Raw genomic sequence first — 114,121 nt, 5'->3', positions numbered from 1 at the left:
TCGACCGCCGCAGCAGCCGCTTCGAGCTGGAACAGGACACGCTTGGGCAAATCCGCCGCGTGCCGCTGGGCGTGGTGCTGTGCATGGGGCCTTACAACTACCCGCTGAACGAGACCTTCACCACGCTGATCCCGGCGCTGATCATGGGCAACACCGTGGTGTTCAAGCCGGCCAAGCTTGGCGTGCTGTTGATTCGCCCACTGCTGGAGGCGTTCCGTGACAGCTTTCCGGCCGGCGTGATCAACGTGATCTACGGCAGTGGCCGTGAAACCGTCAGTGCGCTGATGGCCAGCGGCAAGATCGATATCTTCGCGTTCATCGGCACGAACAAGGCCGCCAGCGACTTGAAAAAGCTGCACCCCAAACCACACCGCCTGCGCGCGGCCTTGGGCCTGGATGCGAAAAACCCTGGCATCGTGCTGCCCGAGGTGGACCTGGACAATGCGGTCAACGAAGCCGTCACCGGCTCGCTGTCGTTTAATGGCCAACGCTGCACTGCGCTGAAAATCCTGTTTGTGCACGAAGATGTCGTCGAGCGCTTTATCGAGAAATTCAACACCAAGCTGGCCACGTTGAAACCCGGCATGCCCTGGGAAGACGGCGTCTCGCTGACGCCGCTGCCGGAAGTCGGCAAGGTCGATTACCTCAACGCGCTGGTGGCCGATGCGGCGCAGCATGGCGCCAAGGTGGTGAATGCCAATGGCGCAACCAGCCGCGGTTCGTTCTTCTACCCGGCGGTGCTGTACCCGGTGAACCCGCAGATGCGCGTGTACCACGAGGAGCAGTTCGGGCCAGTGGTGCCGATTGTGCCTTACCGTGATCTGGGCACAGTGATCGACTACGTGCTGGACTCGGACTTCGGTCAACAACTGAGTATCTTCGGCACCAACGCCGTGGAGGTCGGGCGCCTGGTAGATGTGTTTGCCAACCAGGTTGGCCGTATCAACATCAATGCCCAGTGCCAGCGCGGCCCGGACACGTTCCCCTTCAACGGCCGCAAGAACTCGGCCGAAGGCACGCTGTCGGTACATGACGCATTGCGCGTGTTCTCGATCCGCACGCTGGTGGCGACCAAGTTCCAGGAAAGCAACAAGGCGCTGGTCAGCGATATCCTGCGCAACCGTGACTCAAGCTTCTTGACGACCGACTACATTTTCTAAAGATGGCGCAGTTCAACAGGTGGGAGCGGGCTTGCTCGCGAAAGCGCAGTGTCAGTCAACACATCTTTGACTGACACCGCGCACTTGCGAGCAAGCCCGCTCCCACCACTTAGACCGCGTTCGCACTGACTACTAAGGCCACGTCAATACCGATGAACCTGCATTTGCCCGCGTTCGCACGGCGCCTGTTGCGCCCCTTGCTGGACCCCTACCGCCGCTATCGCCATGCCAAGCTGATCCACGCCGTGCGCGTGTCCATCGGTTTGCTGGCGACCATCCTGCTTACCACCGGCATCAACCTGCCGCACGGCGAGTGGGCCTCGGTGACCATGCTGATCGTGATCGGCGGTTTGCAGCACCACGGCAATATCGGCAAAAAAGCTGTGGAGCGCGCCTACGGCACCTTGATCGGCGCCAGCGTCGGCTTGTTGCTGGTGGTGCAACAGGCCTATTTCGGTCAGCCATTGCTCACGTATCTGCTGATGTCGGTGGTGTGCGGGTTCTTTTCCTATCACGCCATCGGCAAGGGCGGTTACATCGCGCTGTTGTCGGCGATCACGGTGTTTATCGTCGCGGGGCACGGGGATAATCCGATATCCGACGGCTTGTGGCGCACCGTCGACATTCTGATCGGCATTGTCTTGGCGCTGGCGTTCTCCTTCGCCCTGCCGCTGTACGCGGTGTACTCATGGCGCTACAACCTGGCCAGCGCGTTGCGTGACTGCGCGCAAATCTATAGCCGAATCATCAGCGGCCAGTCGGTCACCGATGATGAACACTTGAAGCTGCTCAACCGCTTGAATGCGGCCATGGTGCAGTTGCGCTCGTTGATGCCGTCTGTGTCCAAGGAAGTGCGCATCTCCATGACCGAACTGGATGCGATCCAACGGCACCTGCGCATGTGCATCAGCACCCTGGAGATTCTCGGCAATACCCGGCCCGATCCACGCGATGCACAGGCGATGGCACGGATGCAGGTTATGTTGAAGACGGAGCACCGGCAGATTCGGGTGCAGTGGGTGGGCATGGCACGGGCATTGAAGCTGGGGTTTACCGAGCGGCTGGAACGGCCTGCCGCGCACACAACGGATGACGACGCACTGGAAGCGCCGGTACAGAGTGCGCTGGACGGGTATCGGTTATTGACGTTGCAACTGGCGGCGAATGTGGATGCCATGCGCCAGCGGCTGGCCAAGACGGCGAGTCACTGGAAGATTTGACGGGCATGCAAAAGGGACAGCGCACGGTTAAGCAGCGCTGTCCCGCCCCACGCTCAAACATGACTGCTGATCAGGTCAGACGGGTGATTCGCAGCGAGTTGACGATGAAGTCATTGCCACCCTCCGCACCACTGCCGCCCCCTTTGGCCTGGTAGTTATAAAGTACAACTTCCGCACCGCCCATACTGCCGACAAACTCGGCATCCAGGACATACCATTGCTGCCGGGGTATGGAGACTGGGCCTTTGAGGGTCTGCCCTGCCACATGTATAGCCAGTAGCGGATCGTTATAACCCGACTGATTATAGATAGTTGCATCCACCCGATAACGGTGAGCGCTGTTGAAATTACGCACCGCATTGAACAATACACCCGCGTTCGAGGCTGGCCAGAGTGCGGTGACAACTTGAAAACCGGTGCCCGACATATAACCACCCGCCGCACCTGCACCGGCACTCCAGGGCCCATAGCTTCCACCCGGAAAGTTGGATACAGCGTCCGTCCACGAATCGTTGATGATGTAGCTCGCGGTTGGAAAGACCACGGCTCGCCATTTGTCCGTGCCGCCGTCGTAGGCCACTCGAGTCTCAATCTGAAACCGGGAGTTCCTCGGCAGCGCTGTCAAAACGTTACGCAGTACTGCCTGGTTCACCAGGCCATTTATCGCGTCGTTAGTCTTGACCACATAATCCGTCAGCACCTCCTGCGATCGCCCCTCTCCCATCAACGTAATCCATACACGCTGCCCTGCTTTACTTAGCGGCCATTGGCTCAACGTCAACTGAGCATTGCCCGCAAAGTTGTTCAGGTCGATGACCGTTCCGTTGGCCTGATAATTAATTGTGGGCGTTGGCAACAGGGATGGCGCAATAGGGTGTCGTTCTTGCGGATGTTTTCGTACCTGGTAATCAGGCACCACAGCCCGCTTGTGATGTTGGTCGGATTAAGGATTGCACCCGCCGCAAACCCTTCAACCGACAGGATCAAGCCTCTGTGAAATTGTTCGGACGCCCAGAACGTCAGGCCACCGGGCCGCTTGGTTTTCACCCAGTAGGTTTCAGGCATCGAGCGCACCAACTGCCCGCTGGCAGCGCGCGTGACCTGGCCGTACACCGGGAACTCGCCTTCCGGAATCTTGGTCTTGGGGATGGACAGGTTGTAGCGATCACTCACCTTGGTGACGACGGCCGAGGCCACCGCAATGCTCGAGTCCCGCCAGTAGATCGCGTAAAGATCGTTGACGGTGGCGGCGTACCAGTTCTCAAAGGTTAAGAGCGCATTGGGGTCGGTTTCGCGCTGGCCCAGGCCCCACTTCGCGGTTTCCGGGTACAGGACCTGAGCCAACGGAACAGACGGATAGACCGAATAGGGCGGCGGTGAGAGTTCTTCAGTGGGGGTGGTCATGGCCATCACCTTGCTGGTTGGGACGCACGCAAATGGCGTCACGGGCAAGGTCAATGAAGCGCTTGGGACCGTCATTGAAGCTACTGTCAGAACTGACAGTAGCGATAAATGGTAGAGCGTGTTTCACCGCGTCAGCCAGCGGCCAGGCTGGCGAGTCATTGCAAGCGACAACGAAAAAGGGACAGCCTCCGCTGACGCAGTGCTGCCCCCCTGCACTTCCTGTGCGTTTTGCCTGGGGTATCGAAGGGCCTTAAAGCGGGACGAAACTCACACTGTCCGAGCCGTTATTGACGACCAGGACTACGCCGGCGGCGGGTGAGAAGGCTATGTTTGCAGCGTTGCTGAACCCGGTGAGGCGTTTAGTAATCTGGTTGGTGTTGGTGTTGATGATGTACACCGAATCGCGATTGGACCCAATCCCACCAGGGCCCACGCCGCCCACCCAGAGCTCCGGCGCATTCGGGTTACGCGTGATGCCCCACGCCCAATTGATGCCTGTGATTTTCTGGATGATGAGATTACTCATCAGGTCAACAACCAGGACGCCATCCACGTCACTGACGTAGGCGTAGCGCGCCGGACTGCCTGCACTGAAGGCTATTTGTACGGGCCGATTGGTACCACTGATTCTCGCCACGAGCGCATTGCGGGTACCGGCGCTGATGATATCCAGCACCGAGGCTGAAGCGACGAGCACCTGTGTTTGTTCCGGGTTGACCGCCACGCCGAACGGGTTCACCCCAACGGAGACCCGACCGAGAACGGCGCCCGAGGCGGTATCATGGACGGACACAAAGGAATTTCGGGTGCAGGCAACAAACAATCGCGAGCCATCCGCCGTAATGGCGAGTCCCGAAAGGTCGTTGCCGCCCGCGATCGGAACCGTCGAAAGGATCCTGTACGTGGAGGTGTCGATGACGGTGTAACTTGAGCCGTCAAAATTGCCCACATACAGACGCCGGTTGTCTGGACTGAGCACCGACAGGAACGCCGAGTTCACGTTGAAGAGGGTGTAAATGACTTTACGCGCCCTCACATCAATGACTGAAACCGAATGGCTAAACTGACAGGTTACAAAGGCCCGCAGCCCATCGCTGGTGATACTGATCCCGTGGGGGGCCATCCCGACATCAACCGTCTCGGTCAACCCGCCGCCCTGGGCTTGAAACGTCAGTTCCTGAATAGCCGAGGATTGTGTCTTGGTCCCCGTCGTCACCTCATAAGACAGCTTGATGAGCTGGCCTGGGCTTTGCGCGATGATTTGCGCGCTGATGGAAAACAGCACCAGGCCGCTGCTCACCCCGGCCTGCACGGGAATACTGGCGACAGTGCCATCGGCAAAGGTCCATTTGAGCCTGATGGTCTGCGCCTCTGTCATGCCCTGGTACGCCACGGCCACAACGGCGCCACTCAGATAGTTGCTGGCGAGGACGACCTGAGGCCCTGTTTTGTTATCGAAGGCAGGTGCCAGGAGCCTCAACGCCGATGTGCCGACCACTTGGACCACACTGGTGCCCGAGCGATTGAGCACCACTCCCCCAGCGGTTTGCCACTCAAAGCTCAGGCTGATCTTGGCATCTGTCAGCGAGCTGAACACGCCGTTGCCGATGGGAATGCTCTCGCCCCGCAGGTTTCTGTCGGTCACCGCCGGCAAACGAAGCGTTCGGGTTGACTCGCCGTACTCGGTTACCTGGGTAATCACCAATATCAGCACAACCCGGTTGCTGGGGCTCGGCGTCGGCGTCTTGCGTGGCAAGGTGACCAGCGCCGCAAAATGTGCCGCGCTGGACAGATCAAGATCGACGATAGAGGCCTCGACCTCGTTCACCGTGAAGATCGGCGGATCCAGCAGATTGGGGTCAAGTTCGCTGTTGAGAATGTAAGGCCGGGAATAGGCGTACTTCTCCCCGGAGGTGTTGTTCACCACATCGCGCACCATAAACGCCACGCCCACCGGACCGTGCAGGTTGCCCGCCTGGATAATCGTCGGGCTGATAAAAACCCGGATCGGCCCCGGCCTAGCCGCCTCGTCGGGGCTGACAACATGGTCAATGGTCGTGGCGCCGTAGGCGACGGTGATGGTGTCGTTCTTGCGAATGTTTTCGTACTTGGTAATCAGGCACCACAACCCACCGGTAATGTTGGTCGGATTAAGGATCGCACCCGCCGGGAATCCCTCGATGGACAGGATCAAGCCTCTGTGAAATTGCTCCGCAGCCCAGAACGTGAGGCCACCGGGACGCTTGCTCTTGACCAGGTAGGTTTCAGGAAGCGAGCGCACCAATTGACCGCTGGCCGCGCGCGTGACCTGCCCGAACACCGGGAATTCGCCTTCCGGGATCTTGGTCTTGGGGATCGTCAGGTTGTAGCGATCAGCCACCTTGGTCACGACAGCCGAAGCCACCGCCATACTCGAATCGCGCCAGTAGAGCGCATAAAGATCGTTGACGGTGGCCGCGTACCAGTTCTCGAAGGTAAAGAGCGCGTAGGGGTCGGTTTCACGCTGGCCCAGGCCCCACGTCGCGGTTTCGGGGTAAAGCGCCTCAGCCAATCGGACAGCAGGGTAGACCGAATAAGGGGGTGGAGAGAGTTCTTCAGTGGGAGTGGTCATGGCCATACCTTGCTGGTTTAGCGCGCTGAAACGGCGCGACGGGCAAGGTGAATGAGGCGCTTGGGGCTCTAATCGAATCTACTGTCAGAACTGACAGTGGCGACGAATGGTAGGCTTGCAGGAAAAATCCGACAGACACACGCGGGATCGAACATCTGTTGTTACCCACCCATTTTCTTACATATTTTTCACGATTTATTCACATCCGCAGACGTAGGGTGAAGCCTCATCCGTTACAAACGTTGCACATCAAGCCCGCCGCCCCAGCGGGCTTTTTTTTGCGTTGGATAAAGGCTTATCGCGCTGCCTTGGTGGCGGGCGCTGCCGCTTGTTCACGAATGGCGCGCTGGGTATCCAGCACCTTGGCCAACGCGGTTTCAGCTTCAGCGCTTTGCTGCGGCACACGAATCGCGGCCGACACCAGCGTGATCAACTTGGCCATTACCTCGGCGTCCGTGGCTGGGCGGCCCAGGCTCATGGAGTTCATCAGCAGGCGCAGTTCGGTGCCCGCCATCACCCCGGAAATCGCCTTGAGCGCAAATTGCAGGCGCACGCCCAACTCATTGCGGGGCAGGTCCGGCAAGGCCAGTGCGAACGCTTCGAAAAAACGCTGGAACACCGGCTGATAATGAACCTTGAGGTATTCCTGGATAAACGGCGAGGTGTCGCTGTAAACCCGACCCAGGAAACGAATGAATGAGCGCCCTTCCCCGCTGGCCGGGTCACTGCGCTCCAGGCCCATGGCCGGGGCGAACAGCACGCCAAGCAAGGTATCGCAATCGAGGGGCCCGTCGGATTCGGCTTCGCAGCGCGCAAGCAGTTCCAGGCGCTGCTCGTTGAGCGGCTCCAGGCGCTGCATCAGCAGGGTTTTCATCAGGGAATCCTTGTCCCCGAAGTGGTAGTTCACGGCGGCCAGGTTCACCTGGGCGCGCTCGGTAATCTGCCGGAGCAGAACGGCGTCGTAGCCGTACTTGATGAAGAGAGCCTCTGTCGCATCCAGCAGTCGAGTCTTGGTAACGTTTGGAGCGCTGAGTTTCTTCGCGACCATAGGAGTTCCACAGGGGAAATATTGTTTTAAAAAATAATTTGATTTTTTATACCGGGGCAGCCCTTCGAAAGCAAGTACTGACACTGCGCTATCCATCTAAAAGCCTGTATAACCGGGACTTCCGCGACTCGCCGAGGGGATCGCAAGTCGCTCGAACGCGTGCGCGATAAATTCGTTTCAAAGGGTAAAACCGCTCTACATCCATGGCTGGCGAAGCGCATGGAACGCGGTTACTATTCAAACAATATTTTAAAAACAAGAAATAAAACCAGTCCGTGACGCGTACCAGGCAGCTCCCGAACTTGTTACAAGGATTTACCGGGCGCAAGCGGCACCGTCGAGACTGCAGGCGTAGTCATGATGACAGATACCCCCGCGCACCCAGGCTTGATTTCCCTGCAAGGCATCGGCAAACGCTATCAGCTTGCCGGCCAGGAACTGACCATCCTCAATGATGTGTGCCTGTCCATCGCCAGCGGCGACAGTTGCGGCATTCTCGGCGCCTCCGGCTCTGGCAAAAGTACCCTGCTCAATATCCTCGGCCTGCTGGATTTGCCCAACTGCGGCCAATACCGCTTTGCCGGCCACGATATTTTCAGCGCCAGCCCCGATGAGCTGGCGGCGATCCGCAACCAGCAGATCGGTTTCGTGTTCCAGAGCTTCAACCTGCTGCCGCGCCTCAGTGCCCTGGACAACGTCGCTCTGCCCTTGAGTTACCGTGGCGTGTCGCGCCACGAGTCGGTGGAACAGGCATTGCGCATGCTGGAACAGGTCGGCCTGGCCGAGCGCGCCCACCACCGCCCCGCTGACCTCTCCGGCGGCCAGCGTCAACGCGTGGCGATTGCGCGTGCGCTGGTTGGCAAACCCTCGGTGATTCTTGCCGACGAACCCACCGGCAACCTCGACAGCACCACGGCCCAGGAGATCATGGATCTGCTTCTGGGCCTCAACCGCGAACAGCAAGTGACGCTGATCATCGTCACCCATGACCCGCATATCGCCGAGCGACTGGAGCGCAAGATCCTGGTACGCAATGGCGTGGTGCATGAGGCCGGGCGCCTATGAGCTTGCGGGTCGAGCAGAGCCTGAGCCAACTGCTGCATGAAGCGTTTGTGAGCCTGCGCACCCTGGGCAAGCGCTCGGTCCTGGCGCTGCTGGGCATCGTCATCGGCAGTTCATCGGTGGTGGCCTTGATCAATATCGGCCATAACGCGGCGGTGGATGCCGCGATGATCTTCAAGGACATGGGCACCGACACCCTGGTTGCCCAGTTTCCGCCCAAAGGCAACAGCAGCGCGCCGATGCGTGCCAGCCTCGACCTTGAGGCCGTGCGCGCCAGTGTGCCCGGCATTGCCCATATCGGCGCCCTCAGCGTGTTCGGTGGGCCGATCGTGTTCCACGGCCGCACGGCTAACGCCAACCTGGTCGGCACCACAGCCGATATCAAGGACGCCATGCGCCTGGTGGTGCGCGACGGGCGCTTTCTTTCGCCCTTCGACGCCAGTGAAACCTACGCCGTGATCGGCGACCAGCTCGCTCAGGCTCTGGGTATGCCGGGTGATCCGCTGAAACCGGGCGACCGCATACGCATCAACGACTACCTGTTTCTGGTAGTGGGCATCCTGCACAACCAGGCCCGAGCCATGCTCATGCCGGTGCAGGCCAACGAATCGCTGTTCATCCCCGCCGAAGGCATGCGCCGCATCTACCCGACCCCGCAAATCGGCAACGTGATTATCCGCGCCACGCCGGGCCAGGACATGGAGCGTATCGCCCGCGACGCCTCCAGCGCCTTGAAACGCCAACTCACCGACCACGATGTCGACATCCAGGTGCCGCAGCAAATGATCGATGGCATGACCCGGCAAAGCCGCACGTTCGCCTATTTGTTGCTGGCGCTGGGTGCGATCTCGCTGGTAGGCGGCGGCGTCGGTGTGATGAACGTGATGCTGATGAATGTCTCGGAGCGCCGCCGTGAGATTGGTATCCGCATGGCCCTGGGCGCGCGTCAGCGTGACATCCGCAACCTGTTCCTGCTCGAAGCCGTGACCCTGACGGCCGTCGGCGCACTGTGCGGCGCCGTGCTGGGGATGAGCGCCGCCTGGCTCTATGCCTGGCTGTCGGGCTGGGCATTTGCCCTGGCCGCCGCCGCCCTGCCCCTTGGGGTGGGCAGTACGTTGCTGGTGGGCTTGTTCTTTGGCATCTACCCAGCGGTGTCCGCCTCGCGGCTGCAGCCGGTGGAGGCCTTGCGTGATGAATAAATGGCCGCTGTTACTGGTGATGGCAAGCCTGCCGGCGATGGCTGGCGACGTGGTGATCAACCCGTCCGCGCCCAGCAGCACCCGCACAGGTTACGAGCGCGGCGTGTCGTTGAATGCCCAGGTCACCACCCTGACCCTGGGTGATGCGGTGTACCTGGGCTTGCGCAACAACCCGGCAATCCGCAGCGCGTACCTGCAACGGGTGGCGCAGAAGTTCGACCTGCGCGTGGCCGAAGATGTGTTCAACCCCAAGCTCACGCTCAACAGTTATTACCGCCAAAGTCGCGGCACCGCCGATAACTCACGCAACGCCAACCTGGCCCCGAACGCCACCTTGCTCGGCGAATACGGCACGCGGCTGAGCATGGCCTGGACCCAACAACTGAACAACGCCGATCACGCCGGCCGCTACCGCAGTGACGGCCTCGACCTGGCGCTCATCCAGCCGCTGGCGCGCGGCGCCGGTTGGGACGCCACCACCGCGCCGCTGCGCCTGTCGCGCCTGTCGGAACAGGCCAACCGGCTCAACCTCAAGGCTACCGTGGCGCAGACCATCAGCCAGATCATCGCCACGTACCGCGAACTGCTGCGCGCCCAGGAGCAGTTGAGCATCGTCCAGGATGCGCTCAAACGCTCCAACACGTTGCTGGAGGTGAACAAGGCATTGATCAGCGCAGGCCGCATGGCCGAGTTCGAAATCGTGCAGACCGAAGCTGACATCGCCACCCAACAACTCGGCGTCGAAGAAGCGCAGAACCAGCTCGATACAAGCCGCCTGGCCCTGCTGCGCCTGTTGGCGCTGGACCTGTCGACGCCCATCCGCGCCAGCGAGGCGCTGGAGGCCAGGCCGATGACCATTGACAAGCGCCAGGCCTTCAACCTGGCGCAGACCCAGCAGCCGGAATACCTCGCCGCCCTGCTGGGCAGCCAACAGGCCGACCTCAACCTGGTGATCGCCAAGGATTCCGGGCGCTGGCAGGTCGACCTGGTGGCCGGGGCCAACCAGCTCCGCGATGCCTACAGCAACAACGACAACGGCAATGGCAACGGCAACGGCAATGGCAACAACCGCACGTGGAACAGCTACGCTGGCGTGCAGGTGCAAATCCCTATCGGTGACATCAGCACGCGACAGGCCGAGGTGCGCGCGCGGGTCAACGTCGAGGACCAGCAGATCCGTATCACCGATGCGCGTCAGGAGCTGGAACGCAACGTCAACGACGTGGTGCGCGACCTCGGCACACGCTGGCGCCAATATGAAATCTCCCAGCGCGCTGTCGAGCTGTCGCGGCGCAAGATCGAAATCGAGCGGGAAAAACTCAGTGCCGGGCGCTCCACCAACTTTCAGGTGTTGAGTTTCGAGACCGACCTGCGCAACGCCGAAAACGCCCAGCTCAATGCGCTGATCGCTTATTTGAACGCCCAGACCCAGCTCGACCTGACGCTGGGCATGACGCTGGAAAGTTGGGAAATCGCCCTCAATGACTACTGATAAAAAACGCCTGCTCGGCGCTGTATTGGTCGTGCTGCTGACCGGCACAGGCATTGCCGTGCTCAGCCATCGCAGTGACGCCGGGCAAACCCGGACGGCCGAGCAATGGCTGGCGGTAAAACCCGACGCGCTCGTGCACCAGATCGGCCTGGTGGGCAAGATCGAACCCGAGTCCACCGTCACCCTGACGGCGCCGTTCGACGGCAACGTGCTGGACAACCTGGTTGAGCAAGGCCAGCGTGTCGACGCCGGCCAGGTGCTGTTGCGCATGGACCCGGCCACCCTCGAGGTGCAGCTGCGCGACGCATTGTCGGCCCAGCTCAAGGCCCGGCGCACCGTGCAAGAGATGCAAGACTGGGACAGCAGCCCCGCCGTCAGCCGTGCGCGCCGCAGCCTGCGCACCGCCGAAATGACCGCCGGCAACACCCAGCGCAAACTCACCGAAAGCGAAAACCTGTTCAAGCGCGGCATCATTCCGCGCAACGAACTGGACGACCTCAAACAGCAGACTCAGCAGCAGCAACTGGACCTCGCCTCGGCCCGCAGTGAACTGCAGCAGGCGCAGGACCAGGGCCAGGGCGAATACAAGCAGATCGCCGACATGGAACTGACCAACGCCACGGTCAAGTACGACGCCCTGCACAAACTGCTCGATGGCAAGGAGGTCAAAGCGCCGTTCTCCGGCATCGTGGTGCCCGCCCCCGGCAGCACTACGTCGACGCCAGGCGGTGGCAACAGTAACGCGCCGGTGCAGGCCGGCAGCAAAGTCAGCCAGGGCCAGGTGCTGTTCGGCCTGGCGAACATCGAACGGCTGAAAATCGTGGCCAAGGTGTCGGAGCTGGACATCAACCAGCTGCACCAGGGCCAGGCGGTGGAAGTGATGGGCGATGGCTTCGACGGGGAGCGGCTGATCGGCTCGGTGAGTGTGGTCAGCGGCTTGGCGATTGCCAGCGACAGCCAGGGCAGCGCGCAATTTCCGGTGACCTTGTCGATTCCCAAACTGACGCCGCAGCAATTGCAGCGCGTGCGGCTGGGGATGAGTGCGCGATTGACCATTGTCACCTACAACAACGAGCAGGCGATTGTGGTGCCGAGCCAGGCGATCAACCGCGCCGACATGACCGTGGAGTACCGCGCGACGATGGACCAACCGGTGGAGCGGGTGAAGGTCACCACCGGGCAGTCGACCGCGCAGGGGGTGGAAGTGTTTGGCCTCAAGCCTGGTTTCGTGAAGATTGGAAGTTGAAACGCCGATCAACTGTGAGAACGGGCTTGTCGGATCGCCGCACCGCTGCGATGGCATCAACGGCTTATGCCTGATGCACCGAGTTGCCTGCATCGCAGGCAAGCCCGTTCCCACAAAAAAGCAGAGCACAGCGGTGTGGTAGACGCACTCGGTTGAACTGTGGGAGCGGACGTGCTCGCGAAGGCGGTGGGTCAGCCCGCTCATGTGCAACTGACACACCGCCTTCGCGAGCAAGCCCGCTCCCACATTAGATATTTGTCAGCTTCAACGCCAACGCCTTGGCCTGAATCGCCACGTCGGTCACCGCCGTGCTTTCCCACCACATCCCGCGCAACGGCGGGCCCATGGCGAACAGGCGCCGGCTGACAGTGCCCTCGGCATCCACCACAGCGCCCGACACATCCGCCGCAATCCCCAACGCCAACGGCCCGGGCTGGATCAACCCACGCTTGAGCAACTGCTGGGGCAACGGCCGGGCCACGCGGCGCCAGTCGTACTCAATGCCACTGGAATTGATCAACGCCGCCCCCGACACGTGCGTCACCTCCTGCTCGCCACGACGACGCAAGCGGACAGTCACGCCGCCGTCCGAGGCCACCACGCCTTTGAACGACGCTGCGTGAACCCGCAACCGCCCTTCGTCCTGCAACCGTGCCACCAATTGCGCGCTCAACGGCGGCGAACGGTGATGATGACTTTCCCACCACGGCCGTACATGGCGCACGAACTGGCGTTTTTCGACGTCGCTGGCCTGGCTCCACAAACGGGCAACATGCGCACGCACGGTGTCCAGCGGAGCCTGCCAATCGATGCCTTGCTGCAGCGCGCTGCGGCATTGGCGGCGCACTTCGCGCAGCAGTTGCCCGGGGCTGCGCAGGCGATGGTCCTCGGCGAGAAAATCCACCCAGCCCGGCGGCTGCCGCCGTACATGCGGCAGCAGCCCGTGGCGCGAAAAAATCTCGATCGGGCCTCGGTGGCCGGCCTGTTCCAGCGACACCACGGCGTCCACCATGGTCAGCCCGGAGCCGATGATCAGTACCGTCGATTGCGGGTCGATCAGGGTCATCGCCTGCACATCCCACGGGTCCACGGCTGCCGCGTTCAAGCCGCTGGAGTCGGTCTGCGGCGTACGCGCTGCGGGAAACATGCCGGTGGCCAATACCGCGAAAGCGCCGCACAGTTGCTGGCCGTTATCGAGTGTCAGCACTGTGGACCTTTCATCCACGTGCAGGTCGATGACCTCGCCACGCACATGCTCCACCGTCGAAGCCGACAACGCCTTGGCTTCGGCCAGCCGCTGCTGCGCGTACAGCCCGAAGATCCCGCGCGGCGGGAACAGCTCACTGATCGGCACGGCTTGCTGGTGCGCCTGCGGCCACCCACCGGCGCCGATGTAGTCGGTGAGCCATTGGGTCAGGTCGTCGGCGTTGTCCGGGTCGACGCTCATGCGCGCGGCGTTGCCGTTCAAGGTGTGGCCCAGTTCGACCGCGCTGTACGCCTCGCCACGGCCCAGCTCGGCGCGTGGTTCGATCACCAGGATGCGGCGCTGCCCCGGCAGGCGCAGCAATTGCACGGCCAACATCGTGCCGCTCAGGCCGCCGCCGATGATCAAGACATCAGCGTTGCGGATGGATTCAGTCATGCACATTCGCCCTTACTGTTTACCCAGATAAATATCATGCAAATCGCCGCGCGCCCGCAGTTCAGCGGCGCTGCCGCCCAAGACCACCCGCCCAGTATCCAGCACGTAGCCCTGGGACGCATAGGTGAGCGCGACGTTGATGTTCTGCTCGGCGATCAAAAAGCTCACCTGCTGCTCACGGTTGAGCTGGGCGATGATCGCGAAGATTTCCTGCACGATCATCGGCGCCAGGCCCATCGACGGCTCATCGAGCAGCACCAGGGCGGGCCGCGTCATCAACGCGCGGCCGATGGCGACCATCTGCTGCTCGCCGCCGGAGGTCAGCCCGGCACGGGTGTGACGCTTGGTCTTGAGGCGTGGAAACCAGGCGTAGATGCGCTCCAGGTCATGCTCCATGGCCTTGCGGCTCAAGCGCCGCACAAAGCCGCCGCTGCGCAGATTGTCTTCGACCGTCAGTTGGCCGAACACGTGCCGGCCCTCCAACACGTGGACCATGCCTTCACGCACGCGCTGGCTGGGGTCGATGCCGGCAAGGTCGCGGCCGGCGTATTCGATCACGCCCCGGCTGACCTCAGCCCGTTCGGCACGCACCAGCCCCGAGATCGCCTTGAGCGTGGTGCTTTTGCCCGCGCCATTGGCGCCGAGCAAGGCAACGATGGCGCCCTTGGGCACGCTCAAGGACACCCCGGCCACCGCCAGGATTGCGCCGTCATAGATCACTTCGATGTCATCGACCGTCAACAGCGCTTGGCTGGCGGACTCGGCGGCGGGTTGGCTCATGAGTTATTCATCCCCAGTGCAGGTGCGCGGTGTCAGGCCTTTTTCCTTGGCGAAGGCGGCGGATTTTTCGTCGATCAACGGGCGCAGCAACGCGCGGTCGGCGGCGATCCAGTCGCTGATGAGCGTCCAGCTGGCGCCGTCCCATTGCTGCACACGCGCCGAGCCGCCGCCTTCATGGTCGCGGCACGACAGCTTGAGGTTTTGCATCAGGCCCAGGTAGCCCATGTCCTTCAAGCGCGCGTCGTCGATGTTCAAGTGTTCCAGGCCCCAACGGCCTTCTTCACCGTTGAGGGGGCGCTTGCCGAATTTGGCCTGGCCGGTACGGATCGCTTCCACGGCCACGGCGGCGTTCACCAGGCCGGAGTTGTAGTAGACGCTGCCGAAGTTTTTCAAGTCCTTGAGGTCACTGTGGCCCTTGTCGAGGATGTATTTCTGGAGGCGTTTGTGGATCTCGAAATCGGCACCGGCCGGGTATGGCGTCAGCGCCAGATAGCCTTTGGCGGACGCGCCGGCAGGCAGCACGTCTTCGCTGGAGCTGGCCCAGATATCGCCGATGATATGGTCGACCGGGAAGCCAAAACGCGCGGCGGTTTTCACCGCTACGGGCGTCGAGACGCCCCAGGTGCGCAGGAACACCCAGTCCGGATTCGCCTGGCGTACCTGGCGCCACTGCGCCGACTGTTCATTGCCCGGGTCGGCCACCGGAATCTGGATATTTTCAAAGCCGTATTTCTCTGCCAGCAACTTCAGCGGGCCAAGGGTTTCGCGCCCATAGGCCGAGTCGTGATAGACCGTGGCGATTTTCTTGCCCTTGAGTTTGTCGAAACCGCCTTCGCGCTGGGCGATGTAGTTCACCAGGGTTGAGGCCTCGCTGTAGAAGGTCAGCATCACCGGGAAGTTGTACGGGAACACCGTGCCGTCGGTGGCTTCGGTGCGGCCGTAACCGAGGGTGATCAGCGGGATCTTGTCCACCTCGGCACGCTCACTCAGCGCGTACGCGGCCGGGGCGCCATTGGGTTGATAGACCGCGACCGGCGCGCCATCCAGGCCATTCTTGAAGCGCTCGTAGCACTCAATGCCCTTCTCCGCCGTCCACTCGGTTTCGCATTCCTGCCACACCAGTTTCACGCCGTTGATACCGCCTTCGACCTCGTTGATATAACGCAGGTAGTCGATCATCCCGGCCCACACCTGCACGCCGCTGGAGGCGTACGCGCCCACACGGTAGGTGGCCAGGGGAATGAATTGCTGGTCGGGCGAGGCCGTCGCCTGGGGCACGGCGCCCGCCAACGCGGCCAGCGCCAGGGCGGCGCCGACCAGGGAACGTTTCAAGGTTGCACGCATGTTGGATTCTCTTGAGGGAATGTTAGAAGCGCAGCGGCCACTGCCGCAGACGGTCACGCAGGTTGTGCAACAGACGAATCAACCCCTCGGGTTCCTTGATCAGGAACACGATGATCAACACGCCAAAGATGATCTTCTGCAGGTTCTGCAATTGCCCCGCATCCACCGAGCCGCCGAACAAGGCCTGCCCGGCATGGCTGAGGAAAATCGGCAGCAGGCTGATAAACGCCGCGCCGACGAAGTTGCCGGCAATGCTGCCCATGCCGCCGATAATGATGATGAACAGGATCTGGAACGAGCGGTTGATATCAAAGCTGCTGGCGCTGGCCGTGCCCAGGTAAGCGAACGCCCACAGCGCACCGGCAATGCCCAGGTAGAACGAACTGACGGCGAACGCCAGGCGCTTGTAGCGCACCACCGGGATACCGACCACGGCGGCGGCGGTGTCCATGTCGCGGATCGCCATCCAGTTGCGGCCGACCTGGCTGCGCACCAGGTTGACGGCGGTCCAGGTCAGCAGCAACACCGTGACCAGCGTCAGCAGGTAACGACCCAGCGGCGTGTTCAGGTCATGGCCGAACAGCGCCAGTTTCGGCGCAGAAATGGTGCCGGAGGAGCCGTAGTTGTAGAACCAGGGGAATTTGACGAACAGCCACTCCAGGAAAAACTGCGCGGCCAAGGTGGTGACCATCAGGTAAAAACCCTTGATCCGCGAACTCGGCAGGCCGAACAACAGTCCCACCAACGCGCTGATCACCCCACCGCCGAGCAGCGCCACCGGCAACCCCAGCGCCGGCAGACGCAGCAAAAACCCGTAGGTGGCGAACGCGCCGACAGCCATGAAACCGGCCGCGCCCACCGAGGTTTGCCCGGTGTAGCCGGTCAGCAGGTTCAAGCCCAGTCCGGCCAGCGACAGCACCAGAAACGGGACGAGGATCGCGTTGAGCCAATAGTCATTGCCCCACAGCGGCACGACAACAAAGGCCAACGCCAACAGGCCGATCAGGCCCCAGGGCACGCGTCGCTGGATCAACACCAGCGGTGCGGTTTGTTGAACGACAGGAATCGACATGGGTTCAGACTCGCTCGATGGCGCGCTCGCCGAACAGGCCGGCGGGGCGGATATACAGGAAGGCCAGGGCCAGTACGTAGGCGAACCACGGCGTGATACCGCCGCCGATCAGTGGGCCGATGTACACCTCGGCCAGGTTTTCCGCCGCGCCGACAATCAGCCCGCCGACAATCGCCCCGCCAATCGAGGTGAAGCCGCCGATGATCAATACCGGCAAGGCCTTGAGCACCACCAGCGACAACGAAAACTGCACACCCTGGCGCGCGCCCCACAACAGCCCCGCCACCAGCCCGACCACGCCGGCCACGGCCCAGACGATCTGCCAGATACGGTTGAGGTTGATGCCGATGGACAGCGCCGCCGTGGTGTCATCCGCCACCGCGCGCAACGACACGCCGATGCGGGTCGTGTTGAACAGCAGCGCCAGTACCGTCACCAGCACCACGGCGGCCACGGCGGCGATAAGGTCGAACTGACTGAGCATCAGCGGCCCGACAAACAGCGGCACGTCGTCGATGCCCAAATCCAGCGCGCGCACCTGCGAACCCATCAAGCCCTGGGCCAGGCCTTCGATAATGAACGACAGGCCCAACGTGGCCATGAACAGGGTGATCTGCGAACGGTTCACCAACGGGCGCAACACCAGCCGCTCGATCAGCAAGGCGCCGACGATCATCACGATCACCGTCAGCAACACGGCCAGGGCAAACGGCACGCCCTGGTCATGCAGGCTGACAAAGGTCAGCGCGGCAAACAGCAGCATCGAGCCTTGGGCGAAGTTGAATACGCCGCTGGCCTTGTAGATCAGCACGAAGCCGATGGCGACCAGCGAGTACAGGGTGCCGGCGAGCAAGCCGCCGAGCAGGGTTTCGAAAAAGAACGTCATCAGTGTGCGACTCCCAGGTAGGCGCTGATCACCTCGGGGTTGGCCTGTACCTCGGCGGGCGTGCCGTCGCCGACCTTGCGCCCGTAGTCGAGCACCACCACATGGTCGGACAGGCCCATGACCACGCCCATGTCGTGCTCGATCAACACCACGGTGGTGCCCAGGTCGCGGTTCACGTCGGCGACGAAGCGCGCCATTTCCTGTTTTTCTTCGGCGTTCATCCCGGCCATGGGTTCGTCGAGCAGCAACAGGCTCGGGCCTGCGATTAACGCGCGGCCCAACTCCACGCGCTTTTGCAGGCCGTAGGACAGGTTGCCCACCAGCACGTCGCGTTGGGCTTGCAACTCAAGGAATTCAAGGATGCCCTGGGCACGCAGGCGAAAGGCCTCGGCCTCACGCCGGGCGCGCGGCAAGCCCAAGGCCTGTTCGATAAAGGTGCTGCGCATATGCCGCGACAGGCCGGTGAGGATGTTGTCGAGCACGCTCATCTTTTTGAACAGCGCGTTGTTCTGGAAGGTACGGCCAATGCCTCGACGCGCCGCGCCCAATGGGTCGATGCGATGGAAGTGTTGTTGCTCGAAGACGATCTCGCCGGCGTCAAAGCGGTACACACCGTTAAGCACATTGAGCAACGAACTCTTGCCGGCGCCATTTGGCCCGATCAGCGCGCAAATCTCGCCGCGCTGCACGTCAAACGACAAGGCATTGATCGCCTTGACGCCCTTGAATGACAACGAAATGTCGCGCACCTGGAGAATGGCCTGGCTCATGCGATGTCCCGTTTGAATTCGGCCAGCCATGTCGGCTCGGCCTTGGATTTGAGCGGTTGCCAGATGTAGGACAGACGCTGAAAGCCCAGCAGCCTGCGCACTCGGTTTTTCAGCAACCGGCGCAGGCCACTTTGCGGGTGGGCGATGGCCCAGTCGCACAGGCGTCGGCGCCAGGTACCGTAGGGGGCCAGGCGGCTTTCGATGTCGTCGGCCAGGTGGTGCAAACGCTCAGGTGATAACAGCAGGCCGGTCGGCGCGACTTCACTGCGATCGCGGCAGGCCGAGGCGAGGTTTTCCGGAAACGCCAGGCCATGGCCGCTGTTGAGCCACTGCTCCAGCACCACGGCCAACCCGCCCTGCCAGTGAGTGCCCTCCTCGCTCCACAACGCGCTTTCGCCGGTGGGTTGCCACCAGCGCTGCAAGTGCTGCGCCGGGTCCAGCGGGCCGAGCAACTGGGCAAAATCCAGTCGGTTGGCAGACGCCCAGTGCCGCACTTGCCGGCGGTCCTGCACATACGAATGGGTCGGGCGAATACGCCACAGCTGTTGGTACAGGACTTCGGGCTCGAGGTCATCGGCCAGGGTCACCACCTGCCCGCCGACCGATTGCGCAGCCAACGCCAACAACAGCAGGTTCGGCTCGAACGCGCCGCTGAGCGCCAGCCGCGACTGCTCGCCAAAGCCTTGCTGACGCAACCCGTCGGCCAGGCGCTCGACGTCGCGCAAGGCGTCAATCCACCGCCAGGCATACCACTGGCCCTGGCGCTTGTGGCGCAGGGCCGTCTGCAATGGCGTGATTTGCGCCCAGTGGTGCAGGTGTTCCAAAGGCTCGCACAGGTTGCCGAGCAGTTCGGCGGGCCATTCCAGGGCCAGCGGACGTTTGAGTTCGTGCACGCTCATAGGGGTGATGCTCCTATTAAAGGGGTGTGCGTGCGGTGGTCCGCTGGCTGGGATTGATCAGACAATCGAGGTCACATGTGGGAGCGGGCTTGCTCGCGAAAAGCGCTGGTTCAGTCAACATGTATGTTGAATGTCAGTCCGCATTCGCGAGCAAGCCCGCTCCCACCTTGGTTTTGTATGAGCCCGATAAGTCGCGGTAAGCGGCGCCCGGATGATTCGCCCCCAGCCGCGCGCCATCGCCGAACAGCTTCTCGCGCAAGGTGCCTTGGGCGTATTCGGTCTTGTACACGCCGCGCTTTTGCAGCTCCGGCACCAACAGGTCCACAGCGTCGATAAAGGTTTCGTGGGTCAGCGCATAGGCCAGATTGAAACCGTCCACGTCAGTCTCCTCGACCCATTCCTGCAGCAGGTCGGCCACGGTTTCAGGGCCACCGACAAACAACGGGCCAAAGCCGCCGATGCCCACCCAGTCGGCCAGTTCGTTGGGCGTCCAGACCTTGTTCGGGTCCGCGGTGGAGAAGGCCTCCACCGCCGACTGGATAGCGTTGGTGTGCACGTGCTTGAGCGGTTCATCGGGTTTGAACTGGCTGAAGTCGATACCGGTCCAGCCAGAAATCAATGCCATTGCGCCTTCGTAGCTGACGTAGGATTTGTACTCGTCAAACTTGGCCTTGGCCTTGGCGTCGGTCTCGCCGACGATCACCGTCTGCAAGTTGAAAATCAGGATTTTCTTCGGGTCGCGCCCGGCTTCTGCGGCGCGCCGGCGGATATCGGCCACGGTCTTTTTCAGCAACACCTTGGACGGCGCCGCGACAAACACACACTCGGCCTGCTCGGCGGCGAACTGCTTGCCACGGCTGGACGCACCGGCCTGGTACAGCACCGGCGTGCGCTGCGGCGACGGCTCGCACAGATGAATACCGGGCACCTGGAAGTGTTTGCCGACGTGGCGGATTTCGTGGATTTTGCTCGGGTCGCTGAAAATCCGGCGCTCGCGATCACGCAGGACCGCGCCCTCTTCCCAGCTGCCTTCCCAGAGCTTGTAGCAAACCTCCAGGTATTCCTCGGCGTAGTCATAGCGCGCGTCGTGTTCGGTCTGGGCTTTCTGGCCGAGGTTCTTGGCGCCGCTTTCCAGGTACGAGGTGACGATGTTCCAGCCCACGCGGCCCTTGGTCAGGTGATCGAGGGTGGAAAGCCTTCGGGCAAACGGGTACGGGTGCTCGAACGACAACGAGGCAGTCAGGCCGAAACCCAGATGCTCGGTGACCAGTGCCATCGGCGCGATCAACGACAGCGGGTCATTGACGGGCACCTGCGCCGCCTGGCGAATCGCCGCATCACCGTTGCCGTTGTACACGTCGTAAATACCCAGCACGTCGGCGATAAACAGCCCGTCGAATTTGCCGCGCTCGAGGATTTTGGCCAGGTCGGTCCAGTATTCCAGGTCTTTGTACTGCCACGAACGGTCACGCGGGTGCGCCCACAGACCGGGCGACTGGTGGCCGACGCAGTTCATGTCGAAGGCATTCAAGCGGATTTCACGGGACATCAAAGCGCTCCGTTGAGGTGATAGTTGCCGACAATCTGGTATTTCGTGCGCAACGGATCATCAAGGCTGGGCGGCAGCGCGGTGCGCTGGCCGGTGAGTTCGAACTCGGCATTGCTGGCAAAAATCAGCGCTTCGGCGGCGGCGATCTGCGCTTCGGTGAGGGCCACCGGGCTTGGGTCGGTGGCGGCGCGCTCAAGCAAGGCGGCCGCCACATCGACGCGGATCTGCCAATCGCCGAAGCGGCTGATCACGTAGGGGTCATCGCTTCGCTCAACCGTACGGCGGGTGCTTTCCAGCAATTGGCGCGCGTAATTCAGTGCGGTCATGGGTCAGGTTCCTCAGTTCCAGGCTTGGCGGGCGGGCTTCACGCCGTTGAGCACGAAGTTGCCGATCAGGTGATATTTCCAGCGGGCCGGGTCGTGCAGGGTATGGGTGCGCGCATTGCGCCAGAAGCGGTCGAGGTTGTGCCTGGCGGTCACCGAACGAGTGCCGGCGAGTTCGAAGAGTTTGCTGCTGGCGAGCAAGGCGGTTTCGGCCGACAGCACTTTGGCCTGGGCGACGACCAGCGAGGCGTGGGCCACGGTGTCTACGTTCGGCTCGGCCAGGGCCAGGTCGACCGCTTTGCCGGCTTTGGCAAGAATGGCCTCGGTGCCGTGCACGCGCCATTGCAGGTCACCGATGGCGGCGATGGTGAAGGGGTCTTGCCAACCATGCTCTTGTTGGCTGTCAATCCAGGGGCGTGCCTGGCGGGCGTGGATTTTGGCGTGCTCAAGCGCGCCAAGCGCGATGCCGGTGTCGACGGCGGCCTGGATGATCTGCGAGATCGGGCCATTGGCGGTGGGTTGGTCAAAGGCCAGGTGAGCCGGGATCACTGCGGTGCGCGGCACGGTCACACCGTCGAGTGTCACCGCGCCGCTGGCGGTGGTGCGCTGGCCAAAGCCGTCCCAGGTGTCAATGACCGTGAGGCCCGGCGCATCGCGCTCAACGAACGCGATAAAGGCCTGGCCGTTTTCATTGTTGCCGACGGTGGGCACGATATGCGCGAACAGCGCGCCGGTGCAGTAGAACTTCTCGCCGTTGATGTGTGCGGTGTCGTGCTCAAAACGAATCTGGGTATCAAACGTGCCGGCGTTTTTGCTTTTGGCTTCGGAGAAGGCATTGCCGAACCGATAGCCCGCCAGGACCTTGCCGAAGTAGTGGCGCTTTTGTTCCTCTGTGGCGGTTTGCAGCAGAATGTCCACCACGCCCAAATGGTTCTGCGGGATTTGCCCCAGCGATGGGTCGGCGGCGGAGATCAACTTGATCACCTCGGCCACCGTCACATAGGACACCTCGGCGCCGCCATAGGCTTTAGGAATGGTGATGCCCCACAAACCGCTGGCAGAAAACTCGTCAAGTTCGGCCACAGGCAAGCGCCGCTCGCGGTCGCGTGCGCTGGCGTCGACGGCAAAGCGTGCGGCCAGGCGCGTGGCGACCTCGATGGCTTCGGCGTCCGAGCGGATGATATGGGCAGGTTGTTGAGGGTGGGCTGACATGGCCGACTCCAGGCTCCGGTGAGATGACCTGGGTGATTGCAGGAGTCGTGCCTGAATGTAATCGCCAACAAAATCAGGGTGTTACGGCTAAAATCTTGAAAGGCCTGCGTGTGCAGGCGAGCAAAGTGTCCATCCACTGTTGCCTGGCAGACAGTTAGATCACCACGTTGCGCACAAAGCGCACCGCCACCTCACCATCATTGCGATAGCCGTGGGCTTGGCGGCTGGCGAACATGAAGAACTCACCGGTGGCCACGTGTTTTTCTTCGTCATCGAGGATCAGGGTCAGGCGGCCTTCGAACACAAACAGCTGCACGCTCCAGCCTTCCGGGTCGGGTTCCGGACTGTAACGGTCGCCCGGTTCCAGGCGCATCTCCCACAACTCCACTTCGCGCCGGGCAGTGGCCTTGGCCAGCAATACGGCTTTACTGCCGGGAATGTCGCCGGCCCACGCCAGCTCGTTGATGCGGCTGTGATCGCCGGCATCCGGCGCCTGGATCAAGTCGCTGAAGGCCACATCCAGGGCTTCGGCGACGCGGTCCAGGGTGGACAGGCTGACATTCTTCTCGCCCGCCTCGATGGCCACCAGCATGCGCCGGCTGACGCCGGACTTTTCCGATAGCGCGGTCTGGCTCATGTCGGCAGCATGCCGCAGACGACGGACGTTCTGGCTGACGTGTTGCAGGACCGACGCCCGATGTGGATTTTCTTTGTGCACTATATTGCTCAATAGGTAGGTGTGCGCAGTATACTGCCCAGCGTGCGGCGCATTGTGCGGTCCGTGCCTTTCCCTTGCAAGACCGAGCCGCCATGACCGCCCCGAACCCCTCCTCACGCTTCAACCGTTTCAGCAAAGCCGAATGCATTCTCGTGGTGATCACCATGATCTGGGGCGGCACCTTTTTGCTCGTGCAACATGCGATGACGGTCAGCGGACCGATGTTTTTCGTGGGTCTGCGGTTTGCCGCAGCGGCCATCGTGGTGGGGTTCTTTTCGTTGCGCACCCTGCGCGGCCTGACCTTGTTCGAGTTGAAAGCCGGCGCGTTCATCGGTACTTCGATCATGTTCGGCTACGGCATGCAGACCATTGGGCTGCAGACTATTCCGAGCAGTCAGTCGGCGTTCATCACGGCGCTGTATGTGCCGTTCGTGCCGCTGCTGCAGTGGTTGGTGCTGGGTCGCCGCCCAGGGCTGATGCCGGCCATTGGCATCATGCTGGCGTTTACCGGCTTGATGTTGCTCACCGGCCCGGCAGGCGCGTCGCTGAACTTCAGCCCCGGAGAAATCGCCACGCTGATCTGTGCAGTGGCGGTGGCCGCCGAAATTATTCTGATCAGCGCGTTTGCCGGGCAGGTGGATGTACGCCGGGTGACCGTGGTGCAACTGGCCACGGCGTCGTTATTGTCGTTTCTGATGGTGGTACCGATGGGGGAACCCTTGCCAGGGTTTTCCTGGTTGCTGGTATTCAGTGCCGTAGGCCTTGGCTTGACCAGCGCGGTGATCCAGGTCGCGATGAACTGGGCGCAGCAGAGTGTCTCGCCGACACGCGCCACCTTGATCTACGCCGGTGAACCGGTGTGGGCCGGCGTGATCGGGCGGATGGCCGGTGAGCGCTTCCCGCCGATCGCGATGGTGGGGGCGGCGCTGATTGTGGCGGCAGTGATTGTGAGTGAGCTGAAGACTAAAGGGCAGAAGGCCATCGACCTGCAGGATGAAAGGGAACAGGAACAGCAGGGCTAGGGTCTGATCGCTTGCACTGGCTGTCAGATCGCCATCGCGTGCGAGCCCGGCGCCCACAGGGGGCCGTGGTGACGGCTGCAACGGAGCCAGCCGAAACAATGCTAAACGGGGGTTTTCAGCCTACCTTGTAGGATCCTGCCACATCTTGGCGTTTGGTGATCGAGAAAGCGGCACGTATGATGCATCCCAAACTCCCGCAGATTAGAAGCCTATGTCCCTGATAGTTCTACTGCTTCTGCCTTTTATTGGCAGCTGTCTGGCGGCCTTGCTGCCGCACAATGCACGTAACACCGAATCCCTGCTGGCTGGCCTCGTGGCCCTGGTCGGCACCATTCAAGTCGCCCTGCTCTACCCTCAGATCGCCCACGGTGGCGTGATCCGCGAAGAATTCATGTGGTTGCCCAGCCTTGGGTTGAACTTCGTGCTGCGCATGGATGGGTTCGCCTGGCTGTTCTCGATGCTGGTGCTGGGCATCGGCTCGCTGGTGTCGCTGTATGCGCGCTACTACATGTCGCCGGACGACCCGGTGCCGCGTTTCTTCGCGTTTTTCCTGGCCTTCATGGGCGCCATGCTCGGGCTGGTGATTTCCGGCAACCTGATCCAGATCGTGTTCTTCTGGGAACTGACCAGCCTGTTCTCGTTCCTGCTGATCGGCTATTGGCACCACCGCGCCGATGCCAGGCGCGGTGCCTATATGGCGCTGATGGTCACCGGCGCGGGCGGCCTGTGCCTGTTGGCCGGCGTGATGCTGCTGGGGCATATCGTCGGCAGCTATGACCTGGACCAGGTGCTGGCGGCGGGCGATCAGATTCGCGCGCACTCGCTGTACCCGGTCATGCTCGCCTTGGTGCTGATCGGCGCCCTGAGCAAAAGTGCACAGTTCCCTTTCCACTTCTGGCTGCCCCACGCGATGGCGGCACCGACGCCGGTTTCGGCCTACCTGCACTCGGCGACGATGGTGAAGGCCGGCGTGTTCCTGCTGGCCCGCCTGTGGCCGTCGCTGTCCGGCAGCGAAGAATGGTTCTGGATCGTCGGCGGTGCCGGCGCCATCACCCTCCTCCTCGGCGCTTACTGCGCCATGTTTCAAAACGATCTCAAGGGCCTGCTGGCCTACTCCACCATCAGCCACCTCGGGCTGATCACCCTGCTGCTGGGCCTCAACAGCCCGCTGGCCGCCGTCGCTGCGGTGTTCCATATCCTCAACCACGCCACGTTCAAGGCCTCGCTGTTCATGGCCGCGGGCATCATTGACCACGAAAGCGGCACCCGCGATATTCGCAAGCTCAGCGGTCTGGTGCGCCTGATCCCGTTTACCGCGACCCTGGCGATGGTAGCCAGCGCGTCGATGGCCGGGGTGCCGTTGCTCAATGGCTTCCTGTCCAAAGAGATGTTCTTCGCTGAAACGGTATTTATCTCGGCGACCGCCTGGGTGGAAATTGCCCTGCCGATGATTGCAACCATAGCCGGCACCTTCAGCGTCGCCTATGCGCTGCGCTTTACCGTCGATGTGTTCTTCGGCCCGCCCGCAACCGACCTGCCGCACACGCCCCACGAACCGCCGCGCTGGATGCGCGCGCCGGTAGAACTGCTGGTGTTCACCTGTCTGCTGGTGGGCATCTTCCCGGCCCAGGTGGTCGGCTCGATCCTCGCCGCTGCCGCACTGCCGGTGGTCGGTGGCGTACTGCCCGAGTACAGCCTGGCGATCTGGCACGGCTGGAACGCGCCGATGATCATGAGCCTGGTGGCGATGTCCGGCGGCGTGGTGCTCTACCTGCTGCTGCGCAAACAGCTCAAGCGGGGCCGCTTCAAGTACCCGCCGGTCATCAGCTACTTCAACGGCAAGCGCATGTTCGAACGCAGCCTGGTGGTGATGATGCGCGGTGTCCGCCGGATCGAAAAACGCATCAGCACCAAACGCCTGCAGACCCAGCTGTTCCTGCTGGTGATGGCAGCGGTGATTGCAGGTTTGATCCCGATGCTCAACAGCGGCCTCAGTTGGGGCGACCGGCCGAAAATCCCGGGCTCCATTGTGTTTGTGACCCTGTGGCTGCTGGCGATTGCCTGCGCCCTCGGCGCCGCCTGGCAAGCCAAGTATCACCGGCTGGCGGCCCTGACCATGGTCAGCGTGTGCGGCTTGATGACCTGCATCACCTTCGTGTGGTTCTCGGCGCCGGACCTGGCGTTGACGCAATTGGTCGTCGAAGTGGTGACCACCGTGCTTATCCTGCTGGGCCTGCGCTGGCTGCCACGGCGGATTGAAGAAGTGTCGCCACTGCCCAGCTCGCTGCGCAAGGCGCGCATTCGCCGCCTGCGTGACTTCCTGCTGTCCACCGTGGTGGGCGGCGGCATGGCGCTGCTGTCTTATGCGATGCTGACCCGCCAGACCCCCAACGACATCTCCTCGTTCTACCTCAGCCGCGCTCTGCCCGAAGGCGGCGGCAGCAACGTCGTGAACGTGATGCTGGTCGACTTCCGTGGCTTCGACACCCTCGGCGAAATTACCGTACTCGGCGCCGTGGCGCTGACGGTGTATGCCCTGCTGCGGCGCTTCCGCCCGTCCAAAGAAAGCATGCAACTGCCCGCGCAACAGCGCCAGTTGGCGCCGGACGTGGCCACCGACCTGGTCAACCCGCGCCAGGCCAGCGACACTGCGCTGGGCTTCATGATGGTGCCGGCGGTGCTGGTGCGCCTGCTGCTGCCAATTGCGCTGGTGGTGTCGTTCTACCTGTTCATGCGCGGTCATAACCAGCCGGGCGGCGGCTTTGTCGCAGGCCTGGTGATGTCGGTAGCGTTCATCCTGCAATACATGGTCGCCGGTACGCAGTGGGTTGAGGCGCAGATGAGCCTGCGGCCAATGCGCTGGATGGGTTTTGGCCTGCTTTCGGCCACCCTGACCGGGCTCGGCGCACTGTTTGCCGGTTACCCGTTCCTCACCACCCATACCTGGCATTTCAGCGTGCCCGTGCTCGGCGATATCCATATCGCCAGCGCGCTGTTCTTCGACGTCGGCGTGTACGCCATGGTCGTCGGTTCCACGCTGCTGATGCTCACCGCCCTCGGCCACCAGTCCGTGCGGGCCCACAAACCGAGCAACCAGGCGAAAAAAGTGGTTGCCGCAACGCAAGGAGCCGCCTGATGGAAGAAGTCATCGCAATTGCCATTGGGGTCCTGGCGGCCTCCGGCGTCTGGCTGATCCTGCGGCCACGGACGTTCCAGGTGGTGATGGGCCTGTGCCTGCTGTCGTACGGGGTCAACCTGTTCATTTTCAGCATGGGCAGCCTGTTTATCGGCAAGGAGCCGATCATCAAGGACGGCGTGCCGCAAGACTTGCTCCACTACACCGATCCCCTGCCCCAGGCGCTGGTACTGACGGCCATCGTGATCAGCTTCGCCATGACCGCGCTGTTCCTGGTGGTGCTGTTGGCCTCCCGCGGGCTGACCGGCACTGACCATGTAGACGGTCGGGAGCCCAAGGAATGACGTGGATCAATCAACTGATCGTCGCGCCGATCCTGCTGCCGTTGCTGACCGCCGCGCTGATGCTGATGCTCGGCGAAAAACGCCGTCCGCTGAAGGCAAAAATCAACCTGTTCTCCAGCGTCGTCGGCCTGGGCATCGCCGTCCTGCTGCTCTACTGGACACAACAAGGCGGCCCCGGCTCGATCGGCGTGTACCTGCCGGGCAACTGGCAGGTACCGTTCGGCATCGTGCTGGTGGTGGACCAACTGTCGGCGATGATGCTGGTGCTCACCGGGATTATCGGCGTGAGTGCGCTGCTGTTCGCCATGGCCCGTTGGGACCGCGCCGGCACCAGCTTCCACGCGCTGTTCCAGATCCAGATGATGGGCCTGTACGGCGCGTTCCTGACGGCGGACCTGTTCAACCTGTTCGTGTTCTTCGAAGTGCTGCTGGCGGCGTCCTACGGTTTGATGCTGCACGGCTCGGGCCGTGCGCGGGTGTCGTCGGGGCTGCATTACATCGCGATCAACCTGCTGGCCTCGTCGCTGTTCCTGATTGGCGCGGCGATGATCTATGGCGTCACCGGCACGCTGAACTTTGCTGACCTGGCGCTGAAAATCCCCTTGGTGCCAGAGGCCGATCGCGGCCTGTTGCATGCCGGTGCGGCGATTCTGGCAACAGCATTTCTGGCCAAAGCCGGCATGTGGCCGCTGAACTTCTGGCTGGCGCCCGCCTACTCCTCGGCCAGCGCGCCGGTGGCCGCGATGTTTGCGATCATGACCAAGGTGGGCGTGTACACCGTGCTGCGCCTGTGGACGTTGCTGTTTTCGGGGCAAGCCGGTGCTTCGGCACTGTTCGGCGGCGACTGGCTGGTGTACGGCGGCATGGCAACGATCATTTGCGCCGCATTGGCGATGGTCGCGGCACAGCGGCTCGAACGCATGGCCAGCTTGAGCATTTTGGTGTCGGCCGGGATTCTGTTGTCGGCCGTGGGCTTTGCCCAGCCAAGCCTGACGGCCGGGGCGCTGTTCTATCTGGTCAGCTCGACGCTGGCGTTGAGCGCGCTGTTCCTGCTGGCCGAACTGATCGAGCGTTCGCGCTCGGCCAATGACCTGCCGCTGGATGAGGAAATCGATGCGCTGCCCAAGGCCATGGAATCGCTGCATCCACGGCCCGGCGTGAACCTCGATGATGAACAGAAAGCCGTGGTCGGCCAGGTGATTCCATGGACCATGGCCTTCCTCGGCTTGAGCTTTGTCGCCTGCGCATTGCTGATTATCGGCATGCCACCGCTGTCTGGCTTCATCGGCAAGCTCAGCCTGTTGAGCGCGCTGGTTAACCCGCTGGGGCTGGGAAATGCCGTGGATGAACCCATACGCCCCGCCGCCTGGGGCTTGGTGACCTTGCTGATCCTGTCGGGCCTGGCGTCGCTGATCGCCTTCGCCCGCCTGGGCATCCAGCGCTTCTGGACGCCGGAAGAACGCCCCTCGCCGTTGCTGCGCCGCTACGAGTGCCTGCCGATCTTTTTCCTGCTCGGCCTGAGCATTCTCCTGACGTTCAAGGCCGAGCCGTTGATGCGCTACACCCAGGCCACTGCCGAAAGCCTGAACAACCCGGAACACTACGTGATGGCCGTCTTGGCGACGCGCCCGGTGCCAAGCCCTGAAGCCAAGACCGCCGCCCTGGAGGTGCAGCCATGAGCCGTCTGTTCCCTGCCCCCTGGTTATCGCTGGCGTTGTGGCTGTTATGGCTGGTGCTGAACCTGTCCGTCAGCCCCGGCAACCTGCTGCTCGGCGCGTTGCTGGGCTTTCTTGCCCCGCTGCTGATGGCGCCGCTGCGCCCGTTGCCGATCCGCATCCGCCGCCCTGGGGTGATCCTGCGCCTGTTCCTGGTGGTGGGCCGCGACGTGATCATCTCTAATCTGCAAGTGGCCTGGGGTGTGCTGATCTGCGGCTCGCGTGCGCCGCGTTCGCGCTTTATCAAAATCCCGCTGGACCTGCGCGACGCCAACGGCCTGGCCGTGCTGTCGATGATCACCAGCGTCACACCCGGCACGGTCTGGTCGGAACTGGCGCTGGACCGCAGCATTCTGCTGTTGCACGTGTTCGACCTTGAGGATGAAGCGCCCTTTATCGAGCACTTCAAAACCACCTACGAGCGGCCCCTGATGGAGATCTTCGAATGAGCGCCCTGCTCTCCAACGCGATCCTGATCAGCCTGTTCCTGTTCTCGCTGGCCATGGTGCTGACACTGGCGCGCCTGTTCAAAGGCCCATCGGCACAGGACCGGGTTCTGGCACTGGACTATCTGTACATCCTGGCGATGCTGATGATGCTGGTGCTCGGCATCCGTTACGCCAGTGACACCTACTTTGAAGCGGCGCTGCTGATTGCGCTGTTTGGCTTTGTCGGGTCGTTTGCCCTGGCGAAATTCCTGCTGCGTGGCGAGGTGATTGAATGATGCCGTTATGGGTTGAAGCCTGCGTGGCGGTATTGCTGGTGCTGAGCAGCGTATTCGCACTGATCGGCGCGATCGGTCTGCTGCGCATGAAGGACTTTTTCCAGCGCATGCACCCGCCGGCGCTGGCCTCCACGTTGGGTGCGTGGTGTGTGGCGTTGGCGTCGATCATCTACTTTTCGGTGCTCAAGTCCGCGCCGGTGCTGCACGGCTGGTTGATTCCGATTCTGCTGTCGATCACGGTGCCGGTGACCACGCTGCTGCTGGCTCGCACTGCACTGTTCCGCAAGCGCATGGCCGGGGACGATGTGCCCGCCGAGGTCAGCAGCCGCCGCTGATTTCTCAGGCGAACACAGTAAAACATGTGGGAGCGGGCTTGCCCGCGAATGCGCTACATCAGTCACACATGTATTGACTGACACTGCGCATTCGCGAGCAAGCCCGCTCCCACATTGATTTTGCGCTAGGCGAAGGATCGGATTCTGGCCGCCAGCTCTGCCAACTCAGCATCATCCGCCCGCACATGATCGTGGGACGAGATATAGCCCTCATACGCCTCGAAGAACTTATCCACCTTCGAGCTCAACGGCTTGAAGGTACTGTCCGAGCCCGTCCCATGCATGGGAAACAACTTCGCATGCAAATGATCCACCCCATACCCTTCCAGCATCATCCCCGTTCGGGCCACATCGGGAAACGCACGGTCGATCTGAAGCGCGGTTTTCTTGGCTGCAATGGCAAGCCCGGCCAACACCTCATCCGACTGCGCAAACGCATAGCTGCCGTAGTGCTGCTTGGGGATTACCACGCTGAAACCCGGCGTGTTAGGGAAGATCGACAGGAACGCCATGTGGTGTTCGTCTTCCCACAGAAGGTGGGCCGGGGAAGTTTTGCGGACAATGCTGCAGAAAATACACTCCATTTAAATCACCGCCAGTTTCATCATGGGTTTGGTCGTGGCGAACATCTAAAGCCATGATTGGGCGAGCGTCAAAACAAAAGACAATTTTCCGAAAGCTCTTACGAAATTGAGATCAGAAACGCTACGTTTATAGTGAATTGAATACAGCCGCTGCATTTTTCAAGGAGTCTTACCCCTCATGGTCATCAAATGCTCTGTCTTTATCGCCGCCAGCGTCGACGGCTTCATTGCCCGGCCAGACGGTGGCATCGAGTGGCTGCACCGGCCGGAGTACGAAACAACGCCGTTGAACGGCGTCACCTACGAAAGCTTTATCGCCACGATCGATGCGCTGGTGATGGGCCGCAAAACCCTGGAAAAAGTCTTGTCCTTTTCGGAGTGGCCCTATGAGGGCACGCCCGTCATCGCCCTTTCGCATCAGGCGTTGCAGCTACCCGCGCATGTGCAGGGCAAGGTTGAGGTGATGGCGGCGGACGTCACCACCCTCGTGCAACAGTTAGCCAACCGCGGCATGAAACACCTGTATATCGATGGTGGCCAAACCATCCAGGCGTTTCTTGAAGCAGGCCTGATCGATGAACTGATCATTACCCGTATTCCGGTGCTGTTGGGTCAAGGGCTTCCCTTGTTCAGCCAGTTTGGCAGTGAGCGCGAACTGCGCCATGTCGGCACGGATGTGTCGGAGAATGGGTTTGTTCAGAGTCGGTATCAGGTGGCTTAATTTTCTGGGACAGGCTGGAGGTCCAGATGGATAGAAACATCATTGTTATCGGCGGAGAATCCGACGCTGAGCTGACACGCATGACGCCTATCGACAAACACATCGTCGCGTCATCAGGCAAAGCGCGTCCGAATGTTCTTTATATCTCCACAGCCAATGGCGATGACCGAACTAAAATTTCCAACTTCATCGTCAAGTATCAAAGCGCAGGCTGCACCGTCACCACGCTGACGTTTTTCATTGCGCCCTTCCCCAGCACTGACCGAGTTTCATCGCTGATTGAACAGGCCGACATCATTTATGTGGCGGGCGGAAATACGCGAGCCATGCTGGCTACGTGGCGCGAGTTTGGCGTGACCGGGCTTCTGAAAGCGGCATGGGAAAACGGCACCGTGCTCTGTGGTGTCAGTGCCGGGGCCATTTGTTGGTTTGATCATGGGCACTCCGACTCGGGCGGAGCGTTCGCTCTCATCGACGGTCTGGGTCTACTTCCGGGCGCTCTGTGCCCCCATTTCAGCTCAGAGGCAGGAAGGAAAGCATCGTTTGTTGAGCTAGTGTGTCTTCAGGGTATACAGCCTGCCTACGCGGTAGATGATGGCGTTGCTCTGCATTTCAAAAATGACCAATACCACAGACTGATCCCCAGCGAAGCACAGAATTGCGCTTATAAGGTCAGTGCCTCACCGCTGTATGTGACTTCGCTACCGGAGTAATCCAAATGTGGGAGCTGAACTCCCACATTTGGATTGGGGACACCACCGAACCTGCAATGTGCCTGCACCCGCTATCACAGAAACTTCCGACAGCATTTTAGGGTTGTCGCTCGGAAGATGACTGCCTAATCTTCGGGGGTCGCTGCAAATTCAGCGACTGGGTTTCGCAGCCCGGTTAAACTCTAGACGCACAGCGTCCACCTCAAGATAGCGGGCGCTTTTTTATGCCTGATGTTATGGCGGCTGTGCGCGGGATACCTTCGGGTATGCCGGGTGCCTAGAGTCCCGGTCTGCGAACCTGCGTACAGCTGCCACCCAAATATCGTTTCGCAGCGATGGGTGGTGACTCCAATACTCTAGGAGCCTCGCCATGATTAAAGACAGTCCAAACCCACCACTGGATTCAGCCGCGTTTCACACGGCTGCTCATCGAGCCATTAACCATTATCTGAATACTTCTGAGAAACCAGAGCCAGCATCTGAGGGCCATGGTGTGTTTACCGTGCGCGAAGGATTAGACGTCGAGACGCTGCTGGTCAACGCAACGGAGGATCTTGCATCGGTTCAGACGCTGGCAAGCCATTTGGCTTTTGAGATCGACGGCAATCCTCGCAGTGTGGCACTAGGCATTTGCAGGATGCTGGAGGGGATACAGTTGCTGGTGGAAAAAGCATTGAGCTTCAACGAGAACCCAACTCAGAGAAAATCTGAGAACGAAGAATGTGTAAAGCGGACCCGGTAAAAATGTGGAAGCTGGCTTGTCGGATCGCCGCACGGCTGCGATAGCATCGCCTGGGCATAGCTGCTGTACCGAGGTGTCTGCATCGCGAGCAAGCCCGCTCCCACACTGGATCGAGTGAGCCGTTAAAACGATGTGCAAAAAAAACGCCCCGAACCAGTCGGGGCGTTTTTCATTCAGCGATTACCAATCAAGCCTGATCAGCCAACCGCCACGTCGTCCCGCCCTTCCCGTCTTCCAACACCACACCCATCGCGGTCAGTTGGTCACGGATACGGTCGGATTCCGCCCAGTCTTTATTAGACCGCGCAGCCAGACGCGCCTGAATCAGCGCATCCACTTGCGCCGCATCCACACGCCCTTCAGCGCCGGCTTGCAGGAAGTCATCGGCTTCCATCTGCAACACGCCCAAGACACTGGCCAGTTCTTTCAAGCGCGCTGCCAGTCCCGCTGCTGCATCGAGATCGCTCTCACGCAAACGGTTGATCTCGCGCACCATCTCGAACAGCACCGCGCAGGCTTCCGGCGTGCCGAAGTCGTCGTTCATCACTTCGGTAAACCGTGCCACGAACGCTTCACCGCCGGCAGGCGCCACGGCTGGCAGGCCTTTCAACGCGTGGTAGAAACGCTCCAGGGCGCCCTTGGCGTCCTTGAGGTTGTCTTCCGAGTAGTTGATGGCGCTGCGGTAGTGGCTGGACACCAGCAGGTAACGCACCACTTCCGGGTGGTACTTTTCCAGCACGTCGCGGATGGTGAAGAAGTTGTTCAAGGACTTGGACATCTTCTCGCCATTGATGCGGATCATGCCGCAGTGCATCCAGGCGTTGGCGTACGTCTTGCCGGTGGCGGCTTCGCTTTGGGCGATTTCGTTTTCGTGGTGCGGGAACTCGAGGTCGCTGCCGCCGCCATGAATGTCGAAAGTCTCGCCCAGGCAGCAGGTGGACATCACCGAGCACTCGATGTGCCAGCCCGGACGCCCGGCGCCCCATGGCGACTCCCAGCTCGGCTCGCCGGGCTTGGTGCCTTTCCACAGCACGAAGTCGAGCGGGTCTTGCTTGGCTTCGTCGACTTCGATGCGTGCGCCGATGCGCAGGTCTTCGATTTTCTTGCGCGACAGCTTGCCGTAGCCCATGAACTTGGCCACGCGGTAGTACACGTCGCCATTGCCGGGGGCGTAGGCATAACCCTTGTCGATCAGGGTCTGGATCATCGCATGCATGCCCGGGATGTGGTCCGTGGCGCGCGGTTCCATGTCCGGCTTGAGGATGTTGAGGCGCGCCTCGTCCTCGTGCATGGCAGCAATCATGCGTTCGGTCAGCGCGTCAAACGACTCGCCGTTTTCGTTGGCACGGTTGATGATCTTGTCGTCGATGTCGGTGATATTGCGCACATAGGTCAAGTCATAGCCGCTGAAACGCAACCAGCGGGTCACCAGGTCGAAGGCAACCATGCTGCGGCCGTGGCCGATGTGGCAGTAGTCGTACACGGTCATGCCGCACACGTACATGCGCACCTTGTTGCCATCCAGCGGCTTGAAGACTTCTTTGGTCTTGCTCAGTGTGTTGTAGATCGTTAGCACGATGCGTCCTTTTCTCTGTATGCAAAGCCGCTCACGGCTGCATCACTGGCCCCACGAATCACGCAGGGTCACGGTACGGTTGAATACCGGCTGACCAGGTTTCGAGTCCTTGATATCTGCGCAGAAGTAACCTTCGCGCTCGAACTGGAAACGGTCTTCCGGCTGTGCGTCGCCAAGCGATGGCTCGGCACGACAACCGGTGAGCACTTGCAGGGAATCAGGGTTGATGTTGTCCAGGAAGCTCGCGCTGTCTTCAGCCTTTTCAGGGTTCGGCGAACGGAACAGACGATCGTACAAACGCACTTCGCATTCGATGCTGGCAGCCGCCGGCACCCAGTGGACCACGCCTTTGACCTTACGGCCTTCCGGGTTCTTGCCCAGGGTTTCGGGGTCGTAGGAGCAACGCAGTTCGACGATGTTGCCATCGGCGTCCTTGATCGCTTCATCGGCGCGGATCACGTAGCTGCCGCGCAGACGCACTTCGCCATTCGGCTCCAAGCGCTTGTAGCCTTTTGGCGGCTCTTCCATGAAGTCATCGCGGTCGATGTAGATTTCGCGGGCGAACGGCAGCTTGCGCACGCCGAGTTCTTCTTTTTGCGGATGACGCGGCAGTTCGAGGTTGTCGACCTTGTCTTCCGGGTAGTTGGTAATCACCACTTTCAACGGACGCAGCACGCACATGGCGCGCGGTGCGTTGGCGTCGAGGTCCTGACGGATGCTGAACTCGAGCATGCCGTAGTCGACCACGCCGTCGGAGCGGTTGGTGCCAACCATCTCGCAGAAATTACGGATCGACGCCGGGGTATAACCGCGACGACGGAAGCCCGACAGCGTCGACATGCGCGGGTCGTCCCAGCCATGCACGTGCTTTTCATCAACCAGTTGCTTGAGCTTGCGCTTGCTGGTGATGGTGTAGTTCAGGTTCAGGCGGCTGAATTCGTACTGACGCGGGTGCGCCGGCACCGGCAGGCTGTCGAGGAACCACTCGTACAGCGGGCGATGGCTTTCGAACTCCAGGGTGCAGATCGAGTGGGTGATGCCTTCGATAGCGTCCGACTGACCGTGGGTGAAGTCGTAGTTCGGGTAGATGCACCACTTGTCACCGGTCTGGTGGTGATGGGCGTGGCGGATGCGGTACATGATCGGGTCGCGCAGGTTCATGTTCGGCGAGGCCATGTCGATCTTGGCGCGCAGCACGCGGGCGCCGTCCGGGAACTCACCGGCGCGCATGCGGTTGAACAAGTCCAGGTTCTCTTCGACCGAACGGTCGCGGAACGGGCTGTTCTTGCCCGGCTCGGTCAGGCTGCCGCGGTATTCCTTGGCTTGCTCCGGGGTCAGGTCGTCGACGTAAGCCTTGCCGGCCTTGATCAGCTCGACGGCCCAGTCGAACAACTGGTCGAAATACTTGGAGGCATAGCGCACTTCACCGGACCACTCGAAGCCCAGCCACTTGATGTCGCTTTCGATGGCGTCGATGTATTCCTGGTCTTCCTTGGCCGGGTTGGTGTCGTCGAAACGCAGGTGCGTGACGCCACCGAACTCCTGGGCCAGGCCGAAGTTCACACAGATCGACTTGGCATGGCCGATGTGCAGGTAACCGTTGGGCTCAGGCGGGAAACGGGTGACGATCTGCGTGTGCTTGCCCGAATCCAGGTCCGCCTGGATGATCGGGCGCAGGAAATTGACCGGGACGGCAGGTCCGGCCTTGGAATTCGAGGTAGGGTCGACAGTGGGCTTGCTCATAGGATCCTTGAACAGACGAAGTGCTTGGCCAGAAGTGGGGCCGATAAAACAAAGGGCTTATGATAGCCGAAGCTGTCAAGCCGCTGACAGAGCGTGGTCGAAAACTGCTGCATTTAATGCATCGGCGGTAAAAAACCACCTCGAAATTCCTGCAGGTCACGCTAAACTGCGCGCCTTGGCCTCTGTTTAGCCAATCAGGTGAGGCGCTCAGGCGTCCAAACCCACGAATTCCCTGAAAAGAGTAGTGAACATGACTCAAGTCAAACTGACCACCAACCACGGTGACATCGTCATCGAGCTGAACGCCGAGAAAGCGCCGATCACCGTCGCCAACTTCATCGAATACGTTAAAGCCGGCCACTACGAAAACACCGTTTTCCACCGTGTCATCGGTAACTTCATGGTCCAGGGCGGCGGTTTCGAGCCTGGCATGAAAGAAAAGAAAGACAAGCGCCCAAGCATCCAGAACGAAGCGGACAACGGCCTTTCCAACGACAAGTACACCGTCGCCATGGCCCGTACCATGGAGCCGCATTCGGCCTCCGCGCAGTTCTTCATCAACGTCGCCGACAACGCCTTCCTGAACCACAGCGGCAAGAACGTGCAGGGTTGGGGCTACGCGGTATTCGGTAAAGTGACCGAAGGCCAGGACGTCGTCGACAAGATCAAAGCCGTGCAGACCACCGGTAAAGCCGGTCACCAGGACGTTCCGGTAGAAGACGTTATCGTCGAGAAAGCCGAGATCGTTGGGTGATACTGCTGATTTCAGATTTGCATCTGGAAGAGGAGCGCCCGGACATCACCCGGGCGTTTCTGGCTTTGCTCCACGGCCGCGCCCGTGGCGCCCAGGCGTTGTACATTCTGGGCGACTTCTTTGAAGCCTGGATTGGCGACGATGGGATGACACCTTTCCAGCGTTCGATTTGCGCAGCATTGCGTGAACTGAGCGACAGCGGCACCCCGATTTTCATCATGCACGGCAACCGCGATTTCCTGATCGGCAAGGCGTTCTGCAAAGCCGCAGGTGCCACCTTGCTCAAGGACCCGAGTGTCGTGCAGCTCTACGGTGAGCCTGTGCTGTTGATGCACGGCGACAGCCTGTGCACCCGCGACGTTGGCTACATGAAGCTGCGGCGCATCCTGCGTAACCCGATTGTGCTGTTTATCCTGCGGCACCTGCCATTGCGCACCCGCCACAAGCTGGCGCGCAAGCTGCGCAGTGAAAGCCGCGCGCAGACACGCATGAAAGCCAACGACATTGTCGATGTGACGCCCGAGGAAGTGCCGCGGGTGATGCAGCAGTTTGGCGTGCGCACCCTGGTCCACGGCCATACGCACCGCCCGGCAATCCATAAGTTGCAGATTGGTGATCAGGCGGCCAAGCGCATTGTGCTGGGGGATTGGGACAAGCAGGGTTGGGCGTTGCAGGTGGACGAGCAAGGGTTTGCGCTGGCGGCGTTTGACTTCGTTAATCCGCAGCTGGCGCTGCCTGGCGCCTGATTCTCAGACACCACCGACCCAATGTGAACAGAGATCCAAATGTGGGAGCGGGCTTGCTCGCGAAGGCGGCGTGTCAGTCAACTCAAGTATCGACTGAACCACCGCCTTCGCGAGCAAGCCCGCTCCCACCTTTTTGACCGCGTACAACCTCGAATCAGTGCCCCGAAGCCTCCGGCCCGGCCTTCGCCGCAAACGGTGGTTTCGCCAGCCACACAATCACGATCAATCCCATGAACATCCACCCCAGCAGCGTGAAGTAATCCACGGTGGACATCATGTACGCCTGGCTGGTGAGGATCTGGTCCAGCTGCGCATAGGCCTTGTGCCCTGCCCCGCCGAGTGCCTGCAAGGCGTCACGGGTGGCCGAGTCGTAGGTGGTCATGTTCTCGCTCATGTAGGCATGGTGCTGGTCCGCCCGGCGAATCCAGATCCAGGTGGTCAGCGAGGCCGCAAAACTGCCGCCCAGGGTCCGCAGGAAGGTCGCCAGGCCCGCGCCGTCGGCGATTTGCGCCGGCGGCAGGTCGGACATCAGGATGCTCAAGGTCGGCATGAAGAACAGCGCCACGCCAATGCCCATGAACAGCTGCACCAGGGCGATGTGCGTGAAGTCGACTTCATTGGTAAAGCCGGCACGCATGAAGCAACTCAGGCCAATCGCCAGGAACGCCAGCCCGGCCAGCAAACGCAGGTCGAACTTGTGCGCATACTTGCCCACGAACGGCGACATCAACACCGGCAGAATGCCGATCGGCGCCACCGCCAGGCCCGCCCAGGTGGCGGTGTAGCCCATCTGGGTTTGCAGCCATTGCGGCAGGATCAGGTTGATGCCGAAGAACCCTGCATAACCCAGCACCAGCACAATGGTGCCGATGCGGAAGTTGCGGTAGGCAAACAACCGCAGGTTGACCACCGGGTGCTTGTCGGTCATTTCCCAGATGACGAACACCGCCAGGGCTATCGCCGAAATCACGGCACCAATGATGATGAAGTTGGATTCGAACCAGTCCAGGTCATTGCCCTTGTCGAGGATGATCTGCAACGCGCCGACACCGACGATCAGGCTCAGCAGCCCGACGTAATCCATCGGCTGGTAACTGGTGACCACCGGACGTTTCTTCAACTGCGAACGCACCACCAGCACCGCAAAGATGCCGATGGGCACGTTGATAAAGAAGATCCACGGCCAGCTGTAGCTGTCGGTAATCCAGCCGCCAAGGATCGGGCCGGCAATCGGCGCCACCACCGTGACCATCGCCAGCAGCGCCAGGGCCATGCCGCGCCTCGCCGGCGGGTAGACCGCGATCAGCAACGTTTGAGTCATCGGGTACAGCGGCCCGGCCACCAGGCCCTGCAGCACCCGAAAGCCGATCAGCTCAGGCATCGAGGTGGAAATACCGCAGAGGAACGAGGCCAGCACAAACAGGATGGTCGCCCACAAAAACAGCTTCACCTCGCCAAAGCGCCGGCTCAACCAGCCGGTCAGCGGCAAGGCAATCGCGTTGCTCACCGCAAACGAGGTGATCACCCAGGTGCCCTGCTCCGAACTCACGCCGAGGTTGCCGGAAATGGTCGGCAAGGCCACGTTGGCGATCGTGGTGTCGAGCACCTGCATAAAGGTCGCCAGCGACAGGCCAATAGTGGCCATCAACAGGCTGGGTGGCGTGAACGAGGCGTTATTGCTCATCAGCGTTGCACAGCCTTGGGCGCGGCGAGGCTGTTGTCATGGATCAACTGAGTGATCATGGCATCGGCTTCGGCCAATTGGCGGTCATACACGTTGGTGGTGAACGAGGCCTTTTGCGGCGCCTGTTGCGCCAGTACCGGGCCGCTCTTGTCGTGCAGGTTCACGTTGACCACGGTGCTCAAGCCCACACGCAGCGGGTGCTTGGCCAGCTCGTCGGCGTTGATGTGAATACGCACGGGCACCCGTTGCACGATCTTGATCCAGTTACCGGTGGCGTTCTGCGCCGGCAGCAAGGCAAACGCGCTGCCGGTACCGGCGCCCAGACTGTCCACGGTGCCGCTGTACTTCACGTCACTGCCGTAGATATCCGACTCGATGTCCACCGGCTGGCCGATACGCATATCGCGCAGCTGGGTTTCCTTGAAGTTGGCATCGATCCACAACTGGTTCAGCGGGATCACCGCCATCAACGCGGTACCCGGCTGCACGCGCTGACCCAATTGCACCGTGCGCTTGGCCACATAGCCGGTTACCGGTGCAATCAAGGTGCTGCGGGCGTTGGTCAAGTACGCCTGGCGCAGTTGCGCGGCGGCGGCCTGCACGTCCGGGTGGGACGAAATCACCGTGTCGTCCACCAGCGCGCTGGAGGTCTTGAACTGTTGCTGCACGTTGGCCAGGGCGCTTTGCGCCGAGGTCAGGTCGTCACGGGCGTGGGACAGTTCTTCCTGAGAGATCGCGCCGCCGGCGGCTAGGTTCTTACGACGGTTGTAATTGTCCTGGGCCTTTTGCACGTTGGCTTGCTGCGCCAGCACCTGGGCTTTCATGCCATCAACGTTGCTGTACAAGCCCCGTACCTGACGCACGGTGCGCGCGAGGTTGGCCTGGGCACTTTGCAGGCCGACAGCGGCGTCATTGGGGTCGAAGTTGATCAGTACCTGGCCTTCGTGGACCAGGTCGCCGTCGTCGGCGCCGATGCTGACCACGGTGCCGGTGACCAGCGGGGTGATTTCCACCACGTTGCCGTTCACATAAGCATCGTCGGTGCTTTCGTTGAAGCGCCCGTAAAGCTCATACCAGGCCCAAACGCCGATCACGCCGAGAATCACGATCAGCGCCAGGCCGATCAGCATGATTTTGCGTTTGCGTGGGTTGCTGTCTTTCTGCTGCTCTTTGGGTTGCTCTGTTGCGTTGTTGCTTTCGGCAGTGGCCATGACAAATACCTCAAATTATTCCGTGCGTGTAGCTGGGGTGGTTACGGCCACGTTATCGGCGTTGTACCCGCCACCCAGGGCTTGCATCAATTGAATCGACAGATCGATCTGCGCAGCATTCAAGGCCGCCAATTGACGCTGGGCCTGCAGCAATTGCTGCTCGATGCTGAGTACATCCAGGTAATTCCCGATCCCCGAGCTGTAGCGCTGAACCCCGGTGTCGTAGGACTGCTGGGCAATGTCCGCGGCGTGTTGCTGGGCCTGGATCTGCCGACCGGTATCGCGCAATTGCGAAAGGGTGTTGCCAATATCGCCCAGGGCTTGCACCAGGGTTTTGTTGTACTGGGCCACCGCCAGGTCGTAATCGGCGTCGCGGGCATCGAGGTCGGCGCGCAGGCGGCCACCGTCGAAGATCGGCAACGAGATTGTCGGCGCAATGCTGAAGAAACGGCTGGCCGAGCCAAACATCGCGTCGCCCAACAACGACTCGGCCCCGGCGCTCGCGCTCAGGTTGAGGTTGGGGTAGAAGCGGGTCTTGCTCGCGGCGACGTTCTTGCTCGCCGCCTCGACGCGCCAGCGTGCGGCGATCAAGTCCGGGCGACGGCCCAGCAACTCGGCCGGCAGCACAGAAGGCACGGCAACGGCGCTGGGTTTGAGCACGTTCGGGCGGGTCAGCTCGCTGCCACGGTCGGGGCCTTTGCCAAGCAATACGGCCAGGGCGATCTTGGCGCTTTGCAGCTGTTTTTCTGCATCGATCAGTTGCGACTCAGAGCTGGCTTCCAGGCTTTCGGTCTGCTGGTACTGGTACTGGCTGTCGATGCCGGAACTCAGGCGGCGCTTGCTCAGGTCGAGCATCTGACGGGTGCGCTTGAGGTCGTCGGCGGCCAGGTCTCGCACGATGTGCGCCTGACCCAGGTCGCTGTAGGCCTTGGCCACGTTGGCGGCCAGGGTCAGGCGCGCGGCTTGCTGATCGACCTCGGCGGCACGCGCCTGGCCCAACGCAGCTTCCCAGGCGGCGCGCTGGCCACCCCACAGGTCAAAGTTGTAGTTGAAGCTGGCGCCGATGTTACGCACGGTGGCGTAGGCATCGCCCTGCCCCAGCGGGTCCTGATCCTTGGCCAGACGCGAACGGCTCACACCGGCGCTGGCATCCAGGGTCGGCATGCGGGCGGCATCGGCGGCGTAGGCAGCGGCCTGCGCCTGGTGGGCACGGGCGCTGGCGACTTGCATGTCAGGGCTGTTTTGCAGGGCTTCATGGATCAAGCCGTCCAACTGCGGGTCGCCGAGGCTCTTCCACCAATCGGCCGTCGGCCAAGCGGCGCTGGACAAGGTCACGCCACTGAGGGACTTGCCGGTTTGCAACGTGTTGGCGTCGAGGCGTTGGCCCTGGGTGTCGAGGCCGCTGAAGTTGGCACAACCGGCCATGCTCATCGCCACCAGCACCAGGCTAAGTGCGCGTGTGTTCATTGATTACCTACCCGCTGGATGACGATGGCGTCACCGGCAGCTACCAGAATTTTCGTGAGGATTTTTTCCAGGGTTTGCAACTCGCCGGGCTGCAGGGCGCCGGCCAGCTCATTCATCGACTGCGCGCCGATGTGCGGCAGCATGTCTGCCAGGCGCTGGCCGTCTTCGGTCAGTACCAACTGCACCTGGCGCCGGTCCTGCTCGGAACGCTTGCGCGCCAGCAGGCCCTTTTGCTCCAGGCGGTCGAGCATGCGGGTCATGGAACCGCTGTCCAGCGACAGGTTGCGACACAGCTCGGCGGGCGTGTCGACCTCATACTGGGCAATGATGATCAACACCTTGAACTGCGCGGCGGTGACGCCATGCGGTTCCATATGCGTGTCGATAATGCGGTCCTTGAGCAGCGCGGCGCGGCCCAGCAACAGGCCGAGGTGGCAGTTGCGAAAGCTGTCAGGGGTGAAGTGGGTCATCGAAAGTCACCTTATTACTGCCTAGGCAGTGAATGTATGACAAGATGTTACTGCTTAGGCAGCGAATGTCAAATGGAATTATTAGCTTGCTTGCTAATTGACCGACAGGTGGGCTGCACTGCAAACACATGTGGGAGCGGGCTTACCTGCGATGCCGGTCTGTCAGTCAATAAATCATCGACTGATGGACCGCCATCGCCGGCAAGCCAGCTCCCACACTGTTTGTGCGTGAAGGTTTAGAAATCGCGCTTGTAGAAGATATCCAGTGAACTGGCCACGCCACTGGCCACTTCCAGGTACACCTTCTTGCTCAGCAGGTAGCGCAAGGCAATCGTACTGGCCGGTTCGAACACCCCGACCCCATACCGCAAGCTGAGTTTTTCGGTGATCTTGCCGCTGGCCACCACGGCGGTGTTATTGCCGGTGCCCTGGGTGTCGAGGTCGAAGTCCTGAATGCCCAGCTTGTTGGCGATATCCGAGGTGACCCCGGCGCTGCCCATCAACCCCAACCCCAGGGCGGCCTCGGCCAGCATGTTGTTGTCTTCGCCGGTGTTGTTGCGCGAACGCCCCAGCACCAGGTACGAGAGCGCATCCTCCTGAGGCATGGTCGGCTCGGAGAAGATCTGCGTGGTCGGCTGCTCGGCGCTGCCGCTCAAGCGAATACCGGCCGTCACCGTTCTGGACGGTTCGGTAACGACGCGCACGGCCTCGACATCCAGGAACGGTTGGTCCAGTGGCCCTGCAAACAACAGCCGCGCGCGGCGCACGTCAAGCCGCTGCCCGTAGGCACGGTAGCGGCCGTCGTTGAGCCACAGCTCGCCACGGGTGTCCATGTTGTCGCCGATGTGCACATGGCCCTGCACTTTGGCAGTGAGCCCGAAGCCCGCAAAGTTGAGCTGGTCTTCGCCCACCACCACGTCGATGTCCATGGCCATCGCCATCGGCGGCTTGCCCTGGGCGGTCTGGCTGCCGACGATCACCGTGTCATCGGAGACCTTGACAGTGGACGGCGGCAATTCCCGCACGGTGATGTCGCCACGCGGGATGTGCACCTTGCCGGCAATCGCCAGCTTGTCGTTTTTCAGGCTGATTTTCAGGTCCGGCGCCACTTCCAGCTTGGCGTAAGGCTCAACCGTGACCGGCAGTTGCGCGCCTTGCAGGCTGAGGTCCACCACCAGCGCCTGGCCCCAGTCGATCTGCCCCTTGAGGCTGCCCTGCCCGGCCTTGCCGCTGCGCCACGCGCCATTCAACTGCACGCTTTCGCCGGCAATCAGTGCCTGCACGTTCAAGCCTTCGAGGCTGATCGGCAACTCGGGCCCGGAGACTTCACCGCCCACCAGATTCACGTTGCCGTTGACCTGCGGTGCCAGCAAACCACCGGAGATACGCCCGTTGCCGTTGAGCTTGCCGGTGAGTTTGTCCACCATCGGCACAAACGGTCGGGCCACGGCGAGGTCCAGGCCGTTGAGGCTGAAATTACCGGTGATCGGCTTGTTGTTGGGCAGCGGGTTGATTTGCGCCTGCACCAGCAACTCACCGAGCTTGCCGCCGCGGAAGGTCAGCTGAGTGTCGATGCGTTTGGGGTTAAGGGTGGTTTCCAGCTTCAGGGTGTCGTAGGGGAAATCCACCCACTGGGCCTTGTCCTTGACGCGCAGCGTGCCACCGCTGGCATCCACCGCGATCACGCCTTTAGGGCCGCTGGCGGGCAGGTCGAGCTGCACGTCGGCGTTGAGCTTGCCTTGCCAGGCGAAATCCTTGGGCAGGAAGGCAGCCAGGCTGTCGATGGGGAATTGCTTGAGGTGGTAACGCAACTTCGGCTCAGGCATCAGGCGCTGATCTTCACCGCACAGGCTGGCAGGGCCGGACACCCAGCAATGCGCCGCAAAGGTCAGCTTGCCGTCCGCCAGGCGTTCGATCCTGGCCGGGGCTTGCAGCTTCCAGTCCTGGCCACCGGCTTGAACGTCACCGCTGGCCAGGCGCCCGCGCCAGTTACCTTTGTCGAGGTCGCCATCGAGTGCCAGGCCCAGCTTGACCAGCGGCCCGGCCAGGTCAAGCTGGACTTTCTGGCGCTTGATATCACCTTGAGCGCTGGCGGTCAGGGTGCCGACCTGGGTGTCGCCGGCCTGGATGCCACTGCCCTTGAGGTCGATCTTCGCGCGCTGGGCGTTGTCGAGCGTGGCGTCCAGGGTGAGGTTTTGCAGTTTATTGTCGGCAAACGCCAGTTGCTGGCCTTTGAGGTCGAGTTTGCCTTGCGGCGCCTGCAACGTACCGGCCACATCGACACGCCCGTTGATCTGCCCGCGCAGTTGCGGCCACAGCTGGGCCAGGCGCGTCAGCTTGATATCGATCTGCCCGGCCACACGTTGCTGCAGGCTGCCGCTACCGTTGATGCGGTTATCACCCAGGCGAATGTCAAGGTTGGCCAGGGTCCATTGCTCGCCTGCGCCTTGCGCCTTGGCGGCCAGCACGGCAGTTTGTCCGCGCAAACGGCCCTTGAGGTCGAGGTCGGCGTTGAGCTTGAGCTGTTCATGTTTGAACTCGCCCTTGCTGCGCAGCGGCCCGGCCAACGTGCCCGGCAACTCCGCGACCCAGTACGCCGGGTTCAGCGCCGACAGGTCCAGCGCGGTGTCCCAGGCAATGCCGTCGGCAAACTGCAGGCTCAGGTGGCCTTCAGCCTTGCCTTGGCCGGCCGTCAATTTCAGTTCGGGCAGGAAGAGTTGCTTGAGGTCGCCACTGAACGGAGTGACCACATTGAATTTGCCCGCCGGGCCGTCGAGGTCTGCCTTGAGGTTGCCAAGGTAATTGCCGTCTTTATAGGAAATCTCGCCGTTGAGCGTATGCAGCGCGAACTGCGGTTCATCAATCAATGGGTAGAGGCGGTGCCAGGGAAAATCCAGCCAATCGATCCTGGCGTCGGCGCTGAAGCCCTGTTGCCAGTCCAGATTGGCGCTGAGCTTGAGGCTTTGCTGGTCGCCCGCATTCAAATCCAGGCCGGCGATCTGCGCGCCCTTGGCGTCAACCTTGCCCTGCAGCAGCAGGTCCACCGGGCCTTTTTCCGCTGGCAGCACGGCCTTGCCCAGCAGTTGATAACCGCTGCTCAGGTCGCCCTTGGCGGTGAGGTCCAGTTGATTGAGTTGCAGGGTGTCGGGCAAGTCGGCGCTGGGTTTGAAGCCGTCGGCGCTGATGTGCAATTGCGCGGGCAGGTTCTCCACCAAAGGTTGCAGCTCACCGCTGAGTTTGGCGGGCAGGTAGCCACTGCTGTCGGCGTCGAGCTTGAGGGTCTTGAGCAAGTCTCCGTCGACCTTGAGCGCAACCTTCCACGGCGCGCCGCCGGGCGCGTACGGCAGGCTCAGGTTGCCCGTGGCGCTCAGCGGCCAGTTGCCGGTCGGTTGCAGCAGACCCGCAAGGTCCAGCACCAGGTCATCGCGTTGCAGGTGCACCGAGTCGATCTGCAGGCCCGCGGCGGTCCAGTGCGCCGCGAGCTGCAAGCCCTTGAGCTCTTCGCTGCCATTGAACAGCAGGCTACCGACGCGAACGTCGCCCAACTGGATCGCCACCGGCAGTTTCAGCTCCGGCAGCTGGATCGGCCCGCTGCTGCTGTCATCGGTACTGGGTGGAAATTGCAGGCTGACCTGTTCCACGTCCAGCTGGTTGATGCACAGGGTCATGCGCAGCAGGCATGCTGGCGACCAGTCGAACTTCGCCGCATTCAGCTCGACCCGGCTGGTGTCTTGCTGCCACAACAGGTGGTCGACACGCCATTGGCCACCCAAATGGCCCTGGAAATTCTCCACCGTCAATCCCGGCACCTGGCTCAAGGCCCAGCGGCTGCCCGCTTGGCTGCCGAGTACCGCCCACAGTGCCACTAACACCACGGCGAAGACTGCCACGATGGCCAGCCCCGCTATTTTCAAACCACGCATCACAGCTCAGGCCCCATGGAAAAGTGCAAACGAATGCCGCCCGGATCTTCCAGGGCATGGGCCAGGTCGAGGCGAATCGGGCCGACCGGCGACACCCAGCGCACGCCCACCCCCACACCGGTTTTCAGGCTCGGCATGTCCAGGCTGTTGAAGGAGTTGCCCTGGTCGACAAAGGTCGCGATCCGCCATTTTTCGGCGATGGAATATTGATATTCGGCACTCAACGCCACCATGTAGCGGCCGCCGATGCGGTCACCGCGATCGTTTTCGGGTGACAACGTCTGGTACTCGTAGCCACGCACGCTCTGGTCACCACCGGCAAAAAAGCGCAGCGACGGCGGCACCGATTTATAGCCATTGGTGGCACTGCCGCCAAACTGCGCGCGGCCGAGAAAGCGGTGGTTGTCCCACAAGGTGGTCAAGCCCTTGATGGTGGCAGTGCCGTAAAGCAGGTTGGTGTCGGAACCCAGGCCTTCCTTGGCGACCTTGGCGTCGAACATCAGGCGATAGCCATTGTGCGGGTCGATGCGGTTGTCGCTGCGCAGGTAGGAATAATTGATCCCCGGCATCACCAGGTTACTGAGGCCCGAGTCGTTGCCCAGGCGGTATTCTTCGCGCTGGTATTTGAGCGAGATGACCCGCGTCCAGCCGCTGGGCAATTTGCTGTGCCATTCAGGGCCGAGGGTGAGCAATTTACTCAGGGTGTCGGTATTGGCGATTTCTTCATTCTGGTAGCCGCCGGCAAACCGCAGTTTGTCGGTAAGCGGCGGGTCCAGCGGGATGTCGTACCACAGGCCGACGTTCTGGCGCGGCGCCGACAGCTCGGCTTCCCAGCCATAACTGTGACCTTGTGGGTTGACCCAGTGACGCGTCCAGTTGGCTTTGCCGCGCGGGCCGACGTCAGTCGAGTAACCCAGGCCCAGGCCCATGGTGCGCGGCTTGCGGGTGTCCAGTTGCACCGCCACCGGGATCACATCGTTGGCCGAGGCGGCGGGGCTTGCGTCTACGCGCACGGCTTCGAAAAAGCCACTCGCCTGCAGGTTCTGGTTGAGTTCGGCGATCAGCTCGGAGTCGTAAGGGTCGCCGCTTTTGAACGGCACCATGCGTTGCAGCAGGTCTTCATCAAACGGCGTGTCGCCGGCAAAGCTGACCTTGCCCATGCTGTAGCGTGGGCCGCTGTCGTAAATGAGTTCGATATCGGCGACGCCGGCTTTGGGGTCAACCGAGAGTTTCTGGCTGGTAAAGCGCCCGCTGAAAAAGCCGTAGCGCGAGGCCTGGTTCTGGATCAGACGCTTGGCGTCTTCGTAGTGGCCGTGGTTGAGCACGGCGCCGGATTTGAGGTCGCTGCTGTCGGGCACGCGAAAAGCCTTGAGGCTCGCGGCCTGGCCGTCAACCCGAAGGGTCACGTTGCGCAAATGCACCGGCTCGCCGGGGTCGATGGTGAGGATCAGGCGTGGATTCTTGCCGCCTTTTACATCACTGACGATTTGTGGCTGATAGTAGCCCAGCGCCTGGGCAGCCTTGCGGGCCTGCTCTTCGGCGCCGCGGCTGAACCGCAACAGGGCTTCTTCATCACGATCGCCTACCCCGCCGATATAGCCTTCGATGTTGGCTTTCAACGCGTCGTTTGTAGGCTTGATCCGCACGTCCAATTCGCTTTGCGCCAAGGCGCCGCAGCTTGTGAACAGCAGAATCAAGCCGCTGGTAAATCTTCCTGGAAGCTTCATAGGCGCGGATGCTACACGAGCTGGGGAGAGACTTTGAACCCGGAATAGTCTGAATAATTCTGCATCAAGCCGTTGCAGCATGTAACGACTGCGGATTGGGGTGGAAAAACACGTGTTCCAGGATAGGCCCTATCGCCACTTCGCCGATTTCCTCATAGCCCTGGCGCTTATAAAAATCCAGGTAGCGTGAGTTGCCGGTATCGAGCACTACGCCTGAGGAGTGCGGGTCGTCGGCGCACCAGTTGTGCACGGCCTCAAGCAGCTGCTCGCCATAGTGCTTGCCCTGAAATTGCGGGTGGATGCCCAACAACGGCAGTACGTGCACCGACTCGGTCGGCAGGCACGCCAGCACCGCGTGATGGTATTCCAGGTAACGGCGAGTGCCGCGTACACCGGTGCTCAACCACATGCGCAATTGCCACGCCCAGCTTTCGGTAATGCCCAGGCGCCGTTGGGGTGGCGCAATCAGGGCAATGCCGATCAGCCGGTCGTTGACGAACAGGCCGATGGCGGGCAGTTTCTGAAAGAAATGCTGCTTGACCAGCTCACGCACCGTGGCGCGTACCCGCTGTTCATAGCCTGGGCGTTCAGCTTCGAAGATGTAGGCGAATGTCGGCTCATGCCGATAAGCCTGGTAAAGCATGGAGCGCGCTTCGCGCGAATAGCCGCTGTTGAGCAGGCGGATCTCGGCAAGGGCCGTCGAAGTGTCAGGCATACAGTCAATCTCCCTGGGCGCCATTCAGAAGATGGCGTTCTTATGGGTACGAACCTACGCAGCACCAGTCGTTCCCAGACATTAGCAGTGCATCTGCTCGACCGCCACGCTGGCCCCCGTCGGACTTGTCGGCTAGCATCGCCCTTTTGCCAGACTGGACTGCCGACCATGAAAATCGTCTCCTTCAATATCAACGGGCTGCGCGCCCGCCCTCATCAGCTGGCGGCGCTGATTGAAAAGCATCAACCGGACGTGATCGGCCTGCAGGAAACCAAGGTTCATGATGACCAGTTCCCGTTGGCCGAAGTGCAGGCGTTGGGCTACCACGTTTATTACCACGGCCAAAAAGGCCACTACGGCGTGGCCCTGCTCTCGCGCAAAGAAGCGCTGAGCGTGCACAAAGGTTTTGCCAGCGATGAAGAAGACGCCCAGCGCCGCTTCATCTGGGGCACCTTCGCCGATGAGAACGGCAACCCTGTGACCATCATGAACGGCTACTTCCCCCAGGGCGAAAGCCGCGACCACCCGACCAAGTTTCCGGCCAAAAAACGCTTCTACGAAGATTTGCAGCACCTGCTGGAAAGCCAGTTCAGCAATGACCAGGCATTGGTGGTGATGGGCGACATCAACATCTCCCCGCAAGACTGCGACATCGGTATCGGCGCCGACAACGCCAAACGCTGGCTGAAAACCGGCAAATGCAGCTTCTTGCCAGAAGAACGCGAGTGGATGGCCCGTCTGAAAAACTGGGGCCTGGTGGACAGCTTCCGCCACCTCAACCCGGACGTGGCCGACCGCTTCAGTTGGTTTGATTACCGCAGCCGTGGGTTCGAAGATGAGCCCAAGCGTGGCCTGCGCATTGACGTGATTATGGCGTCCAACGGCCTGGTGCCGCGGGTCAAGGATGCCGGCGTGGACTACGAGCTTCGGGCGCTGGAAAAACCGTCCGACCACGCGCCGATCTGGCTGGAACTGAGCTGACGCGACTCAAAGTGGGAGCTGGCTCGTGTGGGAGCTGGCTTGCCGACGATGCAGGCACCCAGGCCTTCCAGCTAAACCGGGTTGATGCTATCGCAGGCAAGCCAGCCCCCAACTTTGGGTTGGTTGTGTGCCAGTCACACCGTTGAAACCTTACTGACTTAATCTCCCGGCACTCCCCTTGGCTTAAGAAGGTGCCGGCATGATGCTGCGCGTTCTGCTTCTGTTGATCCTGCCCCTCTACGCAGTTGCCGCTCCCCTGCCCGTTCCCGACCAAGGCCCCGCGTTGCGCATCCAGGGTTCCAACACCATTGGCGCCGCGCTCGGGCCCGCGCTGGTCATGGGCATGATGCAACACCAGGGCGTGCAGGCGGTGCACAGTGAACCGGGCGACGGCGCCAATGAGCAGCGCGTGATCGGCAAGACCCGCCAAGGCAGGACGGTCACCATCGAGGTGGCGGCCCACGGCTCCAGTACCGGGTTCGCTGCGCTGAAAAACCTCAGCGCCGACCTCGCCGCGTCGTCGCGCCCGATCAAGGACAGCGAACTGGTGGACCTTGAACCCTTGGGCGACCTGAAAAGCCCCGAGGCTGAGCAAGTGATCGCCATTGATGGCCTGGCGATTATCCTCAACCCGAAAAACCCGTTGAATACCCTGAACACCGAGCAACTGGCGCAAATTTTCAATGGCGAAGTCGACACGTGGGAGGCACTGGGTGGCATCGGCGGGCCGATTCATTTGTATGCCCGGGATGATCAGTCCGGCACCTACGACACCTTCAAGGAACTGGTGCTACGCCTGCGCGGTAAACCCCTGGCGCCTGCCAAGCGTTTTGAGTCCAGTGAGCAACTGTCCGATGCCGTAAGCCAGGACGCTCAGGGCATCGGCTTCATCGGCCTGCCGTATGTGCGCCAGGCCAAGGCTGTGGCAATCGTCGATGGCGACTCACAACCGATGTTGCCGTTGAACAGTCTGATTGCCACCGAGGACTACCCGCTGTCACGCCGACTGTTCTTTTACCTGCCGCCATCGAGCCACAACGCGTGGGCCAAGGCGCTCGTGGACTTTACCCAGAGCAGCAAAGGCCAGGCGATTGTTGCAGCCAACGGTTTTATCGCGCAGCAGGTGCAGGCGATCAGCGTGGAGCCGCGCCCGTCGATGCCTGCGGACTATCAAGCCATCGCGCGTGAGGCCCAGCGATTGAGCGTGAATTTTCGCTTCGAAGAGGGCAGCGCCAGCCTCGACAACAAGGCACGCCAGGATCTGCAGCGGGTGGTGGCGTACCTGAAAAGCCACGACAAGCTCGACAAGCAGGTGACGCTCGTAGGGTTTGGCGACGCCAAGAATGACCCACAACGCGCCGCGCTACTGTCGAAATTGCGGGCAATGGCGGTGCGCCGCGAACTGGTGAGGAACGGCGTGGTGCTGCGCGATATTCTCGGGTTCGGCGCGCAGATGCCGGTGGCGGCGAACACGGCGGATGAGGGGCGGATCAAAAATCGGCGAGTGGAGGTTTGGGTGCACTGACGCCTGGCGAGCACGCCTGCGTAGCGAGCGGGCTTGCCCCGCGTAGGGCTGCGAAGCAGCCCCATAATCACGCTTCCAGGCAGAACCGGTCGCAGGGTTTTAGGGCTGCTGCGCAGCCCTACGCGGGGCAAAGCCCGCTCGCCACACTTACTGCCCGCTGCGCATCAGCTCTTTGGGCACGTACTTGCCGATCTCGAACTTGCCGATTGCCGCACGGTGCACTTCATCCGGGCCGTCGGCCAGGCGCAAGGTGCGTTGCATGGCGTACATGTAGGCCAGCGGGAAGTCGTTGGAAACGCCAGCGCCGCCGTGAATCTGGATGGCGCGGTCGATGACCTTCAACGCCACATTCGGCGCCACCACCTTGATCTGCGCGATTTCGCTTTTCGCAACTTTGTTGCCCACGGTGTCCATCATGTACGCCGCTTTTAACGTCAGCAGACGGGCCATGTCGATTTCCATCCGTGAGTCGGCGATCTTGTCGATATTGCCGCCCAGGCGGGCCAACGGTTTACCGAACGCGGTGCGGCTGACGGAGCGTTTGCACATCAGTTCCAGCGCGCGCTCGGCCATGCCGATGGAGCGCATGCAGTGGTGGATACGGCCTGGGCCAAGACGGCCCTGGGCAATTTCGAAGCCGCGACCTTCGCCGAGCAGTACGTTTTCGTACGGCACACGCACGTTGTCGAACAGCACTTCGGCGTGGCCGTGCGGGGCGTCGTCGTAACCGAAGACCGGCAATGGGCGCACGATTTTCACACCAGGGGCATCCACCGGCACCAGGATCATCGAGTGCTGCTGATGACGTGGCGCATCCGGGTTGCTCAGGCCCATGAAGATCAAAATCTTGCAGCGCGGATCGCAGGCGCCGGAGGTCCACCATTTTTTGCCGTTGATCACCCACTCGTCGCCCTGGCGCTCGGCGCGGGCAGCCATGTTGGTGGCGTCCGAAGACGCCACGTCCGGCTCGGTCATGGCAAAGGCCGAGCGAATCTCGCCGCGCAGCAACGGCTCGAGCCAGCGTTGTTTTTGCTCTTCGTTGGCGTAGCGCACCAGCACTTCCATGTTGCCGGTGTCGGGGGCGGAGCAGTTGAACGGCTCCGGGCCCAGCAGCGAGCGGCCCATGATTTCGGCCAGTGGTGCGTATTCGAGATTGGTCAGGCCGGCGCCCAGTTCGGATTCGGGCAGGAACAGGTTCCACAGGCCTTCGGCCTTCGCCTTGGCCTTCAACGTTTCCATGATGGCGGTGGGCTGCCAGCGATCACCTTCGCTGACCTGGCGTTCGAACACCGGCTCGGCCGGGTAAACGTAAGCGTCCATGAATGCGGTGACGCGTTCACGCAGTTCCTGAACCTTGGGCGAATAGGCGAAATCCATGAGCAGCTCCCTTCTCTGAGAGGTTGTTTAGGTCATGCAATCGATGCTAGAACAGCGCTGATAATTTACCTAGCCTATTCTCGGCGTGTATTAACATTCATCACCGATATATGATCGACGCCTGAACACCTGATAAATCGCCACCTAACAATAAGAGCGCAACGAAATGAATCTGAGCAAGGTCGACCTCAACCTCTTTATTGTCTTCGACGCGATCTACACCGAAGCCAACCTGACCCGTGCCGGGCAGATCGTCGGCATTACCCAGCCGGCGGTGTCCAACGCGCTGGCGCGCTTGCGCGAAACCTTCAATGACCCGCTGTTCGTGCGCACGGCCCAAGGCATGGTGCCCACGCCGATGGCGCAGAACATCATCGGCCCGGTGCGCAATGCGTTGTCGTTGCTGCGGGTGTCGGTGCAGGAAAGCCGGATTTTCAACCCGCAGCAAGCCGCCAAGACCTACCGCATCAGCATGACCGACCTCACCGAAGCGGTGATTCTGCCGTTGTTGTTCCAGCGCCTGCGCCGCCTGGCGCCGACGGTGGTGATCGAGAGTTTCCTGTCCAAACGCCGCGAAACCACCAAGGAACTCGCGGCCGGGCGCCTGGATTTTGCCGTGGATGCGCCGCTTAACACCGACCCGCAAGTGCGCCACGTCAAGCTGATGGAAGACCGCTACGTGTGCGCCATGCGCAAAGGCCACCCGATGGCAGGCAAGGACAAATTCACGCTGGATGACTACCTGTCGCTGACGCATATCCATATTTCCAGCCGCCGCAACGGCCTGGGCCATGTGGACCTGGCGCTGGGCAAGATGGGTATCCAGCGCAAGATCGCCCTGCGCTCCCAGCATTACCTGATGGCCTCGCAAGTGTTGCAGCAGACCGACATGGTGATGACCGTGCCCGAGCGCTTCGCCCGCCGTCATGAATTGCACTGGTTCAACCTGCCGGTTAATGACGTGCCGCCGGTGGAAACCCACCTGTACTGGCACGAAAGCACCGACCAGGACCCGGCCAACCGCTGGATGCGCGAGCAAATGATCGAGTTGTGCCAACAGGTGACGGCGCATGAGAAGAAGCTCGACGGCAAGCAAGCCTGACCCGTGGCAAGCAGACCTTTTGTGGCTGGCAGGCTCTCTGTGGCAAACAGGCTCTCTGTCGCGAGCAGGCTTGCCCTGCGTTGGGCTGCGTAGCAGCCCCAACCCCCAGCGCCGCGTTTTTGCTGAAAATTGAATCAATATTTATTGCGGGCGCTTCCCCCCCAACGCAGGGCAAGCCTGCTCGCCACAACACGCCCGCTCATAAGGTTGGAAAGGCAGCTTGACGTTTACGTCAACCTGACATTAGCTTAGCGCCAAGACCTTCTTGAGCGCCCCCATGAGCACGACTTACAGCATCTCCGACCTCGCGCGCGAGCTCGACATCACCACCCGCGCCATTCGCTTCTATGAAGAACAAGGCCTGCTGGCCCCGGAACGTCGGGGCCAGGAGCGCATCTACTCGGCGCGCGACAAGGTCAGCCTCAAACTGATCCTGCGTGGCAAGCGCATCGGTTTCTCCCTGGCCGAGTGCCGCGAGCTGATCGAACTCTACGACCCCAGCAGCGGCAACCACATCCAGCTCAACAGCATGCTCGCCAAAATCGCCGAACGCCGTGAGCAGCTTGAGCAACAACTACTGGATATCGAACAGATGAAGCTGGAACTGGACACCGCCGAAGAGCGCTGCACCCAGGCCCTGGCGCAGACCATGAGCCAGGTTGGCCAATAACGATAAGGTAGCCATCATGCCCCTCCCCTCACACGTACGCCTGGTGGAAGTCGGCCCGCGCGACGGCCTGCAGAACGAAGCCCAGCCCATCAGCGTGGCCGACAAGGTCCAACTGGTGGATGCCCTGACCGACGCAGGCTTGAGCTATATCGAAGTGGGCAGCTTTGTCTCGCCCAAGTGGGTGCCGCAGATGGCCGGGTCGGCGCAAGTGTTTGCGCAAATACAGCGCAAACCCGGTGTGACCTACGGCGCACTCGCACCGAACCTGCGAGGGTTTGAAGACGCCGTGGCCGCTGGCGTAAAGGAAGTCGCCGTGTTTGCGGCCGCGTCCGAGGCGTTTTCCCAGCGCAACATCAACTGCTCCATCAGCGAAAGCCTGGAGCGCTTTGCGCCCATCATGGCGGCGGCCAGGCAGCACGGCGTCAGCGTGCGCGGGTATGTGTCGTGTGTGTTGGGTTGCCCTTACGAAGGTGACATCGCGCCGGAACAGGTCGCGGCGGTCGCACGCGAGTTGTATGCCATGGGCTGTTATGAAGTTTCCCTGGGCGACACCATCGGCACCGGCACGGCGGGCGCTACGCGGCGGTTGTTTGAGGTGGTCGGCGCGCAGGTGCCACGGGACAAGCTGGCCGGGCACTTCCATGACACCTACGGGCAGGCGATTGCGAATATCTACGCCAGTGTGCTGGAAGGGATCACGGTGTTCGACAGCTCCATCGCGGGCCTCGGCGGCTGCCCTTACGCCAAGGGCGCCAGCGGTAACGTGGCGACGGAAGACGTGGTGTACCTGCTCAACGGCCTGGGCATCGACACCGGCATCGACCTGCAGGCGCTGATTCTCGCGGGCCAGCAAATCAGCAGCGTGCTTGGCCGGCCTACCGGGTCGCGGGTTGCCAAGGCGCGTAACGCCAGTTGAGTAGAGCGGCTGTGACAATGTGTTACCGCACGGCTACATATCGAGTAACACGGGAACATATTTTGTCGCATTCGCCGTACGTATTTTCCTACTAAAAACTCAAGCCATTGATTTAAAAGGAATTTAAAAAGTTGGCACGGCTTCTGCTATCTCTATTGCATAACAAGAATAAAAAGCGCCAAACCTAATAAAAATAAGACGAAACGACTCTGACATAACAAAAACAACACGGCAGAGACGCAGCTAACAGATTTTTTTGGAGAAGATGTGCTTCGCAGGGTACGGCATGCCGAAACCCGCAACCGGTTAGAGAAAAATAAAACTACCTCAGGTAGCTGCCACTGGTTGGATCGGTAACGAAGAAGCAGATCAGCGCTCAAAAAAATACGTTTGCTCTTGACCCCGGATGGGGGTCGCCCAAAACAGCGGTAAAGGGTAACGGCTGCTAAAAACAACAACAGGCCGCCCCTCAATAATAAAAAAGAGCACGCAACGACAAATTAAAGGGGACCTTCGGGTCCCCTTTGTGCTTTCCGGGATTCGACAAATGCGTGTCGGGCACCGATCAAAAGGTGGGAGCGGGCTTGCTCGCGAAGGCGGTTTGTCAGTGTCAGATGGGCTGGCTGACCCTGCGCAGTCGCGAGCCAGCCCGCTACCAGATGGGGTGGGGTTGTCAGTTGGACTGGCTTATCAGCTCCGCGATCGAGATTTCGCGCATGCGAAATTTCTGGATCTTGCCCGTCACCGTCATCGGAAACTCTTCCACGAATTTGAAATGCTTGGGCGTCTTGAAGTGCGCGATGCGCCCCTTGCACCAGGTTTGCAGCTCCAGCTCGTTGGCCAGATGGCCCGGATGGAACTTGACCCAGGCGACGATCTCTTCACCGTAACGCTCATCCGGGATGCCAATGACTTGCACATCTGCCACCGCCGGGTGGGTGAAGAAAAACTCTTCGAGCTCGCGCGGGTACACGTTTTCGCCACCGCGAATGATCATGTCCTTGTTGCGCCCGGCGATACACACGTAACCGTGTTCATCCATGGTCGCCAGGTCGCCGGTGTGCATCCAGCCCGCGTCATCGATGGCGTCACGGGTGCCATCGGGGTTGTTCCAGTAGCCGAGCATCACGCTGTAGCCGCGCGTGCACAGCTCGCCGATTTCACCGCGCGCGACGGTATTGCCAGCAGTGTCGATGATCTTGTTTTCCAGCTGCGGCTGGGTGCGGCCCACAGTCGTGACGCGGCGCTCGAGGTCATCATTGGCACCGGTTTGCAGTGACACCGGGCTGGTTTCAGTCATGCCATAGGCAATCTGCACTTCACCCATGTGCAGTTCGCTGATGACGCGGCGCATCACCTCGATAGGGCATGTGGCCCCGGCCATGATCCCGGTGCGCAAGCTTGTCAGCTCGAATTCGCCGCGGCGGGGGTGATCGAGGATGGCGATGAACATGGTCGGCACGCCGTAGAGGCCGGTGGCGCGCTCTTCGGCGACGGCACTGAGGGTCAGCAGCGGATCAAAGCCGTCATTCGGGTAAATCATCGTGGTGCCGTGGGTGATGCAGCCAAGGTTGCCCATGACCATGCCAAAGCAGTGATACAACGGCACCGGGATCACCAGCCGGTCGTGGGCCGTGAGGCCCAGGCTTTCGCCAACCATGTAACCGTTGTTGAGAATGTTGTGATGGCTGAGGGTGGCGCCCTTGGGAAACCCGGTGGTGCCAGAGGTGTACTGAATGTTCACGGCCTGGTCGAAATGCAGGCTGGCCTGGCGGCTGTGCAGTTGTTCGGGCGGGACGCCAGCGCCCAGGGCCGCCAGCTGCGACCAGGGCAAAAAACCCTGGGGTGGGTTGGGATCGAGGCTGATCATGGCGCCCAGGTTGGGGCTCAGTGCCTGCAACATGGCGTGGTAATCGGAGCCTTTGAATGACCCGGCGCACACCAGCCATTGGCAACCGGACTGCTTGAGCACGTATTCCAGCTCACTGCTGCGGTAGGCCGGGTTGATGTTGACCAGGATCACGCCAAGCTTGGCGCTGGCAATCTGGGTGATGCACCACTGTGCACAATTGGGCGCCCAGATGCCCAGGCGGTCGCCGGCCTGCATGCCCAGGGCCAGGAACGCACGGGCGTGCAAATCAACCGCCTCGGCCAGTTGCCGCCAGGTGTAGCGGCGTTGCTGATGGCGCACCACCAACGCTTCACCCTCGGGGTAGCGCGAGACCGTGTTATCGAAGGCCTGGCCTATGGTCATGGCCAGCAACGCCTTGTCCTGAGCGCCACGGCTGTAGCTCTGATTCGGTTGATCCATAACGACCCCTTTTGTCTTTTTTGTAAGGTGGACGGCGGCTGCTTGACGTAAACGTAAACTACGATTGACAGCCTCGCAACGCAAGCTTACGTTAACGTAAAGGTGAGCGCCCTCCCCGGCGCTTAACCACACAACAACAAAGCTCACATTAAGGTGCCTGTCCATGAGTTACCCGTCCCTGAACTTCGCCCTCGGCGAAACCATCGACATGCTGCGCGACCAGGTGCAGTCCTTCGTGGCCAAGGAAATCGCGCCCCGCGCGGCTCAAATCGACAGTGACAACCTGTTCCCCGCCGATATGTGGCGCAAGTTCGGTGACATGGGCCTGCTCGGCATTACGGTGCCGGAAGAGTACGGCGGCGCCGGCCTGGGCTACCTGGCCCACGTGGTAGCCATTGAAGAAATCAGCCGAGGCTCGGCGTCAGTCGGGCTGTCCTACGGCGCTCACTCGAACCTGTGCGTCAACCAGATCAACCGTAACGGCAGCCACGAACAGAAGCTCAAATACCTGCCGAAGCTGATCAGCGGCGAACATATCGGCGCCCTCGCCATGAGCGAGCCGAACGCCGGCTCCGACGTGGTCTCGATGAAACTGCGCGCCGAAAAACGCGGCGACCACTATGTGCTCAACGGCAGCAAGACCTGGATCACCAACGGCCCCGACGCCAACACCTTCGTGATCTACGCCAAGACCGACGTGGAGAAAGGCCCTCACGGCATCACTGCATTTATCGTCGAGCGCGACTGGAAAGGCTTCAGCCGCAGCAACAAGTTCGACAAGCTCGGCATGCGCGGCTCCAACACCTGCGAGCTGTTTTTCGATGACGTGCAAGTGCCCGAAGAAAACATCCTCGGCGCACTCAATGGCGGCGTGAAAGTGCTGATGAGCGGCCTGGACTACGAACGCGTGGTGCTGGCGGGCGGCCCGATCGGCATCATGCAGGCGTGCATGGACCTGATCGTGCCGTACATCCACGACCGTAAGCAGTTCGGCCAGAGCATCGGCGAATTCCAGCTGATCCAAGGCAAGGTCGCCGACATGTACACCCAGCTCAATGCCGGGCGCGCCTACCTCTACGCGGTGGCGCAGGCGTGCGAGCGCGGTGAGACCACGCGCAAGGATGCCGCCGGGGTCATCCTGTTCAGCTCCGAGCGCGCCACACAAATGGCCTTGGACGCCATTCAGATTCTGGGCGGTAACGGTTACATCAACGAATTCCCCGCCGGGCGCCTGCTGCGTGACGCCAAGCTGTACGAAATCGGCGCCGGCACCAGTGAGATTCGCCGGATGCTGATCGGCCGCGAACTCTTCAACGAAACCCGCTGAAGGAGCGCCCATGGCCACCTTGCACACCCAACTCAACCCGCGTTCGGCAGAATTTGCCGACAACAGCGCAGCCATGCGCCTACAGGTCGACGCCCTGCACAGCCTGCTCGCCCACGTGCAGCAAGGCGGTGGCGCCAAGGCTCAGGAGCGGCACACGTCGCGCGGCAAACTGCTGCCCCGTGAGCGGATCAATCGTTTGCTCGACCCGGGCTCGCCATTCCTTGAACTGAGCCAACTGGCGGCCCATCAGGTGTACGGCGAAGACGTGCCAGCGGCCGGGGTGATTGCCGGGATCGGCCGCGTAGAAGGCGTCGAATGCATGATCGTCGCCAACGACGCCACGGTAAAAGGCGGCTCCTACTACCCGCTCACGGTAAAAAAACACCTGCGCGCGCAGACCATCGCCGAGCAGAACCGCCTGCCGTGCATTTACCTGGTGGACTCCGGTGGCGCCAACCTGCCACGTCAGGATGAGGTCTTCCCGGATCGCGAGCACTTCGGGCGGATCTTCTTCAACCAAGCGAACATGAGCGCCCAGGGCATCCCGCAAATTGCGGTGGTGATGGGCTCGTGCACCGCGGGCGGTGCCTACGTGCCGGCCATGGCCGACGAAGCCATCATGGTGCGTCAGCAGGCGACCATCTTCCTCGCCGGCCCGCCGCTGGTGAAAGCGGCGACCGGCGAAGTGGTCAGCGCTGAAGACCTGGGTGGCGCCGACGTGCACTGCAAGATCTCCGGTGTGGCCGACCACTATGCCGACAGCGATGAACACGCGCTGGCCCTGGCCCGGCGCAGCGTGGCCAACCTCAACTGGCGCAAACAGGGCCAGTTGCTGCAACGCCCGCCGGTGGCGCCGCTGTACAGCAGCGAAGAGCTTTACGGCGTGATCCCGGCCGATGCCAAGCAGCCGTTTGATGTGCGCGAAGTGATTGCGCGGCTGGTCGACGGCTCGGTGTTCGATGAATTCAAGGCACTGTTTGGCACCACGCTGGTGTGTGGCTTTGCCCACCTGCACGGCTACCCGATTGCGATTTTGGCCAATAACGGGATTCTGTTCGCCGAAGCCGCGCAAAAAGGCGCGCACTTTATCGAACTGGCCTGCCAGCGCGGGATTCCGCTGCTGTTTTTGCAGAACATTACCGGCTTCATGGTCGGCCAGAAATACGAAGCCGGCGGCATCGCCAAGCACGGCGCCAAGCTGGTCACCGCGGTGGCCTGTGCCAAGGTGCCCAAATTCACGGTGATCATCGGCGGCAGCTTTGGTGCCGGTAACTACGGTATGTGCGGCCGGGCTTACGACCCGCGCTTTTTGTGGATGTGGCCCAATGCACGCATCGGCGTGATGGGTGCCGAACAGGCGGCCGGCGTGCTGGTGCAGGTCAAGCGTGAACAAGCCGAACGCGCCGGCGCAAGCTTCAGCGCCGAAGAGGAAGCTGCGATCAAGCAGCCGATCCTCGACCAGTATGAAACCCAGGGCCATCCCTATTACTCCAGCGCGCGCTTGTGGGATGACGGCGTCATCGACCCGCTGCAGACCCGCGACGTGCTGGCCCTGGCCTTGTCCGCTTCGCTGAACGCCCCCATCGAGCCGAGCCGCTTCGGCGTGTTCCGCATGTAAATGGAGCTGTACCCATGAGCGATTTCAACACCCTCGAACTGATCACCGACCGCCGTGGTTTTGCCACGCTGTGGCTCAGCCGCGAAGCCAAGAACAACGCGTTCAACGCCGAAATGATCCGCGAACTGATCATCGCGCTCGACCAGGTGCAGGGCGATTCGTCGCTGCGCTTCGTGGTGCTGCGCGGGCGCGGCAAGCACTTCAGTGCCGGTGCCGACCTGGCGTGGATGCAGCAATCGGCCGAGTTGGACTACCACACCAACCTGGACGACGCCCGCGAGCTGGCGGAGTTGATGTACAACCTGGCCAAGCTGAAAATCCCGACCCTGGCCGTTGTGCAGGGCGCGGCCTATGGCGGCGCGCTGGGCTTGATCAGTTGCTGCGACATGGCGATCGGCGCCGATGACGCGCAGTTCTGCCTGTCGGAGGCGCGCATCGGCCTGGCTCCGGCGGTGATCAGCCCGTTCGTGGTGCAGGCCATCGGCGAACGTGCGGCGCGGCGTTATGCCCTGACCGCTGAGCGTTTTGGCGGCCAGCGGGCACGCGACATTGGCCTGTTGGCAGAAAGTTACCCCGCCGGTGAGCTGGATCAGCACGTCGAACACTGGATCGCCAACCTGCTGCTCAACAGCCCTGCGGCGATGCGCGCCAGCAAGGACTTGTTGCGCGAAGTGGGCAACGGCGCCCTCACCCCGGCGTTGCGCCGCTATTGCGAAAACGCCATCGCGCGGATTCGCGTCAGCGCCGAGGGCCAGGAAGGCTTGCGCGCCTTCCTGCAAAAACGCCCGCCCAGCTGGCAAGCACAGGAGCCGCGTTCATGAGCCCACTGACAACTGTGCTGGTGGCCAACCGCGGCGAAATTGCCTGCCGAGTGATGCGCACCGCCAAGGCCATGGGCCTGACCACCGTGGCGGTACACAGCGCCATCGACCGTGATGCGCGCCACAGCCGCGAGGCAGACATCCGTGTCGACCTGGGTGGCAGCAAGGCCACCGACAGCTACTTGCAAATCGACAAGCTGATTGCCGCCGCCCAAGCCAGCGGCGCCCAGGCGATCCATCCCGGGTATGGGTTTCTATCGGAAAACGCCGGTTTTGCTCGCGCGATTGAAGCGGCCGGGTTGATCTTCCTCGGCCCGCCCGCCTCGGCCATCGATGCAATGGGCAGCAAATCGGCCGCCAAGGCGCTGATGGAAAAAGCCGGCGTGCCGCTGGTGCCGGGTTACCACGGCGAAGCTCAGGACCTGGACACCTTCCGCGCGGCCTGCGAGCGCATCGGCTATCCGGTGCTGCTCAAAGCCACTGCGGGGGGCGGCGGCAAGGGCATGAAGGTGGTCGAGGACGTCAGCCAACTGGCCGAGGCCCTGGCTTCCGCACAGCGTGAGGCACTGTCGTCGTTTGGCAACGGGCAGATGCTGGTGGAGAAATACCTGATCAAGCCGCGTCATGTGGAAATCCAGGTCTTTGCCGACCAGCACGGCCACTGTTTGTACCTCAATGAGCGCGACTGCTCGATTCAGCGTCGCCATCAAAAGGTCGTGGAAGAAGCGCCGGCGCCGGGCCTGAGCGTTGCACAGCGCAAAGCCATGGGCGAAGCCGCCGTGCGCGCGGCCCAGGCCATCGGTTATGTGGGCGCGGGCACGGTGGAGTTTTTGCTCGACGCGCGTGGCGAGTTTTTCTTCATGGAAATGAACACGCGGCTGCAGGTGGAACATCCGGTGACCGAGGCGATTACCGGCCTCGATTTGGTGGCCTGGCAGATCCGTGTCGCCCAGGGCGAGCCGCTGCCGATCACCCAGAACCAGGTGCCCTTGATCGGGCACGCGATTGAAGTGCGCTTGTATGCCGAAGACCCGGCCAATGATTTTCTGCCGGCCACCGGGCACCTCGCGCTGTACCGCGAAAGCGCACCCGGCCCGGGCCGTCGCGTGGACAGCGGGGTAGAACAAGGCGACAGCGTTTCGCCGTTCTACGACCCGATGCTGGGCAAACTGATTGCCTGGGGCGAAGACCGTGAACAGGCGCGCCTGCGTTTGTTGAGCATGCTCGATGAATTCGCGGTGGGTGGGCTCAAGACCAACCTGGGCTTTTTGCGGCGCATCATCGGCCATCCGGCGTTTGCGGCGGCTGAATTGGATACCGGGTTTATTCCGCGCTACCAGGCTGAGTTGTTGCCAGTGCCGGGCGAATTCAGCGACGAATTCTGGCAGGCCGCAGGCTCAGCGCTTATGCAGAGTCTGCCGCCAGGTGATGGGCCGTGGGCGGACACGCGGGGTTTTCGCGCGGGGCTGCCTGCCGAGGTTTCGCTGCATTTGAGCAGCGGCGCGCAGGATCGACGGGTGACATTGGGTGGAGGCGCTGCGCAGCTACGTGGCGAGCAGTTGTGGCTTGAGCACAACGGCGTACGCCGTGCCCATCTGACGGTGCGCGGCGAAGGTTGCGTGTACCTGCGCTGGGACGGCGAGATGCATGCAGTGAGCCTGTTCGACCCGATTGCAGCGGTCGAGGCCAACCAATCTCATCAGGGTGGGCTCACGGCGCCGATGAACGGCAGCATCGTGCGGGTGTTGGTGGAAGTCGGCCAGGCCGTCGAAGCCGGTACACAATTGGTGGTCCTGGAAGCGATGAAGATGGAGCACAGCATTCGCGCGCCGCACGCCGGCGTGGTCAAGGCGCTGTTTTGCCAGGAAGGTGAAATGGTTGCCGAAGGCAGTGCCCTGGTGGCGCTGGAAACAGCGGATTAAAACTTCGCCGTGGCTTGCACGACAACGCCGAGGATTCGGCAGTCATCGGTAAACAGCTGCTTGGGATAAGTGGGATTGAGCGGCACCAGGTAGCGCTGGCCGCTTTCTTCCATTAACTGGCGAAAGGTCGCCTGGGGGCTGTCGGCCCATTGGGCGACCACCAGTTTGCCGGGTTCGGCATCAATGGCCGGGTCCACCAGAATCAACATGCCTGCGCCAATACTCAAACCACTGGGGGCAGTCATCGCATCTCCCGTCACAGGCAGCCAGTAGGCTTCGCCCCGGGCGTGGTAATCGGTCAGTTCAAAACGTGCGGCGCCGTAGACCGGGCGCTCTTCGCGTATTTCGCAGACGCCCTTCCAGTCGCTGACCGGGTAGCGAAAATACGGGTTGTAGTGTTTTTCCAGGGTCGGCGCCTGATCGGCTTTCGGCCGAATTTCGAGCGCAACCTCCAGATACTCCAACCCTAACTCGGCAAGTACCCGGTTCATGTCCGCCAGGCTTGGCACGCGACGCTTGTTGAGCCAATGGCCCACGCCACCCTGGGACATGCCCAGGCGTTCAGCCAGTTCATCCTGCGTGACCTTGCGGTCTTTCATGTTGGCTTTGACCAACGCTATCCAGTTATCCATGGGCGGTGACAATACGTTGTGCAAAGGCCACGACAATAAACAGTTTGTAGTAATCCATCAAATGACATAAATACGATTCGTATTAGTATCGGGCGCAGGTTTTCGACATTCACTCAGAGTAGCCACCCTCATGACGACCCGCCCGTATCAACTGCCCGGCACCGCTGAAACCGAACAACTGTCGGGGCTGCGCACCAGCGGCGCGGCTCAGCGCGCATTGGATCATTACTTGAAAGACGATGTGTCGGCACCGCTCCCGGACGAGTGTTTCTTCGACATCAAGCCCAACGTCAGCCACGAGGACGCGCTGGTGCATGCTTCGGAGCTGTTACGCAGCGCGGCAGCGGCGGCCTACGAACTGGCGAGCAGCCGGCAGGGCAACCAGCGGGACCTGGCGTTTTCAGTGGTGTATTTGATTGATATGGCGAAGGTGATGGTGGAGCGGACGCTGCAGTCGCCGGTGGCTCAGGCAAGCGTATAACAGACACAACGAAAAAATATTTCTATCCCGCGGATAAAAACATTTGACTTGCAAATGATAATGATTATTATTGGGCTCAGCTGATCGCGAGATCAGTCGATAGACCAAGGGACCTTAGGTCGGACTCTTGGAATATCTCCTCATCAGGCTAATCACGGTTTTTGACCCGGCTCTTTGGCCGGGTCTTTTTTTTGCCAGTTTCCCTGGCATGGCTTCAGGCTAATGAAGACTGTGTGTTGCTTGATGGCGCGCATGGTAGCAAAAGACCATCGTCAAAAGAAAGCCGAACGAGCGCTCTAGCCCCGATCTTTCCGAAATAGCGCTTGAGAATCAATCTCATAGATTCTAAGCTGCTGCTGCGTCAAGGATGACGCCCCCTCCTCCGTGCAAAAATATTGCATCAAGATTTTGCCTGACTCCTGTGTAAGATATCCGCCACAACACTCATATTCAGGCAATCAGACTATGACCGTGGCCTTGACCTCCATCAAGATCAGCACCGACTTCGACAGTGGCAACATCCAGGTTCTGGATGCGAGTGATGCCTATCAGTTATTGCTGGCGATCAAACCCGACACCCGCAGCGCACACTTCCAGTGGTTCCACTTCAAGGCCGAAGGCATGCACGTGGGCCACACCCACACCTTCCGCCTGAGTAACGCGAGTCAGTCCTCCTACAAAAATGCCTGGAGCGGCTACAACGCCGTGGCGTCCTACGACCATATCAACTGGTTTCGCGTCCCCACGCGCTTTGATGGCGAAACATTGCACATCAGCCTGGAAACCCGCGAAAAACAAGCCTGGATCGCCTACTTCGAACCCTACAGCCGCGAACGTCACGACGCCTTGATCGAGCAGGCCATGACCCGCGCCGGCACCCAGTTACTCGCCACCGGTAAAAGTGCTGAAGGCCGAGATATCCAACTGCTGCGCCGCGGCAAGGGTGGCGAGGGCCAGCGCAAGGTCTGGATCATCGCCCAGCAGCACCCCGGCGAGCACATGGCCGAATGGTTCATGGAAGGCGTCATTGAACGCCTGCAACAGGACGGTGACGCCGAGTTGAAAAAACTGCTGTCCGTCGCTGACCTGTACCTGATCCCCAACATGAACCCCGACGGCGCCTTCCACGGCCACTTGCGCACCAATGCCATGGGCCAGGACCTCAACCGTGCCTGGCAGAGCGCCAGTCAGGAAATCAGCCCTGAAGTGCTGTTCGCCCAGCAGCAGATGGAAAAATACGGCGTCGATCTGTTTCTCGATATTCACGGCGACGAAGAAATCCCCTACGTGTTCACCGCCGGCTGCGAAGGCAACCCGGGCTACACGCCTCGCCTCGAAGCGCTGGAAAAACACTTCCGCAGCCACTTGAGCGCGCTGACTCGCGACTTCCAAACCACCCACGGTTACACCCGCGACCTGCCGGGCGAGGCCAACATGACGCTGGCCTGCAATGCCGTCGGAGAGAAATTCGACTGTCTGTCGCTGACCCTGGAGATGCCCTTCAAGGACAACGACGATGCGCCCAACCCGAAAACCGGTTGGTCAGGTGAGCGCTCCAAACAGCTGGGCAAGGACGTCTTGAGCACGGTTGCCGATATCGTCACGGCACTGCGCTAAACCGTCCCGCCCCCGGCATCAGTCCTTGGTGCCGGTCATGCTTTGCAGCACGCCGTCACGGCGAATCAACCCGTGAAACAACGCCGCCGCCAGGTGCAACAGCACCGTCAGAAACAGCAGATACGCCAGATACCCATGGGCCTTGCGCAACACCGCAAACAACGGCGCATTCGCCCCCACCAACGCCGGCAACTGCACTGAACTGCTGAGCATTACCGGGTCACCGGCCGCCGAAATCATCGCCCAGCCCAGCAGCGGCAACACCAGCATCAACGCGTACAACAGCACATGAGAGGCCTTGGCGGCCAACTTTTGCCACAGCGGCAAATCATCAGGCAGCGGCGGTTGCCGAGTGGAAAAACGCACCACCAGCCGCACGATCACCAGCGCCAGAATCGCAATTCCCAATGGTTTATGCAGGTGGATCAGCCACTCATGGCGCTCCGACACCGACGCCGCCATGCCCGCACCGATAAACAACATAGCGATGACCATCAGCGCCATCAGCCAATGCAGCACGCGCGCCAGCGGCGCGAAATAGCGTGGTTGAACATTCATGGCTTCGACTCCTGAGGGGCGCTGTGCAGCGGGCTGACTTCACCGGCACGACGCACGTACGAGCTGGCGTAGGCTGCCGAACGCGCCGCCAGCAGCGGGTCGTCGGAGGCCTGGATACCACTGGGCAAAATCAGCGGATCAAAGTTGATATCGCGGCAATCGCCGTCCGCTTGCGGCTGGCTGCTCTGCAGTACCAGCGTGCCGGCGTTGAGCACCTTGTGTTCGCCGGTCCAGGTTTTGCTCGCATCGTCCAGCGGGTCACCAGGGTTGGCCAGGGTCATGTTCAGCTGCCAACGCAGCGGGCCGGACGCCAGGCGCTGCACCAGGTCTTTTTCAAGAAAGTCACTGCCCGACGGTGCGGTATCGCCCGCTGCATCCTGGCTCTGCGGCACGACGCCCCAACGCACTGCCTGGCGTTTGCCGTCAGCGCTGACCAGATAAAACGCATTGATGCCGTTGTAGGTCTCTGTCGCATAGCTGGCCGACGGCTTGGCCGTCTTGACCCACGCCAGGAACGGCGCAGTCTCCGGGTGCGCGGCAAAAAACGCCGGCATGCCCGCCGGGTTCGGCTTGCCGGTGGCCGGTTCTGGCGCGCCCGCCTTGAGCATCTGGTAAAAGGCTTCAGGCGTGCCCACCGGAAACACCGGCATGCTGTTCATCCCGGTGCGCCATTGCTGGCCGTTGGCTTGGCTCAATTGCAAGGCAAAACTGCGGATCGGCACACTGCTGTCCGGCGCGTAAGGGTTGCCACTGGGCAAGGCAAATCGGCCGATCACCGGCGTTCTCGCTTCGCTGAACACCTGGGCACTGGAATACGCCCGCGCCTCGGGGCTGCTCTCGAAGTAACCCGCCACACACACGCCCTTGGCATGGTTGCGGCGAAAACCAGGGTGCAGGCCGTTATTGGTTTCCAGGGCATTAACCAGGGTTTTGGGGCGCAGGCGCTGTGGGTCGAGGGTGCCGTTGACGTAGGCAAATGCCCCGGCAACAACGGCAACCACGGCACCGATACCGGCGAGCCGTGCGATCAGGCTCGCGGTACTCAACGGAGGACGGGGCGGTGATGAGTGATCTACCATGAAGTGACTCCAGGGCCAGAGGCCTAAGCGGTGAAACATAAGGTCGGAGCATTAAGACGAACGCCGATCCGCTCTATTCCCACGCCCTGTGTTTATTTTTCAGGCTTGGGAATAACCTTCAACGTCAGACGTCTCTCTAGTCCCAGCGTAGCGACCAGCCAGATTCCCATGCATGAACTCGACGAACAGTTACGTGAACTGATCCCCAGGATGCGGCGCTTTGCCGTGTCCCTGACCCGTAACACCAGCAGCGCCGACGACCTGGTGCAGTCGACTCTGGAACGCGCAATCACCCGATGGGCCGACAAACGCATCGAAGGCGACTTGCGCGCGTGGCTGTTCTCGATTCTTTACCGGCAATTCCTCGACGCCCACCGCCGCAGCCGGCGTTACGCGCGCATGCTCGACTTCTTCACCGGCCGTGACGACGCGCAACCTTCGGTGGAGCGCACGGTGATGGCCCAATCGGCCTTGCAGGCTTTTGACCAACTCAACACCGAACAGCGCGCCCTGTTGCTCTGGGTGTCGGTCGAAGGCTTAAGCTACAAGGAGGTTGCCGTCATCCTCGAGGTGCCCGTCGGCACCGTCATGTCGCGCTTGTCCCGGGCGCGCCAGGCCCTGCGCCAACTCAGTGATGGCGAAATTGCCAGCCCTTCCCTGCGGATACTCAAATGATCAGCCTGCCCCCCAGCGAACGCGATTTGCACGCCTACGTCGATCACCAACTGCTGGAGAGCGATCGCCGCGTGCTTGAAACCTACTTGGCGACCCACCCCGACGTCGCTGCCCAGGTGCATGCCTGGCAACAGGATGCGCAAGCACTGCGCGCGTCATTGAGCGGGGCCTTGCAACAACCGACCAACCCCGCGCTGGACCCGGCGCTGATTCGCCAACGCATCAAACACCAATCGCGTCGCCACTTCGCCACGGCTGCCGTGTTGTTGATCGCCGTCAGCCTGGGCGGTTTTGGCGGCTGGCACGCCCGCGAAGCGACCCAGCCTGCCCTGTTGCCGATGGCCGACGCCATGCAAGCGTTCCGCCTGTTTGCCCAGGATGGCATCATGCCCGCCGACTACAACGCCCAGGACGGCGGCTCGATGCAGGCCTGGCTGGATCGCTACTTCAACCAGGCGCACCGCCTGCCGGACTTGAGCCAGGCAGGTTTCAAGCCGGTCAGCGGGCGCTTGCTCACCACTGAACAGGGCGCTGCGGCGATGGTGCTGTACGAAGACCCGCAAGGCCGGCGCATCAGCTTCTACATCCGCCCGCCTGGCCCGGAAAACGGCTTTCTGCCCCGCGGCAGCCGCAGCGCCGATGGTTTGCAGGCCGAGTACTGGTCCGGCAGCGGCTACAACTACGCAATGGTCAGCCCGGTGGATCAGCCGACCACGCAGATGATGAAGTTCTAAAAGCCCACGTCCAGCACCACGTTGTCCAGATAGGTGCCGCCCGGCGGCGTGGTCTGGTCGGTGTAGACCTTGGCGTTGTAGTTGAACACCTGGCTGCCGGTGCCCAGGCCGTTGCCAGGGTTGACCTCGGCCGTTGAACTGGCCCGACGCGCCGTGCCCACGCTGCCCCAGCGGGTCGTGCTGGCACTCTTGAAGATGTCGTAAGCAAGAAAGTTACCGGCGGACACCATCTGCCGGCGGCCACCCACACTCACCGGGTTCTGCCCGTCACTGAGGCCCACGGTGTAGGCGCTGCCCTTGGTGCAGGCAACGCTGGCCTGCCCGTTGACGGTGGAAAATGCACTGACCACCGGCGCGCTGCCAAAGGCGATGGCGGGCGTAGTGATCTGGCAGTCATTGACCACGGTCATGCTCACATTCAGCGTGGTCGTGCCGTTGTTGATCTCGCGGCCCGCGCAAATCCCACCAATGCCAATGCCTGAACAGTAGTTCCAGTTCCAGAAGATACTCAGGGTTTCGGTGTACACACCTGCCGCCACGTTACTGCCGACGGTGGTGGCGAAATACAGCGGCACAATTTTGGTACCCGGCCCGAACACCAGGCCAAGGGAGGCGGCAATGCCACCACTGCCGCCAAAATCGAACGCGGTGCCGCGCGTCATTGGGAACGCGGTGGTGTTGTTGGCGTAGATCGTATAGCTGATGACATCCCCGGTCGGCCCGACCAGGCCGCCTTGCGAGGAGCCGGTGACGGTCGCATAGAAATGGTCATTGGAGGTCAAGACTGACAGCAGCGCTGGCGTGCAGCTCAACCCAGCGTTGGTGGTCGAACTCGGCTGGGAGGTGGTGCGCACGGTCATAGAACTCACCGTGGTGCCGAAACTGGCCGGCACGGTGGCGCCCACCGTGCACACCGCCTGCACCTGCACCGACACGCCCAGGCTCGCCAACAGCAGTAACCGCAACAGCCAATCCTTGACCTGCACACGCACACTCCTTATGTCATTGGCACACCAGTGGCCCGATCAGCGGCACCTGCTCCTGCGTGGTATCCAGTTCGAACGTCGCCTGGCAGGTCTGGCCATCGCCGACGGTGACCTGCAAGGTGTTGTGGGCCGCCAGGTTTTCCAGGTAGACCAGCCCGTCCCACCCCACCACCGCCAGCGCGCCGCTTTGCTCGTGTCGCACCTGGCTGCCCAGGGGCAAATCCTGATGCTGGGCATCGACCAAAGTGATGCTCGCCGCGAGCACCCGGCGCACCGGAAACTCCAGCAGGTAACCACTGCCACGGCGCACGGCCACGCGCTGCTCGACATTGGGCACTTGCATGTTGGCCGGCAGGTTCAGCGGGTCGATCTCGTATTTGGCCCGGTAGTAGGCGCTGGTCCACGGCACCAGCAAGTGCCCGTTGCGGTCGGTTTCACCCACCACTTGGTTCTCGTAGCGCACCGGTACGCCGCCAACGCCATCGGTGCTCACCACCACAAACGCATCGTCGACACGGTTGGCCGCGAACACGTGGTGGTCCATCCATACCAGCGAGCCACTGGCATCCGCCCAGCGGGTTTCGGCGTCGCGGTTGCCATACACGCCGGCCTGCAACTGCACCGACTGCAAGCGCCAGGTCAGGTCGGCCTGCCGATAAGCCGGCCCGTCACCGCTGGCGTAACCGAGGTTAAAGCCCACGCCGCCCTCGGCCGGCACTGCCCGGCTGTAGTTGACGCGCTGCTGGCTTTGTCCGGTCTTGCTGCGTTCGCTGCCCACGCTGAGGCTGCCGTAGATGTCGAAAGGCACCACCACTTGGGCCTGCACTGCCCAACTGCTGTCACCGACCTCGTGGTTGGCCGACAGGTAGAAACTGCTGTTGCGCCACAGCGCTTTACTCCAGGTCATGTTCACCAGGCGGGTGCGAGAATCATCCGCCGCCTGCACATCGAAATACCCCACGCCCAAACTGCCGAAATCGTTGAGGTTCAGGCTCAAGGTCGCTTGCTGGCTGCGCTTGCTGAGGCTGGCATAGGGCGTGTCGACCAGGCTCAGGTCGGCGTACTCATCGCGGCGCTCTACCCGTTGATAAGACACGCTGTAACGCTGATTGCTGTACTGGTAGCCCAGGCTCAGTTGCTGGCCTGTGCGCCCGTCGAACTGGCTTTGGCTGACGGCGGTATTGAGCACGCCGAAGTTGCCCATGCGCAGGTTGCCGCCGACACCGCCCAAGGCCAGGTCACCCGCGGCTTCGGCGTGGCTTTCCAGGGTAAACGCATCCGACAGCCCGTACCGAAAGGTGCCGCTCGCCACGCCGGAGCCATAGCCAAAATCGCGCACGGTGTAGTCGCGGCGCAGGTTACCCGCCGCCACCGAAAAGTCCGACAAGCCCTTTTGCAACAGCGTACTCGTGACGTAGAACGGCACCGTGGTCGAGACCTGCCGGCCCAGGGCGTCGGTGGTCACCACCACCGCCTCACCCGCGCCGTTGATGAACGGCACGTTGGTCAGGGTGTACGGCCCAGGCTGCAGGTCGGCGCTGCTGGTTTTGTAGCCGTTGATAAACAGGTCCACCGACGACGGCACGGCGGCCTCACCGGCAAACTGTGGCAGCGGGTAGGTGACCAAATCCGGACGCACACCAAAATCGCGCGACACCTGCACACCGCCAAGACGCACCGAGGTGCTCCACGGCAAGGCACCGCTGATCACGTCGCCGGCCTCATAGGTCAGCAGGCGCTCGTCGTCGGAAAACCGCCACGTGGTGTCATAACGCCGATAGCCGTTGTCCAGGCTGCCGCCGGCTGTCTCCCGGCCAAGCGTGGTGCGGTACTGGCCGGTGTTGGACAAGGTGCCCCAGGTGTCGAACAACCTGACTTCGTTGAAGATGCCGAGGTAGGTGCCGGCGTCATCGGTGTCGTTGAGGTAGGCGTCATAGTTGAGCAGCGCGCCAAAGCTGGTCAGCGCCTGGGTGCGCGGGTAATTGTTGCGATTGCCGATAAATTGCTCCGGCAACCAGGCCGGCGGCACGCTGAGCATCAGGCGCTGGCCCTGGCTGTCGTAATCGGTGTGCATGCCTGGCAGGTTTTCCAGCGCAACCTCGGCGGGCACTTCACCCGGCAGCTTCATACCGATTTCCTGCAACACCGACGCCGGCAAAAACAATTGCCCGGCACGCTGATTGACGGCGACCACGCGCCCGGTATCCATCTGATTGACCACCAGTTCCAGAAACAACTGCGCATCGGCAACAGCCTCCATACTGCTGGGAGGGGGCGGCAATGGAGCGGCCACACCCGGCGCCGCAAGCACCAGGCCAGACAGGCCACTCACCACCCACACCGATCGCCATAAACCTCTCGCCCGTTCATGGCTCACCAAGGCTTTGTGTCCATCAATGGACATCTCCATCCGTTAACACCAGGGGCTGCTCCATGCCCTACCGCACTGATTTATCGCCCCGGTGCAAGGTTCTCCAATTGCGTCGCACCATTGACTCGCACCTGCAGCGGCTGATCAGCCGGCAGGCCCTCCGGCACTGGCCAGCGCATGGTTGCGCCCGGCAGCACATAGCCCATCAGGCCTTCCACCAGCGGCCGAGGCTGGCCGCCCTGTTTGAACGTGGCGTCGGTCAAGCGCGCATGCACGGCGCCCTGGTTGCGCATTTCGACATAGTTGCGCCCACCCACTGTGACCTTTTTCCAACTCAGGTCCGGCTTGCCGGCACTTTTGGGGTCGCGCTCGCGGGTGCCATCTACCTTGCTCCAAAGGCCCGGGCCATAGGCGAACAGCGGCACCGAATAGCGCATCTGGAAGCGAATCGCAGCGGCCGTCTTGCCATCAGCCGGGGCCGCAGGCGGCGCGGCCGGGGGGATTTCATCGATGATGATCCGGTAGGCCAGTTCCCGGCCCGGCGGCACCTCTTTGGTCCGGGTCAGGCGCACCAGCTGTTTCTGCCCCGGCTCGATTTTCGCCACCGGCGGGCTGCCGATCACGTCGCGCTGGTTCTGGTACTGCTCATCAAAACCGCTCTGGGTCCAGGCAAACACGCGGATTTGCAGGTTGGCGGTCTCCGTGCCGCGATTTTCCAGCCACAGGGCGCTGGCCTGTTGGTCGGCCTCCAGCACCGGGTCAATCGGCCAGATCAGCACCGAGCTGGCCGCGTGCGCCTGCCCTGCCGTCAACGCCCACAACGCGCTCAAACCTGCTGCCCACCAGTGCCGGGAAGCTGCATACATAAGTCTTACTCCTCATTGCCAATCGCCTTACCACGACAGCTGCACCTGCAACGTGTCGCTGTACGTCCCCCCAGGCGTATTACCCGGTAACTGCACTCGCCCATAAATCGGCAAGGTGATGCTGGCTGCGTTGGTGTAGGCCACGCTCACGCTTTGGCTGATGCCCAGGCTCTGGCTGAACGCCGCGTCCCGAAACAGTTGATAAGCCACTTGAGCAGTGCCGCTATTGAGCTGCATCCGCCGACCGCTGTTGTTGTGCAAACCGCCATCGACACTCATGCTCAGCGCAACCCCCGGCGTACATTGCAGGGTCACGCCCCCCGTGAGTGCGACAGACGCCGTGCTGGTCGCCAGGGCCGAATAAGTGCCGAAGGCCAGGCTGCCGTAGTTCGTCCCGCCACCCACCACCAGGCATCCAGGGGTGATGGTCGCGCTGACCTGGAACGACTGACTGGTCACCGCCAGCAGCGACACCGGCATGCCCCAGCCGATGCACACCACACACGCCGCCCACCCTGCCCGGCTCATGGCACTTAGAACGTCAGCGTCACGTTGACCGTGTCGGTGTAAGTCCCGGCCGGCAGCCCGGCCTTGCCGTTGGCCTTACCGTAAATATTCACGGCCTGAGCCACGCCCGTGCTGGGTGCCAGGTTGATCACCCCACCGATGGCGAGCAAATTGGAATGGCCACTGTCGGTGAACAGGTCATACGGCACGTAATTGGCCACACCGTCGTACAGCGCGCGACCACCGCCCACAGACTTGCCGTCGTTGGCGCCGGCAGACACGGTCAGCGTCGGTGAAGTGCCCGCCGAACACAGAATCGACAACGCGCCACCGCCGCCGCCCAGCACCTGGCCGTCGGCTTCAGTGAACAGGCTGTTGGCCGTACCGAAGTTCAGGTTACCGAAGCTCATCCCGCCGGTGGCCGCCGCACCATTGACCTGGCAGCTGCTGGTCAGCACCAGCGTTGCGGTGACGGTGCCGGCGACCGTGGCCGCCTGCGTACCCGACACCCATACCAGCGCCATCAATGGAAAAACTGCTTTCGATACAAGTGCATGCATGATGTTAATCCTCATGATTTACCAATCCAGAGTCACCGTCAGGGTGTCTGTGTAGATGCCGGCCGGTAGGGCCCTGGTATTCGCCACCACCGAGCCGAATACCGGGATCGGTACTTGTGTGCCCTTGGTCACGACGAAATTGCGTTGTTGGCCAATGCTGTAAGTGCTCTGGCCCAGCGGATCGGCCGACAGCCGATACGGGATGGTCTGACGCCCGTTGCTCAAGCGTCGCGTAGTGCCATCGCCGTGCGCGCCGCCGTCGATCGTCACGGTGAAACTGCTGACCACCGAGGGGTTGCAGGACACCGACAGCGGCGCCTTGTCGCCATCGGAAACGGCTGCGCCCAGTGGGTTGCTCCAGGTCGGGCCCTGGCTGCCAAAGTCGAGCATTGCCGTGCCGCCCGCGGGGCTCACGGGCGCGCTTGCGGCGCCTTTGCTCACCTCACAACTGGCGGTTATCACCAGCCGCGCATGAATCTGCCCGGCCACGGCCGCCTGGGCGTCTTCTGCCAGCAGCAACAGGCCGCCCATGGCCACGAGGGCCCAGCCCCGGCTTACCATGTGACCGTGACCTTGAGCAGGTCGGTGTAGCGGCCGACGGCGGGGATGTCCTTGAGCGGTTCGATGCGACCATATAAGGGCAAGTCGACGCTGCCCGAGTCCGGCACGCGGCCACTGAGCGGTTCATTCACGGGCAAGGCAATACGTCGCGCGGCGTCGGCGTAGAGGCGATAGGGAATAGGTTTACTCGAGGGGGTCGCGGCGCTGAGGTAGCGCACTTCGCCGACGCCGCCATGCAGGCCGCCGTCAACGCGCATTTGATAGGGTGTGTCCGGGTTGCATTCCAGGCGCGGCTGGCGCTGGCTGATCAAGGCCGCACTCAAGGGGCCGGCCGGGTCATCCAGACGCGGGCCGCTGCCAAAGTCCAACACGCCCAGCTGCTCGATACCCGCATCGCGGGTGATGCCCACCAGCTGGCAGCCCCGTTGCACGTCGATGCGCACTTCTACCTGAAGTTGCGCAGCGTAAACCGTGTTACAGAGTATGGCGCCCATGACTGCCAATACTGCTCGTCCCTTCACTGCCCCAATTCCTTATACAGGGGTATACAGGGGTGACAACTGTGTATGAGGTTAGCCATTTAAGGAGAAACCGCCAGTTTGCCCAGGACCACCCCCTCGCCATGCTTTTTCGAGATAGCTGGCGGCGCGCTTCTCTATTGGTCAAATCGCCTCGGGCGCCCTAAAGTGGGCGACCACCGCACGACAGAGTGACTTGCATTGGCTGTGCTTCCCCTGATTCAGCGTTTGCTGGGCAAAAAAACCGCCGTCCTTGACCCCTCGCCGATCCCGGCGTTCTTTGAGAACAAGGCCAGGCAACAGGGCTATACCCTGAGCGCAGGCCAAACCCGGGCGATTGCCGCCCTCGCCCGCGAGACCCAGCACCTGCTCGCCAACCGTGCAACGCGCAGCCTGTACCTGCACGGCCCGGTGGGGCGCGGCAAAAGCTGGCTGCTCGATGGGTTTTTCCAGGCGCTGCCGATTGCCGACAAACAGCGCGTGCACTTCCATGCGTTTTTTGCCCGCCTGCATCGGGGCATGTTTGCGCACCGTGAGCACGACGACGCCCTGGGCGTGACCCTCGATGAGCTGCTGGCGGGATGCCGGGTGCTGTGTTTCGACGAATTCCATGTTCACGATATCGGCGATGCCATGCTTATCAGCCGGCTGTTCAACGCCTTGTTTGCGCGCGGCGTGCTGGTGCTGGTGACCTCAAACTATGCGCCCGAGGGGCTGCTGCCCAACCCGCTGTACCACGAACGCTTCAAGCCGGTAATCGACCTGATTGCCGCGCGGATGGACGTGCTGGAGGTCAGCTCACCCGAGGATTTTCGCAGCTTGCCCCATGCGCATGCCGAGCAGCACTTCACCGCTGGCCAGTATGTTTGGCCGGGCACGCCCGCCCAGCGTGAAATGCTCGGGCTCCCCGCCACCGATTGCCCGGCGCAAAGCCTGACCGTCGGCAATCGTCAGCTGATATGTCGCCACCATCAGGCGCCAACCATCGCGTTCACCTTCAACGACTTGTGCGAACAACTCACGGCCGTGATGGATTACCTGCTGCTCTGCGAGGACTTCGACCACTGGATTGTCGACGGGCTGCCCCAGTTGGCAGACTGCCCGATCGCCGTGCAACAACGGTTTATCAACCTGGTGGACGTGCTGTACGACCAGGACAAACGCCTGACGCTGATCGGCCAACACCCCTTGGCGCATGCCCTTGAAGGGCAGGCCATCGACCTGGCTCGCACCGCGAGCCGTCTGAACCAATTGCAAACCGTCTACCCGCAACCGGCGCCTCACCCGGTATCATGAGCGCCTTTTTACGCCCTCTTGCCGAGTGACTGCGCCGTTCATGAATACCCTCGCCCAACTCAAGGCCGGCCAACTGGCCGGCATCACGCGCCTGGACCTGTCCTGCGGGCTGACCGAATTCCCGCGGGAAATCTTCGAACTGGCCGACTCCCTGGAAATCCTCAACCTCACGGGCAACGCCCTGAGCAGCCTGCCCGACGACCTGCATCGCCTGTCGCACCTGCGCGTGCTGTTCTGCTCCGACAACGCCTTCACCGAGCTGCCGGCGTGCCTGGGCCAGTGCGCACAGCTGAGCATGATCGGCTTCAAGGCCAACCGGATCAGCCACGTGCCCGCCGCCGCCCTGCCGCCGCAGTTGCGCTGGCTGATCCTCACGGATAACTGCATCAGCCAATTGCCCAACGAATTGGGCGAGCGGCCGTTGCTGCAAAAACTGATGTTGGCCGGCAACCAATTGGCGCACCTGCCGCAAAGCCTGGCCAACTGCCACAACCTGGAACTGATCCGCATCGCCGCCAACCGCCTGACTCAACTGCCGCAGTGGCTGCTGACGCTGCCGAGCCTGACCTGGCTGGCCTATGCCGGTAACCCGGTGGAAATGGCCGTGGATGTGGCGGGCGATGACGCGACACCGAACATTCCCTGGTCGGAACTGGAACTGGGTGACGTGCTGGGCGAAGGCGCCTCGGGGATCATTCGCAAGGCGGCGTGGCGACCGCGGGGGATGTCTGTCGCAGTCAAACTGTACAAAGGCACGATCACCAGCGACGGCTCTCCGCTGCACGAAATGCAGGCCTGCATCGCCGCCGGGCTGCACCCCAACCTGATCAAGGTGGAAGGCCGCGTGGTGGGCCATCCCGATGACCAGGCCGCGCTGGTGATGGACCTGATCGACCCGAGTTATCGCAACCTTGCCGCACTGCCGAGCCTGGCGTCCTGTACGCGCGATATCTACGCGCCCGACACGCGCTTCAGCCCCCAAGTGGCCTTGCGCATGGCGCGCGGCATAGCGTCGGTGGCGGCCCATCTGCACCGCCACGGCATTACCCATGGCGACCTGTACGGCCACAACATTCTGTGGAATGCCAAGGGTGATTGCTTGCTCGGGGATTTTGGCGCGGCGTCGTTCCATGCCACAGCGGACACCTTGGAAACCCAGGCGTTGCAGCGTATTGAAGTGCGCGCGTTTGGGGTGTTGCTGGGGGAGTTGCTGGCGCGGGTTGACACGCCGTTCAACGACCAGGCGTTGGTGGCGCTGCAAAAACGCTGCTGCCAGCCTGATGTGTTGGCGCGACCAGGCTTTGAAGAGATCGAGACCTTGCTGCAAGCTCTGCCACACCACTGATCAAATGTGGGAGCGGGCTTGCTCGCGAATGCGTAGTGTCAATCACTGATTGGGTGACTGACACATTGCATTCGCGAGCAAGCCCGCTCCCACATTTTTTACCGCGTTCAATTCAGCGATAAATCAGCCAGCCAGGCCGACGAACATATCCTGCACGTCGTCATGGTTGTCCAGCCCTTCCAGGAAGGCTTCGACTTCGGCCATCTGCTCATCGGTCAAACCACTCACCGGGTTCTTCGAGATGTAGCCCAGCTTGGCCGACAACACCGTGAAACCCTGCTCCGGCAGGGCCTTCTGCACGGCATCCAGGTCGGTGGTTTCGGTGATGAACAGGGTGGTGCCCTCCTCTTCGCCGTCTTCGAAATCCTGGGCGCCGGCTTCGATAGCCGCCATTTCCGGATCAGCGTCCGGGGTGTCCGGCGACGCTTCGATCAGGCCGACGTGGTTGAAGTCCCAGGCCACAGAGCCCGAAGCACCCAACTGACCTTTGCGGAACGCCACGCGGATTTCCGCCACGGTACGGTTGATGTTATCGGTCACGCACTCGACGATCAGCGGCACCTGGTGCGGGGCGAACCCTTCGTAGGTCACACGGTGGTACTGCACGGTTTCACCTAGCAGGCCGGCGCCTTTTTTGATCGCGCGCTCCAGGGTTTCCTTGGGCATCGAGGCCTTTTTGGCTTGCTCAACCACCAGACGCAGGTGGGCGTTGGTCGCGGTGTCGGCACCGTTGCGGGCGGCGATGGTGATTTCCTTCACCAGCTTGCCGAAGATCTTGCCCTTGGCATTGGATGCCGCTTCTTTATGTTTGACTTTCCACTGTGCGCCCATGACTCACTCTCTTTTGTCCATCGCGCCGAGACGTCTACTGGCCGGCGCTTTGGGGGCAGAGTTTATAGGGCAAAAAAAAATCGTTCCAGCAAAAAACCGTCAAGACGCCAACTCGAAAAACGCCTGGATCAGGCGCAGTGAACGGCGTCGCTCCATGCAACCGAGCATGTGCCGGTTGACCAGCCCGTCGCCCTGCAGGGGAATGGCATGCACGCGCGGATCGCGGCTGACCTCCATTGACGACACCACCCCCACGCCCAGTTCAGCGGCGACGGCTTCGGTCACCGCCTCACGGCTGTCCAGTTCGAGCAAGACCTTGGGCTGCACCGCGGCGCTAACGCACGCGCTGTCGAAGGTGCGCCGGGTAATCGAGCCGGGCTCGCGAAGCACCATGATCACTTCGTGCAATTGCTCAAGGCGAATACCCGCCGGGTCGGCCAGCCACGGGTGCCCTGCCGGCACCAAGGCGCAGATGCGCGATTCGTTCAGGGCTTGCAGGTGCAGGCCATTGCGCGGTTCCACCTCGGTGAGCACCGCCACATCCGCATGCTCGGACAACAGCGCCGCCAGGGTTTCCTGAGCATTGCCCAAGCGCAGGTTCACGGTGATGCCTGGGTAGCGCGCACGTAACCTGGCGATCATCGGCATCACCAGATGCGGGCCGTCGGCCGCCACCTCCAGGCGCCCGGTGAGCAACTGACGATTGGCTTCCAGCAGGGTCTGGGCCTCGTCCACCAGACCAAAGATCGCGCGGGTGATCGCCGCCAGACGCGTGCCCTCCTCGGTCAACTCCACCCGCCGCGCCGTACGCCGTAACAACGGGATCTGATAATGCTCCTCCAGAGCCTTGATGTGCCCGGTCACCGCCGGCTGGCTGATAAACAGCCGCGCCGCCGCCCGGGTGAAACTGCCCTCGCGGGCTACGGCATCGAATGCACGCAGTTGGAACAAGTTCATAGCTATCGGCCTCACTGATAGCTCGCATAACAACAAACAATTTGATTGATAACAAGCCAAACTGCACTTTAGGCGCCGTAGCTTCCCCAAGACTTGCGAGGACTTGAGATGACCACCGCCGCGCCCATTCTGCTCACACCCGGCCCCCTGACCACGTCCGTGCGTACGCGTCAGGCCATGCTGGTGGATTGGGGTTCATGGGACCAGCGATTCAACCAACTCACCGCCAGCGTCTGCGAGCAGTTGCTGGCGATCCTCAACGCTGCCGACAGCCATCACTGCGTGCCCCTGCAAGGCAGCGGCACCTTTGCCGTCGAAGCCGCCATCGGCACCCTGGTGCCGCGTAGTGGCAAGGTGCTGGTATTGATCAACGGCGCCTACGGCAAGCGCTTGGCCAGGATCTGCGAAGTGCTCGGCCGCCCATTCAGTACCTTTGAAACCGCCGAGGATGAACCGACCACTGCGGCCGATGTGGACCGTCTGCTGCGCGCCGACCCGGCCATTACCCACGTGGCGCTGATCCACTGCGAGACCAGCACCGGCATTCTCAACCCGCTGCCGCCGATTGCCGAGGTGGTGAAAAGCCACGGCAAGCGCCTGATCATCGACGCCATGAGTTCCTTCGGCGCGCTGCCAATTGACGCTCGCGAAGTGCCGTTCGACGCACTGATAGCAGCCTCGGGCAAATGCCTGGAGGGCGTGCCGGGCATGGGTTTCGTGTTTGCCGACAAACAGTCGCTGGCAGCCGTCCAAGGTCACTGCCACTCCCTGGCGATGGACCTGTTCGACCAGCACAGCTACATGGCCAGGACCGGGCAATGGCGCTTCACCCCGCCAACGCACGTGGTCGCCGCCCTGCACGAAGCGTTACTGCAATATCACGAAGAAGGCGGCCTGCCTGCGCGTCACCAGCGCTATACACGCAACTGTCAGGCGCTGCTCGATGGCATGGCCGAACTGGGCCTGCGCAGCTTCCTGCCGGCAGCGATCCAGGCGCCGATCATCGTCACCTTTCATGCGCCAAAGGACCCGCGTTACCAGTTCAAGGCGTTCTATGAGCGGGTCAAGGCCAAGGGTTTCATCCTGTACCCCGGCAAACTGACCCAAGTGGAAACCTTCCGCGTGGGCTGTATCGGCCACGTCGATGCGGCCGGCATGCGCGCCGCGGTCAAGGCGATCGCGCAGGTGTTGCAAGAAATGGAAGTGCTGGACATTTGATTTCCCCCATTACCCCCAGGACCTGCACCATGAATTACCAGAACCCCAACACCCTCCAGGCCGTTATCCTCGATTGGGCCGGCACCGTGGTCGACTTCGGCTCCTTCGCCCCCACGCAGATTTTTGTCGAAGCCTTCGCCGAGTTCGACGTGCACGTTTCCATCGAAGAAGCCCGAGGCCCGATGGGCATGGGCAAGTGGGACCATATCCGCACCCTCTGCGATCAGCCGCAAGTGGCCGAACGTTACCGCAAGGCCTTTGGTCGCACTCCGACCGACGACGACGTAACCGCCCTCTATGAGCGCTTCATGCCGCTGCAGATCGAGAAAATCGCCGAACACTCGGCGCTGATCCCCGGAGCACTCGACACCATCGCCCGGCTGCGTGCGCAAGGCATCAAGATCGGCTCTTGCTCCGGCTACCCCAAGCAAGTAATGGACAAGGTCGTCGCCCTGGCCGCCACCAACGGCTACCTCGCCGATCACGTGGTCGCCACCGATGAAGTGCCCAACGGTCGCCCATGGCCGGCCCAGGCACTGGCCAACGTGATCGCGCTGGGCATTGATGATGTGGCGGCCTGCGTGAAGGTCGACGACACCGTGCCCGGCATTCTCGAAGGCCGTCGCGCCGGAATGTGGACCGTGGCGCTGACTTGCTCGGGCAATGCCCTGGGCCTGACCTACGAGCAATTTCGTGCCCTGGACAGCAGCACCCTGGCCCGCGAACGCGAGCGCATCGAGGCGATGTTCAAAGGCGCGCGCCCGCACTATCTGATCGACACCCTCAACGACCTGCCCGCCGTCATCACCGATATCAACCAGCGCCTGGCGCGCGGTGAAATGCCGCAAAGCCACTGACAGAGGTCAAAACAACGGCATTTACGCCAGGCAAAGCGCTCAAAACCGGCATACAGTTAAAGGACTCCGTCACCAAGAACGGAGGTTTGCCCTGATGAGTGAGGAACACAGCGATGCCGTGGAAAAACTCCGATACACGCTACAGCACCATGTCGATTGCGCTGCACTGGTTGATGGTGGTGCTACTGGCGGTGGTTTACGCCTGCATAGAGTTACGCGGCCAGTTTCCCAAAGGCAGTGGCGCGCGTACGTTGATCGTCGAAATGCACTTCATGTTTGGCCTCACTGTGTTTGTGCTGGTGTGGCTACGCCTGTTCGCGCGCAGCCTGGGCGTTGCGCCGAAAATCGTGCCAGCGCCCCCGCAATGGCAAAGCCTGTTGGCCACGCTGATGCACGTTGCGCTGTACGCGTTGATGATCGGCATGCCGATCGCCGGCTGGCTGATTGTCAGTGCCGAGGGGCATTCGGTGATGTTCTATGGCATTGAGCTGCCGCCGTTGATCGCTGAAAACAAGGCGCTGGCCAAAGAAATCGAGGGCTGGCACGTGCTGTTCGGCAAGATCGGCTACTGGCTGATCGGGCTGCATGCATTGGCGGGGATCCTGCACCATTACGTGATCCGCGATAACACGGCGCTGCGCATGATGCCGGGTGGAAGCGGGCTCGGGCGCAAGGGCGGTGGGTCAGCCACCAAATGGGTCGATTGATGCAGCGCAATCGCGGCCGGGTAGCCGACCTGAGTGAAGCAATGGCTGGAAAAAAGCACAGCAACACCGGATATACCTGGCTGCAATGAAAAGCAAATGTGGGAGCGGGCTTGCTCGCGAATGCGTTGGGTCAGTCAGCTCATTTGTACTGACCCACCTCATTGGCGAGCACGCCCGCTCCCACCCACGGATTTGCGCTAGGCAGTAAACCCACGGCGACCTTGCAGGCCGCCGGTATGCACGAAGATCAGACGAGTGCCGGGGGGAAAACGCCCGGCCTCGATTTGCTGCTTCAGCGCCAGCAAGGCCTTGGCGGTGTAAAGCGGCTCCAGCGGCAAACCACTGGCCTGCTCCGTGGCGTGCATGAACTCGAGCAATAACGGATCGACCTTGGCGAAACCGCCTCGGCTTGCATCCACCAATTCATACCCTTGCTGCACGATGGCCTGCACGTTTTGAGCGACGCCGTGGTCATCCGGCACCGCCATCGCGCCAAAGACTGCGTGCGCGCCCGCCTCGGCCAACGTCAACCCGGCCAGGGTCGTACCGGTGCCCGCCGCCAACCACCAGGCGTCGTAGTCGGCCCAGCCGAGGGTATTCAATTGCGCGCGCACTTGATCGACCAATACCGCGCAACCCAGGGCACCGGCCATTGCACCGCCGCCTTCCGGCACTGGGTAAAGTTGCGGGTATTGTGCGTGCCACGGCAACCAGAAATCCGCCGCATGCCGCGCGCGATAGCCGCCGTAGCCGAGCCAATGCAGCTGCATGCCAAAGGCTTTCAGATCGAGCACAGTGGGTGTGTCTTGAGGATGGCCGCGCAACAGGCCCACGGTCGGAAAACCGAAGCGTTTGCCGGCTGCCGCCAGCGCGTGCAGGTGGTTGGAGTGCGCGCCGCCGAGGCTGATGACTCCGCGGGCTCCGGCCGCCTGGGCATCGGCCAGGTGCTGGGTAAGCTTGAACCACTTGTTGCCGCTGATCAGCGGGTCGATGCAATCCAGGCGTAGCACAGCCACCTCGACGCCGTTCAGCCAATCCAGCTGCAACAGTTCAAGGGGCGCGTGGGGAAGCCAGTCGAAAGGGCCCATCGGGAGGCCTCTGAACGAAAAAAGGGGCGGCAGTCTACCACCGCCCTTTTTTCGTCTTACAACTCGGCAGCGAGGCGCGAGCCCTGGTTGATGGCGCGCTTGGCATCCAGCTCGGCCGCCACGTCGGCGCCGCCGATCAGGTGCACGTTCTGGCCAGCGGCGATTAGGCCGTCCTGCAATTCGCGCAGCGGGTCTTGCCCGGCGCAGATGACGATGTTGTCCACCGCCAGCAGCTGCGGCTCGCCGTCGGCGCCGATGCGGATATGCAGACCCTGGTCATCGATGCTCAGGTATTCGACGCTGTTGAGCATCTGCACACGCTTGTTCTTCAGGCCTGTGCGATGGATCCAGCCGGTGGTCTTGCCCAGGCCGTCGCCGACCTTGGAGGTTTTGCGTTGCAGCAGGAACACTTCACGCGCCGGCGCATGCGGCGCAGGCTTGATGCCGGCCACGCCGCCACGGGCTTGCAGTTGCGTGTCGATGCCCCACTCTTTCCAGAACGCTTCGCGGTCCAGGCTGGTGGACACGCCTGCGTGCACCAGAAATTCAGAGACGTCAAAGCCGATACCGCCAGCGCCGATCACCGCCACTCGCTTGCCCACTGGCTTGCGCTCAAGAATCACGTCCAGGTAGCTCAGCACCTTGGCGTTGTCGATGCCTGGAATCGCTGGCGTACGCGGCGCAATGCCGGTGGCCAGGATAATCTCGTCATACCCGCCCGCCGCCAGTTGCGCGACATCCACACGGGTGTTGAGGCACACCTCGACGTGGGTGGTCTGCAATTTGCGCTTGAAGTAGCGCAGGGTTTCAAAGAACTCCTCTTTGCCCGGCACGCGCTTGGCGATATTGAACTGGCCGCCGATTTCGCTGGCGGAATCGAACAAGGTCACTTGATGGCCGCGCTCCGCCGCCACGGTAGCCGCTGCCAGGCCCGCAGGACCGGCGCCGACCACGGCGATTTTCTTGATCTGCTTGACCGGCAGGTAGTTCAGCTCGGTTTCGTAGCAAGCGCGCGGGTTGACCAGGCAGGTGGTCAGCTTGCCGCCAAAGGTGTGGTCCAGGCAGGCCTGGTTGCAACCGATGCAGGTATTGATTTCATCGGCGCGGCCGGCAGCGGCCTTGTTGACGAAATCCGGGTCAGCCAGGAACGGCCGCGCCATTGAGACCATGTCGGCATCGCCCTCGGCGAGGATCTGCTCGGCAACTTCCGGCGTATTGATACGGTTGGTAGTAATCAGCGGAATCTGCACCGCACCGCGCAGCTTGGCGGTGACTTTACTGAACGCGCCACGCGGCACTTTGGTGGCGATGGTCGGGATACGCGCTTCGTGCCAGCCGATACCGGTGTTGATGAGGGTCGCACCGGCTTGCTCAATGGCCTTGGCCAACTGCACGATTTCTTCCCAACTGCTGCCGCCCTCGACCAGATCGAGCATCGACAGGCGGAAAATAATAATGAAGTTCGGGCCCACGGCTTCGCGCACGCGGCGCACGATGTCGACCGCCAGGCGCATGCGGTTTTCGTAGCTGCCACCCCAACGGTCGGTGCGGTGGTTGGTGTGGGCGGCGAGGAACTGGTTAATGAAGTAGCCCTCGGAGCCCATGATTTCCACGCCGTCGTATTCGGCGACCTGGGCCAGCAGCGAGCAGGTGACGAAATCCTGGATCTGCTTTTCGATGCCTTCTTCGTCCAGTTCCTTGGGCTTGAACGGGTTGATCGGCGCCTGGATCGCGCTCGGTGCGACCTGCTTGGGGCTGTAGGCATACCGCCCGGCGTGAAGGATCTGCATGCAGATCTTGCCGCCCGCTTCGTGCACGGCCTGGGTCACGATCTTGTGCTTCTGCGCTTCCTCGTCAGTGGTCAGCTTGGCTGCACCGGCATACACGCCGCCCTCGTCATTCGGGCCAATGCCGCCGGTGACCATCAGGCCGACACCGCCACGGGCGCGCTCGGCAAAATAGGCGGCCATGCGCTCGAAACCACCTGGCTTTTCTTCAAGGCCTGTGTGCATCGAACCCATCAGGGTGCGATTGCGCAAGGTGGTAAAACCCAGGTCTAACGGGGCCAGCAGGTGCGGGTAGGCAGCAGCGGTCATGGTACAGCTCCACAACGGATCATCACGGGACGTGGCAGGCTCGAATGGCCCGCCATCGGTTTATGTCCCACAGACTAAGAGGCGATGGACTGCCGCTCAATGACTGAAACTGACAACTTATTGATCCAAATGCACAGCGCCCCTTGGCAAGCAGGTGCCTGGGCCCTACCCTAGTCGGCGAACCCTGCACACGGTCTGTTGTCTGTTGCCCCATGCGTAAACTTCTAGCGTTCACCCTCGTCATGGCCCTGGTTGCCGCCGTCACCGCGTATCTGGTCTGGACCCAGGAGCGCCCTGTGGCGCACTACCTGTCGGACCTGCGCATTTCCCTGGCCGTCAATGAAGGCGAGCCTGCCGATCGTGGCAACTTGCTCGGCATTCAGCCGGAGTTGTTTCCCGCCGATTACCAGAGCCTGGAACGCCTGCACCTGAAGCTCGCGGCGTACCTGCAAAAGGCCCGTGATCAGGGGCTGATCAATCAAAAGACCATCGTGGTCCTGCCCGAACATATCGGCACCTGGTTGATGCTCAGCGGCGAAAAAAACGAGTTATACCAGGCGGTCCATTTAAAGGACGCGATGAACTGGCTGTCGGCCAGCAACCCTCTGCAGTTTGCGCGCGCATGGATCAGCGCCACCGGCGACAACCGCATGGATGACGCCTACCTGCGTATGAAAGCCTCCGCGATGGCGCGCGACTACCAGCTGTTGTTCGGCGGCCTGGCCAAAGAGTTTGGCGTCACGCTGGTGGCCGGCTCCATCACCCTGCCCAACCCGAGTGTCGAACAAGGCCAACTGCATGTCGGTCATGGCCCGCTGTATAACGCCAGCCTGGTGTTCGGTGCCGACGGTTTGCCAGTGGGCCAGCCACAGCGCCAGTTCTATCCGATCTACGATGAGCGCGGTTTTATCCAACCGGGCGACGAAAATATCGTCAACGTGGTCGATACCCCGGCCGGGCGCCTGGGCATCCTGATCGGCAGCGACAGTTGGTACCCGGACAACTACCGCAAACTCAACGAGCAAGGCGCGCAGTTGGTCGCCGTGCCGGCGTTTGTGACCGGCCGCGAGACATGGGATCGCCCATGGCGCGGGTTTAAAAGCGTGTCGACGCCACCCGAAATCAGCCTTAAGCCCGAGGAACTCAGCGAAGGCGAAGCCTGGCACCGTCTGACCCTGATCAGCCAACAACCGATCAGCCAGGCAAGCGCCGGCATGAGCGTGTTCCTGCGTGGGCAGTTCTGGGATCTGGGCACTGCCGGGCACAGCTTTCTCAGCAGCAACGGGCGAGTCAACGCCGACAGCGGCGCCCGTGGCGCACGCCTGCTGAATATCTGGTTGTAACGCCTTGAAGCCGGTGCGCCTCGGGGATCTGTCAGTGGGCTTCGTGCACACCCTGGCGGACGCCATTCAAAGCCACGGCCTGGACCCGCAACCGCTGCTGCTGCAATACAGCCTGGACGCAGCGCGCCTCGCCGAAGCCGGTGCGCGCCTGTCGATCCCGCGTTACATGCGCCTGGGCCATGCGGCCATCCAACTGACCGGTGACCCGGGCCTGGGCTTGCGCATGGGCCAGCTCAGCCGCTTGAGCCAGGCGGGCCTTGCAGGGGTCACCGCCGCGCAAGCGCCCAACGTGCGTGAAGCGGCGCGCACATTGACCCGGTTCGAGGCGCTGTACGGCTCCAACTATCGCGGGCAGTCGAGTTTTCACGAAGATGCCGAAGGGGCGTGGCTGCGGTTCTATTCCATCAGCCCCTACAACGCCTACAACCGCTTTGTGGTGGATTCGATCATCGCCGGCTGGCTGCAGCAATTGTCCAGTTTGGCCCAACAACCGGTGCAGGCGCAGCGCATCGACATCGAATTTGACGCGCCCCCGTATTGTGACCAGTACGCAGTGCTGGGTGACGGCCCGGTGCATTTTGGCGCCGACGCCAATCAATTGCGCCTGAGCCAGCAAACCCTGGCGATGCGCAACCCGCAGCATTGCCCGAGTACCTGGCAGCTGTTGTTGAAGTTGTGTGAAGCAGAGTTGGAGCAGTTGACGCGCACCCGCAGCCTGCGCGAGCGCATTACCCGTTTGCTGGGGCCGATGCTCAATGGCGGCCGGGAACCCGACCTGGAGGAAGTGGCGGCACGCTTGAAGCTGCCCACCTGGACCCTGCGCCGCAAACTGGCCGAAGAAGGCACGCAGTTTCGCGCGATTCTCAACGACACCCGTCGCGATCTGGCCATGACCTACATTCGTGATACGGAGTTGGCGTTCGGCGAAATCGCCTACTTGCTCGGTTTTGCCTCAGCCCAAGCCTTTCAAAGGGCGTTCAGGCGGTGGAACAACCAGACCCCAGGGGAATTTCGCCGCAGTCAGCGGCATTCCGCCTGAAGTCGGTATTACAGCTCGGTGGCGTCATCGACCGGATCCAGCGGATCCAATTCAAACGCATGGTACTCCAGCAGTTCTTCTTGGTAATCGTCCATGGTGGACTCCTTGTGAGGTTAAAGCGGCTGCCAATAAATGACCCGCACAGCCAGCCTAAAGTGCCGTGATGACGAAAAAATGTCTGCGCCATGACGTTCCTGCACATCCTGATTAAACGTAGCAGCGCTGGGTTGATTTAGAATTTAACGTTTGACGTGCGATTGCAATCATTGCATGTGCAACTACATTTCCATTAGGGTACGAACCTCTGTTGCCTGGAGCTTCAACCCATGCCCGCCTCTACCGCTAACGCCGCGCAGCTGTGTATTGACGCACTGAACGGCGCCGAACCATCGCGAAGTTCGCCGTTGTACACGGTGATGACCATGGCCAATACCCTGGAATTCAGCCAGCAAGCCTGGGTAATTCGCGGCCAGTCACGCAGCCGACGCGTGGGGAGCTGGCCTACCTGGTTCGCGCGTAATACCGGCGAAAAACCACTGCTGTACCTGCACAGCGCGGCGTCGTCGGCGCAGCTGTGTGCGTTGTCGGATGAGACCGCGCAGCGCGGCATCCTGTGCAACGACATCGAGAACCAACCTTCGCCCTGGCCCAAAGGCGCGCAACCCTCGCTACCGCTGTGGCTGGCAAACCAGCCGCGTTGCACACCGTATGATCCGGCCTCGGGTGAGGAAGCCCGCGCGATAGTACTGGCCGGGTTGCGCACGTTGTACGTCGACGGCCAGCCCGGGTTTTATTACCTGGCGCTGCATGATCAAGAGACCGCCGTGACGTTGGATGCGCAAGACCGTGAAGATGCGCTCCGGGGCATGTACCCGATCCAACGTCGCCAAGGGGAGGTGCGATTGCTTGGTGCAGGTCGGGCACTGGTGGAAGTCGCTCATGCGGCTCAGTTGCTTGAACAGGACTGGAGCATCACGGCGCAGCTGTGGAGTTGCCCCAGCTACACGCGACTGGCCCGCGAGGCTGCGGCCGCTGCGCGCTGGAATCGGCTGCACCCCATCGCGCCCCGGCAGAGCTGCCATTTGCGTGATTGCCTGGCCGGGGATACCACGCCGGTAATCGCCGTCACCGGTTATCCGCAGCCGATTGTCGACCAGCTGGGGCCGTATGTTGACGCGCGTTTTGTGGCGCTGGGCGCAGGCTCAGTGCAGGCGTGTGCGCCGAGTCGTTTTTGGATCGTGGTGTGTGCGTTGAGGGCGTTGGCGGATGAAGGGTGTATTGACGCACACCAGGTGGAAATAGCGATGAAACGGTATCCACTTGAATGAATGAGAAACGCGATAAACATGTGGGAGCGGGCTTGCTCGCCAATGCCGTGGTTCAGTTAACCGGCAGGGTTCTGACACACCGCTTTGGCGAGCACGCCCGCTCCCACATTGGATCTGCACCGTATCTCAGATCTTGCGTCGGTTGCGGGTGTGCACACCCGCCTCCACCGCCAACCCCGCCGTACGCTCCAGGGCATCGGCAAACAATTGGCGCTGCTCGGGCTCGATTTGCGACAGGAACAACTCGTCGACGGTGCTTTCGTAGATCGTCCACATTTTTTTGCGCAGCACCCGACCCGCGTCGGTGATCGAGGCAAACGCCGCTCGGCCGTCGCCGTCTGAACGTGAACGCACCACCAGGCCGTCCTTTTCCAGACGGTCCACCAGGCGCGTCAGGTTATAGCGCTCGATCGCCAGCACATCGGCCAGTTCGTGCATACGGCGAGTGCCCTCGGGGCCGCTTTCCAGGCCCCACAGCGCGTCATACCAGGCGTACGGCGGCAGGTCCGCCTCAGCCAGCCGACGCTCGATTTCACGGATGACCGTCCTGTGGGCCCTGACAAAACGGAACCATACATCAGGCTCATTCGACGACATGCAACACCATCCGGGGAATTTCAAGAAGGTTGCAATAGTAGCTCATCCCGCGCTAGATTCAGGTATGTCGTTGCAATTGCAACTACATTGGCGCTACTCCCACAAGGAGCTCGCTGCTTCAAATCCGCCTACCCTGGAGCTTCACATGACCCCCAATAACGCTGTAAGACTGGACGACGATCCACAGGAAACCCGCGAGTGGCTGGAGTCCATCGAATCGGTGCTGTCCACCGAAGGCCGCCCGCGCGCCCATTACCTGATAGATCAGTTGCTGGATTTCGACGTAGCGCGCCATGGTGACTTCTACGGGCGGGTGACCACACCCTACGTCAACACCATTCCCGCCGACCGCCAGTTGCCCTACCCCGGCAACCTGGCTATCGAGCGTCGCACCAATGCGTTTATCCGCTGGAACGCCATGGCCATGGTCTTGCGTGCAGGCAAACATTCCGGTGTGGGTGGGCATATCGCGACTTATGCGTCAGCTGCTGTGCTGTACGACGTAGGCTTTGACCACTTTTTCCGTGGGCGCACCGACACGTTCGACGGCGACCTGGTGTACATCCAGGGCCACTCCTCTCCTGGCATCTATGGCCGCGCGTATCTGGAGGGGCGCATCAGCGAAGCACAGTTGGACAACTTCCGCCGTGAGGCCGGTGGCAAAGGTTTATCGTCCTACCCGCACCCGCGCTTGATGCCGGACTTCTGGCAATTCCCTACCGTCTCCATGGGGCTGGGGCCGATCACGGCGGCCTACCAGGCGCGATTCATGCGTTACCTGGAATTTCGCAACCTCAAGCAACACCAGGGCCGCAAGGTCTGGGCCTTCCTCGGTGATGGCGAAATGGACCAGCCGGAGTCCCTCGCCGCCATCTCCCTCGCCGGTCGCGAGAAACTCGACAACCTGATCTTCGTGGTCAACTGCAACCTGCAACGCCTGGACGGCCCGGTGCGCGGCAATGCCAAAGTGATTCAGGAATTCGAAAGCCTGTACCGCGCCGCCGGTTGGAATGTGATCAAAGTGATCTGGGGCGGTGGCTGGGACGCGCTGCTGGAAAAGGATCAGAGCGGCCTGCTGCGCCAGCGCATGATGGAATGCGTGGACGGCGATTATCAGAATTACAAATCGCAGAACGGCGCCTATGTACGCGAGCATTTCTTCGGTAAATACCCGGAGTTGCTGGCACTGGTTGCAGACATGTCCGACGACGAAATCTGGAAACTCTCACGGGGTGGCCATGACCCGGACAAGGTCTACAACGCCTACGCGGCTGCCGTGCGCCACCAGGGCCAACCGACGGTGATCCTGGCCAAAACCGTCAAGGGCTTCGGCATGGGTGAAGCCGGCGAAGGCCAGAACATCAACCACCAGTTGAAGAAAATGGGCGCCGAGGCGGTAAAAGCCTTCCGCGACCGCTTCGGGCTGGAAGTGGCGGATGACCAGCTCGACGATATCCCCTACCTCAAGCCCGCTGCCGACAGCGAAGAAGCCCGCTACTTCGCCGCGCGCCGCCAAGCCCTGGGCGGCTATGTGCCCGCGCGCCACAGCGCCATCGAGTCATTGCAAATCCCCGAACTGAGCGCATTTGCGTCCCAACTCAAAGACACGGGCGAGCGCGCCATTTCCACCACCATGGCCTTTGTGCGCATCCTTGGCACGCTGCTCAAAGACCCGCACCTGGGCAAGCTTATCGTGCCAATCGTGCCGGATGAATCGCGCACCTTCGGCATGGAAAGCCTGTTCCGTCAGATCGGCATCCATTCAGCGGTGGGTCAGCTTTACACCCCACAGGATGCCGGGCAACTGAGCTACTACAAGGAAAGCAAGGACGGACAGATCATGCAGGAAGGCCTGAACGAATCCGGCGCTATTTCCTCGTGGATCGCGGCCAGTACGTCCTACAGCAACCACGGCCTGATGACCGTGCCGTTCTACATTTTCTATTCGATGTTCGGCTTCCAGCGCGTCGGCGACCTGGCCTGGGCGGCGGGCGATGCGCGGGCGCGCGGGTTCCTGCTGGGGGCCACGGCGGGGCGTACCACGCTGATGGGCGAAGGCCTGCAGCATGACGACGGCCACAGCCATATTCTGTCGTCAGTGATCCCGTGCTGCGTATCGTATGACCCGACGTTTGCCTACGAGCTGGCGGTGATCATTCGCGAAGGCATGCGGCGCATGTACGTCGAGCAAGAGGACATCTACTACTACATCACCCTGCTCAACGAGAACTACCCACACCCGGCCATGCCCGATGGCGTGGAGCACGGGATTCTCAAGGGCATGTATCGACTCAGCAGCCACCCGCAAGCGCAGGTGCAATTGATGGGCAGTGGCTCGATTTTGCGCGAAGTGATCGCCGCGGCCGACTTGCTCGAAAAGGACTTCGCCGTGCACAGCGACGTGTGGAGCGTCACCAGCCTGACCGAGCTGCGCCGTGACGGGCACGCGGCGCAACGCTGGAACCTGCTGCACCCGCAAAGCGAGCCACGCGCGAGTTACGTTGAGGAATGCCTCGCCGGGCAACCCGGGCCGGTGCTGGTGGCCACGGACTACATGAAGTTATTCGCCGATCAGGTTCGCCCCTTCGTCCACGGCCGTCGCTTTGTAGCGCTGGGCACCGATGGGTTCGGGCAATCGGATACCCGCGAAACCTTGCGTGAGTTTTTCGAAGTGGACCGGCACTTTATCGTGCTGGCGGCCTTGAAGGCACTGGCCGATGACGGCGTGATCGGCCGGGACAACATCACTCAGGCCATCAGTCGCTACGAGATCGACGTCGACAAGGCGGATCCCGTAACGGTCTGAGTTACTGCGCGGGCGTGGGCAGCGGCGGAATCGCCTCTGTCGGCGCCGGCAGGCTCGGATTGGTCGGCGCCGGGGCCGGCTCGCTTGCCGGGGTCGGGGCCGGCTCTTCCTTGGGTGCAATCGGTGCCGTCTCGGCGGGCGGCGTCACCGTTTGCGAAGCAGCCGGCGCTGCCGGTTCTTCCTTCGGTGCCTCGACCTTCTCGGCTACCGGCGCCGCCTTGGGTTCCGGCACACCGAGGTCAGCCTTGGGCTTCTCGGGGATATGCTCGGCCTTCTTCACTTCCTGCGGCAGGAATACATCCACCAGCGCGAAATAACGGTCGTAGAACTTGGGCGCCGAGACCGTCTCGCTCGCCACCTTGACCATCGAGTCATCGGTGGAGCCGATCGGCATCGACACCGAGCCCAGCACACCCACACCGAGGCTTGCGGAGTTGTTGACCTTCTTCAGCGCATAGCGATCCTGCAAGGCGTTGGCAAACATCGTCGAGTGGTTATTGCCTTTGCCGTCATCGGCACACACCACGTTGAAGCTGATCTGCAGGTGTGTCTCGCCGGTCTGCTGAAAGCTCTTGTTACCCACGACCAGCTTCGGATCGCTGCTGGTGATGATGTAACCCTGGCTCAGCAGGGCACGCCGCGCCGCTTCGCAGGCCGCCACGTCGCTGACCGGGTAATCACGGGAGAACGTACCGGAGTCGTCGAAATTCTCATGTTCATAAATAGCGGTCTTGGGTGACGAGCAGCCCGCGGCGCCCGCCAGCACCAGCGCCAACCCGAGGCTACGCAAGTGAAATGATGTCGACATCGAAAATCCTGAGGAAAACAGTCCGGGCGGTATTGTGCAACAGAACGGGGTCCTGGCGCGCGCATTCCTGTCGGTAAAACGTCACAGGCCTACAGGACGGTGCCCGCAGGAAAAAGCCCGGCGCCCATATGGTCAATGAACACGCGCAGTTTGGCTGAGGCATGGCGACTTGCTGGCCATAACATCCAGAAGCTGCCGCGGTGCTCGAGAAAGTCATCCAGCACCCGCTGCAAATGCCCTTGCTGCACCGCGTCCCTGACCATGTAGTCCGGCAGGCAAGCGATGCCCAAGCCTTCATGCACCACATGGTTGAGCGATTCAATGGTGGTGCTGACCAACGGTGTGCGCAAAACGGGTTCTGCGGCGCCTGGCACAGGACGCAATGGCCATGGTTCCAGCTTGCCGGTGGCGCAGAATTTGTGGCGCAGGCACGCGTGGCCGGTCAAGTCCCGGGGCTGCTGCGGGGTGCCATGTTGCTCGAAATAGCCTGGCGTCCCCACCAGCACCAAACGGTAGTGCCCCAGATGACGCGCCATCAAGCGCGAATCTTCCGGCCTGCCTGTACGAATCACCGCGTCGAAGCCTTCTTCAATCACATCCACCATGCGGTCGGAAAAATCCACATCCAGTTCGATGTCCGGGTATGCACGCATGAAATCGCTGAGCACCGGCATCAACAGCCCACGCACCTGCGGCACGCTGATCCGCAACTTGCCGCGCGGCGTGAGAGTGGCCTCGGTCAGTTCCTGCTCCGCAGCCTCGACTTCGGCGAGAATCCGTCGCGAACGCTCGAGAAACAACGCCCCCTCGCTGGTCAAGGTGATGCTGCGCGTATTGCGGTGAAACAGGCGCACACCCAGGCGCTCCTCGGTGCGTGCGATGCTTTTGCCCACCGCCGAGGAAGACACGCCAAGCACACGGCCAGCGGCGGTGAAGCTGCGGGTTTCCGCGACCTGCACGAATACCGAAAGACTGCTCAGGCTGTCCAATGGGCTACCTATCAATTGCGGACGTGGGTGTCCGATAAGTTCGGAACCTTAGCCTGTTTTTCCGCAGCTCACAGCCCCCTACCCTGCTTCCTTGTCTTTCTTCATGGATAGCGTGCGATGAGCAACAGCGCTGCATTAACCGATTCCGCCTCTGCCAACCCACGTCAGGCTCTGCCGCTGGGTGGCTTGCTGGCGTTGGCTTCGGCCGGTTTTATCACCATCCTCACCGAGGCAATGCCCGCCGGGCTCCTGCCGCAGATGAGCGACGGCCTGGGCGTCTCGCCAGCCCTGGTGGGCCAGCTGGTCACCCTGTATGCCCTCGGCTCATTGCTCGCAGCCATTCCTCTCACGCTGCTGACCCGAGGCTGGCGACGACGGCCGTTACTGCTGATTGCGATCGGCGGCTTTGCTTTGGTCAACAGCGTGACAGCGTTTTCCAGCCATTACGGGGTGACTCTGGTGGCACGTTTCTTCGCCGGGGTCTTCGCCGGTCTGCTCTGGGCGCTGCTGGCGGGATATGCCAGCCGCATGGTTGCGCCAAACCTGCAAGGGCGGGCGATTGCCGTGGCGATGCTCGGCGCGCCCTTGGCTTTGTCTCTCGGTGTGCCGGCGGGCACATTCCTGGGCACCACCGTCGGCTGGCGCCTGAGTTTCGCAATCATGACCGGGCTCACGCTGTTGCTGCTGATTTGGGCGCGCTGGCAGCTGCCGGATTTTGCAGGCGAACCTGTGGGAAAACGGCTGGGGCTGCGCCAGGTCCTGAACTTGCCAGGCATTCGTCCGGTGCTGTGGGTGACCTTTACCTACGTGCTGGCCCACAACATTCTCTATACCTACGTGGCGCCACTGCTGGGCCCCGCCGGAATTGCCGCCGAGATTGATCGTGTGCTGCTGGTATTTGGCCTCGCCGCGCTACTGAGCATCTGGCTGGCGGGCGCACTGATTGATCGATGGTTGCGGGTGTTGCTCGTGGCCAGCTGTGCGCTGTTTGGCTTGATCGCCCTGGCGCTGGCGTTCTGGATCGAGTCGCCACGGGTTGTCTACGCCGCCGTGGCGTTATGGGGTCTGGCGTTCGGCGGCCTGCCAGCGTTGCTGCAAACCGCACTGGCCAAGGCGGCCGGTGCATCGGCGGATGCAGCGCAGTCGATGCTGGTCACGGTGTGGAACCTTGGCATTGCCGGCGGCGGGTTGGTCGGTGGTGTATTACTTCAAGGCTGGGGCGTCGGTGCCTTTGCGTGGGCGGTTGTGCTGCTGATGTTATTGGCTTTGATCGCCAGTCTGAAGAGCAGGTAATAAAAAGCCCCCGGTCCTTTCAGAGCGGGGGCTTTGTACTGCAAACCGACATCAGAATTTCTTGATGTCAGCCTTGCTTTCCAACTGCTTGCGGTAGGCAGCAAAGTCTTGCTGACCGATACGGGAAGCGAGGAAGCGGCGGTATTGCGCCTTTTCTTCGTCCGTAGGCGCAGCGGCTTCGTTGACGCCGTTCAAGCGCACGATCACCAGACTACCGTCCGCCAGGGTCACGGTAGTGAAGGTCGGCTTGTCCTTGCTCGCAGGCTTGGGCATGCGGAACAAGGCTTGCAGCACGGCCGGGTCGATCGCTTCCTGGCTACGGGTAGCCGCTTCAGTGACTTTCCAGGCCTGGCCGTCGATCGGCTGGTTCAGCGCAGTTTTGCCATCACGCAGGCTGGCGATCAACTCGTCAGCATGAGCCTTGGCAGCCGCGCTGGCGCGCTCCTTGGTCATCTGCGCACGGATAGCGGCAGAGACGCTTTCCAGTGGCAATTGCGTAGGCTTCAGATGCTCTTTGGCCCGCAGCACAATGATGGTTTCCGGGTCCAGCTCAATGGCGGTGCTGTTGGCACCCTCATCCAGCACTTCCGGGCTGAATGCAGCTGTGACCACCGCGCGGTTGGCGGCAACACCTTCGCCACCTTCACGGCCAAACGGCGCCGAGGTGTGCACGGTCAGCTTCAGGTCAGACGCCGGCTGAGCCAGGTCGGAGGCTTCGAATGCCGCATCTTCCAATTGCTTGGTGGCCTCGACAAAACGTTGCTCAACCTGCTGAGTCTTGAGCTCGCGCGTCAGCTTGTCTTTCAGGCTGGCGAACGATGGCACTTGCGGTGCTTCAACGCCCAACAGCTTGATCAGGTGCCAACCGAAGGTGGTACGTACCGGCGCTGACACCTGGTCCTTGTTCAAGGCATACAGGGCAGTTTCGAAGTCAGGATCGTAGACGCCAGGGCCCGCGAAGCCGAGGTCACCGCCATTGGTGGCCGAACCTGGGTCTTGGGAGAACTCCTTGGCCAGGGCGTCGAACTTCTCACCCTTGGCCAGGCGTGCCTGGATTTCCTCGATCTTGGCCTTGGCTTGCGCGTCGGTGGTCTTGTCGTTGACTTCAATCAAAATGTGCGCGGCACGACGCTGTTCAGCGAGGTTGGCGGTTTCTTTCTGATAGGCAGCCTGCAGCTCATCGTCCTTGACCGTGACCTGATCGAAGAACGAAGACTTCTTCAACTCCAGATAGTCGATAACCACCTGATCGGGGGTCATGAACTCTTTGGCGTGCTGGTCGTAGTAAGCCTTGACCTCATCGTCGGTGAGCTTCACCGCCGCAGGGTCGGCCTTGATGTTGACGGTGGCGAAATCGCGGGTCTGTTTTTCCAGACGGGCGAATGCCAGCACTTCAGCGTCGGTGACAAAGCCGCTGCCGGCGAGACCTGCGCGAACCTGGCCGATCAGCATTTCCTGGGTCAGCATCTGACGGAATTGCATACGGCTGTAGCCCAGTTGACGGATCACCTGGTCAAAGCGTTCAGCGTTGAACTGGCCGTCCACCTGGAATTCCGGCGTCTGCAGGATCACTTGGTCAAGCGCCGCTTCAGAGAAGCCGAACTTGGAGTCGGCAGCACCTTGCAGCAGCAGTTTGCGATCGATCAGACCCTTGAGGGCTGCATCGCGCAGCAGTTTTTCGTCCAGCAGGGAAGCATCGAAATCCTTGCCCAGCTGTTGCATCAGCTGGCGACGTTGCATGTCGACGGCCTGGCTCAATTCGGTTTGGGTGATCTCTTCACCGTTGACCTTGGCCACGTCCTGTTTGTTGTTGGTCGAAGCCTGGAAAATGGCCTCGATACCGGTGAACGCCATCAATGCGACGATGATCCCGATAATGGTCTTGGCAATCCAGCCTTGTGAATTGTCCCTGATATTTTGCAGCATGCGTCCCCCAGAAACGGTTGATCTTCAAAAATTAGGCAACCGTGGAGCGTGGGTAGAGTCCGGATAGAAGAAAGGCGCATCCGAGGATGCGCCTTCTCGTAACTGGCGGAGCGGACGGGGGTTTGAAAGCACACCCCAGGCCCTGGCGACCCGATGGATACGTGGGTCAGCTGCCGCTCCGCTGCCAGGCCAGACCTGCGTCTGACCCGGGTAGGTAAGGCTTGAGCGAAGCTTAGTTAACGGCTTCTTTCAGGGCTTTACCGGCTTTGAAACCTGGTTTCTTGGCAGCAGCGATTTGCAGTGCTTTGCCAGTCTGTGGGTTACGGCCAGTGCGAGCTGGGCGGTCGGTCACAGAGAAAGTACCGAAGCCTACCAGTACTACAGAGTCGCCGGCCTTCAGAGCGCCAGTGACGGATTCGATTACTGCGTCCAGCGCACGGCCAGCAGCAGCTTTCGGGATATCAGCGGATGCGGCGATAGCATCAATCAGTTCCGACTTGTTCACTCTAAGTCCCCTTATATATCTATTGAGTATGATTCTAAGTTTTTTGGTGAAAGCAAAAACCAGTGCTGAATGGCCTACAGACACTTAAGAGCCGCTTTATAACAAGGGCTCTAAAAAGCTGTCAAGGAAGCCACCCGGCTTAATCGCATTAATGCGTGCTAATTCTTTCCTTGGAATCAGACTCGCGTTTTTCATCCTTCGAGACTATCTCCGGAGCCACATCTGGCAAGGGCTCCGGCGCGTATTGCAGCGCAATTTGCAGGACCTCGTCAATCCATTTAACCGGTTTAATCTGAAGATCCTGCTTGATGTTGTCCGGAATTTCCTTCAAGTCGCGAACATTCTCTTCAGGAATGATCACCGTCTTGATACCCCCCCGGTGTGCAGCGAGCAATTTCTCTTTAAGACCGCCAATGGCCAATACCTGGCCACGCAGGGTGATTTCCCCTGTCATTGCCACATCGGCTCGCACAGGGATGCCGGTCAGTGCCGATACCAGTGCCGTGCACATGCCTACGCCAGCGCTGGGACCGTCTTTGGGCGTCGCCCCTTCCGGCATATGGATATGGGTGTCGTGCTTCTCGTGGAAGTCCAGGGGAATCCCCAGGCTCTTGGCGCGGCTGCGCACCACGGTCTGCGCGGCAGTGATGGATTCGACCATCACATCACCCAGCGAACCGGTCTTGATCAACTGGCCTTTGCCCGGGATCACGGCGGCTTCGATGGTCAGCAATTCGCCGCCCACCTGCGTCCACGCCAGGCCCGTCACCTGCCCTACCTGGTCTTGCTGCTCGGCCAAACCATAACGGAATTTCTTCACACCCAGGAAGTGTTCAAGGGAGTCGGCGACAACCTTCACAGAGAAGCGTTTTTCCAGCGCGTGTTCTTTGACCGCCTTGCGGCAAATCTTCGCAATCTGGCGCTCAAGGCCCCGTACACCCGCCTCTCGCGTGTAATAACGCACGATGTCGCGAATCGCTTCGACCTCAAACTCGATCTCGCCTTTTTTCAAGCCGTTGGCTGAAATCTGTTTAGGCGCGAGGTATTTGACGGCGATGTTGATCTTCTCGTCTTCGGTGTAACCCGGCAGACGAATCACCTCCATCCGGTCCAGCAGCGCTGGCGGAATATTCATGGAGTTGGAGGTGCACAGGAACATTACGTCGGACAGGTCGTAGTCGACTTCCAGGTAATGGTCGTTGAAATTATGGTTCTGCTCGGGGTCAAGCACTTCGAGCAATGCAGAGGCTGGATCGCCGCGCATGTCGCTGCCCATTTTGTCGATTTCATCAAGCAGGAACAGCGGGTTGCGCACGCCCACCTTTGTCATCTTTTGAATCAATCTTCCTGGCATCGAACCGATGTAAGTACGGCGATGGCCACGAATTTCCGCTTCATCACGCACACCACCGAGGGCCATGCGCACGAATTTGCGGTTAGTGGCGTTGGCGATGGACTCAGCCAGAGACGTTTTACCGACCCCAGGAGGCCCAACAAGGCACAACACCGGACCACGAATTTTCTTCACGCGCTTTTGCACGGCAAGGTATTCGAGGATGCGTTCTTTGACTTCTTCGAGGCCGTAGTGGTCGGCATCGAGGATGTCTTCAGCGCGCGCCAAGTCCAGGCGCACTTTGGTCTGAGCCTTCCACGGCACCTGCACCAGCCAGTCGATGTAGGAACGCACCACGGTGGCTTCGGCGGACATTGGCGACATTTGCTTGAGCTTGTTCAGCTCAGCGGTGGCCTTGGTCAGCGCGTCCTTTGGCAGGCCGGCAGCATCGATGCGCTTTTTCAGCTCTTCGATTTCATTGTGGCCGTCCTCGCTGTCGCCGAGTTCTTTCTGAATGGCCTTCATCTGCTCATTCAGGTAGTACTCGCGCTGGCTGCGCTCCATCTGTTTTTTCACGCGACCGCGAATGCGTTTCTCAACCTGCAGCAGGTCGATCTCGCCATCCAGCAAAGCCAGTACGTGTTCAACACGGGCCGGCAAGTCGATGATTTCGAGGATGTCTTGCTTCTGCTCGATTTTCAGCGCCATGTGCGCGGCCATGGTGTCGACCAGGCGGCTTGGCTCATCAATGCTGTTGAGAGAGGACAGGACTTCAGCCGGGACTTTTTTGCCCAACTGCACATACTGCTCGAACTGCGAGAGCAGGCTGCGCACAAACACTTCAGATTCGCGCTCAGGGGCTTCGACTTCGTCGATCAGCGCCACTTCGGCGCGCAGGTGGCCATCTACCTCCATGAAACGCTCGACCGCACCACGTTGCTCACCTTCCACCAGCACCTTGACGGTGCCATCGGGCAGCTTGAGCAATTGCAGGACAGTAGCAACGGTACCGACGCGATACAGGGCGTCTTCGCCTGGATCATCATCAGCAGGATTTTTCTGGGCCAACAGCAGGATCTGCTTGTCGCCCGTCATCGCGGCCTCGAGGGCTTCGATAGACTTCTCGCGCCCCACGAACAGCGGGATAACCATGTGCGGATAGACGACGACATCACGCAACGGCAGGAGAGGCAATTCGATGGTTGTCTTCATGATTTCGCCTCTATGACAGTTGAAAAGTAAGCTTGAAAACAAGATGGGGGCTGCATGCAAAAAAAACAAGCTCAATGCCAGCAGTTAAACGCATGAATAAACGCGAATTAAAAAAACTGCTGCAAAAAACAGCCCCAAAAAAGAAGGGGCCCCGAAAGGCCCCTTGCTTGTACTGCAACTGCAAAACGCTTAAGCGTCAGGTGCAGCCTTGGCAGCCGGCTCACTGTTTTCGTAGATATACAGTGGCTTGGATTTGCCTTCGATAACGCTTTCGTCGATCACCACTTTACTCACCTCAGACTGCGAGGGGATTTCGTACATGGTGTCGAGCAAAACGCCTTCGAGAATCGAGCGCAAACCACGTGCACCGGTCTTGCGCTCCAGTGCCCGCTTGGCCACTGATTTGAGTGCGTCGGTACGGAACTCGAGGTCTACACCTTCCATCTCGAACAACTTGGCGTATTGCTTGGTCAGGGCGTTTTTCGGCTCGGTGAGGATCTGAATCAAAGCAGCCTCATCCAGCTCGTCCAACGTGGCCAGGACCGGCAGACGGCCAACGAATTCCGGGATCAGACCGAACTTGACCAGATCGTCAGGCTCGACTTCACGCAGGGACTCGCCCACCTTCTTGCCTTCTTCCTTGCTGCGCACTTCCGCACCGAAACCGATGCCGCCACGCGTGGAACGTTGCTGAATAACCTTTTCCAGACCGGAGAACGCACCGCCACAGATGAACAGGATGTTGCGCGTATCAACCTGAAGGAATTCCTGCTGCGGGTGCTTGCGGCCACCTTGAGGCGGTACGGAAGCAACCGTGCCTTCGATCAGTTTCAACAGAGCCTGCTGCACGCCTTCACCCGATACATCGCGGGTGATCGACGGGTTGTCGGACTTGCGCGAAATCTTGTCGATTTCGTCGATGTAGACAATACCCATCTGGGCCTTCTCTACGTCGTAGTCGCACTTCTGCAGCAGTTTCTGAATGATGTTCTCGACGTCCTCACCCACGTAGCCAGCCTCGGTGAGGGTGGTGGCGTCGGCGATGGTGAACGGAACGTTCAACAGGCGAGCGAGGGTTTCTGCAAGCAAGGTTTTACCCGAGCCTGTAGGGCCGATCAGCAAGATGTTGCTCTTGCCGAGTTCGACTTCGTCGCCTTTCTTGTCACGCTGGTTCAAGCGCTTGTAGTGGTTGTACACCGCTACGGCCAAAACCTTTTTTGCACGCTCTTGACCAATCACATACTGATCAAGGATGCCGCTGATTTCTTTAGGCGAAGGCAATTTATGCGCGCTGCTTTCGGCCTGAGCTTCCTGCACCTCCTCGCGGATGATGTCATTGCACAGGTCGACGCACTCGTCGCAGATAAACACCGAGGGGCCGGCAATCAATTTGCGTACTTCATGCTGGCTTTTGCCGCAGAAGGAGCAATAGAGCAGCTTGCCGTTGTCCTCGCCGTTGCGGGTGTCAGTCATTCGTTCGATCCAAATCCGATAGGCTTGCAACACAAGATGAAGGCTTATGCGGGCTTTTTCAAGCCCGCCGGTGGTCGGACATGCCGACCAGCCCTATTTTGAGGTGCTTATATTAAGCGGGGCGCTTTTCGATCACTGCGTCGATCAACCCATACGCGCGTGCAGCTTCCGCGCTCATGAAGTTGTCGCGATTGGTGTCACGCTCGATTTCTTCCAGGGTGTGCCCGCTGTGCTTGGCCATCAACGTGTTGAGGCGCTCACGAATAAACAGGATTTCCTTGGCGTGAATTTCGATGTCCGACGCCTGGCCCTGGAAGCCGCCCAGCGGCTGGTGAATCATCACGCGCGAGTTAGGCAGGCAGTAACGCTTGCCCTCGGCGCCCGCGGTGAGCAGGAACGCGCCCATGCTGCAGGCCTGACCGATGCAGGTCGTCGACACGTTTGGCTTGATGAACTGCATGGTGTCGTAGATCGACATACCCGCCGTCACCGAGCCGCCCGGGGAGTTGATGTAAAGATGGATGTCCTTGTCCGGGTTTTCCGCTTCAAGGAACAGCAGCTGCGCGCAGATCAGGTTGGCCATGTAGTCCTCTACAGGGCCGACCAGAAAGATCACTCGTTCCTTGAGCAGGCGCGAGTAGATGTCATAGGCGCGTTCGCCACGAGCAGATTGCTCGACAACCATCGGGACCAGGCCGCCAGCGGCCTGGATATCAGAGTTCTGCTGAATATAGGAATTACGGAACATGCTCTGCAGTTACTCCCAAATAGTCATGTCTTGAAAACGCATAAGCCAGCACGAGGCTGGCTTATGGTTGTATTTCGAACGAGTTGGACAATCAGTCGGCTTGTGCTGCTTCCGCCGGTTTGACTGCTTCTTCGTAAGAGACCGCTTTGTCGGTCACCTTAGCCTTCTGCAGAACAGTATCCACAACTTGTTCTTCCAGCACAACCGAACGTACTTCGTTCAGTTGCTGGTCGTTCTTGTAGTACCAAGCCACGACCTGCTCTGGCTCCTGGTAGGCGGAAGCCATTTCCTGGATCATTTCGCGAACGCGATCTTCATCAGGCTTGAGGTCGAATTGCTTGACCACTTCGGCCACGACCAGACCCAGCACGACGCGGCGCTTGGCTTGCTCTTCGAACAGCTCGGCCGGCAGTTGGTCAGGCTTGATGTTGCCACCGAACTGCTGAACCGCTTGAACGCGCAGGCGATCCACTTCGTTGGACAGCAGAGCCTTAGGCACTTCGATCGGATTGGCGGCCAGCAGACCATCCATGACCTGGTTCTTGACCTTGGACTTGATGGCCTGACGCAGCTCACGCTCCATGTTCTTGCGAACTTCGGTGCGGAAGCCGTCGATCCCGGTTTCCTTGATACCGAATTGAGCGAAGAACTCTTCGTTCAGCTCTGGCAACTTAGGCTCGGAAACACTGTTGACGGTCACGGTGAACTCGGCGGCTTTGCCGGCCAGGTCCAGGTTCTGGTAGTCAGCAGGGAACGTCAGGTTCAGAACGCGCTCTTCGCCGGCTTTGGCGCCAACCAGGCCGTCTTCGAAGCCAGGGATCATGCGGTTGGAACCCAGCACCAGCTGAGTGCCCTTGGCGGAGCCGCCAGCGAATACTTCGCCGTCAACCTTGCCAACGAAATCGATGTTCAACTGGTCTTCGTTCTGAGCAGCGCGATCGACCGCTTCGAAACGGGTGTTCTGCTTGCGCAGGATTTCCAGCATGTTGTCCAGGTCGGCATCGGCCACTTCAGCGCTCAGGCGCTCTACAGCGATGTCTTCGAAACCGGCAACGGTGAATTCCGGGAACACTTCGAATACGGCAACGTATTCCAGGTCTTTGCCGGCTTCCAGGGATTTAGGTTCGATCGAAGGCGAGCCAGCCGGGTTCAGCTTGTGCTCGACAACAGCTTCGTAGAACGAAGCCTGGATCACGTCACCTACAGCTTCCTGACGCGCATCGGCGCCAAAACGACGCTTGATTTCGCTCATTGGCACTTTGCCTGGACGGAAACCAGCGATCTTGGCCTTTTGGGCAGTCTGCTGCAGACGCTTGTTGACCGCAGTCTCAATACGCTCTGCCGGCACGGTGATGCTCAGGCGGCGCTCGATAGCAGTAGTATTTTCAACAGAAACTTGCATGGATATTCCTCGTTGCACAGACGTTAGCCGGCCGTTTCCGACCCCAGAATCAAGGGCATGCATTCTAGTGGGTCAAACTCAAGAAGTCACCCTACTGAAAACGGGTAGAAAAACAGCAGGCCATTTATAGGTTCAAGTGCACGCATGCACTTCATCCCGTTAGCAAATACAGCTCATCACGCCGAGGCTCTGCATCAGCCTTCTATATATAGAAGAGCGTGGACGCCCAACCTTGGCGACCGACCTTGCACGCAAGGCCGAAGGGCGCGGCAGCAGCATCGAGAAACACAAATACGACGAAACGCCCCACCCTGGAAACTCAAGACACTTAAACAAAAACGGCACAGCCCTTTTCAGGTACTGCGCCGTTATTCGCTATTAAATAGCTGCACTGACCCCGAAAGAGCCGGGAATCAGTTCTACACGCTCAAAACCGGCAACGATTCTAACGCCAAGGCATTGAGAATGCTTGCTTTTTCTTGGCGTCAAGCCACAGCGTCGACAGACAGGAAATTCTGAGCACAAAAAAAGCGCCAGATCATTGATCTGGCGCTTTTTCTGAATATGGGGTGGACGAAGGGGATCGAACCCTCGACAACGGGAGTCACAATCCCGTGCTCTACCAACTGAGCTACGCCCACCATATAGCGCTACTTGTGCCAAAGCTGCCTAATGGCGCACCCGGCAGGACTCGAACCTGCGACCATCCGCTTAGAAGGCGGATGCTCTATCCAGCTGAGCTACGGGCGCCTGATTAATCTGTACTCTTGGAGGATTACAAACTAAGTGCTTCCAGCCTTGCACGACAACAATTGTGCTTGACCTTCTTAACCAGTGCTAGGCTGCGCCCGACAAGTGCGACGAATAGTATAGACGCCTCGGAAACCCGTCAAATCTTTTTTGAAAAAAATTCATTTTATTTAAGGGGTTAGGGCAATTTGCAGACCAAGCGCCTTTGCCCTCACGTCTTGGCATGCGAGAATGCGCGCACTTTTCTTCCCCCTCTCGATGGTTAATCACGCGTAATGACTGCACAACTTATCGACGGCAAATCAATCGCCGCCAGCCTGCGCCAGCAGATCGCCAAACGAGTCACCGAGCGTAGCCAGCAAGGCCTGCGCACGCCTGGCCTCGCGGTGATCCTGGTCGGCAGCGATCCTGCCTCTCAGGTTTATGTCTCGCACAAGCGTAAAGACTGTGAAGAGGTCGGCTTTATTTCCAAGGCCTACGACCTGCCGGAAGACACCACCCAGCAGGCCCTGACCGACCTGATCGACAGCCTCAATGACGACCCGGGCATCGACGGCATCCTGCTGCAGCTGCCACTGCCCGAGCACCTGGATGCCTCCAAATTGCTGGAGCGCATCCGCCCGGACAAAGACGTCGACGGTTTCCACCCTTATAACGTCGGCCGCCTGGCCCAGCGTATCCCGCTGCTGCGCCCGTGCACCCCGAAAGGCATCATGGCCCTGCTGGAAAGCACCGGTGTCGACCTGTACGGCCTCGATGCCGTCGTGGTCGGCGCGTCCAACATTGTCGGGCGCCCGATGGCCATGGAGTTGCTGCTGGCTGGCTGCACCGTGACCGTCACTCACCGTTTCACCAAAGACCTCGCTGGCCATGTCGGCCGCGCCGACTTGGTAGTCGTGGCTGCCGGCAAACCCGGCCTGGTCAAAGGTGAGTGGATCAAAGAAGGTGCCATCGTCATCGACGTCGGTATCAACCGCCAGGAAGACGGCAAGCTCGTCGGCGACGTGGTGTACGAAACCGCCCTGCCCCGCGCCGGCTGGATTACACCAGTGCCAGGCGGAGTGGGCCCGATGACTCGAGCATGCCTGCTGGAGAACACCTTGTACGCGGCAGAAACACTGCACGACTGATAAGTGCCTGTTATAAAAAGCCCCGCCTGATCGCGGGGCTTTTTATTGGGCGCAATTAACGAACGACGATGCGTCGTACCTGCCTTGGCAGCTTGTTCAGCGGGTCGCAATGCTCTCCCCTGGCCAGCCTCGCTTCCAACGATGGCGTCATTATCGCCGGTGGCACTGGCAGAACCGCGTTTACACGCCTGTTCACTCTGGACCAGGCGCGTAGCCCGGAGTGCACCGATGCACTCATCGAAACACTCAATGACCGAGCGTTCGAGCTCGACCTGAAAGTGGGCTGTTTATGCTTAAGCACCCTACCTGACTATGTGGGCAACTTCACCCGTCACACACTGGTGAAATCGTCGGCCTAAAGCCGCTTTGAAAAAAACCTGGCGCGATGAGCAGGATTTTTAAAAACCGGTACAACCCTGACCAATCATCGGCTTACAGCCTTTATTTAAAGGCCTCTATCGCTTTCTGATCCATACTCCTAATATTAATTTCGTGTATTCGTAAGTTTTCCAAAGTGGCCAAACCCAGCAAATTCAGGGGTTTGGCCACTTTGGGATACCCACCATTCGATAGCGGAACGCAGTCAGTGGTACAAGAATTGGTACGAGATCCATCCCCACCCCGGCGTCCTGCCGACCGAACACGACCCTCCCAAATAACACCGGTTGCTAAGCTGTTCACTCCACCAGAGAAACGCAAATGCCAAACTCAAACCTACTCCCTTCACTGTTGGAAGATGTGGTTCCAGCCACTGTTACGGTGGGCAGCGCCCATAAAAAGCCTGCAGCTCTACCTCGGTGAGCTGCAAAAGATGATCTGCGAGCAGTATCTACCTGCGTTCGAGGAGGTCGGCTCTAAGCCGTGAAAATCTACGTCTCACGCAACCACATCGAATGTGTGTTGGCCAAACGCTTACCAAAGGTTAGCGTGATGGCTGAACCAAACCGCAGAAACGCAAAAGCCCCGCTAATGCAGGGCTTTCGTTTGAATCTTAACGGTAGACCGGGGAGTCGAACCCTGGAGATGCTATCAACGTCCGACGGCTTTCAAGACCGCTATGCAACTGCCCGCAGGCCGTGGCCTTTTAATGTTCATTGATTCGCGTGAGGCGAGTATTGCACCAGAGATGGACGTCTTTTTCAGTATTTCCCTCACTGGCAAAAGACTCACCCTCACGCGGAATCATTACTTGGCTTGGCGAAGCACGAGCTCCGAGAGACGGGTCTTAACCCGGAAGCAGAACTCGCGAATTTGAAATTGATAAGCGGGCATGACCATGTGGTTTAAATCGGGACCTAATGAGTCTTTGATTTCCATGTACTTGGCCGTCTTGGCAGCAATGGCCTGGTATTCCGCCTCGTATTTGTTGTAAGACACTTTGTTGTAGACCTTTAAGACATCCAGCTCTTTACGGCATTGCTCAGCGCGATTTTGGTTCAGGTCTGTTTCTGATTCTGCCTGCGCGGATTCCGGAGCGGCAGGGACATGTGAATCAGCACGGGCGTTCGCAGGCGCAGCCTCGTAGCGGACTGTCCAGTTTTCTGGAGTGGTGTGTGCGACTTCAGGGGGGGCTTCCTGGACGACGGCAGGAGGTGGAGCCACGTCAGGTTTTTCTGGCGTTTTCGTAGCGCATCCCGAGAGGGCCAGTCCTACCACTACAACGATGCCACACATTTTATCCATCGGTTCCACCAATAGTCCATTACGGTTGGCTGAGTCGTTAGGTTCTGGGTAAAAGTAATAACTCACTCAATGATCGAGTGAAATTTTCTACCAGCCTCAAGGCGCTCAGCCCCTCTTCCTTGAGTACGCAGATAAACGATAATAGTAAAAAAACAAAAACATGACGAGTAAAAGCTCGCCAGAAAGGCTACAAATTTAATCGGTTAAATTAGTGTGGGGCCACGCTGCGCATGCGCCTGGTGGTGGCCCGTGTAAATCGCAGCGCCGATGGGGATGGCTGCCATTGTGGGCCAAGGGCAAGCGCCCCGAACCAATTGACGCCATTATAGGGACGGTCACCAAATGGGTTTACCGAAGGATTGGTGAGGACGCCAAGCCCTTCGAATAGTCAAGGTTTCGGCCCCCATGAGAAACCGTCTTACGCCATCAACCCCCAGAAACGCAAAAGCCCCGCTTTCGCGAGGCTTTTGTGTAAATCTTGGCGGGAAACTAGGGATTCGAACCCTGGGAACGCTATTAACGTTCGCCGGTTTTCAAGACCGCTATGCAAACTCCAGCGGGCCGGGTCGTTGAAGGCCTGCGGAGTTCCATTACTCAGGAAAAGTGACCGGGCTACAGACCGCATTCTACAAGGGGTGCGGTTTTAGTTTTGGAACTGTTTTTGCCCCTCCCCGGCGTTCTGCCGACCGTACACCAACCCAACGATTTTAAGTAATAGCGGGCTGGCTTTTCAGGCTTGGCCAACTTCCTCCAGCGCAGCATCCCCTCGAAATCTGACCTCTTCTTTTATCTCCGCAATGAGCCTGGCGATTGCGCGGCTAGATCCCAACGTTTTTGGATCAACCCCGGCGACCGTCAACAATTCCTGCTGAGTCATAGGGTCGATCAACTGAATGTTGAGTGAGTCATACCTGATCGAGCACACGCACCTAGTGGGAAGGAACGCCGTCTCAATTATATGGCGTAACTCTAAGGTAGAGATCATCACGTGACCCTTTAAAACCAATGGATAGAGGCCTTTCGGCGCGGCGATGTGGCTTAGGGAACCTAAATGTAAAAACGTTCAAGTTAGTACATGTTAGTTTGATTTTTGAGACGTGGTTCACGCAACGTAGCCACCCTGGCAGCCGCCCGTCGCATGGCCATGGAGCCTAGAAGGCAAAAGCTTAGTTCACCTGCTGCTACGCTGTTCACTCCGCCTGAGGAATGCCGATGCCAAACATTGATCTACTACCTGCTTTACTATCAAAGCTCTACGAAAACCAACTGGCCCTCGAGGCGTCCATCTTGGAGCTATCGAATTGGGTGGAGCAGCGCGGCTCCGCCGAAGTCGCTGAAAACGTACGCGGCGCCCTTTACACCCTCGACCACAACCAGGAATTTATAAAGATGACCTTGGCCGTCCTCATGACACCGGAATGAACGCCTCTCGTCGCCTGAAATCGCGTCGTGCTTAGATCTCGATTACTGTATGAACATACAGCTATCGGATTGATTCACCATGCACTCTATTGACGAAGACACCTCAGCGTGGCTTGGCTGCCCTACGCCTCTGGAAATGTACAAGCACCAGTGCGCCCTACTCGAGGACGAGATCACACAGACTCAGGCCCTCCTGCGCAAAGCACGGTGGAACATTGCTGGCCTGGTGCAGATGAACGATGTGCTGGCTACGCGTTTAGCCGAAGTAAAGGAAGTCCTAAAAACGGCTCAGGTGGAAGTCGAGCAGCTCAAGGAAAGATGCTCAGAGCCTGCCATCCTCAGCATGAAACTTGTTACGGAACAGCGCGACTATCTTCTCAGGGAGAATCAGCGGCTAATGTCGGAGCTCAAGCGCGCCGAGGCTCCCTCAACCTAAGTCGTCGGCATACGCGTTCAAGGCATCATTTACCAACTTACCCCACTGCGCGCTGTCAATAAGTCCGTGATCCTTGAAGACATTCGCAGCATGTTCGCTGGCTTGATATCGTTCTTGCGAAGATTGGAGTGTGCGCGCTGTGTCATGACTCGGCGTGACTGACAGAGCTAATGCTTCAAGCTCAATTTTGATCGCCATGAGGAATGCTCTGGATAAGTGCCTACGGTGTAGAGGCCACCTGCTGATCAGACGTTCCATCAAGCCGGACGAGCGGAGAAGATTATGTGCGGAAGACTTACCCAGTACCGGGGGATTCACGACTTCATGGCAGCGTTGAACATGCCTAACGCCCTGGCAAACTCTGTCGGTGAATTGCCACTGGAGCGTTACAACGTAGCCCCAACAACCCAAGTCGCCCTGCTCCACCTACAGGGTGACCTGCTGCACGCCGACATGGTGCGCTGGGGATGGCGGCCACACTGGGCCAAGGACAGGGCCGCGCCGATCAATGCCCGCGTCGAGAAAGTAGCCCACGGACCGTTCTTTCGCGCGATCTGGCCGCACCGAGCAATCACGCCCATCGATAACTGGTTTGAGTGGGTTGACGAAGGTGGCCCAAAAAAGCAGCCCTACCTGATCCGGCGCCGCGATGGCGCTCCGATCTTCTGCGCTGCCATCGGCCAACTGCCCGACGCTGATGAAGGCCTATGCGAGCACGACGGTTTTGTCATCATCACCGCCGACAGCGCCGGAGGCATGGTGGACATCCACGACCGGCGGCCGGTGGTGCTGACGCCCGACCTTGCTCGTGAATGGCTTGACCCGGCCACGCCCAAGGAGCGCGCCGAGCAGATGGTGCTGCATCAGGGAGAGCCGTCGGAGGTCTTCGAGTGGTTCAAAGTCGATACGGCCGTGGGGAACGTGAGGAATAAGGGGCCAGAATTGATTCGGCCTTTAGATTAATTGGGGTAGAAGTATCAAATGACAGTCACCACTGTGATGACCCAGCCGAGGGTCAGCAGTATTGAAAGACCCGCAAGCCGCTTGTCCATGGTGCCCGTCAATAAACTCAATGATCGCAGTACGAACGCCGCGGGAAAGACTAGATCATATGCATCAGCGCGCAACAGCAGGCGCAGATCCCCATCTGGGCATATCGCGGGTAAAGAAGTCTCAACAATCAGATGCTTGGGCCGATAGCATGGAGTGAGCACCCAGCGCTGGGAAAATTGAGAAATGGTTAAGCGGATTTAGGTTATGAACGATATTTATTTACTTGTAGAACACGGCAGAGATCAGGGTGAGGTTTATATTTTAGGATGGTTTGACGACAAAAAAAGCGCATCGGACATCGCAGAGGCGAAGGAATGGCAGGCGTACAGAGATGCTTTGAATGCCGAGAGCTCTTGGTCTCTTCAAGCGCCAATTCCACCTGATCAGACTAAGTATCGCCGCTATTGGGTTCAAGCCGTTTCAAAATTTGAGATGGGTCAAACTCACCGAGCATCGGCCGGCCACTGAAACTCATAATTTTTCAACTACCTGCTGATAGCGCCTTCGCATAGGCCTGGCACGCCCGCAGCGCGATTACGGCATTATCCCCATCGTCGGTGATGGCGATAATTCGTTGCGCATGCGCTGGGTCAAGTTGGGCTCGACGGGCTGCATGAACCACGCCGACGGCGCCGGGGGCGGTAGGCACTTCGCAGCCACTGGCTGAATCCGTGGCGTCGAGAAGGACTGACAACCGCACATCAGCAGTAGCAAGGCGGTCACGCAGCAGAGCCTGGTTGCGCTGGGCATCGTATAATTCCTTCGTATGTTGTTGGTCTTGGGTAGCGAGCTGATGCTCGGTGGCCAAGCGCTTATCTTGCTCGGCCTGCTGCTGACGCCAGGCCTCGCCGGTGATTGCGTCGAGGTCTTGCTGGTGCGCGGCGCCCTGCTCGGCAAGCTTCTTCCCCATGCGCCAGTCCTGCACCTCCCAGGTGGCGAAGGCTGTACCGGCCATCAGCGCCAGGACCAGCAACACCAGGCCACCCAGCTTCTGCACCGGCGTCATGCCAGCACCTTCAACGCCCTGTCGTACAGCGCCTGACGATCGGCTTGCCCGGTGAGCCCGCCGTTAATGCGCTTGGTGATCTTCGCGAAGTCCTTCTGGTCTGCCAGCGTGTTCAGTCCTCGCGTGGACCAAAACCACGCTGCCGACATCGCGGCGTGCTGGGGCAACTCCAGAAGCTCAGGCGTACTGATCAGGTCCAGGCCCAGCGCCTCGCCGCACGCGGCATAGTTCGCCCGGCCGGTAATCTGGATCAGGCCACGCCCACGGAACTTGGAGCCATCACCCTTAACGATGTTTCCCAAGTCGGCGCGGCTTTCATAGCCGAGTTGCTGCGCCGTTGGCCCCCAGATCTCGCGCACGTAACGCAACTGGCCAGACTCATGCCCGATCTGGGCGATGAATGCAGACACACGCAGAGTGCCGACAATGCCATAGCGGCCCATGGCCGTATTCAGCGCAGAAACAAAAACGCCGGCTTGGCGGCCAGCGTTCGGGAGGATCTGCAGCAGCTGCTGCTCGGTGATCGGCATACTTTTCTCCAGGCGAAAAAAAACCCGCGACTTGGCGGGCGATACGCTTTCTATATACTGCGGTGAATTATCGGAGCGAACAGGAATGGATCCCATGAAATACGCAATACTTCTCTTAACCGTCTTTACTCTTGGCGGCTGTGAAACGTACAGCGGCGGACAAGACGGCCCCGACATTAAGGCCGCAGGACTCCAGATCCGTTGCGATGAAGCCCCGGTGAATCAGCCCGGCTGCTATTCCCCGCCACCCTCTTGGTGGAGCATGCTACCAAGCCATTTTTTCATTCGTGGTAGCGGCTTTTGATGCTTGCAGCGGTGGGAATCCTTTCTCCAGGCGAAAAAAAACCGCTCAATGGCGGCCGTGGTCTTCGGGCTTCGTTCAGGCTTCAGGAGTGGAGGGTTCTTCCTCCACTTGAGTTATCTGTGGCATCTCCACCACAGGAGCGTCCGGGACCAGGATGTGCAAAGTGATCATGTGCTTCAGGTCATACGGCTTGTCGTCCTTGGTCG

At 60.8% G+C, this 114,121-nt stretch carries 102 protein-coding genes and 2 tRNA genes (1 of these 104 cut by a window edge); 47 read left to right on the top strand and 57 right to left on the bottom strand.

Features of this window, described 5'->3' with window-relative positions:
- Positions 1–1,160, top strand: partial view of an NADP-dependent glyceraldehyde-3-phosphate dehydrogenase gene (locus AACV02_RS12355; RefSeq protein WP_119739883.1) — the 3' portion only. 457 nt of this gene lie to the left of the window's left edge; the window shows 1,160 of its 1,617 coding nt (coding positions 458–1,617); its start codon lies off the left edge, out of view; its stop codon occupies positions 1,158–1,160.
- A gap of 158 nt (positions 1,161–1,318) precedes the next feature.
- Positions 1,319–2,380: an FUSC family protein gene (locus AACV02_RS12350; RefSeq protein ID WP_119740814.1), complete on the top strand. Its 1,062-nt coding sequence runs from the start codon at positions 1,319–1,321 to the stop codon at positions 2,378–2,380.
- A 70-nt stretch (positions 2,381–2,450) separates the two neighbouring features.
- On the opposite strand, the gene AACV02_RS12345 is transcribed toward AACV02_RS12350, so the two are convergent.
- From AACV02_RS12345 to AACV02_RS12330, 4 genes are all read right to left on the bottom strand, one after another.
- A complete protein-coding gene (locus AACV02_RS12345; RefSeq protein ID WP_157986836.1) occupies positions 2,451–3,236 on the bottom strand; it encodes a hypothetical protein in 786 nt (261 codons plus the stop codon).
- Positions 3,185–3,784 carry a hypothetical protein gene (locus AACV02_RS12340; protein WP_119739878.1) on the bottom strand — a complete coding sequence of 200 codons (600 nt, stop codon included), beginning with the start codon at positions 3,782–3,784 and terminating at the stop codon, positions 3,185–3,187. Before AACV02_RS12340 ends, AACV02_RS12345 begins: the two co-directional genes overlap by 52 nt.
- 250 nt (positions 3,785–4,034) lie before the next feature.
- A complete protein-coding gene (locus AACV02_RS12335; protein ID WP_157986835.1) occupies positions 4,035–6,395 on the bottom strand; it encodes a YncE family protein in 2,361 nt (786 codons plus the stop codon).
- Positions 6,396–6,690: 295 nt separating this feature from the next.
- Positions 6,691–7,443, bottom strand: coding sequence for a TetR/AcrR family transcriptional regulator (locus tag AACV02_RS12330; protein WP_106578771.1), 753 nt, complete (start codon positions 7,441–7,443; stop codon positions 6,691–6,693).
- Positions 7,444–7,800: 357 nt separating this feature from the next.
- On the opposite strand from AACV02_RS12330, the gene AACV02_RS12325 reads away from it, so the two are divergent.
- The 4 genes from AACV02_RS12325 to AACV02_RS12310 are packed head-to-tail and all read left to right on the top strand — an operon-like array spanning position 7,801 to position 12,442.
- Positions 7,801–8,508, top strand: a complete 708-nt coding sequence (locus AACV02_RS12325) for an ABC transporter ATP-binding protein (RefSeq protein WP_119739874.1) — start codon at positions 7,801–7,803, stop codon at positions 8,506–8,508.
- Entirely contained in the window at positions 8,505–9,704 is a 1,200-nt protein-coding gene (locus AACV02_RS12320) for an ABC transporter permease (RefSeq protein ID WP_119739871.1), read from the top strand. Before AACV02_RS12325 ends, AACV02_RS12320 begins: the two co-directional genes overlap by 4 nt.
- Positions 9,697–11,196, top strand: coding sequence for a TolC family protein (locus AACV02_RS12315; RefSeq protein ID WP_119739869.1), 1,500 nt, complete (start codon positions 9,697–9,699; stop codon positions 11,194–11,196). The genes AACV02_RS12320 and AACV02_RS12315 overlap by 8 nt, the downstream gene beginning before the upstream one ends.
- Positions 11,186–12,442, top strand: coding sequence for an efflux RND transporter periplasmic adaptor subunit (locus AACV02_RS12310; RefSeq protein ID WP_119739867.1), 1,257 nt, complete (start codon positions 11,186–11,188; stop codon positions 12,440–12,442). Before AACV02_RS12315 ends, AACV02_RS12310 begins: the two co-directional genes overlap by 11 nt.
- A gap of 247 nt (positions 12,443–12,689) precedes the next feature.
- Here AACV02_RS12310 and AACV02_RS12305 read toward each other — a convergent pair whose 3' ends face one another.
- The 11 genes from AACV02_RS12305 to AACV02_RS12255 form a co-directional block, all read right to left on the bottom strand.
- A complete protein-coding gene (locus AACV02_RS12305) occupies positions 12,690–14,084 on the bottom strand; it encodes an FAD/NAD(P)-binding protein (protein ID WP_119739865.1) in 1,395 nt (464 codons plus the stop codon).
- 12 nt (positions 14,085–14,096) lie between these two features.
- Positions 14,097–14,864, bottom strand: a complete 768-nt coding sequence (locus tag AACV02_RS12300; protein WP_119739863.1) for an ABC transporter ATP-binding protein — start codon at positions 14,862–14,864, stop codon at positions 14,097–14,099.
- A gap of 3 nt (positions 14,865–14,867) precedes the next feature.
- On the bottom strand, positions 14,868–16,208 hold the full coding sequence (locus AACV02_RS12295) for an ABC transporter substrate-binding protein (RefSeq protein WP_106578778.1): 1,341 nt from the start codon (positions 16,206–16,208) through the stop codon (positions 14,868–14,870).
- Between the two features lie 22 nt (positions 16,209–16,230).
- On the bottom strand, positions 16,231–17,280 hold the full coding sequence (locus AACV02_RS12290; RefSeq protein ID WP_119739861.1) for a branched-chain amino acid ABC transporter permease: 1,050 nt from the start codon (positions 17,278–17,280) through the stop codon (positions 16,231–16,233).
- Positions 17,281–17,284: 4 nt separating this feature from the next.
- Positions 17,285–18,166 carry a branched-chain amino acid ABC transporter permease gene (locus AACV02_RS12285; protein WP_119739858.1) on the bottom strand — a complete coding sequence of 294 codons (882 nt, stop codon included), beginning with the start codon at positions 18,164–18,166 and terminating at the stop codon, positions 17,285–17,287.
- Positions 18,166–18,936, bottom strand: coding sequence for an ABC transporter ATP-binding protein (locus AACV02_RS12280; RefSeq protein WP_119739856.1), 771 nt, complete (start codon positions 18,934–18,936; stop codon positions 18,166–18,168). The genes AACV02_RS12285 and AACV02_RS12280 overlap by 1 nt, the downstream gene beginning before the upstream one ends.
- The gene (locus AACV02_RS12275) at positions 18,933–19,835 is read right to left on the bottom strand and encodes an AMP-binding protein (RefSeq protein WP_119739854.1); all 903 of its coding nucleotides are present in this window, start codon (positions 19,833–19,835) and stop codon (positions 18,933–18,935) included. Before AACV02_RS12275 ends, AACV02_RS12280 begins: the two co-directional genes overlap by 4 nt.
- Before the next feature lie 133 nt (positions 19,836–19,968).
- The gene (locus AACV02_RS12270; RefSeq protein WP_119739852.1) at positions 19,969–21,384 is read right to left on the bottom strand and encodes an LLM class flavin-dependent oxidoreductase; all 1,416 of its coding nucleotides are present in this window, start codon (positions 21,382–21,384) and stop codon (positions 19,969–19,971) included.
- Positions 21,384–21,710 (bottom strand): acyl-CoA dehydrogenase, encoded by a 327-nt coding sequence (locus tag AACV02_RS12265; protein WP_106578785.1) that lies wholly within the window; start codon positions 21,708–21,710, stop codon positions 21,384–21,386. The genes AACV02_RS12270 and AACV02_RS12265 overlap by 1 nt, the downstream gene beginning before the upstream one ends.
- 12 nt (positions 21,711–21,722) lie before the next feature.
- On the bottom strand, positions 21,723–22,919 hold the full coding sequence (locus AACV02_RS12260) for an SfnB family sulfur acquisition oxidoreductase (protein WP_119739850.1): 1,197 nt from the start codon (positions 22,917–22,919) through the stop codon (positions 21,723–21,725).
- A 154-nt stretch (positions 22,920–23,073) separates the two neighbouring features.
- A complete protein-coding gene (locus AACV02_RS12255) occupies positions 23,074–23,637 on the bottom strand; it encodes a helix-turn-helix domain-containing protein (protein WP_106578787.1) in 564 nt (187 codons plus the stop codon).
- Positions 23,638–23,729: 92 nt separating this feature from the next.
- Between AACV02_RS12255 and AACV02_RS12250 the strand changes: the two genes are divergently transcribed.
- The 7 genes from AACV02_RS12250 to AACV02_RS12220 all read left to right on the top strand — a co-directional run bounded on the left by AACV02_RS12250 (position 23,730) and on the right by AACV02_RS12220 (position 30,913).
- Positions 23,730–24,659, top strand: a complete 930-nt coding sequence (locus AACV02_RS12250) for a DMT family transporter (protein ID WP_119739848.1) — start codon at positions 23,730–23,732, stop codon at positions 24,657–24,659.
- 211 nt (positions 24,660–24,870) lie between these two features.
- Complete coding sequence (locus AACV02_RS12245; RefSeq protein ID WP_106578789.1) at positions 24,871–27,795, top strand: monovalent cation/H+ antiporter subunit A; 2,925 nt, start codon at positions 24,871–24,873, stop codon at positions 27,793–27,795.
- The gene (locus AACV02_RS12240) at positions 27,795–28,139 is read left to right on the top strand and encodes a Na+/H+ antiporter subunit C (RefSeq protein WP_007986256.1); all 345 of its coding nucleotides are present in this window, start codon (positions 27,795–27,797) and stop codon (positions 28,137–28,139) included. The genes AACV02_RS12245 and AACV02_RS12240 overlap by 1 nt, the downstream gene beginning before the upstream one ends.
- The gene (locus AACV02_RS12235) at positions 28,136–29,818 is read left to right on the top strand and encodes a monovalent cation/H+ antiporter subunit D (protein WP_106578790.1); all 1,683 of its coding nucleotides are present in this window, start codon (positions 28,136–28,138) and stop codon (positions 29,816–29,818) included. The genes AACV02_RS12240 and AACV02_RS12235 overlap by 4 nt, the downstream gene beginning before the upstream one ends.
- Complete coding sequence (locus tag AACV02_RS12230) at positions 29,815–30,303, top strand: Na+/H+ antiporter subunit E (protein WP_106578791.1); 489 nt, start codon at positions 29,815–29,817, stop codon at positions 30,301–30,303. Before AACV02_RS12235 ends, AACV02_RS12230 begins: the two co-directional genes overlap by 4 nt.
- On the top strand, positions 30,300–30,578 hold the full coding sequence (locus AACV02_RS12225) for a K+/H+ antiporter subunit F (protein WP_106578792.1): 279 nt from the start codon (positions 30,300–30,302) through the stop codon (positions 30,576–30,578). Before AACV02_RS12230 ends, AACV02_RS12225 begins: the two co-directional genes overlap by 4 nt.
- On the top strand, positions 30,575–30,913 hold the full coding sequence (locus tag AACV02_RS12220; RefSeq protein ID WP_106578793.1) for a Na+/H+ antiporter subunit G: 339 nt from the start codon (positions 30,575–30,577) through the stop codon (positions 30,911–30,913). Before AACV02_RS12225 ends, AACV02_RS12220 begins: the two co-directional genes overlap by 4 nt.
- 125 nt (positions 30,914–31,038) lie before the next feature.
- On the opposite strand, the gene AACV02_RS12215 is transcribed toward AACV02_RS12220, so the two are convergent.
- On the bottom strand, positions 31,039–31,497 hold the full coding sequence (locus AACV02_RS12215; protein WP_119739845.1) for an HIT family protein: 459 nt from the start codon (positions 31,495–31,497) through the stop codon (positions 31,039–31,041).
- A 178-nt stretch (positions 31,498–31,675) separates the two neighbouring features.
- Here AACV02_RS12215 and AACV02_RS12210 point away from each other — a divergent pair, with 178 nt between their 5' ends.
- The 3 genes from AACV02_RS12210 (at position 31,676) to AACV02_RS12200 (ending at position 33,673) form a co-directional block, all read left to right on the top strand.
- Entirely contained in the window at positions 31,676–32,218 is a 543-nt protein-coding gene (locus AACV02_RS12210; protein ID WP_119739843.1) for a dihydrofolate reductase family protein, read from the top strand.
- A 26-nt stretch (positions 32,219–32,244) separates the two neighbouring features.
- Complete coding sequence (locus tag AACV02_RS12205) at positions 32,245–32,931, top strand: Type 1 glutamine amidotransferase-like domain-containing protein (RefSeq protein WP_119739841.1); 687 nt, start codon at positions 32,245–32,247, stop codon at positions 32,929–32,931.
- Between the two features lie 370 nt (positions 32,932–33,301).
- Positions 33,302–33,673: a DUF6124 family protein gene (locus tag AACV02_RS12200; protein WP_119739839.1), complete on the top strand. Its 372-nt coding sequence runs from the start codon at positions 33,302–33,304 to the stop codon at positions 33,671–33,673.
- Between the two features lie 187 nt (positions 33,674–33,860).
- On the opposite strand, the gene cysS is transcribed toward AACV02_RS12200, so the two are convergent.
- Positions 33,861–35,249 carry a cysteine--tRNA ligase gene (gene cysS, locus AACV02_RS12195; protein ID WP_119739837.1) on the bottom strand — a complete coding sequence of 463 codons (1,389 nt, stop codon included), beginning with the start codon at positions 35,247–35,249 and terminating at the stop codon, positions 33,861–33,863.
- 42 nt (positions 35,250–35,291) lie between these two features.
- Positions 35,292–36,992 carry a glutamine--tRNA ligase/YqeY domain fusion protein gene (locus AACV02_RS12190; RefSeq protein WP_119739835.1) on the bottom strand — a complete coding sequence of 567 codons (1,701 nt, stop codon included), beginning with the start codon at positions 36,990–36,992 and terminating at the stop codon, positions 35,292–35,294.
- A 250-nt stretch (positions 36,993–37,242) separates the two neighbouring features.
- Between AACV02_RS12190 and AACV02_RS12185 the strand changes: the two genes are divergently transcribed.
- Together AACV02_RS12185 and lpxH are read left to right on the top strand one after the other, a co-directional pair.
- A complete protein-coding gene (locus AACV02_RS12185) occupies positions 37,243–37,746 on the top strand; it encodes a peptidylprolyl isomerase (RefSeq protein WP_106578797.1) in 504 nt (167 codons plus the stop codon).
- Positions 37,743–38,492 (top strand): UDP-2,3-diacylglucosamine diphosphatase, encoded by a 750-nt coding sequence (lpxH, locus tag AACV02_RS12180; protein WP_119739833.1) that lies wholly within the window; start codon positions 37,743–37,745, stop codon positions 38,490–38,492. The genes AACV02_RS12185 and lpxH overlap by 4 nt, the downstream gene beginning before the upstream one ends.
- Before the next feature lie 154 nt (positions 38,493–38,646).
- Here lpxH and AACV02_RS12175 read toward each other — a convergent pair whose 3' ends face one another.
- The 7 genes from AACV02_RS12175 to AACV02_RS12145 all read right to left on the bottom strand — a co-directional run bounded on the left by AACV02_RS12175 (position 38,647) and on the right by AACV02_RS12145 (position 49,689).
- Positions 38,647–40,176: a DHA2 family efflux MFS transporter permease subunit gene (locus AACV02_RS12175; RefSeq protein WP_106578799.1), complete on the bottom strand. Its 1,530-nt coding sequence runs from the start codon at positions 40,174–40,176 to the stop codon at positions 38,647–38,649.
- Positions 40,176–41,387 (bottom strand): efflux RND transporter periplasmic adaptor subunit, encoded by a 1,212-nt coding sequence (locus tag AACV02_RS12170; RefSeq protein WP_119739831.1) that lies wholly within the window; start codon positions 41,385–41,387, stop codon positions 40,176–40,178. The genes AACV02_RS12175 and AACV02_RS12170 overlap by 1 nt, the downstream gene beginning before the upstream one ends.
- Positions 41,388–41,402: 15 nt before the next feature.
- Positions 41,403–42,854 carry an efflux transporter outer membrane subunit gene (locus AACV02_RS12165; protein WP_119739829.1) on the bottom strand — a complete coding sequence of 484 codons (1,452 nt, stop codon included), beginning with the start codon at positions 42,852–42,854 and terminating at the stop codon, positions 41,403–41,405.
- A complete protein-coding gene (locus AACV02_RS12160; RefSeq protein ID WP_106578802.1) occupies positions 42,851–43,324 on the bottom strand; it encodes a MarR family winged helix-turn-helix transcriptional regulator in 474 nt (157 codons plus the stop codon). The genes AACV02_RS12165 and AACV02_RS12160 overlap by 4 nt, the downstream gene beginning before the upstream one ends.
- A gap of 236 nt (positions 43,325–43,560) precedes the next feature.
- Complete coding sequence (locus tag AACV02_RS12155) at positions 43,561–47,247, bottom strand: translocation/assembly module TamB domain-containing protein (protein WP_119739827.1); 3,687 nt, start codon at positions 47,245–47,247, stop codon at positions 43,561–43,563.
- On the bottom strand, positions 47,247–48,974 hold the full coding sequence (locus AACV02_RS12150; protein ID WP_106578804.1) for an autotransporter assembly complex protein TamA: 1,728 nt from the start codon (positions 48,972–48,974) through the stop codon (positions 47,247–47,249). The genes AACV02_RS12155 and AACV02_RS12150 overlap by 1 nt, the downstream gene beginning before the upstream one ends.
- Positions 48,975–49,038: 64 nt before the next feature.
- Complete coding sequence (locus tag AACV02_RS12145) at positions 49,039–49,689, bottom strand: GNAT family N-acetyltransferase (RefSeq protein ID WP_106578805.1); 651 nt, start codon at positions 49,687–49,689, stop codon at positions 49,039–49,041.
- A gap of 168 nt (positions 49,690–49,857) precedes the next feature.
- Here AACV02_RS12145 and xthA point away from each other — a divergent pair, with 168 nt between their 5' ends.
- Positions 49,858–50,670 (top strand): exodeoxyribonuclease III, encoded by an 813-nt coding sequence (gene xthA, locus AACV02_RS12140; RefSeq protein ID WP_106578806.1) that lies wholly within the window; start codon positions 49,858–49,860, stop codon positions 50,668–50,670.
- A gap of 199 nt (positions 50,671–50,869) precedes the next feature.
- Positions 50,870–52,195 (top strand): substrate-binding domain-containing protein, encoded by a 1,326-nt coding sequence (locus AACV02_RS12135; protein WP_119739825.1) that lies wholly within the window; start codon positions 50,870–50,872, stop codon positions 52,193–52,195.
- A 147-nt stretch (positions 52,196–52,342) separates the two neighbouring features.
- Here AACV02_RS12135 and AACV02_RS12130 read toward each other — a convergent pair whose 3' ends face one another.
- Positions 52,343–53,572, bottom strand: a complete 1,230-nt coding sequence (locus tag AACV02_RS12130) for an acyl-CoA dehydrogenase (protein ID WP_106578808.1) — start codon at positions 53,570–53,572, stop codon at positions 52,343–52,345.
- Between the two features lie 166 nt (positions 53,573–53,738).
- On the opposite strand from AACV02_RS12130, the gene AACV02_RS12125 reads away from it, so the two are divergent.
- The 3 genes from AACV02_RS12125 (at position 53,739) to AACV02_RS12115 (ending at position 56,260) form a co-directional block, all read left to right on the top strand.
- Positions 53,739–54,674, top strand: a complete 936-nt coding sequence (locus AACV02_RS12125) for a LysR family transcriptional regulator (protein WP_017136514.1) — start codon at positions 53,739–53,741, stop codon at positions 54,672–54,674.
- Positions 54,675–54,951: 277 nt separating this feature from the next.
- Positions 54,952–55,344, top strand: coding sequence for a MerR family transcriptional regulator (locus AACV02_RS12120; protein ID WP_106578810.1), 393 nt, complete (start codon positions 54,952–54,954; stop codon positions 55,342–55,344).
- 16 nt (positions 55,345–55,360) lie between these two features.
- Positions 55,361–56,260, top strand: a complete 900-nt coding sequence (locus AACV02_RS12115) for a hydroxymethylglutaryl-CoA lyase (protein ID WP_106578958.1) — start codon at positions 55,361–55,363, stop codon at positions 56,258–56,260.
- A gap of 673 nt (positions 56,261–56,933) precedes the next feature.
- Here the strand turns inward: AACV02_RS12115 and AACV02_RS12110 are convergent.
- A complete protein-coding gene (locus AACV02_RS12110; RefSeq protein ID WP_119739823.1) occupies positions 56,934–58,571 on the bottom strand; it encodes an AMP-binding protein in 1,638 nt (545 codons plus the stop codon).
- Between the two features lie 163 nt (positions 58,572–58,734).
- Here AACV02_RS12110 and AACV02_RS12105 point away from each other — a divergent pair, with 163 nt between their 5' ends.
- From AACV02_RS12105 to AACV02_RS12090, 4 genes are read left to right on the top strand one after another with little or no spacing between them, the layout of a single operon-like run.
- Positions 58,735–59,898: an isovaleryl-CoA dehydrogenase gene (locus AACV02_RS12105; RefSeq protein WP_106578812.1), complete on the top strand. Its 1,164-nt coding sequence runs from the start codon at positions 58,735–58,737 to the stop codon at positions 59,896–59,898.
- A gap of 10 nt (positions 59,899–59,908) precedes the next feature.
- The gene (locus tag AACV02_RS12100; RefSeq protein ID WP_119739821.1) at positions 59,909–61,516 is read left to right on the top strand and encodes a carboxyl transferase domain-containing protein; all 1,608 of its coding nucleotides are present in this window, start codon (positions 59,909–59,911) and stop codon (positions 61,514–61,516) included.
- A 14-nt stretch (positions 61,517–61,530) separates the two neighbouring features.
- Positions 61,531–62,337, top strand: a complete 807-nt coding sequence (locus AACV02_RS12095; RefSeq protein WP_106578814.1) for a gamma-carboxygeranoyl-CoA hydratase — start codon at positions 61,531–61,533, stop codon at positions 62,335–62,337.
- Positions 62,334–64,259: an acetyl/propionyl/methylcrotonyl-CoA carboxylase subunit alpha gene (locus AACV02_RS12090; RefSeq protein ID WP_119739819.1), complete on the top strand. Its 1,926-nt coding sequence runs from the start codon at positions 62,334–62,336 to the stop codon at positions 64,257–64,259. Before AACV02_RS12095 ends, AACV02_RS12090 begins: the two co-directional genes overlap by 4 nt.
- On the opposite strand, the gene AACV02_RS12085 is transcribed toward AACV02_RS12090, so the two are convergent.
- Positions 64,256–64,891, bottom strand: coding sequence for a LexA family protein (locus tag AACV02_RS12085; RefSeq protein ID WP_119739817.1), 636 nt, complete (start codon positions 64,889–64,891; stop codon positions 64,256–64,258). The two genes, AACV02_RS12090 and AACV02_RS12085, sit on opposite strands and share 4 nt — an antisense overlap.
- 130 nt (positions 64,892–65,021) lie before the next feature.
- Here AACV02_RS12085 and AACV02_RS12080 point away from each other — a divergent pair, with 130 nt between their 5' ends.
- Together AACV02_RS12080 and AACV02_RS12075 are read left to right on the top strand one after the other, a co-directional pair.
- Entirely contained in the window at positions 65,022–65,372 is a 351-nt protein-coding gene (locus AACV02_RS12080; RefSeq protein ID WP_119739815.1) for a DUF6124 family protein, read from the top strand.
- 465 nt (positions 65,373–65,837) lie between these two features.
- Positions 65,838–66,989, top strand: coding sequence for a M14 family metallopeptidase (locus AACV02_RS12075; protein WP_106578818.1), 1,152 nt, complete (start codon positions 65,838–65,840; stop codon positions 66,987–66,989).
- 18 nt (positions 66,990–67,007) lie between these two features.
- Here the strand turns inward: AACV02_RS12075 and AACV02_RS12070 are convergent, their stop codons facing one another.
- Both AACV02_RS12070 and AACV02_RS12065 read right to left on the bottom strand, forming a co-directional pair.
- Positions 67,008–67,547, bottom strand: a complete 540-nt coding sequence (locus AACV02_RS12070) for a cytochrome b (RefSeq protein WP_119739812.1) — start codon at positions 67,545–67,547, stop codon at positions 67,008–67,010.
- Positions 67,544–68,626, bottom strand: coding sequence for a catalase family peroxidase (locus tag AACV02_RS12065; protein WP_119739810.1), 1,083 nt, complete (start codon positions 68,624–68,626; stop codon positions 67,544–67,546). Before AACV02_RS12065 ends, AACV02_RS12070 begins: the two co-directional genes overlap by 4 nt.
- A 168-nt stretch (positions 68,627–68,794) precedes the next feature.
- Between AACV02_RS12065 and AACV02_RS12060 the strand changes: the two genes are divergently transcribed.
- Positions 68,795–69,301: a sigma-70 family RNA polymerase sigma factor gene (locus AACV02_RS12060; RefSeq protein ID WP_106578821.1), complete on the top strand. Its 507-nt coding sequence runs from the start codon at positions 68,795–68,797 to the stop codon at positions 69,299–69,301.
- Positions 69,298–70,035, top strand: a complete 738-nt coding sequence (locus AACV02_RS12055) for an anti-sigma factor family protein (protein WP_119739808.1) — start codon at positions 69,298–69,300, stop codon at positions 70,033–70,035. Before AACV02_RS12060 ends, AACV02_RS12055 begins: the two co-directional genes overlap by 4 nt.
- On the opposite strand, the gene AACV02_RS12050 is transcribed toward AACV02_RS12055, so the two are convergent.
- Genes AACV02_RS12050 through AACV02_RS12020 form a run of 7 tightly spaced genes read right to left on the bottom strand, consistent with a single transcriptional unit; the run spans position 70,032 to position 76,407 of the window.
- Positions 70,032–71,021, bottom strand: coding sequence for a Csu type fimbrial protein (locus AACV02_RS12050; RefSeq protein ID WP_372239727.1), 990 nt, complete (start codon positions 71,019–71,021; stop codon positions 70,032–70,034). The genes AACV02_RS12055 and AACV02_RS12050 overlap by 4 nt on opposite strands.
- 16 nt (positions 71,022–71,037) lie before the next feature.
- The gene (locus AACV02_RS12045; RefSeq protein WP_119739804.1) at positions 71,038–73,431 is read right to left on the bottom strand and encodes a fimbria/pilus outer membrane usher protein; all 2,394 of its coding nucleotides are present in this window, start codon (positions 73,429–73,431) and stop codon (positions 71,038–71,040) included.
- 41 nt (positions 73,432–73,472) lie between these two features.
- The gene (locus tag AACV02_RS12040; protein WP_119739802.1) at positions 73,473–74,258 is read right to left on the bottom strand and encodes a fimbrial biogenesis chaperone; all 786 of its coding nucleotides are present in this window, start codon (positions 74,256–74,258) and stop codon (positions 73,473–73,475) included.
- Between the two features lie 27 nt (positions 74,259–74,285).
- The gene (locus tag AACV02_RS12035; protein ID WP_371924160.1) at positions 74,286–74,786 is read right to left on the bottom strand and encodes a Csu type fimbrial protein; all 501 of its coding nucleotides are present in this window, start codon (positions 74,784–74,786) and stop codon (positions 74,286–74,288) included.
- 5 nt (positions 74,787–74,791) lie between these two features.
- Positions 74,792–75,325 (bottom strand): Csu type fimbrial protein, encoded by a 534-nt coding sequence (locus tag AACV02_RS12030; protein ID WP_106578825.1) that lies wholly within the window; start codon positions 75,323–75,325, stop codon positions 74,792–74,794.
- Positions 75,326–75,343: 18 nt separating this feature from the next.
- Positions 75,344–75,886: a Csu type fimbrial protein gene (locus AACV02_RS12025; RefSeq protein ID WP_106578826.1), complete on the bottom strand. Its 543-nt coding sequence runs from the start codon at positions 75,884–75,886 to the stop codon at positions 75,344–75,346.
- Complete coding sequence (locus AACV02_RS12020; RefSeq protein ID WP_106578827.1) at positions 75,880–76,407, bottom strand: Csu type fimbrial protein; 528 nt, start codon at positions 76,405–76,407, stop codon at positions 75,880–75,882. The genes AACV02_RS12025 and AACV02_RS12020 overlap by 7 nt, the downstream gene beginning before the upstream one ends.
- A gap of 198 nt (positions 76,408–76,605) precedes the next feature.
- Here AACV02_RS12020 and zapE point away from each other — a divergent pair, with 198 nt between their 5' ends.
- Positions 76,606–77,700: a cell division protein ZapE gene (gene zapE, locus AACV02_RS12015; protein ID WP_119739799.1), complete on the top strand. Its 1,095-nt coding sequence runs from the start codon at positions 76,606–76,608 to the stop codon at positions 77,698–77,700.
- A gap of 40 nt (positions 77,701–77,740) precedes the next feature.
- Entirely contained in the window at positions 77,741–79,045 is a 1,305-nt protein-coding gene (locus tag AACV02_RS12010) for a protein kinase (protein ID WP_119739797.1), read from the top strand.
- Positions 79,046–79,168: 123 nt separating this feature from the next.
- Here AACV02_RS12010 and AACV02_RS12005 read toward each other — a convergent pair whose 3' ends face one another.
- Positions 79,169–79,876, bottom strand: a complete 708-nt coding sequence (locus AACV02_RS12005; protein ID WP_090402660.1) for a YebC/PmpR family DNA-binding transcriptional regulator — start codon at positions 79,874–79,876, stop codon at positions 79,169–79,171.
- 99 nt (positions 79,877–79,975) lie between these two features.
- A complete protein-coding gene (locus tag AACV02_RS12000) occupies positions 79,976–80,833 on the bottom strand; it encodes a LysR substrate-binding domain-containing protein (RefSeq protein WP_119739795.1) in 858 nt (285 codons plus the stop codon).
- 108 nt (positions 80,834–80,941) lie between these two features.
- Here AACV02_RS12000 and AACV02_RS11995 point away from each other — a divergent pair, with 108 nt between their 5' ends.
- From AACV02_RS11995 to AACV02_RS11985, 3 genes are all read left to right on the top strand, one after another.
- On the top strand, positions 80,942–82,051 hold the full coding sequence (locus AACV02_RS11995) for a 2-aminoethylphosphonate--pyruvate transaminase (protein WP_119739793.1): 1,110 nt from the start codon (positions 80,942–80,944) through the stop codon (positions 82,049–82,051).
- A 29-nt stretch (positions 82,052–82,080) separates the two neighbouring features.
- Positions 82,081–82,908 carry a phosphonoacetaldehyde hydrolase gene (gene phnX / locus AACV02_RS11990; RefSeq protein WP_119739791.1) on the top strand — a complete coding sequence of 276 codons (828 nt, stop codon included), beginning with the start codon at positions 82,081–82,083 and terminating at the stop codon, positions 82,906–82,908.
- Between the two features lie 113 nt (positions 82,909–83,021).
- A complete protein-coding gene (locus AACV02_RS11985; protein ID WP_106578833.1) occupies positions 83,022–83,615 on the top strand; it encodes a cytochrome b in 594 nt (197 codons plus the stop codon).
- A 197-nt stretch (positions 83,616–83,812) separates the two neighbouring features.
- Here AACV02_RS11985 and AACV02_RS11980 read toward each other — a convergent pair whose 3' ends face one another.
- Together AACV02_RS11980 and AACV02_RS11975 are read right to left on the bottom strand one after the other, a co-directional pair.
- Positions 83,813–84,703: a 1-aminocyclopropane-1-carboxylate deaminase/D-cysteine desulfhydrase gene (locus AACV02_RS11980; protein ID WP_119739789.1), complete on the bottom strand. Its 891-nt coding sequence runs from the start codon at positions 84,701–84,703 to the stop codon at positions 83,813–83,815.
- Positions 84,704–84,759: 56 nt separating this feature from the next.
- Positions 84,760–86,799, bottom strand: coding sequence for an NADPH-dependent 2,4-dienoyl-CoA reductase (locus AACV02_RS11975; protein WP_119739787.1), 2,040 nt, complete (start codon positions 86,797–86,799; stop codon positions 84,760–84,762).
- Positions 86,800–87,011: 212 nt separating this feature from the next.
- Here AACV02_RS11975 and AACV02_RS11970 point away from each other — a divergent pair, with 212 nt between their 5' ends.
- The 3 genes from AACV02_RS11970 (at position 87,012) to AACV02_RS11960 (ending at position 90,509) form a co-directional block, all read left to right on the top strand.
- Positions 87,012–88,142: a carbon-nitrogen hydrolase family protein gene (locus AACV02_RS11970; RefSeq protein WP_119739785.1), complete on the top strand. Its 1,131-nt coding sequence runs from the start codon at positions 87,012–87,014 to the stop codon at positions 88,140–88,142.
- 4 nt (positions 88,143–88,146) lie between these two features.
- Positions 88,147–89,181: an AraC family transcriptional regulator gene (locus tag AACV02_RS11965; protein ID WP_119739782.1), complete on the top strand. Its 1,035-nt coding sequence runs from the start codon at positions 88,147–88,149 to the stop codon at positions 89,179–89,181.
- Between the two features lie 326 nt (positions 89,182–89,507).
- Positions 89,508–90,509 carry a transketolase-like TK C-terminal-containing protein gene (locus AACV02_RS11960; RefSeq protein WP_119739780.1) on the top strand — a complete coding sequence of 334 codons (1,002 nt, stop codon included), beginning with the start codon at positions 89,508–89,510 and terminating at the stop codon, positions 90,507–90,509.
- 126 nt (positions 90,510–90,635) lie between these two features.
- Here the strand turns inward: AACV02_RS11960 and AACV02_RS11955 are convergent, their stop codons facing one another.
- Positions 90,636–91,106 carry a MarR family winged helix-turn-helix transcriptional regulator gene (locus AACV02_RS11955; RefSeq protein ID WP_119739778.1) on the bottom strand — a complete coding sequence of 157 codons (471 nt, stop codon included), beginning with the start codon at positions 91,104–91,106 and terminating at the stop codon, positions 90,636–90,638.
- A 145-nt stretch (positions 91,107–91,251) separates the two neighbouring features.
- On the opposite strand from AACV02_RS11955, the gene aceE reads away from it, so the two are divergent.
- A complete protein-coding gene (aceE, locus tag AACV02_RS11950) occupies positions 91,252–93,912 on the top strand; it encodes a pyruvate dehydrogenase (acetyl-transferring), homodimeric type (RefSeq protein WP_119739776.1) in 2,661 nt (886 codons plus the stop codon).
- 1 nt (position 93,913) lies between these two features.
- Here aceE and AACV02_RS11945 read toward each other — a convergent pair whose 3' ends face one another.
- Both AACV02_RS11945 and AACV02_RS11940 read right to left on the bottom strand, forming a co-directional pair.
- Positions 93,914–94,720, bottom strand: coding sequence for a DUF2242 domain-containing protein (locus AACV02_RS11945; protein WP_106578841.1), 807 nt, complete (start codon positions 94,718–94,720; stop codon positions 93,914–93,916).
- Between the two features lie 89 nt (positions 94,721–94,809).
- Positions 94,810–95,709, bottom strand: a complete 900-nt coding sequence (locus AACV02_RS11940; RefSeq protein WP_119739774.1) for a LysR substrate-binding domain-containing protein — start codon at positions 95,707–95,709, stop codon at positions 94,810–94,812.
- A gap of 117 nt (positions 95,710–95,826) precedes the next feature.
- Here AACV02_RS11940 and AACV02_RS11935 point away from each other — a divergent pair, with 117 nt between their 5' ends.
- Positions 95,827–97,002 carry an MFS transporter gene (locus AACV02_RS11935; RefSeq protein WP_119739772.1) on the top strand — a complete coding sequence of 392 codons (1,176 nt, stop codon included), beginning with the start codon at positions 95,827–95,829 and terminating at the stop codon, positions 97,000–97,002.
- A 51-nt stretch (positions 97,003–97,053) separates the two neighbouring features.
- Here AACV02_RS11935 and AACV02_RS11930 read toward each other — a convergent pair whose 3' ends face one another.
- From AACV02_RS11930 to AACV02_RS11895, 8 genes are all read right to left on the bottom strand, one after another.
- Positions 97,054–98,928: a SurA N-terminal domain-containing protein gene (locus AACV02_RS11930; RefSeq protein WP_106578844.1), complete on the bottom strand. Its 1,875-nt coding sequence runs from the start codon at positions 98,926–98,928 to the stop codon at positions 97,054–97,056.
- Between the two features lie 232 nt (positions 98,929–99,160).
- Positions 99,161–99,433, bottom strand: coding sequence for an HU family DNA-binding protein (locus AACV02_RS11925; RefSeq protein WP_003174819.1), 273 nt, complete (start codon positions 99,431–99,433; stop codon positions 99,161–99,163).
- A 148-nt stretch (positions 99,434–99,581) separates the two neighbouring features.
- Positions 99,582–101,978: an endopeptidase La gene (gene lon / locus AACV02_RS11920; protein ID WP_119739770.1), complete on the bottom strand. Its 2,397-nt coding sequence runs from the start codon at positions 101,976–101,978 to the stop codon at positions 99,582–99,584.
- A 189-nt stretch (positions 101,979–102,167) separates the two neighbouring features.
- Complete coding sequence (clpX, locus tag AACV02_RS11915) at positions 102,168–103,451, bottom strand: ATP-dependent Clp protease ATP-binding subunit ClpX (protein WP_017136464.1); 1,284 nt, start codon at positions 103,449–103,451, stop codon at positions 102,168–102,170.
- Positions 103,452–103,563: 112 nt separating this feature from the next.
- Entirely contained in the window at positions 103,564–104,199 is a 636-nt protein-coding gene (gene clpP / locus AACV02_RS11910; protein ID WP_083357884.1) for an ATP-dependent Clp endopeptidase proteolytic subunit ClpP, read from the bottom strand.
- 91 nt (positions 104,200–104,290) lie between these two features.
- Complete coding sequence (gene tig, locus AACV02_RS11905; protein ID WP_106578847.1) at positions 104,291–105,601, bottom strand: trigger factor; 1,311 nt, start codon at positions 105,599–105,601, stop codon at positions 104,291–104,293.
- A gap of 565 nt (positions 105,602–106,166) precedes the next feature.
- Positions 106,167–106,242, bottom strand: a tRNA-His gene (locus AACV02_RS11900).
- Positions 106,243–106,274: 32 nt separating this feature from the next.
- Positions 106,275–106,351: transfer RNA gene (locus AACV02_RS11895), tRNA-Arg, on the bottom strand.
- A 275-nt stretch (positions 106,352–106,626) separates the two neighbouring features.
- On the opposite strand from AACV02_RS11895, the gene folD reads away from it, so the two are divergent.
- Together folD and AACV02_RS11885 are read left to right on the top strand one after the other, a co-directional pair.
- A complete protein-coding gene (folD, locus tag AACV02_RS11890) occupies positions 106,627–107,481 on the top strand; it encodes a bifunctional methylenetetrahydrofolate dehydrogenase/methenyltetrahydrofolate cyclohydrolase FolD (RefSeq protein ID WP_119739768.1) in 855 nt (284 codons plus the stop codon).
- A gap of 68 nt (positions 107,482–107,549) precedes the next feature.
- The gene (locus AACV02_RS11885; RefSeq protein ID WP_119739765.1) at positions 107,550–107,840 is read left to right on the top strand and encodes a hypothetical protein; all 291 of its coding nucleotides are present in this window, start codon (positions 107,550–107,552) and stop codon (positions 107,838–107,840) included.
- A gap of 826 nt (positions 107,841–108,666) precedes the next feature.
- On the opposite strand, the gene AACV02_RS11880 is transcribed toward AACV02_RS11885, so the two are convergent.
- Positions 108,667–109,173 (bottom strand): hypothetical protein, encoded by a 507-nt coding sequence (locus AACV02_RS11880; RefSeq protein WP_256680491.1) that lies wholly within the window; start codon positions 109,171–109,173, stop codon positions 108,667–108,669.
- 721 nt (positions 109,174–109,894) lie between these two features.
- A complete protein-coding gene (locus AACV02_RS11875; RefSeq protein WP_119739763.1) occupies positions 109,895–110,149 on the bottom strand; it encodes a DUF1652 domain-containing protein in 255 nt (84 codons plus the stop codon).
- 227 nt (positions 110,150–110,376) lie between these two features.
- On the opposite strand from AACV02_RS11875, the gene AACV02_RS11870 reads away from it, so the two are divergent.
- Positions 110,377–110,586, top strand: coding sequence for a hypothetical protein (locus tag AACV02_RS11870; protein WP_119739761.1), 210 nt, complete (start codon positions 110,377–110,379; stop codon positions 110,584–110,586).
- A 79-nt stretch (positions 110,587–110,665) separates the two neighbouring features.
- Positions 110,666–111,022 (top strand): hypothetical protein, encoded by a 357-nt coding sequence (locus tag AACV02_RS11865; RefSeq protein WP_119739759.1) that lies wholly within the window; start codon positions 110,666–110,668, stop codon positions 111,020–111,022.
- Here AACV02_RS11865 and AACV02_RS11860 read toward each other — a convergent pair.
- Entirely contained in the window at positions 111,014–111,220 is a 207-nt protein-coding gene (locus tag AACV02_RS11860; protein ID WP_119739756.1) for a hypothetical protein, read from the bottom strand. The two genes, AACV02_RS11865 and AACV02_RS11860, sit on opposite strands and share 9 nt — an antisense overlap.
- A gap of 84 nt (positions 111,221–111,304) precedes the next feature.
- On the opposite strand from AACV02_RS11860, the gene AACV02_RS11855 reads away from it, so the two are divergent.
- Together AACV02_RS11855 and AACV02_RS11850 are read left to right on the top strand one after the other, a co-directional pair.
- The gene (locus tag AACV02_RS11855; RefSeq protein WP_119739754.1) at positions 111,305–111,985 is read left to right on the top strand and encodes an SOS response-associated peptidase family protein; all 681 of its coding nucleotides are present in this window, start codon (positions 111,305–111,307) and stop codon (positions 111,983–111,985) included.
- 294 nt (positions 111,986–112,279) lie between these two features.
- A complete protein-coding gene (locus AACV02_RS11850) occupies positions 112,280–112,543 on the top strand; it encodes a hypothetical protein (protein ID WP_119739752.1) in 264 nt (87 codons plus the stop codon).
- Positions 112,544–112,556: 13 nt separating this feature from the next.
- Here the strand turns inward: AACV02_RS11850 and AACV02_RS11845 are convergent, their stop codons facing one another.
- Positions 112,557–113,081 (bottom strand): lysis system i-spanin subunit Rz, encoded by a 525-nt coding sequence (locus AACV02_RS11845; RefSeq protein ID WP_119739750.1) that lies wholly within the window; start codon positions 113,079–113,081, stop codon positions 112,557–112,559.
- The gene (locus AACV02_RS11840) at positions 113,078–113,611 is read right to left on the bottom strand and encodes a glycoside hydrolase family 19 protein (RefSeq protein WP_119739748.1); all 534 of its coding nucleotides are present in this window, start codon (positions 113,609–113,611) and stop codon (positions 113,078–113,080) included. Before AACV02_RS11840 ends, AACV02_RS11845 begins: the two co-directional genes overlap by 4 nt.
- Positions 113,612–114,121: the final 510 nt, after the last annotated feature.

This window comes from Pseudomonas sp. Larv2_ips (assembly GCF_963879675.1).
Taxonomy (GTDB): Bacteria; Pseudomonadota; Gammaproteobacteria; order Pseudomonadales; family Pseudomonadaceae; genus Aquipseudomonas.
This window is presented reverse-complemented; position numbering and strand designations above follow the sequence as displayed.

What these genes read in the sequence shown, in the direction of transcription:
- AACV02_RS12340 (WP_119739878.1), bottom strand. Translation starts at nt 3,784, where the DNA reads ATGACCACCCCCACTGAAGAACTCTCACCGCCGCCCTATTCGGTCTAT.
- AACV02_RS12335 (WP_157986835.1), bottom strand. Translation starts at nt 6,395, where the DNA reads ATGACCACTCCCACTGAAGAACTCTCTCCACCCCCTTATTCGGTCTAC.
- AACV02_RS12330 (WP_106578771.1), bottom strand. Translation starts at nt 7,443, where the DNA reads ATGGTCGCGAAGAAACTCAGCGCTCCAAACGTTACCAAGACTCGACTG.
- AACV02_RS12325 (WP_119739874.1), top strand. Translation starts at nt 7,801, where the DNA reads ATGATGACAGATACCCCCGCGCACCCAGGCTTGATTTCCCTGCAAGGC.
- AACV02_RS12320 (WP_119739871.1), top strand. Translation starts at nt 8,505, where the DNA reads ATGAGCTTGCGGGTCGAGCAGAGCCTGAGCCAACTGCTGCATGAAGCG.
- AACV02_RS12315 (WP_119739869.1), top strand. Translation starts at nt 9,697, where the DNA reads ATGAATAAATGGCCGCTGTTACTGGTGATGGCAAGCCTGCCGGCGATG.
- AACV02_RS12310 (WP_119739867.1), top strand. Translation starts at nt 11,186, where the DNA reads ATGACTACTGATAAAAAACGCCTGCTCGGCGCTGTATTGGTCGTGCTG.
- AACV02_RS12305 (WP_119739865.1), bottom strand. Translation starts at nt 14,084, where the DNA reads ATGACTGAATCCATCCGCAACGCTGATGTCTTGATCATCGGCGGCGGC.
- AACV02_RS12300 (WP_119739863.1), bottom strand. Translation starts at nt 14,864, where the DNA reads ATGAGCCAACCCGCCGCCGAGTCCGCCAGCCAAGCGCTGTTGACGGTC.
- AACV02_RS12295 (WP_106578778.1), bottom strand. Translation starts at nt 16,208, where the DNA reads ATGCGTGCAACCTTGAAACGTTCCCTGGTCGGCGCCGCCCTGGCGCTG.
- AACV02_RS12290 (WP_119739861.1), bottom strand. Translation starts at nt 17,280, where the DNA reads ATGTCGATTCCTGTCGTTCAACAAACCGCACCGCTGGTGTTGATCCAG.
- AACV02_RS12285 (WP_119739858.1), bottom strand. Translation starts at nt 18,166, where the DNA reads ATGACGTTCTTTTTCGAAACCCTGCTCGGCGGCTTGCTCGCCGGCACC.
- AACV02_RS12280 (WP_119739856.1), bottom strand. Translation starts at nt 18,936, where the DNA reads ATGAGCCAGGCCATTCTCCAGGTGCGCGACATTTCGTTGTCATTCAAG.
- AACV02_RS12275 (WP_119739854.1), bottom strand. Translation starts at nt 19,835, where the DNA reads ATGAGCGTGCACGAACTCAAACGTCCGCTGGCCCTGGAATGGCCCGCC.
- AACV02_RS12270 (WP_119739852.1), bottom strand. Translation starts at nt 21,384, where the DNA reads ATGTCCCGTGAAATCCGCTTGAATGCCTTCGACATGAACTGCGTCGGC.
- AACV02_RS12265 (WP_106578785.1), bottom strand. Translation starts at nt 21,710, where the DNA reads ATGACCGCACTGAATTACGCGCGCCAATTGCTGGAAAGCACCCGCCGT.
- AACV02_RS12260 (WP_119739850.1), bottom strand. Translation starts at nt 22,919, where the DNA reads ATGTCAGCCCACCCTCAACAACCTGCCCATATCATCCGCTCGGACGCC.
- AACV02_RS12250 (WP_119739848.1), top strand. Translation starts at nt 23,730, where the DNA reads ATGACCGCCCCGAACCCCTCCTCACGCTTCAACCGTTTCAGCAAAGCC.
- AACV02_RS12245 (WP_106578789.1), top strand. Translation starts at nt 24,871, where the DNA reads ATGTCCCTGATAGTTCTACTGCTTCTGCCTTTTATTGGCAGCTGTCTG.
- AACV02_RS12240 (WP_007986256.1), top strand. Translation starts at nt 27,795, where the DNA reads ATGGAAGAAGTCATCGCAATTGCCATTGGGGTCCTGGCGGCCTCCGGC.
- AACV02_RS12235 (WP_106578790.1), top strand. Translation starts at nt 28,136, where the DNA reads ATGACGTGGATCAATCAACTGATCGTCGCGCCGATCCTGCTGCCGTTG.
- AACV02_RS12230 (WP_106578791.1), top strand. Translation starts at nt 29,815, where the DNA reads ATGAGCCGTCTGTTCCCTGCCCCCTGGTTATCGCTGGCGTTGTGGCTG.
- AACV02_RS12225 (WP_106578792.1), top strand. Translation starts at nt 30,300, where the DNA reads ATGAGCGCCCTGCTCTCCAACGCGATCCTGATCAGCCTGTTCCTGTTC.
- AACV02_RS12220 (WP_106578793.1), top strand. Translation starts at nt 30,575, where the DNA reads ATGATGCCGTTATGGGTTGAAGCCTGCGTGGCGGTATTGCTGGTGCTG.
- AACV02_RS12215 (WP_119739845.1), bottom strand. Translation starts at nt 31,497, where the DNA reads ATGGAGTGTATTTTCTGCAGCATTGTCCGCAAAACTTCCCCGGCCCAC.
- AACV02_RS12210 (WP_119739843.1), top strand. Translation starts at nt 31,676, where the DNA reads ATGGTCATCAAATGCTCTGTCTTTATCGCCGCCAGCGTCGACGGCTTC.
- AACV02_RS12205 (WP_119739841.1), top strand. Translation starts at nt 32,245, where the DNA reads ATGGATAGAAACATCATTGTTATCGGCGGAGAATCCGACGCTGAGCTG.
- AACV02_RS12200 (WP_119739839.1), top strand. Translation starts at nt 33,302, where the DNA reads ATGATTAAAGACAGTCCAAACCCACCACTGGATTCAGCCGCGTTTCAC.
- AACV02_RS12190 (WP_119739835.1), bottom strand. Translation starts at nt 36,992, where the DNA reads ATGAGCAAGCCCACTGTCGACCCTACCTCGAATTCCAAGGCCGGACCT.
- AACV02_RS12185 (WP_106578797.1), top strand. Translation starts at nt 37,243, where the DNA reads ATGACTCAAGTCAAACTGACCACCAACCACGGTGACATCGTCATCGAG.
- AACV02_RS12175 (WP_106578799.1), bottom strand. Translation starts at nt 40,176, where the DNA reads ATGAGCAATAACGCCTCGTTCACGCCACCCAGCCTGTTGATGGCCACT.
- AACV02_RS12170 (WP_119739831.1), bottom strand. Translation starts at nt 41,387, where the DNA reads ATGGCCACTGCCGAAAGCAACAACGCAACAGAGCAACCCAAAGAGCAG.
- AACV02_RS12165 (WP_119739829.1), bottom strand. Translation starts at nt 42,854, where the DNA reads ATGAACACACGCGCACTTAGCCTGGTGCTGGTGGCGATGAGCATGGCC.
- AACV02_RS12160 (WP_106578802.1), bottom strand. Translation starts at nt 43,324, where the DNA reads ATGACCCACTTCACCCCTGACAGCTTTCGCAACTGCCACCTCGGCCTG.
- AACV02_RS12155 (WP_119739827.1), bottom strand. Translation starts at nt 47,247, where the DNA reads ATGCGTGGTTTGAAAATAGCGGGGCTGGCCATCGTGGCAGTCTTCGCC.
- AACV02_RS12150 (WP_106578804.1), bottom strand. Translation starts at nt 48,974, where the DNA reads ATGAAGCTTCCAGGAAGATTTACCAGCGGCTTGATTCTGCTGTTCACA.
- AACV02_RS12145 (WP_106578805.1), bottom strand. Translation starts at nt 49,689, where the DNA reads ATGCCTGACACTTCGACGGCCCTTGCCGAGATCCGCCTGCTCAACAGC.
- xthA (WP_106578806.1), top strand. Translation starts at nt 49,858, where the DNA reads ATGAAAATCGTCTCCTTCAATATCAACGGGCTGCGCGCCCGCCCTCAT.
- AACV02_RS12135 (WP_119739825.1), top strand. Translation starts at nt 50,870, where the DNA reads ATGATGCTGCGCGTTCTGCTTCTGTTGATCCTGCCCCTCTACGCAGTT.
- AACV02_RS12130 (WP_106578808.1), bottom strand. Translation starts at nt 53,572, where the DNA reads ATGGATTTCGCCTATTCGCCCAAGGTTCAGGAACTGCGTGAACGCGTC.
- AACV02_RS12125 (WP_017136514.1), top strand. Translation starts at nt 53,739, where the DNA reads ATGAATCTGAGCAAGGTCGACCTCAACCTCTTTATTGTCTTCGACGCG.
- AACV02_RS12120 (WP_106578810.1), top strand. Translation starts at nt 54,952, where the DNA reads ATGAGCACGACTTACAGCATCTCCGACCTCGCGCGCGAGCTCGACATC.
- AACV02_RS12115 (WP_106578958.1), top strand. Translation starts at nt 55,361, where the DNA reads ATGCCCCTCCCCTCACACGTACGCCTGGTGGAAGTCGGCCCGCGCGAC.
- AACV02_RS12110 (WP_119739823.1), bottom strand. Translation starts at nt 58,571, where the DNA reads ATGGATCAACCGAATCAGAGCTACAGCCGTGGCGCTCAGGACAAGGCG.
- AACV02_RS12105 (WP_106578812.1), top strand. Translation starts at nt 58,735, where the DNA reads ATGAGTTACCCGTCCCTGAACTTCGCCCTCGGCGAAACCATCGACATG.
- AACV02_RS12100 (WP_119739821.1), top strand. Translation starts at nt 59,909, where the DNA reads ATGGCCACCTTGCACACCCAACTCAACCCGCGTTCGGCAGAATTTGCC.
- AACV02_RS12095 (WP_106578814.1), top strand. Translation starts at nt 61,531, where the DNA reads ATGAGCGATTTCAACACCCTCGAACTGATCACCGACCGCCGTGGTTTT.
- AACV02_RS12090 (WP_119739819.1), top strand. Translation starts at nt 62,334, where the DNA reads ATGAGCCCACTGACAACTGTGCTGGTGGCCAACCGCGGCGAAATTGCC.
- AACV02_RS12085 (WP_119739817.1), bottom strand. Translation starts at nt 64,891, where the DNA reads ATGGATAACTGGATAGCGTTGGTCAAAGCCAACATGAAAGACCGCAAG.
- AACV02_RS12080 (WP_119739815.1), top strand. Translation starts at nt 65,022, where the DNA reads ATGACGACCCGCCCGTATCAACTGCCCGGCACCGCTGAAACCGAACAA.
- AACV02_RS12075 (WP_106578818.1), top strand. Translation starts at nt 65,838, where the DNA reads ATGACCGTGGCCTTGACCTCCATCAAGATCAGCACCGACTTCGACAGT.
- AACV02_RS12070 (WP_119739812.1), bottom strand. Translation starts at nt 67,547, where the DNA reads ATGAATGTTCAACCACGCTATTTCGCGCCGCTGGCGCGCGTGCTGCAT.
- AACV02_RS12065 (WP_119739810.1), bottom strand. Translation starts at nt 68,626, where the DNA reads ATGGTAGATCACTCATCACCGCCCCGTCCTCCGTTGAGTACCGCGAGC.
- AACV02_RS12060 (WP_106578821.1), top strand. Translation starts at nt 68,795, where the DNA reads ATGCATGAACTCGACGAACAGTTACGTGAACTGATCCCCAGGATGCGG.
- AACV02_RS12055 (WP_119739808.1), top strand. Translation starts at nt 69,298, where the DNA reads ATGATCAGCCTGCCCCCCAGCGAACGCGATTTGCACGCCTACGTCGAT.
- AACV02_RS12045 (WP_119739804.1), bottom strand. Translation starts at nt 73,431, where the DNA reads ATGGAGATGTCCATTGATGGACACAAAGCCTTGGTGAGCCATGAACGG.
- AACV02_RS12040 (WP_119739802.1), bottom strand. Translation starts at nt 74,258, where the DNA reads ATGTATGCAGCTTCCCGGCACTGGTGGGCAGCAGGTTTGAGCGCGTTG.
- AACV02_RS12035 (WP_371924160.1), bottom strand. Translation starts at nt 74,786, where the DNA reads ATGAGCCGGGCAGGGTGGGCGGCGTGTGTGGTGTGCATCGGCTGGGGC.
- AACV02_RS12030 (WP_106578825.1), bottom strand. Translation starts at nt 75,325, where the DNA reads ATGCATGCACTTGTATCGAAAGCAGTTTTTCCATTGATGGCGCTGGTA.
- AACV02_RS12025 (WP_106578826.1), bottom strand. Translation starts at nt 75,886, where the DNA reads ATGGTAAGCCGGGGCTGGGCCCTCGTGGCCATGGGCGGCCTGTTGCTG.
- AACV02_RS12010 (WP_119739797.1), top strand. Translation starts at nt 77,741, where the DNA reads ATGAATACCCTCGCCCAACTCAAGGCCGGCCAACTGGCCGGCATCACG.
- AACV02_RS12005 (WP_090402660.1), bottom strand. Translation starts at nt 79,876, where the DNA reads ATGGGCGCACAGTGGAAAGTCAAACATAAAGAAGCGGCATCCAATGCC.
- AACV02_RS12000 (WP_119739795.1), bottom strand. Translation starts at nt 80,833, where the DNA reads ATGAACTTGTTCCAACTGCGTGCATTCGATGCCGTAGCCCGCGAGGGC.
- AACV02_RS11995 (WP_119739793.1), top strand. Translation starts at nt 80,942, where the DNA reads ATGACCACCGCCGCGCCCATTCTGCTCACACCCGGCCCCCTGACCACG.
- phnX (WP_119739791.1), top strand. Translation starts at nt 82,081, where the DNA reads ATGAATTACCAGAACCCCAACACCCTCCAGGCCGTTATCCTCGATTGG.
- AACV02_RS11985 (WP_106578833.1), top strand. Translation starts at nt 83,022, where the DNA reads ATGCCGTGGAAAAACTCCGATACACGCTACAGCACCATGTCGATTGCG.
- AACV02_RS11980 (WP_119739789.1), bottom strand. Translation starts at nt 84,703, where the DNA reads ATGGGCCCTTTCGACTGGCTTCCCCACGCGCCCCTTGAACTGTTGCAG.
- AACV02_RS11975 (WP_119739787.1), bottom strand. Translation starts at nt 86,799, where the DNA reads ATGACCGCTGCTGCCTACCCGCACCTGCTGGCCCCGTTAGACCTGGGT.
- AACV02_RS11970 (WP_119739785.1), top strand. Translation starts at nt 87,012, where the DNA reads ATGCGTAAACTTCTAGCGTTCACCCTCGTCATGGCCCTGGTTGCCGCC.
- AACV02_RS11960 (WP_119739780.1), top strand. Translation starts at nt 89,508, where the DNA reads ATGCCCGCCTCTACCGCTAACGCCGCGCAGCTGTGTATTGACGCACTG.
- AACV02_RS11955 (WP_119739778.1), bottom strand. Translation starts at nt 91,106, where the DNA reads ATGTCGTCGAATGAGCCTGATGTATGGTTCCGTTTTGTCAGGGCCCAC.
- aceE (WP_119739776.1), top strand. Translation starts at nt 91,252, where the DNA reads ATGACCCCCAATAACGCTGTAAGACTGGACGACGATCCACAGGAAACC.
- AACV02_RS11945 (WP_106578841.1), bottom strand. Translation starts at nt 94,720, where the DNA reads ATGTCGACATCATTTCACTTGCGTAGCCTCGGGTTGGCGCTGGTGCTG.
- AACV02_RS11935 (WP_119739772.1), top strand. Translation starts at nt 95,827, where the DNA reads ATGAGCAACAGCGCTGCATTAACCGATTCCGCCTCTGCCAACCCACGT.
- AACV02_RS11930 (WP_106578844.1), bottom strand. Translation starts at nt 98,928, where the DNA reads ATGCTGCAAAATATCAGGGACAATTCACAAGGCTGGATTGCCAAGACC.
- lon (WP_119739770.1), bottom strand. Translation starts at nt 101,978, where the DNA reads ATGAAGACAACCATCGAATTGCCTCTCCTGCCGTTGCGTGATGTCGTC.
- clpX (WP_017136464.1), bottom strand. Translation starts at nt 103,451, where the DNA reads ATGACTGACACCCGCAACGGCGAGGACAACGGCAAGCTGCTCTATTGC.
- clpP (WP_083357884.1), bottom strand. Translation starts at nt 104,199, where the DNA reads ATGTTCCGTAATTCCTATATTCAGCAGAACTCTGATATCCAGGCCGCT.
- tig (WP_106578847.1), bottom strand. Translation starts at nt 105,601, where the DNA reads ATGCAAGTTTCTGTTGAAAATACTACTGCTATCGAGCGCCGCCTGAGC.
- folD (WP_119739768.1), top strand. Translation starts at nt 106,627, where the DNA reads ATGACTGCACAACTTATCGACGGCAAATCAATCGCCGCCAGCCTGCGC.
- AACV02_RS11885 (WP_119739765.1), top strand. Translation starts at nt 107,550, where the DNA reads ATGCGTCGTACCTGCCTTGGCAGCTTGTTCAGCGGGTCGCAATGCTCT.
- AACV02_RS11875 (WP_119739763.1), bottom strand. Translation starts at nt 110,149, where the DNA reads ATGATCTCTACCTTAGAGTTACGCCATATAATTGAGACGGCGTTCCTT.
- AACV02_RS11870 (WP_119739761.1), top strand. Translation starts at nt 110,377, where the DNA reads ATGCCAAACATTGATCTACTACCTGCTTTACTATCAAAGCTCTACGAA.
- AACV02_RS11865 (WP_119739759.1), top strand. Translation starts at nt 110,666, where the DNA reads ATGCACTCTATTGACGAAGACACCTCAGCGTGGCTTGGCTGCCCTACG.
- AACV02_RS11860 (WP_119739756.1), bottom strand. Translation starts at nt 111,220, where the DNA reads ATGGCGATCAAAATTGAGCTTGAAGCATTAGCTCTGTCAGTCACGCCG.
- AACV02_RS11855 (WP_119739754.1), top strand. Translation starts at nt 111,305, where the DNA reads ATGTGCGGAAGACTTACCCAGTACCGGGGGATTCACGACTTCATGGCA.
- AACV02_RS11850 (WP_119739752.1), top strand. Translation starts at nt 112,280, where the DNA reads ATGAACGATATTTATTTACTTGTAGAACACGGCAGAGATCAGGGTGAG.
- AACV02_RS11845 (WP_119739750.1), bottom strand. Translation starts at nt 113,081, where the DNA reads ATGACGCCGGTGCAGAAGCTGGGTGGCCTGGTGTTGCTGGTCCTGGCG.
- AACV02_RS11840 (WP_119739748.1), bottom strand. Translation starts at nt 113,611, where the DNA reads ATGCCGATCACCGAGCAGCAGCTGCTGCAGATCCTCCCGAACGCTGGC.